This is a genomic window from Burkholderia anthina, assembly GCF_902498995.1.
Classification (GTDB): Bacteria; Pseudomonadota; Gammaproteobacteria; order Burkholderiales; family Burkholderiaceae; genus Burkholderia; species Burkholderia anthina.
Genome location: NZ_CABVLY010000005.1, coordinates 230,687 through 312,963, shown reverse-complemented (window position 1 = coordinate 312,963; position 82,277 = coordinate 230,687). Strand labels below are relative to the sequence as shown.

The window sequence follows — 82,277 nt, the reverse complement described above, 5'->3', positions numbered from 1 at the left end:
GGCTGCGCGCGCCACGCGGGTGACGGCGCCGGCGGCGGCAGCAGTTCGACGCGCTGCCGCGTCGCGGCCTGCAGCACGCCCGCGAGCGGCGCGCACAGATCGGCGAGCAGCGCCGCGCGGATCACGGCCGGCACGGCCGGATCGGCCGCGTCGCCGAGCCACTCGGCTTCCGCGACCGGATCGATCCACAGCGTGCCGGTGGCCGGGCCGACGACGAAGCGGTATGCGTGCGCATCGGCGGCCGGCTCGGCCTCGACGCGCCAGCGCACCTCGTACGCGTGCTCGCCGAGCGTGACCGGCACGGGCTGCGTTGCGCAGTACGCATGCGACAACCCGCGCGCGGCGGCGGCGGACAGGCGCGGCAGGTAGGGCGACGCGTCGAGCGCGACGGCGGCCGGCAGCGCGGCGGTCGTCGCGCTCGCGCTCGCCCGATTCACGGTGTCGCCGGCGTCGGCATTCGTCTGGAACAGCGCTGGCACGGCGGGATCGGGGTGAATTCGGTGTGAGTGGTTCGACGGGTCGTTCCGGCCGGCGGCACGGCGTGCGCGCGGCGGCTGCGTCGATTGTAGGGACGGCATCGGCCGCGTGCCGGGCCGGAATCCGTAGTCGTCGGGGTTGCGCGGCGGCCGGGCGGGCGCGGACCTACGAAGCGCGATGCGCGCCGGCGCGGGACGTGCGATCGCGATCGCCGAAATGGAACCGCCGCCCGGAGGCGGCGGTCGTGTCGCGTTGCGCGGCCGTGCGGGGCGGCGGGCAGGTTGCCGCCGACGGGCCGGCCGGGCCGCGACGCGCTGCGCATCACCGGCGCGGCGCGGGTGGGGGGACGGGTGTCGGCGCGCCGCCGCGAGCAGGCGGGCGGCGCGCGGGCAAAGCGTTACGCGTAGTCGGCAGCCAGCGCGGGTTGCGGCGCGGCGCGCAGGATCGGCGCGGCGTCGTGGCGCTCGACGTGCGTCATCGCCGCACCGAACAGCACCAGCCGATAGCCGACCGCGTAGATCGGGATGATCCGCAGGTTCTTGTCGTGCTCGAGCTGCAGCTTCGAACGGATGCGCGAGATATGGGTGTCGAGCGTGCGCGACGACACGCTGAGCTCGCGGCCCCACACCGCTTCCTGGATCGCCTGCCGCGGCACGATCTTGTTCATGTTGTCGAGCAGGAATTCGACGACGTCGAATTCACGCGGCGTTACGTCGACGACTTTGTTGTCGATTTCGATCGTGCGGCGCACGAAGTTGATTTTTATGTTGTCGATGTACAGGTATTTGCAATCCATGTTGGCCCTCGCATGTCCGTAAAGGAGTGTTTGCGGGAACCTGTGTTGCAACTTTCGGGCCAGGGAGGTCCTGCCGGGAAACGACGGTCGCCGGCGGCGGTGCCATCGGCCTGCCGGCCTTTGAATTTAAAAGAATTTTTAACGCGCGGATGAGGCGCGGCGCTGGAAGGGTCGGAGCCGCATTGAAGGATTGTTACGTAGCGTGAAGCCGGAACGTTACGGGCGTTACGGGCGGCGTAACGTCGGAACGGGCGGCGGGAGCGTGCGGGGGACGAAGCGGGTCGGGCGGGGGGGAAGAACATGTGGAAAACCTTCCATGAAACCCTACATCGAACCCGACATCAACGCATGACGACTGTCGCTGCTTTCGAGCCATTGTTTCCCGAGGATCGGGCCGGCCGCGCGACGTCCCCGCCCCGCGGCCGGCCTTCCACTCGCCATCAAGCCTTCGCGGTATCCGCCGAATCGAACGGCAGCACGTAATGCCGCTTGCCGGTCGCCGCGAAGATCGCGTTGGCCACCGCCGGCCCGACCGGCGCGACCCCAGGCTCGCCGACGCCGGTCGGCGCCTCGGCCGACGGCACGATGTGCACCTCGACCTTCGGCATCTCCGCCATCCGCAGCACGTGGTAGCCGTCGAAGTTGCGCTGCTCGACCTGGCCGTCCTTCAGCGTGATCGCGCTGTGCAGCACCGCGCCGAGGCCGAAGCCGATCCCGCCTTCCATCTGCGCGGCGACGATGTCGGGATTGATCGCGATCCCGCAGTCGACCGCGCATACCACGCGCTCGACCTTCACCTTGCCGTCGGCGTCGACCGACACCTCGGCCACCTGCGCGACGTAGCTCTTGAACGCCTCGGCGACCGCGATGCCGCGCCCGCGGCCCTTCGGCAGCGGCTTTGCCGGATCCCAGCCGGCCTTCTGCGCGACCAGATCCAGCACGGCGCGCATGCGCGGCTCCTTCGCGAGCAGGTCGCGGCGGAACAGGTACGGATCCTTGCCGGCCGCGTGCGCGGCCTCGTCGACGAACGCCTCGACCGCGTAGGCCGTGTGCGAGCTGCCGACCACGCGCCACCACAGCACGGGCAGGCCGACCTTGGTGGTGGTGAGCTCGACCGACACGTTCGGCACCGCATACGGCAGGTTCGCCGCGCCCTCGACCGACGTCGCGTCGATCCCGTTCTTGACCATGAACGCCTCGAACGGCGTGCCGGCGAGGATCGACTGGCCGACGATCCGGTGACGCCAGCCGACCAGCCGTCCGTCCGCGGTCAGCCCGGCGTCCATCTTGTGGAAGTACATCGGGCGATAGAAGCCGCCCTGGATGTCGTCCTCGCGCGTCCACTGCAGCTTGACCGGCTTGCCGTCCGCGCCGAGCGCCTTCGCGATCGACACGGCCTCGACCACGTAGTCCGACCACGCGTTCGCGCGCCGGCCGAAGCTGCCGCCCGCATACAGCGTGTGGATCCGCACCTGCTCGGGCTTCAGGCCCGCGACCTTGGCCGCGTTGCCCTGGTCGACCGTCTGGAACTGGTCGCCGGCCCAGATCTCGCAACTGTCGGCGCTCAGCTTGACGACGGCGTCGAGCGGCTCCATCGGCGCGTGCGCGAGATACGGGAATTCGTACGTCGCGCTGACCTTGCGCGCGGCGCCGGCGATCGCCGCGTCGGCATCGCCGTCCTTGCGCGCCGACGCGCCGGGCTTGTCGGCGAGCTGCCGGTATTCGCGCATGATCTCGTCCGAGCCGCGCTTTTCGGCGTGCGCGTCGTCCCATTCGACCTTCAGCGCGTCGCGCCCCTGTTTCGCGGCCCAGAAGCCGGTCGCGACGACCGCGACGCCGTGTGGCACCTGCACGACCGACACCACGCCCGGCACGGCCTTCGCGGCCGTCGCGTCGAACGACTTGACCGTCGCGCCGAAGCGCGGCGGGCGCTGCAGCAGCGCGACGCGCATGCCGGGGAAGGTGGTGTCGAGCGTGAAGTGCGCGGTGCCGTTCGATTTCGCCGATGCGTCGACGCGCGGAATGCGATGGCCGATCAGCCTGAAATCGGCCGGCTGCTTCAGCACGACCTTGTCGGGCACCGGCAGTTTCGACGCGTCGGCCACCAGCGCGCCGTACGCGGCTGTCTTGCCGCTTTTCGCGTGCGTGACGACGCCGTCGGCGGTGCTCAGCTCGCTCGCCGGCACTTTCCAGCGCGCGGCGGCGGCCGATACCAGCATCGCGCGCGCCTTGCCGCCCGCTTCGCGCAGTTGCTGCCACGAGTTCGACATGGCCGAGCTGCCGCCCGTGCCCTGCATCGTGCCGAACGCGAGGTTCGCGTAGCGCTTCGCATCGGCCGGCGCGCTTTCGACGCGCACGTTCGACCAGTCGGCGTCGAGTTCCTCGGCGACGATCGTCGCGATGCCCGTGTACGCGCCCTGGCCGAGTTCGACGTGTTTGGCGATCACGGTCACGGCGCCGTCGGGCGTGATGCGCAGGAACGCGTTCGGCGCGAAGTCGGCGGCCGGCGGCGTCGCGGCGAGCGCGCGGCGGCCGAGGCCGGCCCATTCGAAGCCGATCGTCAGGCTGACCGCGGCCGCGGCGCCCGCGGCTTTCAGGAACGTGCGGCGCGACGGTCGCACCGAACCGGGATTGTCGAGTTCGATCGTCATGGTCAGGCTCCCAGCGTCGCGGCCGCGTCGTGGATCGCGGCCCGGATGCGGGCGTAGGTCGCACAGCGGCAGATATTGCCGTTCATCGCGGCATCGATGTCCGCGTCGGTCGGCTTCGGGTTTTGTTCGAGCAGCGCGGTGGCCGACATGATCTGGCCGGACTGGCAGTAGCCGCACTGCGGCACCTGCAGCTTGACCCAGGCGGCCTGCACGGCGTGCGCGGGCTTGCTCTGCAGCCCTTCGATCGTCGTGACGTGCTTGCCCGCGATGCCGGCGAGCGGCAGCACGCACGAGCGCACGGGCTGGCCTTCGAGATGGACGGTGCACGCGCCGCACTGCGCCATGCCGCAGCCGAATTTCGTGCCGGTCAGCCCCGCGTGTTCGCGGATCGCCCAGAGGACGGGCATCGACGGATCGGCGTCGAGCGTGACGCTCTTGCCGTTCAGGACAAACGTGGTGGGCATTTTTTGTCTCCGTGGGGAAAACCCGGCGTACGCCGGATCAGGTGGCAGTGTGCGCGAGCGCCCGATTTTTCCGGCTACCCAATCCTGCAAATTTATTGAACAATCCTGCAAATCCCCGGCGCGTCGCGAGCCGTTTCGCTATGCTCCCGCGACACTGGGAAATGAATCGAGGATGGCGTCATGGACATGACCGATATCGCGGCGTCGCGCGAATCCGGGCGGCGCGAGCTGGCCTTGCTGATCGGCCGCTTCGCGCCGACGGACGGCTCGCACTCGACGGCCGTGCCGGCGTTGCTGCTGCACCGGCACGCGCATCCGGTCGATCTCGGCTGCGGCGTGTCGCGCGCCGCGCTCGTGATCGCCGCGCAGGGCGCGAAGCGCGTCATCGTCGCCGGCCAGGCGTACGAATACGACACGCAGAACTGCCTGATTACGTCGATCGACTTGCCGATCCTCTCGCGCGTGACGCAGGCTTCGCCCGAAGCGCCTTACCTTTGCCTGTCGCTGACGCTCGATCCGCAGCGCATCGTCGAGCTCGCGGCCGAGATGCGGCTGCCGGAGCCCGACGCGGGCCCCGAGGGCGAAGGCATCGCGCTCGCCGAACTCACGCCGCCGCTGCTCGATGCCGCGTTGCGGCTGTTGCGGCTGCTCGACACGCCGGCCGACATTCCGGTGGTCGCGCCGCTGATCGAAAAGGAGCTGCTGTACCGGCTGATGACGAGCGGGCAGGGCACGCGGTTGCGGCACATGGCCGTCGCGGGCAGCCAGACGCACCGGATCGCGCGCGCGATCGAATGGATCCGCGATCACTACGCGGAACCGATGCGCGTCGACACGCTCGCGCAGGCGGTCAACATGAGCGTGTCGTCGCTGCACCATCACTTCAAGCACGTGACGACGCTGAGCCCGTTGCAGTACCAGAAGCAGTTGCGGCTGCACGAGGCGCGGCGGCTGTTGCTGCACCAGGGCGGCGACGTCGGGTCGGTGGCGGCGACCGTCGGCTACGAAAGCGCGTCGCAGTTCAGCCGCGAATACAGCCGGCTGTTCGGCGCGCCGCCGATGCGCGACGTCGTGCACCTGCGCCGGAAGGAACTGCTCGGCACGTAGCGGCGCGGCCGCTCATTTCGCGACGACGTTCGTCTGCAGGAACGACGGCGTGATCCGCCAGTCGGGCACATAGTTCGCCGGCCACGCGCCGGGCGTATCGACCGCGTTGAAATAGAACACGGCCGTGAGCAGCGGATAGCGCCACAGCGACCGCTGGAATTCGTCGAGCTCCGCGCGCTTGCGCGCGTCCGACCCGTCGATGCCCAGCTCCGTGACCATCACCGGCAGCCCGTAGTCGGTCACTCGCGCGTACTTGGTCTTCAGGATGCTCGCGGCGGAGAACTGGCCGCCGGGCGGCCACACCGCGCAGCGCCGGCAGTCGAAGACGGACAGTCCGACGTCGTCCACGTAGGCGCGGCCGGGGAAATAGTCGTCGAGGTTGCGGTTGCCGGCCGGCGACCACACGAAGCGGATCTGGTTGGTCACCATCCGGCATGCGGTCACGACGCGCCGATAGGCGTCGACGTACGCGGACGCGTCGCCGGTCGCCCATGGGTAGCGTCCGGTGTCGACCTCCATCTCGTGGCCCCAGCGCACGAACACGGGGCCCTTCAGCGCGGCGAGCGCCGCGCAGGTCGTCGCGATGAGCGTGTCGTAGCGGCCGTGCGCGATGTCCGCGAGCAGTGCGCCGCGCCGCGTGTCGCCGGCCGCCCACGGCTCGACGGTCAGCATCAGCGATCGATTGCGGGCCTGCGCGGTGCGGTACGCGCTATCGATTTCCGCGCCGAGGTCGGGCGCGTTCCACGACACGAACACATGATCGAACGCGAGAGCCGGATTGTCCGCGAACGCGTGGCCCGGGTCGTACGCGCCGAACGCCGGCTGCTTCACCAGCTGCCCCGGCGCGGGCGCGACCACCGCGGGCAGCCCCGAACGCCACATCATCGCCTGCCAGCCCTTCGGCGCGCGCAGCCCGATGCCCGTCAGCAGTATCGCGAGCGCGAACACGAACAGCGCGTTGCGCACGGGCAGGCGGCTGAAGAACATCTGCCGGAGCGCCGATGCGGTGAGCCCCTGTTCCCTGCCGTGGTTGACGGTGACGACGCCCGCGATCACGAGATACAGGATGCTCGTGAGCGTCGAGAACAGGTAGAAGCCGGCCGCGTTGTGCGGATTGCCGACCGCGACGACGGGCATGCTGCAGAACAGCGAGATCAGCAGATACGGCGACACGACGCGCAGCGGCGCGTCCTGTTCGATCGTGCCGCCCTTGGGCGTGACCTTGAACGCGAATTCCTTGCCGCGCAGGCAGTCGAGCACCGCCGACCCGCAACCGAGCACGACCCACGGCCAGCGCGCGAACACGAACGACAGGCCTTCCCACGACAGCAGCTTCGTATTGAGCGGCCGGCACGACCGGGTCGTGCGCGTGACCCACGTGACGACGCAGAGGATCAGCACGGTGAGCGGCAGCGCATAGGTCAGGTACGTGAGGTAGTCGACGTGCGCCCACACGCGCCCGGTGAGGAGCGCGACGACCGGAATCACGACGCTGCCGGCCATCGCGAGCGCGCACAGCGGATACCAGAGCTGGCAGAACAGGAACTGCGTCTTCAGCTTCAGCGGCAGGCCCATGAAATAGTGGCGCGTGTAGCGCAGCATGATGATCATCACGCTCTTCGACCACTGGAATTCCTGCGTCGCGAGATCGGCGAAGGTGCGCGGCCCTTCGCCGTTCGCGATCGCGTTCAGCGCATGCATGCCGCGCCAGCCATTCGCGTTGAAGATCATCGTCGTCGAGTGATCCTCGGCGAGCTCGGGCCCGATCCCGCCGATCTCGCGCAGCGCGCGGCAGCGCACCGCGTAGTGCGAGCCGATGCAAAGCGGCGCGAGCCCGGCCGCGTAGCCGGCCTGCATCGTGCCGTGCAGCGGCCCTTCGACGTTGACGCGCCCGCGCGCGCTCCAGCTGGTGGCCGCGTTGCTGTCGCAGATGCTCGGCGCCGACACGTAGCCGACCTTCGGATCGAGAAACGGCCGCAGCATTTCCTCGAGATACGTATGGGTCGGCACGTGGTCCGCATCGAGCTGCGACACGAAATCGTAGTTGTCGTAGCCGTACGTATCGTAGAAGTACGCGAGATTGCCTTCCTTGCATTTCGTGCGGCGCGGCCAGCTCGTGCGGTGGTACTCGGCGATGCCGCGCCGCGTCGACACGCGCACGCCGTGCAGGGCGCACCATTCGAGCGTTTCCGGCGTCGGGTCCTCGTCGGCGAGCCACGTGTCGTGCGGGTAGCTCTGGTCGAGCATCGCGAGCAGCGTCGTGCGAACGATGTCGAACGGCTCGGACGGCGCCTTGGTGACCACCATCGCGACACGCCAGTCGCGCGGCACCGCGAGCGCCGGGTTCGGCACGACCGCCGAGCGGATGATGAAGATGAAGTAACCGGGAATGAAGGTGGTCCAGAACAGTACGAAGCAGTTGACGCCGAAGCGGAACGCATCGACGTAGTGCTCGTCGCGCAGCCACCATTGCCAGAAGATCCCCAGCGTGACGAACCAGCACAGCGCGAGGAGCTGGAACACCGTCTTCGTCTCGGGGTCCATCAGCGGGACGAGGAGGGGGACTTCCGTGTGCGGGCTGTCGACGCGCTCTGCTTCGGTATCCGATGTTTCCCGGGCAGGGCCGCCGGCAAGCGACGCAACCAGATTCTTCATGGCGTTCTCCCGCAACGGTTGGGTAACGGTTACTTCGAGTCGACCACCCGGGTTGAAGCAAGGGGCGCCGCGGGTGCGTCCGCGGACGGGGTGCGCGGCGCGTTCGCACGGTCCGCGCTCGGATGTTCGCCGCACGAGCGGCCCACGCGTTCGTAGCGGCGAAAGCCGCTGTCGACCGCGAGCTGCTCGTTGAACAGGTTGCGCATGTCGAGCATCACGGGGTCGGCCATGTGGTCCGCGAGATCCGCGAGATCGAGCGCCTCGAATGCCTTCCATTCGGTCATCACGACGACCGCGTCCGCACTGCGCACCGCGTCGACCGCCGTGCCTTCCATGAACACCTGCGGCAGCAGCCGCGACGCCTCGTGCGGGCGCGCCGGGTCGTAAGCGCGGATATGCGCGCCGGCGCCGACCAGCAACTGGATCACGTCGATGCTCGGGCTTTCGCGCACGTCGTCGGTCTGGCCTTTGAAGGTCAGGCCGAGCACGGCGATGCGCTTGCCCTTGATCGAGCCGCCGCACGCCTTCTCGATGCGGTGGAGGATCTGCTCCTTGCGCAGCGCGTTCGATTCGATCGCCGCGCTGACGATGCGCAGCGGTACCGCGTATTCGGACGCCGTCGCCTTCAGCGCGCGCGTGTCCTTCGGGAAGCACGAGCCGCCCCAGCCGGGGCCCGCTTTCAGGAACGACGCGCCGATGCGCCGGTCGAGGCCCATGCCGTTCGCGACCAGCTCGACGTCCGCGCCGACCGCTTCGCACAGGTCGGAGATTTCGTTGATGTAGCTGATCTTCACCGCGAGGAACGCATTCGCCGCGTATTTGACCAGCTCGGCCGTCTCGATCTCGGTGGCGAGCACGAGATGGCCCATCGCCTCGAGCGGCGCATAGATCGCCTTCATGATCTCGATCGCGCGCGGATGCTCGGCGCCGAACACGACGCGATCCGGATGCATGAAATCGTCGATCGCCGATCCTTCGCGAAGGAATTCCGGGTTCGACGCGATCGCCGCTTCGATGCCGGCGGGAGTGTGATGCTCGACGATGTGTGCGACGGCCCGGTTGGTGCCGACGGGGACCGTCGACTTCGTGACGACGACCGTGAACCGGTTCAGGTTCGACGCGATTTCCCGTGCGGCTGCCTCGACGTAGCGCAGGTCCGCGCGCTCGGTGCCCGGCAGCGTCGGCGTGCCGACCGCGATGAACACCGCGTCGCGGTCGCGCACGCTCGCCGCCAGGTCGCTGCTGAAGCGCAGCGTGCCGCGTTCGACGTTGCGCGCGACCACGGCGTCGAGGCCCGGTTCGTAGATCGGCATGCAGCCGTCGTTGAGCGCGTCGATCTTGCCGCGATTGTTGTCGATGCACACGACGTCATGCCCGAGATCCGCGAAGCAGGCGCCGCTGACGAGTCCGACGTAGCCGGTGCCGACGATGGCAATCCGCACATTCATGGTGATTCCCCTGCGTGGGTTTGTCTGATGCCTGCGTGACTACCGGGTGGTTTCGGGATGCCGTTCCTTCTGAAACCACCGTGCTGCGTGTTCGACCATCTGTTCGATCGCGGTGAAGCGCGGCCGCCAGCCGAGCACGAGTCCGGCCTTCGTCGCGTCCGCGTACAGCGCGGGCGGGTCGCCCGGGCGGCGCGCGGCGATCACCGTCGGCACCGCGCGTCCGGTTGCGGCTTCGACGGCGCGAACCGCTTCGAGCACCGAGGTGCCGGTGCCGGTGCCGAGATTCAGCGCGACGCTGTCGCCGCCGCAGAACAGGTGCGCGGTGGCCTTTACGTGCGCGTCCGCCAGGTCGCTCACGTGGATGTAGTCGCGAATCGCCGAACCGTCGGGCGTCGGGTAGTCGGTGCCCATCACGCGAAACACGCTCCCGGTGCCGAGCGCCGCGCGGATCGCGAGCGGCAGCGCATGCGTTTCCGGGTCGTGGTTCTCGCCGATCGCGCCGTCCGGGTCCGCGCCCGCCGCGTTGAAGTAGCGCAGCGCGATCCACTTCAGCCCGTACGCGCGCTCGAAATCCGCGGCCATGCGTTCCATCGCGTACTTGCTGAAGCCGTACGGGTTGATCGGCTGCTGCGGCGTGCGCTCCGAGATCGGCAGCGTGTCCGGGATGCCGTAGGTCGCGCACGACGACGACATCACGATCCGGTTCACGCCGGCCTCGCGCATCGCGCCGAGCAGCGTGCAGGTGCCCGTCACGTTCACCGTGTAGTAGCGCTCGGGAAGCAGCACCGATTCGCCGACGTAGGCGAGCGCGGCGAAATGGATCACGACGTCGGGCCGGTGCGCGGCCATCGCGATCGAGAGCGCGTCGCGGTCGAGAATGTCGGCCACGACGAGGGGCCCCCATTTGACCGCGTCGCGATGGCCGGTCGACAGGTTGTCGTAGGCGACCGGCTCGTGCCCCGCCTGTGCGAGCGCCTTGCACGTATGGCTGCCGATATAGCCCGCACCGCCTGTCACGAGCACTTTCATGCGGCGGCTCCGGTCATGCGCAGCACCGGCTCGAGCCACAGTTCGCGGCTGAAGTAGTCGACGGTGCGACGCAGCCCCTCGTCGAGATCGATATCCGGGTGCCAGTCGAGCTCGGTGGCGGCGACGGAGATGTCGGGCTTGCGCTGGTGCGGATCGTCGATCGGCAGCGGACGGAACACGATTTCGGCCGACGAGCCGGTCATTTCGAGCACTTTTTCCGCGAGCTCGATCATCGTGAATTCGCCGGGGTTGCCGATGTTGACCGGCGTGCCGACGTTGCGCGCGGCGTCCATCAGCGCGAAGAAGCCGTCGATCAGGTCGCTGACGAAGCAGAACGAGCGCGTCTGCTTGCCGTCGCCGTAGATCTCGAGCGGTTCGCCGTTCAGCGCGCCGACGATGAAGTTCGACACGACGCGGCCGTCGCGCGGCGACATCCGCGGGCCGTACGTATTGAAGATGCGTGCGACGCGCACGTCGATGCCGTGCGCGCGATAGTAGTCGTAGCACAGTGCCTCGGCGGCGCGCTTGCCTTCGTCGTAGCACGCGCGCGGGCCGATCGTGTTCACGTTGCCGCGATAGGTCTCGATCTGCGGATGCACGCCCGGGTCGCCGTAGATCTCGCTCGTCGACGCCTGGAACACCCGTGCGCCCGTCTTGCGCGCGAGCGCGAGACAGTGGTTCATGCCGAGCACGTTGGTCATCATCGTATGGACGGGATCGATCTGATACGTCGGCGGCGACGCGGCGCACGCGAGATTCCAGATCTCGTCCACCTGCAGTTGCGGCAGGCCGAGCGACACGTCGCCCTTCACGAACTCGAAGCGGCCCGACGCCTTCAGGTCGGCGATGTTGAGCTTGCGCCCGGTCAGCAGGTTGTCGACGCATGTGACGCTTGCGCCTTCCATCACGAGGCGTTCGCACACGTAGCTGCCGAGAAAGCCGGCGCCGCCCGTTACGAGCACGCGCTGACCGACGCGCGTTTCGATCGAAACCCGGTCATTCATGGTCTTCTCCGTCATCGAGCATCGTCGGCAGCGCGAGATCGAGGTGCGCGAAGAGCGCACGAACGGGCGCCATCGCGTTGTGCGGACATTGAGCCGGCGTACGCCGGTTCGTGTATGCGGAGTTCGACGAAGTGCCGTGACCGGCGCTCCGGTTTCGCTGATTGCCACGCTGATGCCTGAACGACGCGAACGCCGCTCGATCGCTGGTGAGCTTCATTGCCTTACCCCGGCTGGCTTATTGACGATGCCGCCGCCGCCCGCCTTCTTTCGGGGCGTGACGTGCCGCTCGTTAGGACCGGATATCAGGCAATCGGCATGCCAGGGACGCTGGGTGAACGCGTCGTCCGGGCAGCGCATCCGCGCGGGCGAGCGACACGCGCATTTCTGTTTCAGGCATGAATCGTCGAGGCAGTTCGACGCGCGCGGGAATGATCGCCGCGACACGAACCGGTTACACGAAATGCATGGTCGATCCCGCTGCGACGGATGCTCGGCGGTCGATCGAACGTGCAATGCACATGTTGCAGCGCCGAGATCGGCGACGGTCGCCGATTCAAAAGTGTTTCGTTCGTGAACCGGGATCCCGACCGATTCGGCATAAAAAGAATCATCGAAAAGGCGCGTTTTCAGGAAAGGAAGTGGATTGAATGGAAGAGGAAAGATTGATAAGGCAATTGCAATGGATCGCAAGGCGGGCGCGTTGGCGGTTTATCGCGAATACCTGATCGGGATGACGATCGTGTTGGCGCGGTGCGAATGGATTGGTTTTTCGCCGGTTTCGTCTTCTGTTCGATCGGCCGCGTGCGGATGAGTCTGGCGATATTTTCACGAATGAATCAATTGCGTTCGGGTTTTGACGCAGCAGGCATCGTGTAAACGTATCGATGCCCGTCGCGCCGGGCCTCCGGAACCGGGGGTTGCGTGCTCCGATTCCCTGCACCCCGGACGGCCCCGAGCCGCCGGACGGGCCGCCGAAGCCGTTTCGCGACTACCGTGCCGGGCGCCGCCCCGCCTGCGCGGTGGGGCGTTTCTCAAGTTTGAAACACGTGTTCGCGGACCCGCTCCAGACCCTGCGGCACGCCGCATTCGTCCGTCTATTGCCGGGATTGCTTCGTGGCGTTCAATGATCGCGGGGCGTTCCAGACGGTTGTCGCGATACATTCCTGAAACAAAAAGCGCGATTTATGACGCTGCGTTCCGGGGCTGCTGTAGCGCACCGTGCGCAACGGTCGGTGGCATAACGCATGGCATGTTGCTTGCGATATTCGGGGCATCGGCGGGCGGTCGACATCGCATAACAAAGATGTGGGGCGGCCAACTCGTCAATAAGCCAGTCGGGGAAACGGCGATGAAGACCATAAGCAGCAGCTTGATCCGCGCGTTCTTGGCGCAACAGAGGGGTAGTCGGACAGATAGGGGTATCGCTCGCGACGCAGTGCCAGCTTCGCGGGTTGCTCCTTGCCGGTTTCACGGTCTCCGCGCGGTGCACGCGCTGGAGCGCCTGTCGCTTTGGACGACGACCGGTCGACAGCGACGCTCGCCTTCATTCAGCTCACCCGGTTGGGCCACGCTGTTCGTGCCGGACAGCTTGACGCCGATTCGTCTTCGACCATGCAGGGCCGTTTCGATTACGCCGGGCCAATACCGGCGCTGGCTGGATTAGCTCGAACGCCCTCGGCCGGATTGCCAGGAAGACTTTTGATCGGTATCTCAGGGAGATGCGATGCCATCTGACCGTGAAGCAGCCCCGTTATCGCTGTAATAAGGCGGATATTTTTTGACGGGCCTGTATTTGCGGTAGGCAATTATATTCACGTATTTTCGATCGCCGAAACGGAATGCCATGTGCCGGCATGCCGTGAGGGTGTATCGAAAAAAATAATCCGGTATATCGAATGATTTAATTCGGATTGGGTGAATTCTTTGCTTTTTGGTAATCGCGGTGTATTGTCGGTGTTATCGAAAACACCTAAAAGAAATTTCGAAAAAACAAGAAATACGAACTACACTTCGCTTGACCAAAATTATGAGGCGGAGAATTCGAATCGATGCTTCGTAATTAGATAGTGATCCTTATTTATTGGGATTGCTCGAGGCAGGGGGGTTGAAGGCGTGCAACCTTCCTTGCTTATTCCGTTCACGCCGTTTTGGAGTCGACCATGAAGAAGCTTCTGATTGCAGCAGCAGTTCTGGCCGTTTCGGGTGCAGCGTTCGCAGGTGGCGGCACGGTGTCGAGCAGCAGCTCGTCGAGCGGCGGTGCGACGTCGGCCGGTGTCGTCGGGTTCGGCCACTTCTCCGCGACCGATTCGGGCTCGGCACTCGGCGCAGCCGGCGCAGTTGCCGGCGGCCCGGGCAGCGGTTCGATCTCGTACACGAACCACACCCAAACGTCGACCGTTGGCGGCTTCGGCCTCGGCGGCTCGCAGGCTAGCGGCTCCAGCGGCGCGAATGCCGGTTCGGTGGGCTGGACGTCGTATCACCACTAAGCCGCGACGCGTAGCGTTCGTCATTGGCTGGCGGTACGGATGCCGGGCCTCGTTCCGCAAGGGCGGGCCCGGCACCGCGACTGTCAAACTTCCTCACAGCAAGGAATTGCTATGAAAGCCAACGTTTTTTTAGCGACAGCGCTCACCGCTCTATCGTCGGCCGTACTCGCGGCCGGTCCGTCGACGGTCAACCAGACGCAATCGGTGGCGTCGGGTGTGTCCGGTTCGGTGCTCGTCGGATCAGGCAGCTATACGAGCAATTCGACGTCGGTAGCAGGCGCAAGTGCTGGAGGTACCGTGACGCCCAGCGGTTCGACCGGAACGGCATCCGCTTTCCACAACTCGACTTCGACGGCCAGCGGTTGGGGCACGAACGGGGGCGCGTACGCGGCGGGCGGCGCTATCGGTGCCGCGGGGTCGAACGGCGGGAACAGTAGCACGAGCGAGAACGCGAATGCGCTATCGGGAGGGGTGACCGCCACGATCGTACTCGGCGCGACCCGCTACACCGCAACGGGCGGGAATGATAACGGTGTCGCCAACGCGGGCGCCGCTGGCATGACGGGCTTTGGCGGGTCGGGCACGATCGCGGGTTCGAACCACTACAACTCGTCGACCGCGTGGAGTACCGGCCCGGCCGGGTCACCGTCCGCATCGGGCGGCAGCCAGGCAAGTTCGGGCGCGACCGGGAGCAGTCATTAGGCGAGTGCGGGGGGACCAGTTTCCCAGCGACGCTGGTCTCTTTCGCCGCGCTGTTGTTCAAGTAAGGAGTTGGCATGAAGCAGAAACTGATTGCCGCCGCTCTGATGCTCGCGTCTCTGACGGCATATGGCGCTGACCGTGCTGCCGAGGACGTGCAATCAAATATGCAGACGTCAAACCCTACAACCAACCCGTCAGAACAACAATCGCTTTCGTCGGGCAATGCCATCGGGACACCGGACTCTCAGCCATGGCCGGGAATGTCGGGCGGCTCGTGGTCCCAGCTGGGGAGTGGCTGGAAGCAGTTCGGGGAAGCAGGCAAAGCTGAAGGAATTCAGGGGAATTAGTACGGTTGCCTGGGTGGGCGGTCAAACCTCGTCCGGAGATTGAAATGAACAGCAACAAGATCAAGGTGGCATGTGCGGCAATGTTCGCGATGACCACGATCGGTGCCCAAGCGCAAACCGCCGACTCGAGCTCGCAGTCGTCGACGTCGTCGACGGCGATCAGCCAGGGCGGCGGCTCGAGCATGAACACGAACACCACGACCGGCGGCAGCGCCAACAGCAGCAGCGGCGTGCGCGGGAGCGGCAATTCGAACGTGAACGTGAACGTGACGATGCCGTCCAGCACGAGCGGCGGTTCGAACGTGACACCGCAGGGCTTTAGCTCGCTCGCGTCGGCCGGCTCACCCGGCACCAACCCGTACAACACCCAGTCAGCGGAAAACGTCAACTACTCGGGTACCCAGACGATCAAGACGAACCCGTCGATTCAGGCGCCGGGCCTCACGACCACGCTGTCCGATACCTGCATGGGCTCGGTGAGCGTCGGCGTGTCGTTCCCGGGATTCGGCGCGACCGGCGGCACGACGCTCGTCGACCAGGCTTGCGTGCGTCGCCTCGACGCGCGTGAATTCCGTGCGATGGGGTTGACCGACGTGGCGCTCGCGCTGCTCTGCCAGAGCGATGCGAACCGGCGCGCGGTGGAAGCGACCGGCCACCTGTGCCCGGGCACGACCGCGCCGCTGGCGCGCTCGAACGTGGCGCCGTCCGCCGAAGCGACCGTCGCCGACGATGTGAAGTATCGCGATCCGCTGGTGCGCAACCGCATGGGTCTGCCGCCGCTCGACGCAGCCGCGCCGGCGCCCGCGCAGACGCGCCCGGTGGCGACGACCGCCGTCCAGTCCGCGCCGATCGCGGCACCGATGCCCGCACCGTCGATCGCCGCGCCGGCCGTCAGCGCAGTGCCGGCCGCCGCACAGGCGGCTGCCGCGAAGGCGTCCCAGGCCGCCGCGGTCGTGCCGGCTGCTGCCGCCGCGCCGGTTGCCGCAGCAGCACCCGCGGCAGCGCCCGCGGTTGCGGCTGCACCGGCCGTCGTCCCGGCCGCGATGGCTGCGGTCCCTGCGGCCGCCGTCGTCGCCGCGCCGGCCGTCGCCGACAAGGCAGCGGAACCTGCACCTGCGGTCGCCGACAAGGCGCCGGAGCCCGCACCTGCGGTTGCCGACACGGCACCGGCACCGGAACCCGTGCCGGCCGCGACCGACAACGCCGCGCAAGCCGCGGCACAGCCGGCCGTCGACACGAAGGCGCAGGATGCCGCGCAAGCCGCTCCGGCCGCGACCGACGCCGCGCCGCAGGCCGACGCTGCCGTCATGCCCGCGCCCGCTGTCGATGCGAAGGCTGCCGATGCGGTACCGCAGGCGGCCGCCGAAGCGCCGGCCCCCGAAGCCGCGCAGCCCGCCGCGGCGGCCGCTGTTGCCGACACGCCGGCTGTCGATGCGAAGGCGGCGGACGCGGTTGAATCCGCTGCCGCACCGGCACCGGCCGCCGACTCGCCGGCCGTGACCGACCAGGCGAAGGATCTCGCGCCGGCAGTCGACCAGCAGGCTGCACCGGCCGCTCCGGCCATGCCGGCTCCGGCCGTCATCTCGACGAGCACGTCGTCGTAGGCACGCGGGTCCGGCTTCCGCGCGACCGCGTACCGGCCGCGCGGGAGCCGCCGGAACCCGCTGCGCGATGCGCGTTGCAGGTTTGACGGGTGTTGGTCCCATCCCCGAGGTCAACACCTCTTTTTGCCTGTCGAGGGTACAAGGAGGCCTCAATCATGAGGATCTTTTTGGTCGCTCTGTTGCTGTACGGCACACAAACTGCCGCACAGTCGGTTTTCCAGAACCCTGCGGTCTTCGTCATCCTGAGCGAGCAGACCCTTGCGAACGCAGCGAGCGTGCAGCAGGCGCTGACGACGCTCGGCCGCCCGGACAACACGGCATGCGTGCCGATGATGATGGTCGGCGATCCGCAGATGATTTACATGATGCCGGAGGAAGGCCATGCGCCTTCGTGGCAATCGCCGGCATACGGTCGCGGCACGCCGTTCGAAGCGCAGAACGGGCCGGCATCGACCGGCAAGACGGTCGGCGCGATGCAGCACGCGGAGGACATGCAGACGCAACCGTGGAGCGACAGCAGCGCGATCACGCAGAAGATCGCCGGCGAGTCGAGCGTATCGGCGTCGGACCGCGTCAGCGACTGGCAGCGCAACGGCCTGAACACGATCGAGACGGCGCGTGCGACGGACGTGACAGTGAACGGCAAGGTCTACCGGCCCTACAACCATGAACTCAACCATCCCACGGGGCCCGTCGCAGAACCGCAAATCTATACGCAGCGGGTCGTGTTCTGCCGATAACGAAACACTACCGTGCGGACACGCCGGCAGCGCCGCGCGCGGGCAGGGAGACCCGTCGCGCATCGTCGCGGGCCGGGCGGCCCGACGGACCATCCCACGCGGCGAGGCTATCGTGAACTATTGCTGCCCGATCAGACTGTCAGGCCGGGAGGAGGACGAACGGGACGCATGCATGCCGCCGTTCGCGCCGGATCGGCGCCACCACAGCGCGCCGTCGCGTCCGCTCATCTATCTGTCGCAGCATCCCGACGCCGCGCTGATCGACTGTCTCGCGTCGCGCGGCTGGGAGGTCTGGCGCGCGAAAACCGTTGCGGACGCACTCAATCTCGTCAAGGCGAACCGCCTGCATGCGGGCATCGTCGATTTCGGCGACTTCGCGTCGCCCGACGTCGGATCGTTCGAGACGCTGCTGCGCGATCCGCGCGTCGGCTGGGTCGCGCTCACCGACGACGACGGGCTGCGCGATACGACGGTTGCACGCCTGATCCGCCAGTGCTGCTTCGACTACGTGCACGACGGGAGCGCGGACGCGACCATCGGTTATCTCGTCGGCCACGCATACGGGATGGTGAAACTGTCGGAAGGCGACCCGGCCGCGGATGCCGCGCCGCCCGGCGGCACGATGATCGGCGCGTGCGACGCGATGCGCCGCCTGTTCGCGACGATCCGCAAGGTCGCCAACACCGAAGCGACCGTCTTCATCGCCGGCGAATCCGGCACCGGCAAGGAACTGACCGCCGCCGCGATCCATCAGCAGTCGTCGCGCGTCGATGCACCGTTCGTCGCGGTGAATTGCGCGGCGATTCCGTCGACGCTGCTGCAGGCCGAGCTGTTCGGTCACGAGCGCGGCGCATTTACCGGCGCGCATCAGCGCAAGATCGGGCGCATCGAGGCCGCGCACGGCGGCACGCTGTTTCTCGACGAGATCGGCGACATGCCGTTCGAGAGCCAGGCGAGCCTGCTGCGTTTTCTGCAGGAAGGCAAGATCGAGCGGCTGGGCGGCCATGCGTCGATTCCGGTGGACGTGCGGATCGTATCCGCGACCCACGTCGATCTCGAGGCCGCGATGCAGGCAGGGCGCTTTCGCCCGGATCTGTATTACCGCCTGTGCGTGCTGCGTATCGACGAGCCGCCGCTGCGCGCGCGCGGCCGCGACATCATGCTGCTCGCCGAGCACGTGCTGACGCGCTATCGCGGCGACAGCTCGCACCGGATCCGCGGCTTCATGCCCGGCGCGATCGAGGCGATCCACAACTATGCGTGGCCCGGCAACGTGCGCGAGCTGATCAACCGGATCCGGTTCGCGGTCGTGATGACGAACGGCCCGCTGATCTCGGCGGCCGATCTCGAACTGAACCGGTACACGTCGTATCAGCCGCCGACGCTCGCGGAAGTGCGCCGGCAGGCGGAGCGGCGCACGATCGAGGAAACGCTGCTGCGCCACCGGCACCAGCATGCGGACGTCGCGGCGGAGCTGGGCGTGTCGCGCGCGACGCTGTACCGCCTGATGATCGCGCACGGGCTGCACGGCTGACGCCGATCGCGCCGGGTGTGCCGCCCGCGGCGCGGGCCCGGCGGCGTCGGGCCGCCGGCGCGGGCGTCAGGCCGGACGTTCGAAGCCCGATTCGACCCAGCGCTGGGCGCTGGCCTTGTTGAGCTTGAACCCCGGGGACACTTTCGCGTCGGCCAGCAGCTCGCCGTACGGGTCGAACGCCTTCAGCTCCGCGTACGGCTCGAACTCGTCCGGCACGATGTCGAGCGTGACCGACACATCCTGCCCGTCTTCGCCCTGAACCGTCACTTCCTTGTGCAGCATCGCGCGGCGCTGCTGCGCATGCCGCATCAGCACCTCGGTCGCGGTTTTCACGAGCGTGCGGAACGCGTTCGCGTCCATCGGCTTCGGATTCTTCTTGTCGCGGCCCATCGTCCACGGGCCGACGAGCGCGGGCTCGGCCTCGCCGTCCTTGATCATCTCGACGGCCCAGCCGTCGTCGTCTTCGTTCTTGATGATGCGTGCCGTCCAGCCGCTGTCGCGCCAGAGGCCGTTTTCGTGGATGGAGGTGTCGTCGGATTGCAGGTCGGATTCGGTCATGGGAGAAGCGGGCGTTCGAGCTGCCGGCGAACGGGCGCGGCGCGCGGCCGCGATCGGCGCGCTGCCGCCGGCCGGTCGCCCGGAATGGCATGCAAAGGGCGCAATTTTACCCCGCGGGCCGGCCATGCGGCCCGCGCGGCCTGCAACGTTGGCCGTCCGGCCGGCTCCGGTTGCCGCCGAACGAGCGAATCGGCGCAAATATCAAACTCGTCTTACGTTCCTGAGGGCTGTCCTATACGTCGTCCGATATCCCTGCCGCGCATGGCTTCATAGAATAACGATCGGGATAAAAATATCTCGCTTGCCGATTCAACACCGATCCGGCCGCGCGCGCATTCCGCGCCGCGCGGCCCGGCGAACCTTCTGGAACTGCGCATGGGGAAATTCAGTATTCGCACCGTTTTCGCGTACGACTGGCCGTTGACGCTGGCGGGCATGGAGCACATTGCCGTCGACACGTGCGCGATCGATCTCGTCGGCGTCTACCGGTCCCCGGGCGAACTCGCCGCGGCGCTCGGCAGCATCGAATGCGACATCGCACTGGTCGACTATTCGATCCGCGCCGACAGGCAAATGGATGGCCTCGCGCTGTTCGAGTGGCTGCGGCGCATGCGCCCGAACGTCGGCATCGTCGCACTGGTCGGCAACGAGAATCCGGTGATCTTCCGCTCGATCCTCGCGCACGGCGGCGCCAGCCTCGTCAGCAAGTTCGACGAAGTCGGCCACATCGTGACCGCGATCCATTCGAGCTACAGCGGCGGGCGCTATCTGTCGCCGCTCGTGCGGCGCGCGCTCGACTCACTCGCCGAACCCGACCATCAGCCGGTGAAGCTGTCGGCGCGCGAGATCGAGGTGATTCGCATGTATCTGGCCGGCGTGCCGATCAAGACGATCGCGCAGCGGCTGAACAAGGGCAAGCAGACGGTCAGCGCGCAGAAGATCAGCGCGATGAAGAAGCTCGGCGTGACCAACGATATCGAGCTGGTCCAGCGGGCGGCCGGGCTCGGATTCGCCGGCAACAGGGCGGCGATCCGGTCGGGCGGGGTGCAATAGACGTGGCCGGAAGCAAGCATGACGAGGGCATGGCGATGTCGACCGCAACCGCATTCCGGCATTTTGCGTCCGGTCCGGGCGACTTGAACCGGCGGCCGGTCGCCCTTCATTTCGGGCAGGCGCAACGCGCGGTCGGCCATCTGCTGGCGCTTCACCACGCGGATATCCGCGAAGGGCTGATGTCGGGCATCGACGGCACGCTGACCTGCGTGTCCACCCACGATCATTTGTCGCCTGCGCTGTTTCTCGGCCTGCCCGTGTCGGTCCGTCTGACGACCGATCGGGGCGGCGTGCGGGCGATCAACGCGATCGTGCGCGAAGTGCGGACCGGTCAATCCGACGGCGAACTGACCGTGTATCAACTGCACGTGTGCGACGCGCTGTCGTTGATGGATCGCCGCACCAACGCCCGCGTGTTCCGGTCGCGCAGCGTGACGGAAATCCTGGCGACGCTGATGAACGAATGGAAGCTGCGCAGCGTCGCGCTCGCGCGTGCGTTCGATTTCGATCTGTCGGGATTGCAGGCCGAACGCTATCCGGTGCGCGAACTGACGCGGCAGGTCAACGAGTCCGACGCGCGTTTCATCCGGCGTCTGCTGCGCCGGGAAGGCATCACGGTCTTCGCGAAGGCCGGCCCGGGTGGCGAGCGGCCGACGCATACGCTCATATTCTGCGACGACCCGTATCGCGTGACGGAAGCACCGGCCGGCACGCTGCGCCTTCAGCCGCGCGACGCCCGGGCCGGACAACGCGACACCGTGACGCTGTTCGCGCACCGCCAAAGCGTGTCGTCCGGCAAGGTGCGCCGTCCGTCCTGGGATTACAAGACGGCTCGCGCGGACGATTCCATGGCCGTCACCGGCATCGACCAGGGTGACGCGGGGAACGACCTTGCGCAACTCCTGACCGACGTTGCGATCGACATTCCGCACGTCGGCGATTCGTGGCGCGATCACGATCGCATTACGCGCGACCGGATACTGGCGCACCAGTTCGAAGCCGAGCGTTACGACGGGATCGGCAGCGTGCGCGATTTGCCGGTCGGTCACTGGTTCACGCTGACGGGCGACCCCGAGCTCGACATGAAGCCGGTCGATCGCCGTCAGTTCGTGGTCACGTCGGTGCGGCACGAGATCCTGAACAACCTGCCGAAGCCTCTGACGGGGCGCGTGAGCGAACTCTTCGCGGCGAGCCTGAACCTCGCGCAAACCGCTTCCCCGGCGCCTGCCGACGGATCGGCGCACACCGACACGCGCTACGAGAACCGCTTCACGTGCGTGCGGCGCGGCGTGCCGCTCAAGCCTGCCTACGATCCGAACATCGATGTGCCGCCGGCTCACCTGCTGACCGGCACGATCGTCGGCACCGAGGGCGAGGAAGTGTTTTGCGATGCGGCCGGCCGTGTGCGCGTGCGCATACACGGCTTCGATCCGGCAGACCACGCGCACGCGCAAGGCGCCGGAACGAACGATTCGGCCGGCGACAGTGCGCCCGTTCGCGTCGGCGCCAGCCTCGCGGGCAGCGGGTTCGGGGCGCTGTTCCTGCCGCGGGTCGGTATGGAAGTCCTGTTGGGGTGTCTGTCGGGCGACCCCGACCGGCTGGTCATCATCGGCGTGTTGAGCAACGGTGCGAACCCGCCCGCGAATTTCAGCGATACCGGCGCGCTGCCCGGCAATCGCTACCTGTCCGGCATCAAGACCAGGGAAATCAAGGGCCGGCGCCATAACCAGCTTCGTCTGGACGATACCCCGTCGCAAATCTCCGCGCAGTTGGCGAGCGAACACGCGCATACCCAACTGAACCTGGGCTATCTGACGCAGCCGCGCGACGGCGGGCACGGGAGCGACCGGGGCGACGGGGCGGAACTGCGCACCGATGCCGCTGCGGCGTTGCGCGCGGCCCGCGGCATTTTGCTGTCGACCTATGCGCGTGCACGGGCGACCGGCGGTCAGCTTGATCGCGAGGAGCTGATTTGCCTGCTCGATCAGTGCACCGAACTTTTCAAGTCGCTCGGCGACCATGCCGGCCAGCATGGCGGGCGGGCTGTCGATGCCGCGGGCCAGGATGGCATCGCCGATGCGTTTCGAAACTGGACGCCCGGCGGCGCGCAGCGCGGTGAGGGCGACGACGCGTCCGCGTTGATGGCATTCGGCGCGCAATCGGGGTCGCTCAACGTCACGCCGAAAACGCATGTCGTGTATGCGGGCGAGAACATCGATCAGATCGCGCAGCGGCACGTACAGGTCGCGAGCGGCGAGCGTATCAATCTGCATGCCGGCCGCGGTGTCGCGATGTTCGCGCACAGCGACGGCGTGTCGGCGATCGCGAATCGCGGGAAGGTGACGATTCAGTCGCAGAACGACGATACGCAAGTCGATTCGGCGAAGAACATTCAATTGACCGCGGCGGGCGGAACGCTGACGGGTACGGCGAGCGATGAAGTCGTGTTCGTGACGTCCGGTGGCGCGTATCTGAAGCTGCGCGGGGGCGATATCGAGTTGGGGTGTCCGGGGACTTTTACGGTGAAGTCGGCGGGGCATTTGTGGGGTGGGGCGGCCAGTATGGATACGGATATGCCGAAATTCTCCCAGGACACACTTGGCCGCGTGCCGAAGCTGATCCATCCAACTGACGGCGATGCGGCTGCGGGGTTTGACGGCCGGGTAAAAAAGTCGTCCACGGTGCTGTCGAATTCGACGACCGACGTGGCGGGCACGCTGCCGTCGGTTGATGCCGATCAGGTCGAGAGGCTGGCGGTGCAGTTCATCAAGAAAAAAGTATAGGCACGTGCAGGAGTTTGAATGATCGATTCATTTCGCGATTCGCAACCGATAGTAGATGCTCATACTGACGAGTCCGGCTCTGAAGTGGATGTGTCCGGCGCACGCGCGCCGCGTCCCGAACCGCCACCGATCATCGTTGGCCGTGTCGAAGGGATGACGATGTTCGCGAAGAACACGCCGCTTATCTGCATCAGGCAGATGCCTTTGCCCGGGGTCGTCATCTTCGTGCATGGCGTGAACTCGGAGGGCGAATGGTTCGATGCGACGGAGGAAGGGCTATGCAAAGGCCTTAATCGACGGATCGGGCGACTCGACGATCAAATGATGTATCACGGCATCGAAGCGGGGCAATTGACGCCGGCGAAGTACACGGAGAGCGTGACGCCGGATGGGTTCTTGAATCCGAAGCTTTGGTCCGGTAACTACATCAAGCCCGAGCCGTCGTTTTCGCCGGTCATTCATTTCCGGTGGGGCTATCGCGCGACCGCGGCGGAATTGAAAGAGTACGGCGACAAGATTTTCTTGAACGAAAAGGACTACTGGGGTGGCGGCCCGTTCACGAACGGCTGCTCGAGCCTGCCCGACCTTTGGCATGGCGGTCTCGATGATCGAACGATGGGATGGATGACGGTACAAGGCATCAATCCAACCAATCGCCCTTTGTACCGCGCGCCGCCCCGCGCGTATGGTGTGCTCGCGGCCTTGCGATTGGCCAAATTGATCGAGTCGATCCGCCAGATGCAGGCCGATGTACCGATTACCGTGGTGTGCCATAGCCAAGGCAACATCGTCGGCCTCACGGCGGCGTTCTTCGGCGACGCATTCCCCGATGTCGAAGATCCGTGGGGAGGCACGGGCCACTGCGTGGCAGACGCCTATGTACTGGCAAACGCGCCGTACAGCCTCGCGAATGCAGACGGTCCGTACAAATCCGACACGTTCATGGATACGTGGTCGCAACGCGCAACGAAAGACGCGAGCGGTCATCGCGGTCGTCAGACCTACGCCGCGCGCACCAAGACCTTCGGCAAATTCCTGTCGATTATCGGCAACCGCAAGGCCTTCGAACAACCGGTGGACAAGGTTGATGAAGACATGAAAAACAAGCGGGTCTCGCCGACAAGCAACCGGTCGTATGCCGCACAACAGGATCGCGATCGACACGGCTTGAATGGATCGACGTATGGCCGCGTCACCGCGTATTGCTGTCCGCACGATCAGGTGATTTCAGCAGTGACGGTTCAGGGCATCGGCTGGCGCGGGATCAGCAAACACGAACTCGATGACATCGGCGCGGCCAGCATCCTGACGCAGCGGGTATTCGCATCGGGCTTTCCGGTCGGCGTACAGAAACCCTACCGCTATTGGGAAGACGATTGGCGGCATGGCAAGCCAGGAACGAAGTCGGGCTTCTGGTATCCGCCCTCGCCACCGGCCAAATTCAATTTGATCGGTGCAGTTAAAGGCAATGAGAGTGTTTGGGGGATAGCGGCGACGCTGGCAACCGCGCCGCTCATGTTCGTTGTGACCGGCATCAGTTCGGCATTGAACATGCTCCGTGTGAACGCCGATCCGCCAAAGGGCTGGACGGTGGTAGCGGACGCTCCGGCGCTGGATGATCCATTCCCACCGAAGGCATTGCGGTTCGGCCAGCCCGTCGAAACGAAGGACGGCGATGCAGTAAGCGACTTCAACGAAGGCAACGATCCGCCGGCCGCATGGCGCGACGCGAGTAAAGCCGATGCAGACAAGCGAACTGACGATCCCTACGACCAGTACAAGGCAAAGAACGAGGACAGCGTTGCGCAAGGCACGGCAGCAACCGAAGCCGGGCAGCGCTACGAGGATCGCGCGTTGATGCGGATGGAAGCGCGTCGCACGCTGAATACCGAATGGCTCGACCGAGACGGCCATGTGATTGGCGAAGACGGCAAAAGCGAAATGCCCGAGGGCTACAAGGAATGGCGCGACAAGCAGATCGTTGACTGGCTTGATCGTGGCGCGACCAATAGCCCGACGAACCACTCTACGACGATGACCAATCCCGAGCATGCCGAGAAAGCACTGGCGTATGACGTCGCTGTGGGTCTGTGCTACCTGACGGAGAAACAACTCAAATCGCTGCGCATCGAGGCGGATTGGCGGCTGGGGAAAAGTCTTGCGGAAGACAATCCAAACAAGAAGTATTACGGATATTTTGAGCTCGGAGAACTTGACGATCTACCGATTCACGAGTGGGTACATGCCGAGAATAGCGAAGGCGAAATTCCCGACGCGATCAAGGATGAACGTGAAGGCGATCTCTATCTGAAGGTCGGAGGTGTGATTTGAAAACGCTGATCGCTACGTGGCCGCGACGTGCAGTCGTCGCCGCTTCGACATGGATGCTTGTCACCGTACTCATGGCCACGCTGATGGCACATGTAGAACAACCCGACCCGGCACATTTGGAAATGGGAGATTGGATGAAACGATTCGTTGTCTTACCTGGCTTGGCCGCACTTGCGGTGTTTATGTTCACCACGGCCATGATGCGTCCCGCACAGGCGGTGCCTGCCCAAGAGCCTGCAGGGAGCATCGCGCGAGCAGTGGAGGAACCGACGAGGCCATTCGTCGCTCAGGTGGTCGGCCTAGTCTGGTTGAATCCGTTGCAACGAAGAGACTATCCAACCGAATGGCAATTGTTGTGGACGCAAGGGCTTACCACACCGAACAAGAATGACGATATGGTTCGAACCGATCCAAAGTCTTTCACTACCTTGCAATCGGTAGCAGGTATCGCATATGGCAACGAAGGTGAGGAAACGTTTAGAGGCTTTTATCGTAAGTATATCTTTGAGTTACCACTACTCCTTCGCTCGCGCTATGCCTCTAATCCAAAGTATTTCTACACAGTTAGCCCAGCCAATAAAAAGGAATGGCGCGAACTGGCAGGCATTCGTGTCGCGCTTGCGATTCCAGATCGACTCGACGCAGACGAATCGCAGAGCTATTTGCGAGACTCGATTCGAAAAGCGTTTTCAATCGGAAATCCACATTTTCCGACGATGTGGAGCCGCCCCACGCTCCCTGATGTGCAAATCACTCAAGGCGGTGCGAATGCCGGCTTTACATCACTGAACAACGCGCTGGACTACTTGCAGGCGAACCCCGACAAGACCGTATGGGCGATCAACTGGGACGCACCGAGCTTCCCGCCCACGGATGCCCAGATCAACGAAAACCTCGTCGTGCTGTTCCTCGCCGGCCCGAACTTCAACACCGAGCGCGAACCGCTCGCGTGGATCGGCAAGGCCGCAACCGGCAATACACAGGCGTTTGAGCGGAAGGTCGGCACGACGCGCGCCGTACAGGCATGGAAGGCAACCATCGATGAAGCAGCACGCAATGCCGGTGTAGCGGTTCCGGACCTCGAATACATCTTCCACGACGCAGGCAAAGCCAGCGACACATCGTCGTCACGCCTTGTTTCGCTCACACGAACGTTGACCGAAACCCTTCCGGAATACGACTACATGAAGCAGACCTTCAACACGGCCGGACTGCTTGGCGACATGGGAACCGGTAGCGCATTGACCAACGTGGCGCTCGCGATCGGCCGCGTCAATCACTACGGCGGCAACGCACTGGTTGCCGGGACAACCGATCCCGAACATCCCGTCGCGGTTATCGTCAGGCCACCGTCGAAGCTCACGCCGATCGATCCGACCAAAGACTGGTTCCGCGCACGCGGCGGAAACAATGCGTACCTGCCGTGGTGGGGCCGCCGACACGATACCGATTACGGCATGCAGGGTTATTCGTGGTAACGCAAGTCAGCGCGACGGCACGTTGCATGCGCACGCAACCGTCGCGCAAATCATTCAAAGGAGGATATATGCGTGGAATTATCCGGGTAGGCGATACCCATACCCACGGTGGCCGGGTCGAGTCCGGCGCGGCAACAAGCAAGGTGATGGGCCACGCGGTTGCCCGCGTCGGCGACACGTGTTCATGCCTGGTTCACGGCACGTGCACCATCGTCGAAGGCGATCCGGACTTCAACGTCGAAGGCCGGGCCGCCGCGTTCGACGGACACAAGACTTCCTGCGGTGCGGCGTTGAATTCTTCGGTTGTCGATTCCGGACGTATCTGAACGCAACCGGCCGGGCCGGGCGCCGGGCACCGGAGACCCGGCACACGGCGTGAGGCACGCCTGACGATGCCGGGCCGCCCCCGTCAGGCCGGCAACGCGAACCGCGTGACGGCTTCCCGCAACGCTTCGGCCTGATCGCGCAGCGAATGCGCGGCGGCGGCGGCTTCCTCGACGAGCGCCGCGTTCTGCTGCGTGACCTGATCCATCTCGCCCACCGCGCGATTGACCTGCTCGATTCCGGAGCTCTGCTCGCGCGAAGCGTGGCTGATCTCGTCGAGGATCTCGTTGACACGCCGTATCGACTGCACGATCTCGGCCATCGTCTCGCCTGCATGCGTGACGAGCGTCGCACCGTGCTCGACCGTCTCGTTCGACGACACGATCAACGACTTGATTTCCTTCGCGGCCGTCGCCGAGCGTTGCGCGAGCGAGCGCACTTCGGCCGCAACCACCGCGAAGCCGCGGCCCTGTTCGCCCGCGCGCGCGGCCTCGACCGCCGCGTTCAGCGCGAGGATGTTGGTCTGGAACGCGATCCCGTCGATCACGCCGATGATGTCGCCGATCTTGTGCGAGCGGTCGGTGATTTCGTTCATCGTGCGCACGACATCGTCGACCACCGCGCTGCCGCGCGTCGCGACTTGCGCCGCCTGGTCGGCGAGGGTCGCGGCTTGCGCGGCGCTTTCCGCGTTCTGCTTCACGTTCGCGGTCATCTGGTCCATGCTCGACGCGGTCTGCACGAGCGCGGCCGCCTGTTCCTCGGTGCGCTGCGACAGGTCCGTGTTGCCCGACGCGATCTCGCTCGCGCCGACGTTGATGTTCTCGGTGCCCATCCGGACGCGCGACACCATGTCGATCAGTCCGCCCTGCATCACGTGCAACGCATGCAGCAGGCTGCCGCGATCGTCGTGCTTCACGTTCACGCGCGCGGTCAGGTCGCCCTGCGCGATGCGTTGCGCGGTGTCGAGCGCGACTTCGAGCGCGCCGCCGAGGTTCGCGCGCACGCTTCTCAGCACGAGCACCATCACGGCGGTCGCGATCGCGCCGAGCACGGCGGTCATCGCGAGCCAGCGGCCGATGCTCGCGAGCACGGCCGAGCGCACGTCGTTCATGTACATGCCCGTCACGAGATACCAGTCCCACGGGGCGAAGCGTTGCACCGCGCTGGTCTTGTCCTGCGGCTTGTCGGCGCCCGGCTTCGGCCACAGATACTCGACGAAGCCCTTGCCGCCTTCCGCGTTGCCGGCCTTCACGATTTCGACGAACAGATGCTTGCCGTTCGGATCCGCGAAATTCGATACGTCCTTGCCGTCGAGGTCGGTCTTGATCGGATGCATCACGATCACCGGCTTCGAGTCGTTGATCGAGATGTAGCCGTCGGTGCCGTAGCGCATCGCGGCGATCGCCTCGAGCGCCTTCTGCTTCGCCTCGGCTTCCGGCAGCGCGTTCTGCTGCGACAGCTTGTAGTAGTGGTCGGCGACGCTCGTCGCCTGCGCCACCAGCGTCGCAAGCTGGTCGCGGCGGTCGGTGATCATCGATGCGCGGGTCTGCCACGCGCCGATCCCGGCGATCACGAGCAGGCCGAGCCACAGAATGACGATCATCGAAGCAAGTTTCTGGTTCAGGGAGAGTGTGCGCATGGTGAATGAGGTCGGTCGGTCGAACGAGCGCGCCGGAACGGCGTGACGAGATAAGTCTTTGACGGCGCGCGACGAACGTTGCCGTAGGCGGGAAATCCCTTAGACGCCGTACCGCCGCCAATGCCATCGAGCGCGGTACGGTCATCTATGCATATACATATTCGGCGTCGCTATACTGTCGGACGATGGCGGTCGCGCTGTTCGTCCGGGAGTCCGGGAGTCCGGGCGCGGGTGGCGACGCCGTACGAAACCGAAAGGAGGCAACGATGCGGATTCTGGTGGTAGGGGCCGGCGCGGTCGGCGGATATTTCGGCGGCCGGCTCGCGGCGGCGGGGCGCGACGTGACATTCCTGGTGCGCGATGGCCGCGCGGCCGCGCTCGCGCGCGACGGGCTGCTGATTCGCAGCCCGCGCGGCGACCTGACGCTTGCGAACGTGCAGACCGTGCGCGCGACCGATACGGCCGCGCCGTTCGACCTCGTGCTGTTGAGCTGCAAGGCGTACAGCCTCGACGAGGCGATCACGTCGTTCGCGCCGTTCGTCGGGCCGTCGACGCTGATTCTGCCGATGCTCAACGGAATGCGCCATCTCGACGTGCTGCGCGACCGGTTCGGCACTGCGCAGGTACTGGGCGGCCTGTGCGTGATCGCGGCCACGCTCGATCACGAGCAGCGGATCGTGCACCTGAACGACACGCACGGATTGTCGTTCGGCGAACTCGCCGGTGGCGAATCGGCGCGCGTGCGCGCGCTGGCCGACGTGCTCGGCGGCGCGGGTTTCGACGCGACGCTCAGCGACAACATCGCTGCGCGCATGTGGGAGAAATGGGTGTTCCTCGCGACGCTCGCGGCGAGCACGTCGCTGTTTCGCGGCTCGATCGGCGACATTCTCGCGGCGCCGGACGGCCGTCGCTTGCTCGAGACGATGCTCGACGAATGCAGCGCGATTGCCGCGCACAACGGGCAGCAGCCCGATCCGGCGGCAATCGGGCGGATGCAGCGGATGGTGCTGACGCCGTCGCCGCTGACCGCATCGATGCTGCGCGACGTCGAGAACCATGCGCGGGTCGAGGCCGATCACGTGATCGGCGACCTGCTCGCGCGCCGCGATCCGCAGGCGACGGATGCGCTGTCGCTGCTGCGGATCGCGTACAACCACCTGAAGACGTACGAGGTGCGCGCCGCACGGGAAGGCGCGCCCGCGTAAGCGCGGCGACGGGCTGCGTCGCCCTCGCATATCTGTGCTTTGCCCGGCGGCGCATGGCCGCCGTCGGGCAAGCGCCCCTGCCGGCGCGCAGCGTGTTCCGCGCTGCACAAATTTGCTGCCGGACGCCGTTTTGGCTCGTTATCCGCAAAAAAGTATCGGAAATCTGGCGTAAAGTTGGTGGAGCCGCACGTTTGATCGATCTACATTGCTTCCCATGCGACCGGTCGCGTCGCCGCACGAAACCGGCGGCGAACGCGTGAACGGCAGAACGGCCCGGCCGGCGATACATGGGAATGGAGACGCCAGGATGATGCATCCCGATCTGGAAGTGGTCGAAGTGCGACGCGATGAGTCGTTCAAGGTCTGGTCGCATGGCTATCCGTATCGCACGATCCGCTGGCACTTCCATCCCGAATTCGAACTGCACCTGATCGTTGCGACGCGCGGCAAGTATTTCGTCGGCGATCACGTCGGTTCGTTCGGCCCGGGCCATCTCGTGCTGCTCGGTCCGAACCTGCCGCACAACTGGGTCAGCGACATGGCCGAAGGCGAGACCGTCGAGCGCCGCAATCTCGTGATCCAGTTCGATCCTGCGTTCGTGCGCCGCTGCATGGACGCGTTTCCCGAATGCCGCGATGCACAGGCGCTGCTCGACGATGCGCGGCGCGGCGTGGGTTTCGACGACGACACGAGCGCGGCGATCGCGCCGTTGTTCGACGCACTGCTGGCGGCGCGCGGCATGCGCCGCATCGTGCTGTTCATGACGATGCTCGAGCGGCTGTGCGGCGCGACCGGACGTACGCTGCTCGCGAGCCCCGCATACGATCACGCGCACGTCACGCCGACGCGGCTCGGCCATGCGTTGTCGTACATCGGCAAGAACCTGGCGTCCGAGCTGCGCGAATCCGATCTCGCGCAACTCACCGGACAGAGCGTCAGCGCGTTCTCGCGCGCGTTCCACCGCCATACGGGCATGCCGTTCGTCCAGTACGTGAACCGGCTGCGGATCGAATCCGCGTGTCAGATGCTGCTCGTCGACGACACGAGCATCACCGACATCTGCTTCCAGGCCGGCTTCAACAACGTGTCCAACTTCAACCGCCAGTTCCGCGCGGTGAAGGGAATGGCGCCGTCCGAATTCCGCGCGCTGCAGCGCCTGAATGCGCGCAGCCGCGAGCTCGCGCTGCATGCGGCGCCCACCGGCAACCCGTTTCCGCCGCGCGTGGTCACGCCCGGTATGCCCGAGCTTGCGCCGCAGTCAGGGTGAGCGCGGGGCGCTCGCCCACCTGAGTTTTCCTCACCATTGCGTTTCACCTGCCTAATCGCGACGTTCGCATCGCGAGGGGCGCGCTTACCCACGAAAAGCCGTACATAAATCGGAGACACCGTCATGATGCATGCATCGCCCGCTTCATTGCCTCGCCGCGCCATCCGCATGGCGGCCCTTGCCACGCTCGCCGTCGCGGCCGTGCTGCCCGTCGCCGCGCATGCCGCGCCGCTGCGCATCGGCATGACGTTCCAGGAACTGAACAACCCGTATTTCGTGACGATGCAGAAGGCGCTGAACGATGCGGCCGCATCGATCGGTGCGCAGGTCATCGTCACCGACGCGCATCACGACGTCAGCAAGCAGGTCAGCGACGTCGAGGACATGCTGCAGAAGAAGATCGACATCCTGCTCGTGAACCCGACCGACTCGACCGGCATCCAGTCGGCGATCACGCAGGCGAAGAAGGCCGGCGCGGTGGTCGTGGCTGTCGACGCGAACGCGAACGGCCCGGTCGATTCGTTCGTCGGCTCGAAGAACTACGACGCGGGCGTGATGTCGTGCGAATACCTCGCGAAGGCGATCGGCGGCAGCGGCGAGGTGGCGATCCTCGACGGCATTCCCGTCGTGCCGATTCTCGAACGCGTGCGCGGCTGCAAGGCCGGGCTCGCGAAGTTCCCGAACGTGAAGCTGGTCGATACGCAGAACGGCAAGCAGGAACGCGCGGCCGCGCTGTCGGTGACGGAGAACATGATTTCCGCGCACCCGAACCTGAAGGGCCTGTTCAGTGTGAACGACGGCGGCGCAATGGGCGCGCTCTCGGCGATCGAGGGATCGGGCAAGGACATCAAGCTGACGAGCGTCGACGGCGCGCCCGAGGCGGTGGCGGCGATCCAGAAGCCCAATTCGAAGTTCATCGAGACGACCGCGCAGTTTCCGGCCGACCAGGTTCGCATCGCGCTCGGCATCGCGCTCGCGCGCAAGTGGGGCGCGACGGTGCCGAAAGCGATTCCAGTCGACGTGAAGGTCGTCGATCGCGGCAATGCGAAGGGGTTCAGCTGGTGAGCGACGCGCGACCTGACGCGCGGGGCGGCCGCGCGGCCGCGGCCCCGCGCACGGAGCAGCCGATGGACACGATACTCAGGCTCGGCCACATCACGAAAAGCTTTCCGGGCGTGAAGGCGTTGTCGGACATCCATCTCGAGATCGCGCGCGGCGAGATTCACGCGCTGCTCGGCGAGAATGGCGCCGGCAAGTCGACGCTGATGAAGATTCTGTGCGGCATTCATCGGCCGGATACCGGCACGATCGAAATCGACGGCGCCGCGCGGCACTTCGCGAGCTATCACGACGCGGTCGCGGCCGGTATCGGCATCGTGTTTCAGGAGTTCAGCCTGATCCCGCATCTCGATGCCGTCGACAACCTGTTTCTCGGCCGCGAGCTGCGCACGCGCTGGGGCGTGCGTGACCGGTCGCGGATGCGGCGCACGGCGGCCGGCATCTTCGCGCGGCTCGGCGTGTCGATCGATCTCGATGCGCCGCTGCGCACGCTGTCGGTCGCCCAGCAGCAGTTCGTCGAGATCGGCAAGGCGCTGTCGCTCGATGCGCGCATCCTGATCCTCGACGAACCCACCGCCACGCTCACGCCGGCCGAGGCCGAACGCCTGTTCGCGATCATGCGCGAGCTGAAGCGGCAGGGCGTCGCGATGATCTTCATCTCCCATCATCTCGACGAAATCTTCGCGGTGTGCGATCGCATCACGGTGCTGCGCGACGGCCAGTACGTCGCGACCACCGACGTGGCGCGTACCGACGTCGAGCAACTGGTGCGGATGATGGTCGGCCGCCGGATCGAGAGCAGCTTTCCGCCAAAGCCTGCGCGCGCCGCCGACGCGCCTGCCGTGCTCGAAGTCGATGCGCTGCAGATCGAGCGCGATGGCCCGGTGAACCGCTTCGCGCTGCATGCGGGCGAGATCCTCGGCTTCGCCGGCCTGGTCGGCTCGGGCCGCACCGAGACGGCGCTCGCCGTGATCGGCGCGACCCGCGCGCATCGCAAGGACGTGCGGGTGCGCGGCACGGCGGCGAAGCTCGCCGATCCCGCCGACGCGCTGCGTGCGGGCATCGGCATCCTGCCGGAAAGCCGCAAGACGGAAGGGCTCGTCACGTCGTTCTCGATCCGCGACAACATTTCGCTGAACAACCTCGGCAAGTACCGGTCGATGCGCTGGCTGATCGACCGGCGCGGCGAGGCGCGCACGACGCACGACGTGATGCGGCGCGTCGGCGTGAAGGCGCCGTCGATCCACGCCGAGGTCGCGACGCTGTCCGGCGGCAACCAGCAGAAGGTCGTGATCGCGCGCTGGCTGAACCATCACGCCACCGTGCTGATCTTCGACGAGCCGACGCGCGGCATCGACGTCGGCGCGAAAGCCGAAATCTACGGGCTGATGCGCGAACTCACCGCGCGCGGCTACGCCATCATCATGATCTCGTCCGAGCTGCCGGAGATCGTCGGCATGTGCGATCGCGTCGCCGTGTTTCGGCAGGGCCGCATCGAAGCGACGCTGGAAGGCGACGAGATCGATCCCGACACGGTCATGACCCATGCCACGGCCGGCACGCGAGGAGCAACCCATGAACCTGCCTGATTCTTCCTCCACGCCAACCACGCCGCTCCCGGGCGTCACCGGCGATGCACCGCCGCCGCGCGCGATGTGGACGCAACTGCGGCGCTCGACGCTGTTCTATCCGCTCGTCGGCCTGATCGCCGTGTGCATCGCGATGATGCTCGCGAGCCCGAGCTTCCTGTCCGCCGCGAACCTCGAGAACGTGCTGCGCCAGGTGTCGATCAACGCGATCATCGCGGTCGGCATGACCTGCGTGATCCTGACCGGCGGGATCGACCTGTCGGTCGGCGCCGTGATGGCGCTGTCGGGCACGCTCGCGGCCGGGCTGATGGTCGCGGGCGTCAACGCCGTCGCCGCGCTCGCGATCGGCATCGCGGTGGGCCTCGGCTTCGGGTTCCTGAACGGCGTGTTCGTTGCGTTCGCGGGCATGCCGCCGATCATCGTCACGCTCGCGACGATGGGCATCGCGCGCGGGCTCGCGCTGATCTACACCGGCGGCTATCCGATCGACGGGCTGCCCGACTGGGTCGCGTTCTTCGGCAGCGGCAAGGTGTTCGGAATCCAGGCGCCGGTGCTGATCATGCTGGCCGTCTATGCGATCGCATGGCTGCTGCTCGACCGGATGCCGTTCGGCCGCTACGTCTATGCGATCGGCGGCAACGAGCAGGCGACGCGGCTCACCGGCGTGCGTGTCGCGCGCGTGAAGCTGATCGTCTATACGCTGGCCGGGCTCACGTCGGCGATCGCCGCGATCGTGCTGACCGGGCGCCTGATGAGCGGTCAGCCGAACGCGGGCGTGGGTTTCGAGCTCGACGCGATCGCGGCCGTCGTGATGGGCGGCACGTCGATCTCCGGCGGGCGCGGCGCGATCCTCGGCACGCTCGTCGGTGCGCTGCTGCTCGGCGTGCTCAACAACGGGCTGAACATGATCGGCGTGAACCCATATGTGCAGAACGTGATCAAGGGCGGAATCATCCTGCTCGCGATCTACATCAGCCGCGAGCGATCGCGGTGACACTTGATTCGTCGGATATCCGAATCATCAACGAGCGAGACAACTCATGACGACACCCGAAGCCCGGCCGCACATGACCGCGGTGGTTTGCCACGGCCCCGAGGATTACCGCGTCGAACAGGTCGCGAAGCCGTGCGCCGGCGCGAACGAGCTCGTGATCCGCATCGCGGCGTGCGGCATCTGCGCGAGCGATTGCAAGTGCTATACGGGCGCGAAGATGTTCTGGGGCGGCCCGAGCCCGTGGGTGAAGGCGCCCGTGATTCCCGGCCACGAATTCTTCGGCTACGTGGAAGCGCTCGGCGAGGGCGCGGCCGGGCATTTCGGCGTCGCGCTGGGCGATCGCGTGATCGCCGAGCAGATCGTGCCGTGCGGCAAGTGCCGCTACTGCAGGTCGGGCCAGTACTGGATGTGCGAGGTGCACAACATCTTCGGCTTCCAGCGGGAGGTCGCGGACGGCGGGATGGCCGAATACATGCGGATTCCGCCGACCGCGATCGTCCACCGGATCCCGCTCGGCGTGTCGCTCGAGGATGCCGCGATCATCGAGCCGCTGTCGTGCGCGATCCACACGGTGAACCGCGGCGACGTCCAGCTCGACGACGTCGTCGTGATCGCCGGCGCGGGCCCGCTCGGGCTGATGATGACGCAGGTCGCGCACCTGAAGACGCCGAAGCGGCTCGTCGTGATCGACCTGATCGACGAGCGGCTCGAACTCGCGCGGCAGTACGGCGCCGACGTGACGATCAATCCGAAGCGCGACGATGCGCGCGAGATCGTCCGGGCGCTGACCGACGGCTACGGGTGCGACGTCTACATCGAGACGACCGGCGCGCCTGTCGGCGTGAACCAGGGGCTCGAACTGATCCGCAAGCTCGGTCGCTTCGTCGAATTCAGCGTGTTCGGCGAGGATGCGACCGTCGACTGGTCGATCATCGGCGATCGCAAGGAGCTCGACGTGCGCGGCGCGCATCTCGGGCCATACTGTTACCCCGTTGCGATCGACCTGCTCGCGCGCGGGCTCGTCACGTCCAAGGGCATCGTCACCCACGATTTCGCGCTCGAGGACTGGAACGACGCGATCCGCGTCGCGAAATCGCCCGAATCGATCAAGGTGCTGCTGAAGCCGGCCCGCTGACGGCAGGCGTACGCCTTACTGGAGACATCATGGACTACGTCATAGGCGTCGACATCGGCACGCAGAGCACCAAGGCGCTGCTCGTCGACCGGCACGGCACGATCGTCGCGCGGCGCTCGGCCGGCTACCAGCCCGACACGCCGCGTCCGCTGTGGGCCGAACAATGGCCGCAGGTATGGTTCGACGCGGTGCTCGAATGCATCGCCGGCTGCGTGAGCGACGCGCACGCGCAGGGCGTGCCGGCCGACGCGATCCGCGCCGTGTGCGTGAGCAGCCTGTACGGCGGCTCCGGCATTCCCGTCGACGCCGACATGCGGCCGCTGCATCCGTGCCTGATCTGGATGGACCGGCGCGCGACCGGAGAGGTCGACCGGGTAAACGAAAACGTGAACGTCGAGCGGCTGCGCGCGATTACCGGCAACGGAGTCGACAGCTATTACGGGTTCACGAAGATGTTGTGGCTGCGCGATCAACGTCCCGACGTATGGGCGAACGTGCGCTATTTCCTGCCGCCGAACGCGTATGTGATCTACCTGCTGACGGGCGAAGTCGCGGTGGATCACAGTTCGGCGGGCAACATCGGCGGCGTGTACGACGTCGCGCGGCGGGAGTGGTCCGACGACGCACTCGACATGCTCGGCATTCCGGCGACGATGATGCCCGAGCGGCTCGTCGAATCGACCGACATCGTCGGCGGGCTGCTGTCGCAATGGACGGCGCGGCTCGGGCTGCCGGCCGGCACGCCCGTCGTGGCGGGCGGTGTCGACGCGGCCGTCGCGACCTTCGCCGCCGGCGCGACGCGCGCCGGACAGCATGTCGCGATGATCGGCACCAGCATGTGCTGGGGCTATGTGACCCGGCACGTCGATGCGCGGCACGGGCTCGTCAGCATGCCGCACGTGTTCGACGGGCAGCGCGACCTGTATGTATTCGGCGGCGCGATCACGGCAGGCGCATCGGTCGCGTGGCTTCGCGACCAGTTCTGTCATGCGGAAATCGATGCGGCGAGGCTGCTGCCGCACGGCGATCCGCACGTGCTGCTCGAGGAGGCGGCCGAGAGCGTGCCGCCCGGTGCGGACGGCGTGCTGTTCCTGCCGTACCTGATGGGCGAGCGCAGCCCGGTGTGGGATGCGAAGGCGAGCGGCGCGTTCGTCGGACTGAGCCTTGCGCATACGCGCGCGCACCTGTATCGCGCTGTGCTCGAAGGCGTTGCGTTCGCGCTGCGGCACAACATCGACGCGGGACGGCGCGGTGCGGCGGTGCTGGATGACCGGCTGATCGTCGTCGGCGGCGCCGCGCATTCGGCACTGTGGATGCAGATCGTCGCGGACGTCACGGGCTTTCCGGTGTGGACGATCGAGCAGGACGTCGAAGCGGCGATGGGGGCGGCGCTGCTCGCGGGCGTCGGCGTGGGGCTCGTGTCGCACGATGACGCGCAGGGCGGCTGGGTCACGCTCGTCGAACGCGCACGGCCCGACCCGGCGCGCGCGAACGCGTATGCCGCACGCTTCGCGCTTTACACGGCGTTGTATCCAGCGCTCAAGCCGGTCATGCACGCGCTACGCACGACATCATGAAGACCCGATTCGATTTCAGCGGCTCACGGGTGCTCGTCACCGGTGCGTCGAGCGGGATCGGGCGCGCATGTGCGGCCGCGCTGGCGAACGCGGGGGCGCGGGTCGTCGCGGCGGGGCGCGATGCGGCCGCGCTCGATACGCTGGCCGGCGAGGTCGCGTGCGATACCTTGCGCGTCGACGTCGGCGGCGACGAACGTGCGATCGATGCGGCACTGGCCCGGTACGACACATTCGACGGGCTCGTCAATTGCGCGGGGATCGCGTCGCTCGAACCGGCGCTCGAGGTCGGCGCGGACAACTTCGATCGCGTGATGGCCGTCAACGCGCGCGGCGCGGCGCTCGTCGCGCGCGCCGTGGCCCGCAAGATGATCGCGTCCGACGGTCGCGGCGCCGTGCGCGCGCGCGGCAGCATCGTCAACGTATCGAGCCAGGCCGCGCTCGTCGGGTTGCCCGCGCATCTGAGCTATTGCGCGTCCAAGGCGGCGCTCGATGCGATCACGCGTGTGCTCTGCATCGAGCTCGGGCCGCACGGGATTCGCATCAACAGCGTGAACCCGACCGTCACGCTGACGCCGATGGCGCAACGCGCGTGGAGCGAGCCGGAGAAGCGCGCGCCCATGCTCGCCGCGATTCCGCTCGGGCGCTTCGCGGAGCCGGACGAGGTGGTCGAGCCGGTGTTGTTTCTGCTCAGCGATGCCGCGTCGATGATCAGCGGCGTGTCGCTGGCGATCGACGGCGGTTATACGGCGCGGTAGCGGGCGCGCCCGTTCGGCGCTGGCCGGCGGCCTGCGGAGGTTCGGCAAAGGCGCACACCGGAGCCGGTCGGGCGTTGCGGGGGCGGGCGATGCCGGTCAAACCGGGTCCTTGCTCGGCGGCCCGTCGGGTTGCTGCGGATTGTCGTGAGGATGCCCCGGCGCGGGCGGCGACAGCGGATCGTCTTCCGGATCGCGGTTCGGATCGGCCGGGGGCTCCGGCATTGGGGTCGTGTGATCGGTCATGGGGAACTCGCGCAATGCGTGGCGGTGGCGGCGCGGCGTTCGCGCCTCGTCTCCGTTATAGGCAATCGGACGAGTGTTTGCAGCGGGATTCGTGCGGTGGCGTGCGGATGGCCGACGATAATCCTGTGTCGTCGGGTCGCGTACCGGATAGCGCTGACGGGCATGCTGCCGCGTCGGGCGACCGGCGTGGGTGATATCAGCGCAGATCCGCCGGCGTATCGACGTCGCGCAGGATGCCGGGGTCGTCGACGTCGATCAGGTTCACCGGGGCGCTGGCAAACAGCGCGCGGGCGCCCGTGTCGCCATCGAGCGCGGCCAGCGCGTCGTAATGGCGGGCGGCGAAGCCGACCGGATGACCGCGCACGCCCTGGTACACGGGGGCGACGATCGACGCGTCGTCGGCATCGAGCGCGCGCGTGAGCACTTCGTAGGTGGATGCCGCGATCCACGGCATGTCGGCGAGCGCGACCAGCCAGCCGGTTGCTTCCGGCGTCGTGCGCACGCCCGCTGCAAGGCTCGCGCCCATCCCGCGCGTCGCGTCGGGTGCATAGATGACCTGGCAGCCGGCTTCGTTCAGCAGAATCGCGAGTTTTTCGGCGCCGGGACGCACGACCGCGATCACGTCGGCCGTGGCCGCCGCGAGATGACGGGCGGCCGCCACCGCGACTGGCGTGCCGTCGGGGAGCCGCGCAAGCAGCTTGCTTTGCAGACCGCTCGGGTCGAAGCGTTGACCGAGGCCGCCGGCGAGCAGGACGCCGGTGGCGAGTGACGCATAGGACATCGGCGCGGGGGGAGGGAGGCAGGTGGCCCGATTGTGCGGGAGCAGGCGGGGATCGGCAAGTGCGGATGTTACCGATGCGGGGGTGGGGTCGTCGGAAAGAATGTCGGGGGGCCGTTTCGTCGAGGATGCTTTCGTCGATCCTTGCTTTTTGTCCGCCTGACGGCGTGCAACTGCGGTCCTTATTGATCAAGGCAGTGGACGAATACCCCTGCGGACGGCCACGGCTTGACTCCTGTGCGAAACCGGGTTTTCAACTATTTGACGGAAGTGTCAAAAAAACTATACTCGAGTCGAATTCAGGTGGCCGGCGACGATTGCCGATGCGCGGCGCAGTTGCCCGGCGAATGATCCGCGCGGCCGGCTTGTCGCAACGCCATCCCGATGTGCCGCGGCTTGCATCGAGGGCGGGTGCCGGTTCCCGATCTCCAGTCGCGTCCACGCACGTTCGGCATGCAGACTCTCTCCTCGCCGCGTCTCGATGCGCGGTTTCTCGAGCTTTCCGTCGACGAGCCCGCGGCGGCCCGTTCCGTCATCGCGAATCGATATTGCACGTATCGCGAACGCGGTCCGACGGCCGATGCGATTGCACCGATCGTCCTGCACAGTGCGGTTTGCGGGTCGGTTGCCGTATCGACGCTGACGTTCGGGCGCGACATCGAGATCGAGCCCGACGATCTGGGTTCGTGTCTGCTCGTTACGACCACGACGAAGGGGCGCGCGGCACTGGTCACCGACCACGCATGCCATGGCGGCGGGCCGGGCGCGACCGTGCTGAGCGTCGCGTCGGACCGCCCGCGCTTTCATTACGATCCGGACGGCGAAGTCCTCAAGGTACAACTCGATCACCGGCGCGTTTCGGCTGCATGCTGGCGCATGATGCAGCGACAGGGGCGCGCGCCGCTTCGCTTCGACACCGGGATGCGTGATCCGAACGCGCTGCGGCGGTGGTTCATGCTGCTGGAATTCGTGGTGGCGACCCTGAACGACAGCGCGGCCGCGCTGATCGATCATCTGGCACCGAGCCTCGAGGAAATGCTGACCATCACGCTGCTCGATACGCAGCCGCACAACTATTCGGACGCGTTGCGCATGTCGCGGGGCGCGGTTGCGCCGAAGCAGTTACGCCGCGCGGTCGAATTCATGGAGGCACGGCTCGGTCAGGCGTTGACACTCGCGGAAATCGCGGACGCCGCGGATTGCAGTATCCGGTCGCTGTCGCGCGCGTTCAGCGAATTCCGGCAGACGACGCCGATGCGGCATCTGAACCATCTGCGTCTGGAAAAAGTGCGGACCGAACTGCTGTCGAGCGCCGATGCAGCGACGACCATCTCGACGATCGCACTGCGCTACGGATTCGATCATCTGGGCGCCTTCAATCAGCAGTACCGGCGCCGATACGGCGAAACGCCATCGCAAACCCGCAAGCGGGTTCGCGATGGCGCGTTCTAGCTGCCTCGTTACGAGATCTTGTACATCCCGCCGTCGACCGCCAGCGCCTGGCCGGTCACGAACGCGCCGTCGTCGCTCGTGAGGAACAGGATCGGCCCGACGATGTCTTCCGGCGTCGCGAAACGCTTGATGGCCTGCTGCTGCCACACGCTGCGGGCGAGTTCGTCGGGAATGCCGCTCGTACCCGGCGTGCGCGTGAGCGCCGGCAGAATCGCGTTGACGGTGATGTTGTCGCCGGCGAGTTCGTTGGCCAGCCCGCGGACGAAACCGATCACGCCCATCTTGGCCGCCATGTAGTGACTGAGCCCGGCGAGCGGCGTGCCGATCGAATTCGACGAGAAATTCACGAAGCGGCCCCACTTGTTCGCGCGCATCAGCGGGACGAATGCCTTCGCCGAATGGAAATGCGAGTCGAGATTCACCCGCAGCGTGCGCGACCAGAGGTCGAAATCGAGATCGTCGAACGCGGCGAACGGATAGATGCCGGCGTTGTTCACGACGATGTCCGCGCGCCCGTAACGCGCATCGACGGCCTGCGCGAAACCAGCCCACGCGTGCGGATCGCTGACGTCGCCGGTCAGAACGAGCGGGTCGCCGTCGATCAGCGCACGCGTCTCGGACGGTGCGTCGAGGTCGATCAATACCAGTTGCGCGCCGCGCGCGGCCAGCCGGACGGCGACTTCCCGACCGATGCCGCGGCCGGCGCCGGTGACGACGGCTACCCGTCCTGCGTGCGTGTTGTTCATGACGTCTCCTTCGATATGGATGAATGAGGTACCGCAGACAATTCAGAGCGGGAATACCGCCCTGATCCAGAAAGCATGGCCCTGCGCGCCGTTGCGCACGGCCATTTCGTGTTGCCATTTCGCGGTCACGAACCAGCCCTTGCTGCTCGCATACTTGATGCTGGGTCCGATCGCGAACGCCCGGTGACGATTGCCGGAGACGGTCTGCCCGTCGTCCTTGTCGTCGGTGGTCTGCACGGTGACATAGCCGCCGACCCCGAGCACCCACTGCGGCGTGGCCGCCCAGCCGAGTGAATAGTCGGCATAGAGCTCGTTGCCGGAGGTATAGCCGGTCGCGTGGTTGATCTGGTTGAACAGGTAGCCGAGCTTCACGTCCGCATTTATGCCGTGCGGATCGACCCAGCTCGCCGCGTAGACCGGGCCGAAGGCCCAGTAATTGCGGCCGATGTTGGCGAGATCGTTCTTGTTGTAGCCGCCCGTCGGCGCGAAGAAGTCGAACGCGCCGATGACGTGCAGGTTCGGGCCGAAATGCCAGCCGATGCCGGGCGACAGCGTGATGTCGCCCAACCCGGTCTTGGTCTGGCTGCGGCCGGCGGCTTCCACATGCAGGTTGACCATCGGCACGATCAGGCTCAGCAGGAAGTCGCCGCCCAGCACTTTCTGCGGCGTGACCCACACGAGGCGGCTGACGAGGGCGTTGGCATTGAGCCTGAAGCCCGGCGGCGTCACGTCCTGCCCGTCGTTGCCGACCAGTTTGCGCGCGAAGTACGCTTCGCCATAGAACAGCGCGTAGAAGCCCGGCGGCGGCAGTGCGCCGGTCAGGTAGTTTTCCGCGCCGAACGGATAGACCGAGCCGCCGCCCTCCGTCGCAACGGCTGGCCGCGCGCAGAGCGCGACAGCCAGCGCCGCGAGGCCGGCCGCCGTGCGGCCGATTGAAAAGGACATGGGAATCTCCTCGCGCGCCGGCTATCGCTGCGTGCCGAAGATGCCCAGTGCGCCGGGCTGGAGGTCGACGATCACGCTCTTCGTCAACGTGTAGTGGTTCAGCACCTCGTGCGCGAACTCGCGGCCGAAGCCGCTCTGTTTGTAGCCGCCGATCGGCATGCCGCCGAGGAAGTTGTAGTAGCGGTTGATCCAGACCGTGCCGGTTTCGAGCGCACAGGCCATGCGGTGCGCACGACCCAGGTTCGAGGTCCAGATGCCGCCGCCGAGGCCGTAGACGGACTCGTTGGCGAGCCGGATGACTTCGTCGTCGTCCTTCCAGGTCAGCACGCTCGTGACCGGGCCGAAAATCTCCTCCTGGGCGATCTTCATCGTGTTCTTCACGTCGACGAATACGGTCGGCTGAATGAAGAGTCCGCTTTCGTAACCCGGCACGCTGGCGCGGCCGCCGCCCATCAGCACCCTGGCGCCTTCGCGCGGGCCGTCTTCCAGATAGCCGAGGATCTTGTCCATCTGCATCCGCGATGCCTGGGGGCCGAGCTGCGTGTCGGGCGAGGTCGGATCGCCGATCCGGATGCCGGAGAGAATGCGCTGCAGCTTGTCGAGGAACGCATCGCGAACCTTTTCGTGGACGAACAGGCGCGAGCCCGCGAGGCACACTTCGCCCTTGTTCAGGACCGTCGACATGGCCGCGCCCTCGGCTGCGGCGTCGAGGTCGGCGTCCTCGCAAACGATGTTCGCCGATTTTCCGCCCAGCTCCATCGTCTGCGGAATGATGTTGGTCGCCGCGTACTGGACGAGCTTGCGCGCGGTCGGCCGCGAGCCGGTGAAGCCTACCTTGCGCACGCGTGTGTCGGTCACCAGCGTCTCGCCGAGGTCGGGCCCGTAGCCCGTCACGATGTTCAGGACGCCGGGCGGCAGCAGATCCGCCATCTCGCGCGCGAATTCGAGCACCGACAGGCACACGATCTCGGACGGCTTCAGCACGATCGTATTGCCGGCAGCGAGGGCGGGCGCGATCTTGCAGGCGAGCATGATCATCGGCACGTTCCACGGAATGATCTGTACGACTACGCCGAGCGGTTCGCGATGAACGATGCCAATGGAATCCGTGCCGAGCGACGACGTGTGATGCACGGATTCGCCGTGCAGTTGCCACGGCGTGCCGGAGAAGATCGCGAATTGCTCGATCGCCATCGGCATGTCGAAGTGCATCGACTCGCTGATCGGCTTGCCGTTGTTCAGCGTGTCCATCAGCGCGTAGTGGTGCTGCCGCGCCTTGAGGCGCCGCATGATCTCGTACAGGATCTCCTGGCGTGCCGCGGGCGGCGTGCGCGACCAGGCCGGGAACGCCTTGGCCGCTGTGTCGATGGCGCGCCGCGCGTCCTTGTCGTTGCCGGCGGAAATGCGCGCGAGGACCGCGCCGGTGGTCGGGTTGTTCAGGTCGATCGTCTTGCCGCTGTCGCCTGCGGTCCACGTGCCGCCGATGAATTGGCCGTACTCCTGAAGAAAGTCCGTGCCGGCGTGAGAGTGGAGTGCTTCGGTCGGGGGCATTGATGTGTCTCCTGGATATCGTTCGTGTTGGGATCGAGGCTTTCGGCGTGATGCGCCTGCGTCGGCAGGGTCGTTTCGAGAACCTGACGTTAAATTAGTTTGTGCCGGCCCCGGCCGCTACCATCCGCTGGCCATCGATGACGCTTTCTTGCCAAAAGTGCGCGAAGCATGGCGAGCGGTCGGATGCGATACGCTCGGCCGATGAGGCGACCGGTCGAACACGGCGTGCAGGTGGAATCGAATCGATGCGGGAACGCCGGTGAGCGCCGCGGGCTATACCCGTGCGCGACGTTCAACGAAAGCGAAGGGGGGCGGGACGGCGACGTGTCGTCCGCCGTCCTGAACGGGAGGGGCGTACTTGCTGCGGGGATCGGGGCACGGCCGCGCACGATGCCCCGGATCGGGCCCGCTCAGCGGAGCGCGTCGGCGCGCAGGAGCGAGCCGGCATTGGGCACGACTGGCTCGAGCCCGAGATGATCGAGCATGCGCCTGACGGTGCAGACTGCGGTCGATACCGTACGGATGCCGAGCCGATCCTCGATCGGCTGGATCGCCGCCAACGACGGCATCTGCACGCAGGCCGATGCGACGACGACGTCCGCGCCGTCGGTGTTCAACCGTCGTACGTCGTCGAGCAGACGCATCGGGTCGCGATTGCCGACTTCGAGGTTGTCGGCGATCTCGAAGCAAAGCGAATCGATCACTTCGATGCCTTCGTGTTCGATGTAGGCGACGACCAGATCGGTCAGCGGGCGCATGTACGGCGCCATCAACGAAATACGGCGGGCGCCGAGCGTCTTCAGGCCGTCGACGAGCGCGCCGGCCGACGTCATGACAGGCGCGAGCGAATGGTTCGCGCGTGCGACGGCCGTCAGCTCGCGTTCGGTTTGGCGATGGTGGCCTGCGCCCATTGCCATGATTGCGACGAGGCAGGCCGTGCTCATGACGTCCACGCGGGCATCGGCAAGCTCCGCGGCGCAGCGCAGGCCCTCCTTGTTCATCGCCTCGAGCTCTTCCATGGTCACCTTGTGCATGCGCATGCGGCTCGAATGGAAGGTGAAGCGTTCCGGAAAGGCGGCCTCGCGGGCGCGGAACATCGCGGGCACTTCGGTTTCCATGGTGATGTTCGAGCTCGGTACGATCTGCCCGATGCGAAAGGTTTTACTCATGACGCGTGTCTCTCGATGATGATGATTTGATGTGATGCTTCAGGAGGCGAAGGCGGCCGGGCCTCCGATCATGCGCAGCAGCCGTGCAGTGCTTCGTACGCCGCCGCGAAATTCGGGTCCCGCTGTTTCAGGTCGTCGTGGCTGACCTGCCCGGTGCGCCGCATGTAGTCGTACGCGAAGCCGACCGGGTCGAGATGGAGCTTTTCGGCCACGCCCTCGTACCAGTCGAGGCTCTTGGCCGCCGCGCTCTGGAAATTCGACGACGCCGGCCTGCGCGCGGTTTCGAATGCCGCAAACGCGTCGCGCAGATTCGTCGGGTGCTCCGCGAGGCCGCGATGAAGCGCGATCGCGTCCTGCATCGCCATGCGCGTTCCCGAGCCGAGCGAGAAGTGCACCGTGCGCAGCGCATCGCCGAGCAGCACGATGTTGTCGTGGCTCCAGCACGCGTTGCTGACGATGTTGGCTTCGAACCAGAGCGAGCGATTGGTCAGCAGTTCGTTGCTGCCGAGTTCGGCGCGGAAGATCTCGGCGCACAGGCGCCGGCTTTCGTCCTCGCTTGCGTGATCGAGCCCGGCATGCTGCCACGTTTCCGGATCGGTTTCGATCAGGAATGTCGACAGCTCCGGGCTGTACTGGTACGCGTGCGCGATGAAAACCCCGTGCGGCGTGTCGCGGAAAATCAGCGACACCGGGTGGAAGCGCTGGCGCGTGCCATACCATGCGAATTTGTTGCGGCGCGGCGCGAATTGCGGCCGGAAATGGTCGGCCAACTGGGTGCGTATCGCGCTGTTGCCGCCGTCGGCGGCGACCAGCAGGTCGCACGACGCGGCAAGCGCACGCGCATCGTCGACACGCCGTCCGTATTCGATCCGGATGCCTTCCCGTTCGCATGCGTGCTGCAGCACGCGCAGCATGTCGATGCGCGAGGTGCGCGAAAAATGATTGCCGTGCACCTGCACGCGGGTGCCCCGGTGCACGATTTCCATATAGTCGCAGCGCTCGTGATGCGCGATGAACTCGTCGAAAAACGTCGGGTCGGCCTCCTTGAGGAACGACAGGCCGATGTCCGAGAACACCACGCCCCAGCCGTAGGTCGCGCCTTCCGGGTTTTGTTCGTGGATCGTGATCCGATGAGCGCGATCGTGTTTTTTCGCAAGCAGTGCGAAGTACATGCCAGCCGGGCCGGCGCCGACGATGTCGATTTTCATGATGCGTTGTCCTCGATGACGGGATTCGAAGCTCCACCGGCGCAATCGCGCTGGTAGTCCAGCAGTGCCTGGCGAAAGACGGGCGGGATGTCGATCGAGCGGCGTTCGGACCGGGCGACGCAGACGGGTGTCAGGCGTGCGCTGAAGACCGCGGCACCGTGCGGGGTGCGCGCGACGATGTCCAGTACGTACGAACGATTGCGCACGTCGACGACCTGCACGGTCATGTCGAATTCGTCGTCGGGACGTAGCGAGCCGATGAAGTCGAACGATAGCGCGCGGCTCGGCGTACCGAATCCCAGTTCGTTCTTCATGCGTTGCGGCGTGCCGCCCAGCAGCGCGCCGTAGAACAGTTCGGCCGCGCAAATGACGTAATCGGCGAAGGTTGCCGTATAGACCACGCCTGCCGGGTCGCATTCTCCCCATTTCACCCGGCGGCGCACGGTGAGCGGCCGCTCGCGGAGCAGATACTCGATCGGTGTCGGCGTGCTCATTGACCGGTCTCCAGCGCAAGGATGTCGGCGATGCGCCGCTTCATCGCGGGCTTGTCGACCTTGCCGACACGCGTGAGCGGAAATTCGTCGATCACGACGACCCGCTCGGGGAATTTGTATCTGGCGAGGCCGCGCGCGGCGAGGAAATCGCCGAGTGCTTGCACGTCCGGTGCCGCCATGCCGGGACGCGGGATGATGAAGATGCAGCCTTTTTCGCCGTAGAACGGATCGGGCATCGGAACCAGCTTCGCGTCGGCAACGGCGGGATGCTGGCTGACGTGGCTTTCCACTTCCTCGCAGCCGATTTTTTCTCCACCGCGGTTCACGTTGTCGCGCAGACGGCCTTCGAACGTGTAGTACAGGACGCCGTCCACGACGCGCGCCGTGGCCATGTCGCCGGTGCGATAGAACCCGTCGCTCGTGAACGACTGCGCGTTGGCTTCGGGATTGGCGAAATAGCCGGTCAGCGTGGACGGCCCGCGGAAACACAGTTCGCCGGCTTGCCCATGCGATACCGGACGCTCCGTGCCGGGCTCCAGCAGGCGAATCTCGTCGTCGGCGCAGCCCGAGCACCCCTGCGTCTGGTGACGTGCGTCGACCGGCGCGTCCGCGGGCGAGCCGAGCAGCAGGCCCTCGGTGATGCCGTACAGATTCGAGCAGGGCACGCCGAGGTGTGCTTCGAGCGAATCCGCGCGGCTCATGGTCGAAAACAACTGCAGCGACGACAGATCGTGCTGTGCGATGTCCGGGTAGGCCATCAGTTGCGGCGCGATGGGGCCGATCGACAGCGCGTGCGTCACGCGATGCTGGCCGATCAGGTCGAGCATCAGTTGAATGTCGACCTTGGGCATCAGCACGACCGGCACGCCGCTCAGCACCGTCGGAATCAGCGCGTAGAGCTGGCCGGCGTTGTGCATGAGCGGCAGCGACCAGAGCAACCGGCTGTCGGCATCGATCCGATAGCGTCGCATCCAGCCCGCCGAGTGGCCCAGATACTCGGCATGGAACCGTGGAATGATCTTCGGTACGCCGGTGGTGCCGCCGGATAGCTGGAAGCTGAGTACGTCCGCCAGCCCGATCGATACGCGGGCGAGGCGTTCGCGTGCCTGCGCGAGCGGCATGCCGTCGATCAGCGCCTGCATGCCGTGGGCGCCGGCGCGTTCGCCGCGCACGACCACGAGATGCTCGAGCGACGGATGGGATGCCGTCATTGCGTCGGCGAAGGCCGGCAGATCGAAGCGGGCGCTGAAATCCGCCTGCACGAAATAGCCGCGCGCACCGGATTGCCGCGCGAGCTGACCGATCTCGATTTCACGATGCGGCGGCAGCGAACATACCGGCACGATGCCGGCCTTGAAGCAGCCCAGCAGCGCGATCGCGGTTTCCACCGTGGTGCCGAGCTGGAAGATCGCGCGATCGCCGGGTTCGAGGCCGAGTGCGAGCAGCGCGGCACCGAGGCGCTCGGTGATCTCGTCGAGCTCGGCGAAACCGATGGTGCGGTCATGGCCGATGAAGGCCGTGCGTTCCGGATGGCGCCGCGCCGTCGCGCGCAGCGCGTCGCCGACGGTGCTCGCGATCCAGGCGCCGCTCGAAATGGCGGCTTCCGCGCGGGCCCGGTCGGGGTAGACGACACCCGCAATCGGATGTGCGACTTGGGTCTCCATGTCTGTCTCCTTCGCTTTCTGATCAGGATTGTGCCGGTACGATGCGCAGCACGTCACGGTCGAAGCGCTCGATGCGCCCGCGCAGCCCGCCAGTGAGCATGCCGTACCACAGGGCCGGCTTGAAGCCGAGCGTCTTGCGTGCGAATTCGACCGGACCATCCGACTCGATTGAATCGTATTCCTCACCTTCGTGAACGCGGCAATCCGGATGGTCCTTTGCCGCCTGCACCAGTGGGGCGAATTCCGCCACGCGCGGAACCGAAATGCGCACCGGCGCGTCCGGGTTGCCGTCGCGTTCGGCCACCAGTTCGCCCTTGCGGCGCCAGACCGCGTCGATCGTATCGAACGGACGGCCGCCAGCGCGCGCCGCATCCTCGAGCGCCACGGCTGCTTCGAGCGTCAGTCGGGCATCGGTGGCATCGAGGGGCGTCAGCGGGCGCAGTTTGTGCGTGAACTCGACGAAATAGCCGTTCGGGTCGCGTACGTAGACCGATTCGATGACTTCGTGCCGGGTCTCGACCGACACGTCCAGCCCTTGTGCGTCCAGGTGCTGTTTCCATGCGCGCAATGCGTCGGCGCCGTCCACGAGCCATGCGGTATGCGTCGCGTCGGCGACATGATCGTCCGGCAGCGGGCGCGAGGCTGCGCGATCGCGCATGCCGGCCGGCTCTTCGCTGCCGAGGTAGTAGAAGAACGCGATGGTGCTGCCGTTGCCGCTGTCGAAGAAGAAATGCAGGAAGTCCGGGTGCGTGGCCGGTCCCCAGCCGCGCGCGGAGATCACGTGCACGAGCGGCAGGCCGAGTGTGTCGCGATAGAACTCGATGGTTTCGCGTAATTGCCACGTGGGCCGAGCGGTATGGTCGACGCCGCGCAGCGTCAACGAAGGAAGGTTGTGTACGGACATGACGAGTGACTTCCGTGAGTGGTCGGGATGACGATGAATGGAACCGGGATGCAGCGGGCGACGGCGTCCGGTCAGCGTGGAAAGCGCGTGTTGAGCCACTGCGCGAGCAGGCGGCCGGCTTCGAGCCGTCCGGGCGCTTCCCGGGCGGTCAGCGCGCGGCCGTGGTGATCGCCGCGCACGCGCTGGTGGAGCGTGTCCCGTGACGCGATGGCATCGACGATGCGGTGCACGTCGCCCGGGAAGCACGCCTGGTCGCCGGTGTATTCGATGATGAGGGTCGGCTGGACGATCGACGGCGCCGTTTTGGCGAGCGATGCATTCGACGACAGGGCCGACCAGGTCGACAGCCAGCTCTCCGGCGTGCACTGGCGCGCGAATCCGACGGCACCGTAGTTCGACGCGTAGGGATCGGCGCCCCAGAGCGAGCCGAAGTGCCGGTCGGATCCGTCGAGCGCCAGATCGAAGCAGCGCAGGTCGGCGTCCGTGCGCCAGACATTGAAGATCGGCGTGTGCCCGGCGACGCGTCGGTCTTCCGGTGCGATCGCGAGGCCGCTCGCGCCATGCTCCTTTACGCGTCGGCGCGCGTCCTGGCGGCGCGCGATCAGCGCCCGGGCGCGCGTGTCGATGCGTTCCACGCGCGCGCGTTGTGCAGCTCGATAGCGTTCGATGAATTCGGCGCTGTAGCGGGTGTCGCCTTTGCCGCCGTATCCGTTGGCCGGCGACAGCGGATCGAGCGATGGATCGACGGACAGCGGATCGTTTTCGTCGATGACGCTCGGATCGATGCAGTTGAGCAGCAGCGCGCCCTGTCCGGGATGCGGGCCGACCAGCACGAAGCCGTCCACGGCGGGCATGTCAAGCTCCGCCAGTTGCGTCGGGCGTCCGCCCGGCGTGCGTGCAATGCGTTGCGCGCCGGGTAACGCCGACTGCTGGACGTATAGCGCGTACAGCCCCGCCCCGCCCGAATTGCCGAGCAGTACGATGCGCCGGAAGCCGGCCGCCCGCAGGTACTGCAGACCCGCGGCCACGTCGTGCAGCGCAAATTCGTGTTCGAGCCGCAGATCGTTGCCCACCGAGCGCGGCGATTGCGACCACGCTGCATAGCCGGTGCCCACGATATCCGGGATCAGATAGTGGCAGGCCATGAACTCGCGCGGGTGCATGATGCAGACGACCGTGTCGGTCGCCGTCGCGGGGCGGTACAGCGAGCCGCCGGTTGCCGCCTGATCGGCCGTGCGCAACACGACATTGGACGTGACCGTACCCGGCGGAACGTCACGCGGGTTCCAGTCGGTATTGAGAAAACCCGCCGTGGCCTGGGCGGCCGTCGTGCTGGAGGAATGCAAGCTGTTCATCGGACGAATCGCGCGGACGCGCTCCTGACATTGGGCATGTGCCAATGCTAGGTTGATTCGACACTAGCGTCAAATATTTGACGTTAGTGTAAACTCTGACCCGGGCGACGACGGGCGACCGGCCGGCCGGTCGCAGTCAGTCCTTGCTGTTCAGGCTGTTTTCGAGGGTCGTCAGTGCTTCGCGCATGCGCGTCAGTGCATGGCGGACGTCGGCGGAGCCGGCGGCAGGCGGTGGTTGGCCGGCGGCGGCGGGTTCCACGCAGAGCATGCGCAGTCCCAGCGACGCGATCAGTTCGGCCACGGCATCGATGGATTCGCCGCGGCGGCTGTCGAACCACCACGCGCACCAGTTGCACATGCCGATGATCGAGAACGCCGCGATATCGGCGTCGATCGCATGGAATACACCGTGTTCGATGCCGCGCCGGATCACGTTCACGAAGTCGTTGCGTACCGCGCGCCGTGCGGCCTGAGCCGCCTGGCGCTGCGCATCCGGCAGGCTGCTCTCGCTGCGCTCGACGACACGGAACTGCAGCGGATGCGCGAGGATCAGTCCGGCGTGATGCAGGATCAGTTGCCGCAGCCCTTCGTCGGGCGGCAGCTCGGCGCGCTGCGCGACCGCCTTGGTCAGATCGCTGGCGCGTTCGGTGACTTCCCGCGTCAATACTTCCAGCATGGATTCCTTGCTGGGGAAGTAGTAGTACAGCGCCGTGCGCGTCATGCCGACCGCGTCGGCGATGTCGTTGATGTTGGTGCCGGCGAATCCTTTCTCGATGAACAGCAGCGAGGCTGCGTCGAGGATCGCCTGTCGCTGTGCGTCGCTGCGGGTAGGGCGCGATTTGGCCGGGGGTGTCGTTTTGCTCATGCGTGATTGGCGCGAAGTCGCTTTTGATCGACGCATGTTAGCACCGGCGAAGTGACGCGCACGAGGTGTGGGCGACGCATTCGACGTCGCGCGGTTTGCCGTGGGGTTCGTGCAATGTCACGGGAGCGGCGGCCGGAATGGCGGGAGATGGTGTGACTTCAGCGGGCCCGGCGGGACGGCGTTTTTTCACCAGGCGCATCACGCATCCGCCCACTTCCTCAACAGGTTGTGATAAATCCCCGTCAACGCAATGACCATCGGATCCTTCGCGCCTTTCTCGGCGGAAAGCGCCTGAATCTGCATATCGAGCTGGAACAGCAGCGTGCGGTCTCCGTCATCGCGCACCATGCTCTGAATCCAGAAGAACGACGCGACGCGTTCGCCGCGCGTGACCGGTGTCACGTGATGCAGGCTCGACGCCGGATACAGCACGAGATCACCCGCCGGCAGCTTCGCACGATGCACGCCGTAGGTATCTTCCACACACAGCTCGCCACCGTCGTACGCATCCGGTTCCTCGAGAAACAGCGTCGCCGACAGATCGCTGCGCACGCGAAAATCCGTGCCGCGTAGCAGCCGGATCGCGTTGTCGACGTGCGTGCCGAACGTCTCGCCGCCTTCGTAGCGATTGAACAGCGGCGGAAACACTTTCAGCGGCAGCGCCGCCGAAAAGAACAGCGCATGACGCGCCAGCGCATCCTGGATCGCATCGCCGACCGCGCGCGCGACGGGCGAATCTTCCGGCAACTGCCGGTTTCGTTTCGCCAGCGCCGACTGCGCGCCGGACGTCGCGTTGCCGTCGACCCAGTCGGCGGCATCGAGCAATTCGCGGCATTGCGCGACCTGCGCGTGCGTCAGCACGCCAGGGATATGAAGCATCATGATTCGAATTCCTTCTCGTGAGACGGCAGCCGCATCGCGGCCGCGCGAAACGCATCGAGCGGCGACGACGCGAGATACGCACGCATCTTCGCGACGAATGCCGGGGTCGCGGTGGCCGGTACGCGCGCGAGCCACCCGAGCGCTTCATCGATGCGCCCGCGCGCCGCGAGCAGTCGTGCGTAGTTGAACTGGCCGCGGAAGTCGCCGGCCTCCGCCGCGCGGCGATAGTGGTCGAACGCGGCTTCGGCGTCGACGGGCACAACCCAGCCGTCTTCGTAGAAACCGCCGATCAGGTTGATCGATTTCGCATGACCGAGCGCGGCCGCGCGGCGAAACCAGTCGAGCGCGTCGGCGCGGTTCTCGTCGACGCCGTTGCCGAGCGCGAGCGCCGTCGCGTAGTTGTACATCCCCCAGTCGAGCCCGGCCTGCGCGGCGAGCCGATACCAGTACACGGCCACCGGCGCGCAGGCGGCCGTGCCCCAGCCGAACTCGTAGCAGCGGCCGAGCATGTTCATCGCCATCGAATGACCGGCGCGCGCCGCATGCCGGAACCAGCCGAACGCGGCGGCCGGATCGCGCGCGACGCCGTGCCCGTCGAGCAGATACTGTCCGTAGACGGCCTGCGCGTCGACGATGCCGTTGTCGGCGGCCGCCGCCACCCACGCGGCGGCGCGCTCGGGCGGCCCGGCGAGGATCTCGGCGAACGCGCCCGGCGACACCGACGCGAGCGCCTTCAGCGATACGGCTTCCATCGATCAGTAGCGCGCGTTCAGCGTGACGAACGCCGAGCGGCCCGGTGCGATCGACGCGTAGTGCGCCGGATACGCCTGATCGAAGTACGTGCGGTTGAACAGGTTGTTCACGTTCAGCTGCAGGTCGAGCTTCTTGTTGATCCGGTACTGCGCCATCGCATCGAAGCGCCAGTACGACGGCACGGCGCGCAGGTTCGCGGGATCGCCGAACACCTCCGACATGTAGAACGCGCCGCCGCCGACGGTGAACTTCGGCGTCACGTCGTAGTTCGACCACATCGTGAAGCTGTGCTTCGGCGTGTTCGGGAAGCGGTGGCCGTCGTTCACGGCATCCTTGCCGTTGTCGCGCAGTTCGCTCTTCATGTACGTGTAGCCGCCGAACACCTGCCACTGCTTCGTGATCTGGCCGGCGACGCCGAGTTCGAGACCCTGCACGCGCTTGTTGCCGACCATCGCGTATTCGTTGTTCGGCAGCGTCACGCGTGCATTCGTCGTGTCGATCTGGAACAGCGCGGCGGTCAGCGACAGCTTGTCGTTGAGCACGTTCCACTTCGTGCCGAGTTCGATGCTGCGGTTCTTTTCCGGCGCAAGCTGATCGGCGTTCGGGCCGACGCCGCCGCGGCCCGGCGTGAGCGACTGCGTCTCGCTGCCTTCGCCGAGCAGCATGCCGGCCGGCGTCGACGACGTTGCATACGACGCGTAGATGCTGCCGTTCTGAGCCGGCTTGAACACGGCACCGAGCTGCCAGTTGAAGAGCGTGTCGTCGCGGGTGTAGGTCTTGCCGCCGTTCGCCCTGGTGTCGGTGAAGCGGGTCGAGTAGTCGTCGACGCGCACGCCGGCGTTGACCTGCCAGCGCGGCGTGAGCTCGATCGTGTCGAAGCCGTAGATCGACTTCGTCGTGGTGCGCGCGTGCGCGTAATCGTTGTTGCGCGTGATCGAGCCGGCCCACGGATCGCTCGGATTCGGCGACCAGAGGCTCGTGCAGTTGTAGCCCGACGCCGCGCCGATGCCTTGCTGGCAGATCTTGCCGGTATCCGTCGCGACGGTGTACGCGTCGCGCTTGCCCCATTCGCGCGACAGTTCGATGCCGGTCGTGAAGCTGTGCTTGAACGGGCCGGTGCGGAATTCGCCGAACAGCTCGGTCAGGTTGGCGAGGCTGTTGATCGAGCTGTTGCGGTTGTTGTTGCGGCGCCAGACCTTGCCGTTCACCACGTTGCCCTGGCTGTCGTCGGGCTGCGTCCAGATGTAGTCCTGCGTCGATTCCGTGTAGCGCGTGGTGTTGCGCACCGTCAGCCCCGGCGTGATGTCGTGCTCGATCTTGATCGTGCTGATGTCGGACGTGGTCTTGCGGAAGTCGCGGTCGATCAGCCCGTAGAAGTTGTGGCGGTCGACGGGCGCCGGATAGATCGTGTCGACGTTCGCGGGCTTGTTCGACGTCGTGTAGAAGTACGGAATGCCGCTGTCGGGCAGGTCGTCGGTCGACAGGTGGTAGTAGCTGGCGGTCACGCGCGTCGGCGTGCCGAGACCGAACGCGATCGACGGCGCGACGCCCCAGCGCTCGTTGTTGACGGCGTCGCGGCCGGCGACGTCGTTGTTGTGGCTCATCAGGTTCAGGCGGAACGCGGCGTGATCGGCGAACTGCCAGTTGCCATCGGCGGTGAAGCGGCGGTAGCGGTCGGTGCCGAGGCCCGCGCTCGCGGCGGCGGTCGTGCCGAGGTGCGGCGCCTTCGTGATCAGGTTGATGCTGCCGCCCGCGCCGCCGCGGCCGCCGTACGCGCCGTCGGAACCCTTGGTGATCTCGACGCGCTCGGTGTTGAAGATCTCGCGCGTGGTCGCGCCCGTGTCGCGCATCCCGTCGACGAACATGCTGCCCTGCGTGTCGTAGCCGCGAATGAACGGGCGATCGCCGAGCGGATTGCCGCCCTCGCCGGCGCCGAACGTGATGCCGGGCACGGTGCGCAGCGCTTCGGTCAGGGTGGCCGCGCCGCTGCTCTGGATCAGCGCCTGCGGAATCACGGTGACCGACTTCGGCGTGTCGACGAGCGGCGCGGTGAATTTCACGGACGCGGAAAAGTCGGCCTTGTAGCTGTGCTCGGTCTTGCCCTGGACCTCGATCGGCGCGAGATGGCCTTCGGTGCCGACCGGGGCGGGCGACGGCGTGCCGTCGGCGAACGCAGGGCTCGCGGCGAGCACGCTGCACAGGGTGGTGAATTTGCCGAGCTTCAGTTCTTCAGGACGGGACTTCATGGTGCGCTTCGACCTCGCGGTGTGGCCCGGAAACGGCGTGGTACGGAAAGGTGCATGCCGCCGGGAATTATTACGATTTGTTTTCAGGCGGCATTCTATGTAATTTCTTGTTAAATGAGAAGCGTTCCTGTTCGCATTTGTAAGGAAATTGTTGACGAATGTGGTGAAGGGCGCGAAGGCTTGCGGGGCGGGGGGATGGCCGAACGGCCGAGTATGAAAGGCGCGGCTGACAGCTTACAGTGGCTGTGTCTTTACTCGTCCAAAAATGACAGCAAGGTGATAACATGACTGCATTGCAAGCAAATGTAGTGAGGTGCATCATGCCCGTGATCACTGTTCGAAATCTGCCCGACGAGGTGCATCGCGCGCTTCGGATTCGTGCCGCGCAACATGGCCGCAGCACTGAGGCCGAGGTTCGCGACATCCTCGAACAAGCCGTTCGGCCCGGCGGGCGCCCCAGGCTGGGAACGCTGCTGGTTGAAATCGGGAGGGAGGCCGGCGGCATCGATTTAGAGATTCAGCGCGGCACAGCGCCAACCGATCCGATGAGCTTCGAATGATTCTGGTCGATACCAACGTCATTGCCGAGCCGCTGCGACGCGAGCCGAGTGCGGCCGTGATCGCATGGCTCGACGCGCAGAACGTCGAGACGCTGTTTCTTGCCGCGATCAGCCTGGCGGAGATGCGGTTCGGTGTGGCCGCGTTGCCGGAAGGGCGCAGGCGAGACTGGCTGCAGCAAAGCATCGAGCAACGCGTGGTGCCGTTGTTTCGCGGCCGGATCCTGCCGTTCGATGAGGCGGCCAGTCACGCGTACGCGAGCCTTCGTGCGCAGGCTCGCGCCATGGGCAACGCGATGGCGTCTGCCGACGGTTTCATCGCCGCGACCGCCGCGGCGAACGGCCTGATCGTGGCTACGCGCAATGTCGCGCCGTTCGAAGCGGCGGGCCTGCGCGTGATCGATCCGTGGGCTGGCTGACGCAGGGCGGCGCGGCCCCGCACGGCCCGCGTCGAAAATGAAAAACGCGCCGTGCAAGGCGGCGCGTCGTGTGCGTTACGTCGGCGCGCGGCCCTTGAGACGAAACAGTCTCAAGCCCGGCCGCGCCGCACCGGATGCGGATCAGTCGATCCCGTGAAACACCGCGTCCTCGGGCCCGAGGTAGGCCGGCGGGCGCCACGTCGCGTCGCGCATCGAATGCTGGACGAGGTTCTCGACGCCGAGCAGCACCGCGAAGATCGCCATGCGCACCGGAATGCCGTTGTCGGTCTGGCGGAAGATCGCAAGGCGCGGATCGCGGTTCAGGTCGACCGACAGGTCGTTCGCGCCGGGCCGGCTGTCGCGCGGCAGCGGGTGCATGATCAGCGTGTCGGGTTTGCAGACGGAATCGACGAGCGCCTGGTTGATCTGGAAATCCGGCGTGTAGCCTTCGAACGATTCGTCGGTGAAGCGCTCCTTCTGGATCCGCGTCGCATAGACGACGTCCGCGCCGCGCAGCCCGGCCGCGAGGTCGTTCGTCTGCTCGATCACGTGGCCGTTCGTCGCGATCTGGTCGATGATGTAGGCCGGCATTTCGAGCGTCGGCGGCGACACGAGCGTGAACTTGAGCCCGCGGTACAGCGCGAGCAGCTTGACGAGCGAATGCACGGTGCGGCCGTATTTCAGGTCGCCGACGAGCGCGATATGCGCGCCGTCGACGATCTTGCCGAGCCGCGAGAACTCGCGCTGGATCGTATAGAGATCGAGCAGCGCCTGGCTCGGGTGTTCGCCGGGGCCGTCGCCGCCGTTGATGACCGGCAGGTTGGTCGCGCGCGCGAACTCGGCGACCGAGCCCTTCTCCGGATGGCGGATCACGAGCGCGTCGACGTAGCCGGCCATCACGCGGCTCGTGTCGTAGATCGATTCGCCCTTGGCCATCGACGAGAACGTGAAGCCGGTCGTGTCGCACACCGAGCCGCCGAGCCGGCAGAACGCCGCGCCGAACGACACGCGCGTGCGCGTGCTGGCTTCGAAGAACAGGTTGCCGAGCACGGCGCCTTCGAGCACGCGCGAAATCTTGTGGCGGCGCGCGATCGGCTGCATCACGTCGGCGACGCGGAACAGCGCCTCGACCGAATCCCGCGAGAACTGGTCCACCGAGATCAGTTGCGGCTTGCCTTCGAACAGGAACTGATTCGCGAATCCCTGTTTATCTACGCTTTGCGTATGGTTCGCGCCGTCGGGTTCCGAGCGCTCGACGATTTCCGACACGAAGCGCTCGACGATCTCGGGCATGCCGCGCGATTCCTGCGAATCGTCGGGCAACAGCCACGTATCCAGCGCGCGGCGGCTAACGCCGATGCGGTTCGCGAACGCTTCGCGGGTCATGTTGAGGCGGCGCATCGCGTCGCGCAGGAAGGCTTGCTGGGGAACGGTCATCGGCGGCACCTCGTGGAAAATATACGCGGTGCGTATATTAGTTCGAAGGGTGGCGAAGTCAAGGAAAATCTGCGCAAACCGCCTGTGTGATCGGTGTCACACCTGCCGGCTCGCACTGGCGCGCGGCAGCCGTCTCCGTATAATCAGGTCAGGCCCCGTGTCCTGCATGTGGCAGGGCGCGACGCCGTGACGATTCGCCCGGTCGGGCTTGTTGATTCGAAGGAGAATGAGAATGACGCGTACGATTGCTGCAATGCTGCTGGTGGTGACCGCCGCGCTCGCCGGTTGCAATACCGTCGCAGGCATGGGTCAGGATATTTCGAAGGGTGGCCAGGCGATCAGCGATACGGCCGACAAGGCCAAGTAAGCTGCCGGGTTCCGGAATGCGGAAGGCGCCGGGCCGTCCCGCGAGTGCGGGGCGGCCCGGCGCCTTTTTTTATCGTTCGCGATGCGGCTGCAGCCCGCGTCAGGCGGTTTCCACGAACGCGTAACGGCCTTCGACCTTGCGCGGCGTGAACCAGCCGAAGTCCGGGAACATCCGGTTGCGGACGAACCAGACGTAACCCACCAGCACGACCGTCACCGCGAGGCTCGGCAGTGCGCTCGACGGATCCTGTCCGAGATCGGCGATGGTCTTCGGCAGTTGCAGCAGCGACAGGATGATGAACGCGTGATACGCGCCGACGCGATGGGTCGCGAAGCCCCAGATGAACAGCAGCGACAGCGGCACGGTCAGCACGACGAACAGCACCGCGAGGCCTTTGCCGAGTACGCCCGCCGTGCCGAGGTGGTCCGCGGCGGCGGAGAACAGGTAGGCGAGCGCGAGGCTGATCACGAGTTGCGCGATGCCGAGGCCGACCAGGATCCACGTGTGCACCTTGTTCTTTCTGCACAGCTCCGGGTCGGGGCGCGACGCGATCAGGCGCGCGAGCACGCGATCCTTGAGGCCGTGTCCGGCCAGTTCGGCCAGCACGTCGGCTTTCCTCGCACCCGCGGACAGCAGCGCCGCGATTCTTGTTTTGGCTTCCTTCTTGTTCATGACGTGGCGAATTGTTGTTCGATGGTTGTCAAAAGGCCCGGCCACGCGAATATTGCATCTTGTGCGATGGGGCGCAACGGTTTTGCCGCCGATGGACACATTCCTACAATCGCCGCCGATGGGGGCGGTGGCGGGGCATCGGTCGATGGTGGGGCGGCGTCGCTGCCGGACAGGCTGTCGGACGCGACGCGTGTGTCGGAGTGTGGCGACCCGGCCGGCCCGCGCCGCGGCGATCGCGGTCGCGTGATGTCGTGCACCGCATCCATCGCCCGGCACGGCTCGGGCTGACGCCGGGCGGACCGGGAAACCCGGCGCCGCGCATGCGGCGCGCCGGACGCGGATCAGTCGGCGGTCGGCGAGGACGCCGCCGGGCGGGCCGGCAGCGCCGACGGTGCTGTCGTGTCGCGCGCCGGCGGTTCACGTCGCCGCGTTGCGCCTGCCAGCATCCCGGCGACGACGAGCGCGATACCCAGAAGCCGCGTGCCGCCCAGTGTCTCGCCGAACAGCGCGACGGCGAACAGCACGGCCGAGACGGGCGCGACCGCCGTGAACAGCGCGGCTTCGGTGCCGCTCGTACGCGCGGAACCCGCATACCAGCACACATAACCGAGCACGGTCGGCACCAGCGCGTAGTATGCGATCGCCGAAACGGCGCCGATCGTCCAGCCGGCCGCTGCCGCGTGCCATTCGAATGCGGCCGGCACCAGCGCGAGCACGAAGCCGAGGCCCGACATCGCCGTCGACAGCGCGAGCGGCGGCAACGGCGCCGACAGCCGCCGGTTCAGCAGGATGAACACGGCCTCGCATGCGACGGCGGCGAGCACCAGCGCATCGCCGGCGAGCGTCTGCAGCGACGGCATGGCCTGACCGGGCGCGAACGTGACGAACAGGACGCCGGCGGTGGCGAGCGCGGCCGCGCCCCAGTCGCGAAGTGTCTGCCGCTCACGCAGCACGATGGCCGCGATCAGCGTCGACATCGCCGGCAGCGTGCCGAGCATCACGCCCGCATCGACCGGCGACGACAGCTTCGTGCCGCTGATCAGCAGCACCGTATAGCCGACGCCGCCCGCGGCCGCCTGGACGACGAGCAGCACGGCGTCGCGCGTGCCGATGCGCGGCCAGCGCATGCGTTGCGCACGCATCAGCGCGAACAGCAGCGGGGTCGCGATCAGGAAGCGCAGCGCGGTGGCCGTGAACGGCGGCAGGCCGCCGGCCGCGAAGCGGCTCGCGATGACGGTGCTGCCGACGCCGGTCATCGCGGCGGCGAGGTAGAGATAGCCGATCAGTCGTGTTTTCATGCGCCGCATCATCGCGTGCGGCGGCGAGGGCGTCTTGAACGAAATTGCAGCGATGTGCGTGGCGGCACCCGGTGTTTCCGCATGGGGCACAGCGTCTGTCTGATCGATCGGCATCGCTACGTCACGGCAACGGCCCGTGTCGTTGCGATAGAGGCGCGTCGCGCAACGAAGCCCGTTACCCGGCCTGCGTGAACCTTCCCGGCGTGATCCCGAACTGGCGCGCGAAGGCACGCGTCAGGTGGCTCTGGTCGGCAAAACCGGCTTCGGCCGCCGCATCCGCGATCGGTGTGCCGCTCGCGAGCAGCGCACGCGCGAGCCGCGTGCGCGACTGCACCAGATACGCATGCGGCGTGATGCCGAGTTCGCGTGCGAACCCGCGCAGCAACTGGAAGCGGCTCACGCCGCTCAAGCCGGCCAGTTCCGCAAGCGAAACGGGTGCGGCGGGCGCGGCATCGAGCCGTTCGCGGGCAACGCGGATCGCCGGCGCGACGCGCGCGGCCGGCAGTGCGCGGTTCGCATGCCGGGCCAGCAGCCCGGCGACCAGCATCACGAGCGCTTCGTCGCGCGCGAGCGCCGGCGTTTCGCCTTCGACGATCCGCGCATGCAGCCGGCCGAACGCGGCGGCGAGCCGCGCGTCGCGCACGGCCGGATGCGTGAGTTCGACGCCGCCGAGGCCTTCTTCCGCCGCGACGCCCGCAACCAGCGCGGGCGCGAGGTACAGCATCCGCCAGCGCCGGCCCGTGCCCGCGTCGATCGGCATGCCGTCGTGCATTTCGCCGGGATTGACCATGATCGCGTCGCCGGCCAGCGCGTCGACCTGCCCGCGGCCGCTCCATGATCGATGCGCGCCGCTGACGATCACGCCGACCCCGAATTCATCGTGCGCATGCCGCGGAAACGCGCGATCGGACTCGAGGCTGATCGCCTCGATGCCTTCGTCGATCCGTCGGTAGTGGGTGACACTGTGCATGGGTGATCCTGGCGCGTCGGCGACGCGGATTCCGTGCACTTTAGCGCGTTCCGGCCGCGCGCGCCCTTCATCCTTTTGGCCGATACCGCGCCGCGCGCGCAGCCGCCACCATGTGCACATGAGCAGCGTACACGGCCCGCCGGGCCTGAAGTTGCGCAGGAGGCGGCAGGTGGAACAACAGGATCCGGTATTCATTCAGGTGGGCGCACTGGCGGACGGTTTTGCGCCGGACGCGAACATCCTCACGCCCGTGAACGCACTCGCGGGGCGGGCGCTCGTCCTCGGCGACGCATCGGGCGCGTGGCGCGTCTATACGTTCGAGGCGGGTGCGCTGCAATGGCGCGATGCGGCGACCGACACGGGCGGGCATGCGCCGTGCCGGGTCACGCGGCTGCGCGACGAACTGTACTTCGTCGACTACATCGACCCGGCGGCGCGCGCGACGTCGGTCAGCCTCGTGATCGACATCGGCAATGGTGTGTGGACGTCGGTGATCGGCACGCTGCCGACCGAAGCGGACACGCACATCGACGCGTTCACGCGCGTCGCGCGCGGGTTGCCGCTGACGGGCGTCGACGCCGCGTTCCGGCACGGCACGCTCGGCGGCCATGCGGAGCCGGGCCCGCTGCACGGGCCCACGCGCGAGCTGATCGGCAAGCGGACGATGTACCGCTACAGCCCGACCGAATGCTACGAGCACATCTACCTGAACGAGAACTTCTATGCATGGCAGTGCCTGCTGGGCGTCGAAGGCGGGCTGGCCGACGTCGACCGCTGCCATTACTTCAAGATCGCGGCGCAACTGTATCTGTTCGTCTGGCGCGAGAAAGTGGTGCCGACGCTCGGCGTCGTGCTGATCGATCTCGCGCAGCGCAAGACCGACGGCAAGATCTTCGGTTATCAGGGCGGCGATTTCGGCTCGCTGTCGAATTTCCCGATCGGCGCGCATGCGCAGGTGCTGAACGAAACCGTGCATCCGCTCGGCGGCGAGGCGGCGCAATGAACGCCACGCCGGGCAGCGGCCGCCTGCGTGCGGATTTCAGCGGGCGGGTCGTGCTCGTGACGGGCGCCGCGCAGGGGATCGGCGCGGCGATCGCGCGCCGTTTCGCGGAATCCGATGCGTTCGTCGCGCTCGCCGATCTCAACGGCGACGCGGCCGCCGCGCAGGCCGAGGCGCTTGCCAGCGCGGGTGCCGATGCGCGCGCCTATCGCGTCGACGCCGCGAGCCGCGAAGAACTCTGCGCGCTCGTCGCGGCGGTCGAGCGCGACGGCGGGCGGCTCGACGTCGTCGTGCACAACGCCGCGTATTTCCCGCTGACCCCGTTTGCGCAGATCGATGTGCCGGTGCTCGAGCGGACGTTGTCGGTCAACCTGTCGGCGCTGTTCTGGCTCGCGCAGGCCGCGTTGCCCGCATTCGAGCGCGCGGGGGCCGGGCGGCTGCTCGTCACGTCGTCGGTGACGGGGCCGCGCGTCGTGTATCCGGGGCTCGCGCATTACGCGGCATCGAAGGCCGGCGTGAACGGTTTCATCCGCGCGGCGGCGCTCGAACTCGCGCGCCGCAACGTGACGGTCAATGGCGTCGAGCCGGGGATGATTCGCACGCCTGCCGCCGGCAATCTCGGCGACGCGTCGGTCGCCGCGCAGATCGCGCGCGACATTCCGCTCGCGCGGATGGGCGAGCCGGAGGACATCGCGAACGCGATGCTGTTTCTCGCGTCGGCCGATGCGGCGTACATCACCGGGCAGACGATCGTCGTCGACGGCGGCGCGACGTTGCCGGAGAGCGGGGCCGTGCTGGGCGACGGATAACGCGGGCGAGGAGGGCTGCGCGGTGGCGGCCGGCGGGCGCGTCGTCAGCGCTGTCGACGGCCGGGGCGTGCGTACGCGCGATTACAGCCAGCCGTTGCGAATGAACTCGACGATCGAATAACGGCGCCGCTCGAGATCCCGCTGGCGCACGGCGTCGACGATGCGCGACACGCCGTCTGCGTAGGGCGATGCGCCATACACGCGGGATTCGAACTGCAGGCTGCACGCGCCGTCCTCGATGCGGATCCGGTGGAATGCGTGGCGGCCGAGCTGGTCGCCGGGAATCTGCAAGGCATCGCGCTGCTCGGCGGGGGCGCGCACGGAGCGGATATCGTGCGCCGGCACGCCGAGCGACTGACCGATGTCGACCGCGGTGCCGGGCACGGACGTCTTGCTGGCCTGATGCGATTCGGTCACGCTGATGTTGCAGTCGCGAAACAGATGGCCGCTGGTTTCCAGCATGCTCATGAACTTGAGCATCAGGATGTTCGTGTTCGGACAGAGCACGACGGGGAAATCGTGTGATCCGGTTTCGAGGCCGGAGCCGGTCGACAACTCGATGAGCGTCGAACCCGTGGCGCGGCAGAACGCGATTGCGTCGGGCAGCTCGCGGCCGGAACCGGCATGGACGACGATCGATCGGGTATCGTGACGTCGGGCGGCGCTATGGCTTGCATCGCTACGTCCGGCATCGGCTCGCGCGCCATCCGACCAGGGCATCACGTGACAGACTGCGGGATCGAGCTGATGCGAGCGGAGCAGTTCGGTTGCCAGCTTGCCGGCGCCAACGACGAGTACTTGCATGGGATTGACGGGTTGCGGTTCGGGTTTCGGTACGGAAGCGACGCGGGCCGCTCAAGGGCCCGGCGCGATCACGACGCACCGCGCGGCGCACCGTGATCGCGCATTATGCCCGGCCGCCTGCCGGCGCGTGCAGTCGTGCCGCACGGGCGTAGCGCCGGCGTATCAGCTTGCCGACGTCGTCGGCACCCACGCATTTGCCGTGTACTTCGTCGCGAACTGCCTGGCGATCGAGCGAGACGGTCCGTATCCGATGCGACGGTGTCGTGCTTCGAGCACTGGGCAAGCCTGGCCCGCGATGTCGCCACTGCCCGCGACGTCCGGACCGCGCCGCGCTTCGTGATGCCGCCGCCGGGCTGGCGCCCGGACAACCGGGGCGAGACGACGGAGGCACTGCGCCGCCGCAACCTCGTCGCCGTGCGCACGGCGGCATGAACGGCGCTACGCTGTCGAAACGCCGGCGCGGCACACTCGGGCTGCGGCCGGTATCGGCCTCGCAACGCGCATAATCGAACACCCTCGACACTGGAGAACACACCGATGGAACACGACCTGAAAGGCAAGGCAGTCGCGATCACCGGCGGATTCGGCCATCTCGGCGTCGCCACGGCAGCGTGGCTCGGCCAGCGCGGCGCGCGCGTCGCGCTGATCGGCCGCGGCGCGGCGCCGGACGCGCAGGCGCTACCCGGCGTGCCGGCCGACGCACTGCGCATCGGCGGGATCGATCTCGTCGATCCGCAGGCGGCCGTGCAGGCGCTCGACACCGTGAATCGCGAATTCGGCCGGGTCGACGCGCTGCTGAACATCGCCGGTGCATTCGTGTGGCAGACGATCGCCGATGGCGATGCGGCCACGTGGGATCGCATGTACGAACTGAACGTGAAGACGGCGCTGAATGCGTCGAAGGCCGCGCTGCCGTATCTGGTGGCGAGCCAGGCCGGCCGCATCGTCAACATCGGCGCGGGCGCGGCGTTCAAGGCCGGCGCCGGGATGGGCGCGTATGCGGCCGCGAAGGCGGGCGTCGCGCGGCTCACCGAGGCGCTGGCGGCGGAACTGCTCGATCGCGGCGTGACCGTGAACGCGCTGTTGCCGAGCATCATCGACACGCCGCCGAACCGCAAGGACATGCCCGACGCGGACTTCTCGCGCTGGGTCCGGCCCGAACAGCTCGCGGCGACGATCGGGTTCCTGCTGTCGGCCGACGCGCAGGCGATCACCGGCGCATCGATTCCGGTGAGCGGCCGCGTGGCGTAACGGATGGGGGGCTCGCGGCGGCGCGGCGCGTGCCGCATCCGGCCGTGCGTACAATGTCGCACCGGATTGCGCGACAGAACCCGAGACCATGAATCAGCCACATATCCTGATCGTCGAAGATGAACTGGCGATCGCGGACACGATCGTCTACGCCCTCGGCACGGAGGGCATGCAGACCGTGCACTGCACGCTCGGGCAGGCGGCGCTCGACCGCTTGAGCGACACGCGCTTCGACCTCGTGGTGCTCGACGTCGGCCTGCCGGACCTGAGCGGCTTCGAGGTGTGCCGCCGGCTGCGGACGTTCTCGGACGTGCCGGTGATCTTCCTCACCGCGCGGCACGACGAGATCGACCGGATCGTCGGCCTCGAAATCGGCGCGGACGATTACGTGGTCAAGCCGTTCTCGCCGCGCGAACTGGCCGCGCGGGTGCGCGTGATCCTGCGGCGCTTCTACCGGCCGGCGATGCCGCATCCGCATCCACAGCCGGCAACGGCGACACCCGCGCCAGCCGCGCCCGTTGCGTCCATCGCACCGGGCTTCGAACTCGATATAGACGGCGCGCGCGTGGCATGGCTCGGCCACCCGTTGAACCTGACGCGCTACGAATTCGGCCTGCTCGCGCTGCTCGTCCGGCATCCGGGGCGCATCTACTCGCGCGAGCAGCTGATGGACCTCGTGTGGCACGAGGCATTCGACTCGGCCGACCGCACGGTCGACACGCACATCAAGACGCTGCGCGCGAAACTGCGCGCGATCGCCCCCGAACGCGACCCGATCCGCACGCATCGCGGCATGGGTTATTCGCTGCAACCGTGACGACCGGCACCGCACCATGCATATCGGCCTGCGCATCTTCTTCGGCTTCTTCCTGATCGTCGGCCTTGCCGCGCTGATCACGCTGCGGGTGTTCGTGCAGGAGGTGAAGCCCGGCGTACGCGAAGCGATGGAGGACACGCTGGTCGACACCGCCCAGGTGCTCGCGACGCTCGCATCCGACGACATGGCGAGCGGACACATCGCCGACGGCGCGTTCGCGCGCCAGCTCGACACGCTGCACGCGCGTCCGGTCAGCGCGAACGTCTGGGGCATGCACAAGGACGCGATCAGCTACCGGATCTACGTCACCGATGCGCGCGGCATCGTCCGCTACGACTCGGCCGGCGTCGCGCTCGGCCAGGACTATTCGCGCTGGAACGACGTGTACCGGACGTTGCGCGGCGAGTATGGCGCGCGCAGTACGCGCGCCGATCCGAACGACGACAGCAGCACCGTGATGCACGTCGCGGCGCCGATCCGGCATGGCGACGCGATCATCGGCGTGCTGACGATCGCGAAGCCGAACCAGACTGTCGCGCCGTTCATCGCGCGCAGCCAGCGCAAGATCATGCTGTATGGCGCGCTGTTGATGGGCGGCGCGATCCTGATCGGCGTCGCGTGCACGTGGTGGCTCGTGCTCGGGCTGCGGCGCCTGCAGCGCTATGCGCGCGCGATCGCGGCCGGCGAGCGCGCGACGATGCCGCTGCAGGGCGCGAACGAGCTGGCCGAGCTCGGCCGCGCGGTGGAAACCATGCACCAGCGTCTGGAGGACCGGCAATATGTCGAAACCTACATCCACACGCTCACGCACGAAATGAAGAGCCCGCTCGCGGCGATCAGCGGCGCGGCCGAATTGCTGCACGAAGAGATGCCGGTCGCGAACCGCCGGCGTTTCACCGAGAACATCCGCCGCCAGGCCGGCCGTCTCGAGCAGATGATCCGCAAGCTGCTCGCGCTCGCCGAAGTGGAGCAGAAGCAGCGGCTGTCGGTACACGAGCCGGTCGCGCTGCTGCCGGTGCTGGAGCAGCTCGTCGACGATCTCGAGCCGCGTGCGCGTCAGCGCGGCGTGAGCGTGCGAATCGATGCCGACCGGACGGCCGGCGCGGCGATCGTCGACGGCGATCCGTTCCTGCTGCGCCAGGCGCTCGGCAACCTGCTCGACAACGCGCTGGATTTCGCGCCGCGCGGCAGCGCGATCCGGGTCGCACTCGAACGGCACGCGGCGGGGCGCGGGCAGGTCGCGGTCGTGCGCGTCGTCGACGACGGCCCCGGCGTGCCCGACTACGCGCTGGCGCGGGTGTTCGAGCGTTTCTATTCGCTGCCGCGTCCCGACGGGCAGGACCGCAGCACGGGGCTCGGCCTGTGCTTCGTCCGCGAAGTCGCGATGCTGCATCGCGGCCAGATCGCGCTCGCGAACCGCAACGAAGGCGGCGCGTGCGCGACGCTCACGCTGCCGTCGCCGGGCTGAGCGCTTCACGCCCGCCACACGCTCGCCACACCTTCGCTTCACACCTGCTTCAATCGGCCTTCACCGGGCCGGCTCATGCTGAGCGCACCTTCACTCCGGTATCCGTCAGCATGAATCGAGTCCTGTTGTTCAAATCCCTGATCACCGCGCTCCTCGCGCTGCTGATCCTGATCCCGTTACGGATGGTCGGCGGCATCGTGCAGGAACGCGCCGCGTATCGCGACAGCGCGCGGCAGAGCGTCTGGTCCAGCTATGCGGGGCCGCAGACGGTGACGGGCCCGGTGCTGGTCGTGCGGTACACGGAAGTCACGCGCGTGCGCGACGACACGCCGGCCGGCGGCGCGACGAAGACGAGCCTGCATCGCGAGAGCCGGCGCCTGTTCGTGTTTCCGAAGACGCTGAACGTCGACGGCACGCTGGAGACGAGCGTGCGCTATCGCGGCATCCACAAGGTGCTGGTGTACGACCTGCAGAGCCGGCTGTCGGGCACGCTGGCGCTGCCGGACCTGAAGAAGCTGCCGCAGGCCGACGCTCACGTGAGTTTCACGATCGACGGCGCATACGTCGCGATCGGCATCGGCGATATTCGCGGGCTGACGTCGCAGCCGGTGTTGAACCTCGGCGGCCGGGCGCTCGGCCTGGAGCAGGGCACGGGGCTCGACGGCCTGCGCCAGGGCGTGCACGCGAACCTCGATCTCGCGACGCTGGCGGACGCGAATCCGGGGGCGGTCGTCCCGTTCAGCATCGCGTTGCCGCTGCGCGGCGCGGAATCCGTTTCGTTCGCGCCGGTGGCTGACCAGAACGATTTTTCGCTGAAGTCGACGTGGCCGCATCCGAGCTTCGACGGCACGTTCCTGCCGCATCGCCGCACCGTCGACGCGCACGGGTTCACCGGCAACTGGCGCGTGACGTCGTTCAATACGAAGGTGCGCGAGCAGATCGCGGCCGGCAACGGGGAGGGCGCGCTGGAGACGGCGTCGGTGTCGGTGATCGAACCGGTGAACGTCTATCTGCAGACCGAACGCGCGACGAAGTATGGCGCACTGTTCGTGATCCTGACGTTCGCGAGTTTCTTCATGTACGAACTCGTGAAGCGGTTGCGCATTCACCCGATCCAGTACCTGCTGGTCGGCCTGTCGCTCGCGCTGTTCTTCCTGTTGTTGCTGAGCCTGTCCGAGCACGTCGCGTTCGGTTACGCGTATCTCGCGGCAAGCGGCGCATGCATCGGGCTGCTCGGCTTCTATCTGTCGTTCGTGCTGCACAGCGTAAAGCGCGGCGCCGCATTCGCCGGGCTGCTCGCGATCCTGTACGCGGCGCTTTACGGCTTGCTGCTGTCGGAGGACAACGCGCTGATGCTCGGTTCGCTGCTGCTGTTCGCGATCCTCGCCGGGATCATGACGCTCACGCGCCGCATCGACTGGTACGCGCTGGGTGCCGCGTGGCAACCGCTCGCCGACAAGGCGAAGCCGGAGGCGCCGGCGAAATAGGCGCGATGGCGGTGGCAACGCGGTCGGCCGGCAGCATCCCGGCCGTCGCGTCGGCCGCCACCGGGCCGGCGATTCATGCCTGGGGGGACGGCCTGCGGAACCGCGTCAGCGGAATTTCCGCGACCGCCGCGATTTCGATCAGCAGATCGGGACGGTACAGACGTTCGACCTGGACGGTCGTCGTCACGGGATAGGGTTCGGCGAAGAACGCCTTGCGGACGTCGCCGGCCTGCATGAACGCGTCGATGTCGGTCGCGTAGTGAACCAGCGAGATCACGTCCAGCATCTGCCCGCCGAGCGCGGCGAGCACGTCCCGAATGTTGTCGAGCGTCTGCCGGACTTGCACACGCATGTCGCCGGCACCGACGACGTGCCCGTCCCGGTCGAGCGCGACTTGTCCCTTCAGATGCACGATCCGGCCGTCGCCCTGAATTACGGCCATCGAGAACGCGCCGAACGGCGCCCAGACTTCCGGCGGATTCACGGCTTCGGCCATGACGCGACTCCCGAGGGCAGAGGGTTGGGCGGTCCGGACAGCGACGGCGTGCGTCGCGACCCGCCCGGGCGCGGGTCATGCGCGCAGCGGGAGCGTGTCGTCGGCATGGCCGTCCGGGGCGCCGATAATCCGGGCATTATGGACGAACGAGCGACGCCGCGATCACGAACGGATGTGACGCAGCATCCGCGTATACTGAACACGTCTTTTCATCCGATTTTCGCCGTGCCCAAGTCTCCCGCTTCCGAATCCCCCGCGGACGATCCGCGTCCGACCCCGCCCGTACAACCCGAACTGGAAGACTGCTGCAACAGCGGTTGTTCGCCGTGCGTTTTCGACCTGTACGACGAAGCGCTCGCGCGCTATCGCGTCGAGCTGGCCGAATGGGAAGCGCGGCATCCGCAACGAAAGCATCAGCAGTGACGTGATGCCGGTGCCGGCGAACGGCCGCGCATGCGCCGCTCCCGCTTCGCCGCCGCCGATGCGTTCCCGGCCCGGCAGCGTCACGCGTCGGCCCCCGCCCGCCGATGCATCGGCCCCAACGCGGCCGACAGTGCGATGCACACGAGCAGCAGGGCCGTCAGCGCCCACATCGCCGTCCGGAAACCCGCGACGTAATCGGCTGCGGCCGGATGCGCGCCGAGCCGCGAGAAGAACAGCCCGCCGAGCGTCGCCGCGCCGACGGCCGCGCCGATCTGCAACATCGCCGTGACCATGCCGGATGCGACTCCCGCACGGGCCGCGTCGACTTCCGCGAGCACGATCCGCACGACCGACGGCAGCACGAGCCCTTGTCCGATCCCGATCGCCGCGATGCCGGCATAGAAACCGGCGCCGGGCGCATGGTCGCCGGCCAGTGCGGCCGCGGTCGCGACACCGGCCGCCAGTATCGCGAAGCCGAGCGTGAGTACGCGATAGCCGCCGAACCGGTCGACGAGGCGCGGCATCAGCAGCGGGCTTGCCAGGAAGCCGATGCCGAGCGGCAGGATCGCGAGCCCGGACGCGAGCGGCGACCAGTTCAGGCAGCCCTGCAGATAGATCCCGTAGCTCAGGAAGAACACGCTCAGCATGTAGAACAGGAACGCGAGCGTGAGCCCGAGCGCGACGACGGGATTGCGCAGCAGGCGCACGTCCAGCAGCGGATCGCGGCCGCCGGCGAGCCGGCGCGCTTCGACCGTCAGCAGCGCACCGAGCATCGGCAGCGCGCCGACGAGGCACGCGACCATCCACAGCGGCCAGCCGGTTTCGCGCCCGTGCGTGAGCGGATAGACGAGCATCAGCAGGAACAGCGACAGCAGCACCGTGCCGGGCACGTCGATGCGCTGGCCGCGCGGCGGCCGGCTTTCCGGGATGAAGCGCCAGCTGCCGATCAGCGCGAGGATGCCGATCGGCAGGTTGACGAGAAAGATCGCGCGCCAGCCGAGCCCGAACGGATGCAGGCTGATCAGCGCGCCGCCGCCGAGCTGGCCGATCACGGCGGCAAGCCCGAACACGAAACCGTAGAAGCCCATCACGCGCACCTGCTCCTGCGGGCTGAACACGCTGCGGATCGTCGCGAGCACCTGGGGCGCGAGGATCGCCGCGAACAGCCCCTGCAGCACGCGGCCGCCGACGAGCACCGCGCCGCTGCCGGCGAGCCCGCACAGGGTCGACGCGACCACGAAGCCGGCCATGCCGATCATGAACATGCGCTTGCGGCCGTACAGGTCGCCGAGGCGGCCGCCGGTGATCTGCACGACCGCGTTCGCGCATGCATAAGCCGACACGACGAGCTCCAGCTGGGCCGGGCGGGCGCCGATGCCGTCGCGGATGGCGGGCAACGCGAGATTCACGATGAAGTAGTCGAGCGGCGGCAGAATGGCGCCGACCAGCAGGACCACGAGCGCCCAGCCATGATGGCTGCGCGCCGGTGCCGCGGCGGCCGTGCCGGCCGGCGCGCAACGGGCGAGGGTGTTGTCGGTCATGTACGGAGGTCCGAAAGAATGAGGGCCGCATGCCGGGCCGGGCGAGCCGGGTTCGGCAGCGTGCCGTTGAAGCGACATTCTGCGGATCGCCGATGATTCGGAAAAGCGGGAATAGGTGGTAGTATCCATCGGGTTATTCGATGGATGGAGAAGGCGATGCGCGGTTTCGATCTGGATCAGTTGCGCACTTTCGCGGCGGTGGCGGATGCGGGCAGCCTGACGGCGGCCGCGCCGCGGCTGCATTTGTCACAGTCGACGGTCAGCGAGCAGGTACGCAAGCTCGAAGCGCGCGCCGGCGTGCCGCTGTTCGTGCGCAGCAAGCGCGGCGTCGAGCCGACCCCGGCCGGCGCGCGCTTGCTGCAGCACGCACGGCGCATCGTCGCGCTGAACGAGGCGGCGTTCGACGAGCTGCGCGGGCAGGCGATCAAGGGCGAATTGCGCGTCGCGATCACCGATTACTACCGGACGCATGAAGTCGCGGGGCTGCTCGCGCGGCTGCGGGAGTGCTACCCGCAGCTGAGCCTGCACGTGAGCGCGATGAAGAGTGCCGAGATCGAAACCGCGCATGCGCGCGGGCAGATCGATCTCGGCGTCGTGATGAACCTGTCGAGCGGCCCGTTCCGGCCCGCGTCGGCCGATACGCGCTGGGTGCTGCGGCGCGAGCCGTTGTCGTGGGTCACGTCGCCGGCGCTGGCCGAGCAGTTGCCCGAGCCGTTGCCGCTCGTGCTGCTGCCGGACGACTGCATGATGCATCAGATCGCGGTGCGCTCGCTCGACGAGCAGCACGCGCCGTACGTGCTCGTGCACAGCGCATCGGGCGTCGCGGGGTTGCAGTCGATGCTGGCGGCAGGGCTGGGCGTCGGTTGCCTGTGCGCGTCGGCGATCGGTGAAGGGCTCGTGCGCCTCGGCCCGAAATACCGGCTGCCGGTGCTGCCCGATGCGGTGTTCTCGCTGACGCCGCCGATGCCCGGCGAACGCGAGACCGTCACGCAGGCGCGCGAGGTGCTGTCGCGGCAGTTGCTGATGTGAAATCGTGCCGCGCGCGGGGTGTCGGCATGGATTCGGGGGACCGGCAGGGGGCCACGCATGAACGACGAACTGAAGAGCCAGATGGCCGAGCGGTTGCAGCACGCGCTGGAGCGGGTGGTGGACGAGCGCTCGTTGATCCATTTCCTGCGCGTGCTCGGCCATGACTGGCACACGGAGCGCCAGCTCGAGGCCGACGTGCCGCCGGCGCCGTATGCGGCCGCGGTGCTCGGCTGGGAGAACCGCTCGATCGGCGAATACCTGGAGGCGATGGTCGACTGGGCCGAGGCATCGGAGGAGGGGCTGCGTTGCTACGACCTGCCCGACAATCCGTGGCGGCGTATCGCCGACATCCTGTTCGCCGGCAAGATCTACGAGTAGCGCGCGGCGCGGCGCAGTGCCGATGCGGCAGGGGCGGCAGGGGCGTGCGGCCTAGTCGGCCGTCCCTTCGGCATACGCGCGCAGCCCGTTCGCCAGCGCATCGAACACGGCCCGGCAACGCGGGCTCGTACGCAGATCCTCGTGCATGACCACCCAGGTTTCCAGCGTCATCGCGAGCCTGTCCGGCAGCACGCGGGCGAGCCGCGCATCGCGTTTCGCGAGCCCGCTCTGGCAGAAGCCGATCCCGTAACCGGCGCGGATCATCGCGAGCTGCGCGAGATTGCTGTCGGTGCGCAACGCGAACGCATCGCGCTTCCACATCGGCATCCCGCGGCTCGCCGAGCGGATGAACGGCGTGACCGTATCGAAGCCGATCAGTGCGTGGTGCGCGAGCGCGTCGAGCGTCGATGGCACGCCGTTGCGCGCCAGATAGTCGTCGCGTGCATACAGCCCCACTTCGAGATCGCCGACGCGCCGTGCGACGAGCGCGTCCTGCGCGGGCGGCGTCATGCGCACCGCAATGTCCGCTTCGCGGTTCAGCACGTCCTGGATGCGGTCGGTCGGCACCAGTTCGATCACGAGCCCCGGATGGTCGCGCCGCAACTGCGCGAGCATCGGCGGCAGTACCTCGACCGCGATCACGTCGCTGGCCGAAATGCGGACCGTGCCGCGCACGCCCGCGCCGTGGCTCGCGGCGGCGCGCTCGAACGCGGCTGCCGCGCTGCGCAGCGCTTCCGCATGGCCGCGCAGCGCGAGGGCGGCCTCGGTCGGCAGCAGCCCCGACGGCGAGCGCGTGAACAGGGTCTGACCGAACGCGCTTTCGAGCGCCGCGACGTGGCGGCCGGCCGTCGGCTGCGTGATGCCGAGCGCACGCGCGGCGCCCGACAGCGAGCCCTCCGTCAGCACGGCGAGGAAGGTCCGGTAGCGTTCCCAGTTCAGATCGGTGGTCATGCATAAATGTATAGCTGATCCATTGGGTTCGGCAATTCCTTGTTAGCCGGCCGCGCGCCAGAATGCGCTCATCGACGGTTCATTCAGGGAGAGCGGCAATGACGACGAACGCAGGCGGGACGCAACCACTGGCACTCGTGCTCGGCGCGAGCGGAGGCATCGGCGGCGAGGTCGCACGTCAGTTGCGCGATGCCGGCTGGCAGGTGCGCGCGCTCAAGCGCGGGCTCGACGCCGAGACGGTGGAGCGCGACGGCATCGCGTGGATGCGCGGCGACGCGCTCGACCGCGAAGCGGTGGTCCGCGCGGCGCGCGGCTGCAGCGTGATCGTGCATGCGGTGAACCCGCCCGGCTACCGGAACTGGAACGAGCAGGTGCTGCCGATGATCGACAACACGATCGCGGCGGCGACGGTGGCGCAGGCGACCGTCGTGCTGCCCGGGACGGTATACAACTACGGCCCCGACGCGTTTCCGGTGTTGCGCGAAGAGGCGCCGCAGCATCCGACGACCCGCAAGGGCGCGATTCGCGTCGAGCTGGAGCGGCGGCTGCAGGCGGCGACCGCGCAGGGCGTGCGGACGATCATCGTGCGGGCCGGCGATTTCTTCGGCGCGCACGCGGGCAACAACTGGTTCGGACAGGGGCTCGTCAAGGCCGGGCGGCCCGTGGCCGCCATCAGCGTGCCGGGCCGGCCGGGCGTCGGCCATCAATGGGCATACCTGCCGGACGTCGCGCGCACGATGGTCGAACTGATCGAGCGGCGCGATACGCTGGAGCCGTTCGCGCGCTTTCATCTCGGCGGTCACTGGGACGCGGATGGCACGCAGATGGCGCAGGCCGTGCGCCGCGTCGCGCAACGGCACGGGATGCGGCCGACGGTGCGGCGTTTCCCGTGGTGGCTCGTGTGGGTGGCCGCGCCGTTCGTCACGACGATGCGCGAGATGCTCGAGATGCGCTATCTGTGGCGCGAGCCGCTGCGGATGGACAACGCGCGCGTGACGGCGGCGCTCGGCCGCGAGCCGGTGACGCCGCTCGACACGGCGGTGGAGGAAGCGCTGGCGGGGTTGGGGTGCTTGCCGCGAGCGGGCGCGGCGGGGTAAGCCGCGGGGTGAGCCGGTATCCGGCGGATGTTTATTGCCACCGCCCGCCGTTATGCCACGACCGGCAACACTTCGACCGCATACCGGTGCCGCAGGCTGCGCCCGAGCACCGGATCGTGCAGTTCCATCTCGAACGCATCGCCGTCGTCCATCGCCGCGATGGCCCCATGCACGACGACGGTGCCGCCGAACATCGCGCAGCGCGCGGGCATCGTGCGACGGTCGTCGAAGCGCTGCCACAGCGCATCGGGCGCGAGCAGCCCGCTGACCGCGCCATGCTGATACGCGACGCGTTCGCCGTCGCGTTTGATCCACCACGAACGCATCCCGATCGCATCCCAGTGACCGGCGACGTCCGCGTAGCGCCACGCGTCGCGGCCGAGCGGCTTCGCGCATACCTGCTTCGACACCGCGACGCCATACGCCTCGACTTCCCGATCGGTGTGATCCGACCCGAGCGTGACCAGCGTGCCGGCCGGGCTGTCGATCAGTACGCACTCGATCTCGCCGCCCGAGCGCGCGCCGAGCACGCCGATCGACGGCGCCTGGGTGAGCAGCGCGGATGCCACGCGATAGAAGCACGGCGTGGTCGACGGCGGCGCGACGCCGAGGGCCGCGAGTTCGTCGATGTGCGCGCGGATCGCGGCGGGATCGCGTCCGGCCCAGCCGGCGATCACGACGCGCTCGATCTGGACGTCGACGGCGGCCGGCGCGCCTTGCAGGGGAATCACGTTGAACGACAGGGCTGGCATGCGGATATCCGTTTGAAGTGCGAATGAATGAAACGATCGACGGGCGACGCTCAATCGGCGAGCGGCCGATGCGCGGTTTCGCGCGCGGCGAGCAGCGCGACCGACGTGACGACGAGCGCCGCGGCGACGTACAGCGACACGGCTGTCGTCGTGCCCGTCTCGCGGAACAGCGCGGCGATCACGAGCGGCGCGAAGCCGCCGCCGACGATGCCCGCGAGCGTGTACGCCAGCGACGAGCCGGCGTAACGCACGCGGGTCGGAAACTGCTCGGTGACGAATGCGCCTTGCGGGCCGTACATCACCGCATGGATCACGAGGCCGATCGCGACGGCCGCGACGATCGCGGCGGGCCGTGCCGAATCGAGCATCGTGAAGAACACGAACGCCCACACGATGCCGGCGATCGCGCCGGCGAGATACACCGGACGGCGTCCGAAGCGGTCCGACAGCGCGCCGAAGAACGGCACCGCGAGCGCGTTGCAGGCCGTGCCGACCATCACGGCCGTCAGCGCGACCGGGCGCGACAGGTGCAGCACGGTCGTCACGTAGGTCAGCGTGAACACGACGATCAGCGCGTACAGCACGTCCGAGCCGATCCGCGAACCGCCGGCGATCAGCAGGCGCCGCCAGTGGCACTTCAGCACCTCGGCGACGGGCACTTCCGCGGTCGCGTGCGATTCGGCGAGCTGCTCGAACTGCGGCGTTTCGTCGACGCCGCGGCGCAGCCAGAAACCGAACACGACGAGCAGCGCACTGGCCGCGAACGGCACGCGCCAGCCCCACGACAGGAAGTCGCCGGACGTGGTCGACAGCGTGACGAGCGCGATGCAGCCGGTGCCGAGCAGCGTGCCGAACGACGGGCCGATCTGCGTCCACGACGCGGACAGCCCGCGGCGTTTCTGGTCGCCGTGCTCGACCGACAGCAGCACCGCGCCGGCCCATTCGCCGCCGAGCGCGACGCCCTGCACGAAGCGCAGCGCGACGAGCAGGATCGGGCTCAGGATGCCCGCCTGCGCGTAGGTCGGCAGGGCGCCCATCAACGCGGTCGTCAGCCCCATCAGCACGAGCGTGAGCATCAGCACCGCGCGGCGGCCGATCCGGTCGCCGAGGTTGCCGAACACGAAGCCGCCGAGCGGACGCGACACGTAGCCGACCGCATAGGTCGAGAACGCGAGGATCGTGCCGGCCAGCGGATCGACCGACGGAAAGAACAGGTGATTGAAGACGAGCGCGGCGAGCGTGTTGTAGATCGTGAAGTCGTACCACTCGAGCGATGTGCCGATCATGCTCGCGGTCGCGAGTCGGCTGTTGCGGACGCGGCGTGGCGAGTGGGTGGCGGGCTGGGCGAGCGTGCTCATGGTGTCGGGCATGTCGTGACGGATGACGGAAGGGCGAACGTGGCCGACGGGCCGGCCGCGCGCTGCGAGCGTGCGGCGCGGCCGTCGCGGCGTCGGGGTTCAGGCGGACAATGCGGCGGCGACAGGCTTCGTTTCGGCATCGCGGCGGGCGAGCGCGAGCGGCGCGGCCGCGCGCCACAGCAGGTCGAACGTGCGCACCGCGTCGTGCCCGGCGAGCGCGGCGGCGACACGGCGCGTGGCGGCTGCGTCGCTGCCTTCGATCAGCACGAGCGCGTCGGCGGCCGGACGCGCGGCCGCATCGGCGCCGATCGGCGCGGAAAGATCGGGCGCGGTGCGGAACAGCCGGGCCGCATGGAGGCCGGGTTCGCGCAGCGCATCGTCGAAGCGTTCGCGCAGGCCCGGCACGTCGATGCGCTCCGGCGGCAGCACGAACAGCGCGAGATGCACGCCTTCGCCGTCGCCGGCTTCGATCGTCAGGTCGCCGACCCGTCGCTGCGTGCCCGTCATCCGCTCGAAATTCGCGAGCGACCAGGCCGTTTGATCCGTGAACGCGCGCCGGTACGCGTCGCTGCGGAATACGTCGAGCGTATCGGTCACGTACAGCGCGAGGTATTTGCGCGGGCCGTTATCGGTCGCGCGAAACCGCCGCGCATGCGTGAAGCCCGGAATCGCGACGCGCTCCTGCATGTGCTCGCGGTCGTACCACGCGTTGAAATCGGCTTCGTACGTCGGGTCGATATCCGTCCAGACGCAGAGCTGGCCGTGAGGAAGGGAAAGGCGGGTCATCGCGAGGTTCCTTGAGACGGGGTGTGTCAGGAACTGCAGTGTCCCGAAGACGGGCCGCGCCCGTCCAACAAGAAAACAAATTCGCGGTGAACAGGTTTTCTTATGAGCGGCGCGGCCGGCGCTTCGCGGGAGGAGCGGGCGGGGCGGATTTCGGCGTGCGTTTTGCCGCCGCGGTTCTGGTCCTGGCCGGCGCCCGGGCAGGCGCGTTGTCGAGGGGGGCGGTATCCGCGTCGGCCCTTGCCGGCGCGCCCGGCTTCGCATGACTCGCGGCCGCCGGCATCGCACGCGCGACTTCGCTCGCCAGTTCCGCGATGCGCGCGGCCACGGGCAGGCCCTGCGCGCGATACGACGCGACCAGCGGCAGCGCGGGGAATTCGGGTTCGACGTCGAGCAGCTCGAGCGCGCCTTCCTGCAGTTCGCGGCCGATGATCGCGGGCGGCAGCGCGGCCACGCCGAAGCCGTCGGCGACGAGCCGGATCATCGCGGCGACCGACGTGATGCAGTTGATGCTGGCCGGCCGCTCGACGGCCGCGAACAGCCGCTCGATCGTCGCGTGCGGGCCCGAGTGGCGCGAGAAGCTGATGATCGGATACGCGGCGAGCCGCGCGACGTCGAGCCGTTCGCCGCCGAGCCCGAGGCGCGGGCTGGCCGCCCAGTGCACCGGGAATTCGCACAGCGGCAGGTTCGTGAAGTCGGGGCCGGGCACCGGGTCGGTCTGCAGGATCAGGTCGACGCCGTCGGTGCTCAGCAGCCGGATCAGGTGCAGCGTCGTGTCGCTCGTGATCTCGACGTCGAGGCGCGGATAGCGCTCGCGCAGTTGCGCCATCAGCGCCGGAAACCAGCTGTGCACGATCGACTCGATCACGCCGATCCGGATCAGGCCGGCGTCGCTCGCCGCATCGATGTCGCGCCGCATCTCGCTGTCGAGCCGCACGATCCGCTCGGCATACGCGAGCATGCGCCGGCCCGCGGGCGTGAGCGTGGCCGAACGCGTGTTGCGGTCGAACAGCCGCACGTCGAACGCCTCTTCCAGCGACGCGATGCGGCTCGACACGGCGGCCTGCGTCGTATGCAGCTTCTCGGCCGTGAGCCGGAAGTTTTCCAGCTTCGCGAGCCAGACGAAGGTTTCAAGAAACCGGATGTTCATCGAATCCCGAACGGTGAGGCGGTGCCGCGTGCGGCGGCGGATCGGTCGATGTTAGCGGATTTTCGGGCGGGCAAACGCGCCGGCCGCGCGGCATGCCGGAAGATGCGCGCGAAACCCCGCGCGGCAGCCTTCGGCGCCGCACCCGCGCGGGGCGGCGAGCCCCGTCGTCACAGCTTGTCGAATGCGAGCGTCGGTACGTCGACGACCATCGCGCCGCCGTCCGCGACGAGCGTCGCGCCGGTCACGAACGACGCGTCCGGCGACGCGAGGAACGCGCACACGGCCGCGATTTCGTCCGGATCGGCCGCGCGCCGCAGCGGCACGTCGGCGCTCACGCGCCCATACGCGCCGTCGAGCGTGTCGCCGTAGGCGGACATCAGCGGTTCCATCTCCGCATCGGCCATCGGCGTGCGGACCCAGCCCGGGCATACCGCATTCGCGCGCACGCCGTGCGGCCCGTAGTCGCGGGCGAGCGACCGCGCGAGCCCGAGCAGCGCATGCTTGCCGACGGTGTAGCCGCACACGCCGGGGCCGGCCGCGAGCGCGGCGATCGACGCGACCAGCACGATGCTGCCGCGCTGCGCGATCAGGTCGGGCAGGCACGCGCGAGCGCTGACGAACGCGGTGTCGAGGTTCGCGTGCATCGCGTCGCGCCACCGGGCGTCGTCGGTTTCGTCCGCGCGGCCGAGACCGTGGCCGCCCGCGCAGGCGACGAGCGTGTCGACGCGGCCGAACCGTGCGGCGATTGCCGGCAGGAAGCCGGCCCAGTCGGCCGTGCTCGCCGCGTCGCCCGCGAGCGCGAGGCCGCCCGTTTCGGCGGCCAGCGCGTCGAGCGGTGCGCGCCGCCGCCCGATCAGCACGACGCGGTCGCCGCGGGCCGCGAAGCGGCGCGCGCACGCAGCGCCGATGCCGGTGCCTGCGCCGGTGATCGCGATCGTACGGGGTTGCGGGTGCGTCATGTCGTTCTCCGGAAAGATGTCGATTCCGGTCACTTTAGAGGCCGGCCGGCCGCGCGGCTATCAGCCGAATGGCTGAACGCGAACGACGGCGCGCAGCCAGGGACGCCGCACGACGGCGTGGATAGCTGTCCGCCGTCGACGCCGACTGATATCCGGACGCCGGGCCAGTCCGGAATCCGGACGTCCGTCGCGACGTCGCCGGCCCGCGCGAATGCGCCCGATTCGACGACCCCGCGCCAGGCATGGCCCGGCGCGCTTCGAGCGGCCCGATCCGCCGAATGGCACGGTTGTTGCCTCTTTGCAGACGAGCCGGCGCCCGGGTTCGAACGATGACCTCGCTCGAACCGGGACACGGCTCATCACGACTTCAATCATTGGAGACATCAACCATGGAAGGACTTTCGCAAGTCCAGGTCTTGGGCATCGACGCGGGCGGCACGATGACCGACACCTTCTTCGTGCGCGAGGACGGACGGTTCGTCGTCGGCAAGGCGCAAAGCAATCCGGAGGACGAGTCGCTGGCGATCTTCAACTCGTCGCAGGATGCGCTCGCACACTGGCAGCGCGACGTCGACGACGTCTATCCGGAACTCGTTACCTGCGTGTATTCCGGCACGGCGATGCTCAACCGCGTCGTGCAACGCAAGGGGCTCGAAGTCGGGCTGCTCGTCAACAAGGGCTTCGAGCACGTGCACCTGATGGGGCGTGCGATCCAGAGCTACCTCGGGTACGCGCTCGAAGAGCGCATCCATCTGAATACGCACCGCTACGACGAGCCGCTCGTGCCGTTGTCGCGCACGCGCGGCGTCACCGAGCGTACCGACGTCCAGGGCGACATCGTCATTCCGCTGCGGGAAAACGAAGTGCGGCAGGCCACGCGGGAGCTGGTCGCCGCCGGCGCCAAGGCGATCGTCATCTGCTTTCTCCAGTCGCACAAGAACGCGACGAGCGAGCGTCAGGCACGCGACATCGTGCGCGACGAGCTGGCCGGGCACGGCGTCGATCTCCCGGTTTTCGCGTCGGTGGACTACTACCCGCAGCGCAAGGAAAGCCACCGGATGAACACGACGGTGCTCGAGGCGTATGCGGCCGAACCGTCGCGGCAGACGCTCAAGAAGGTGAGCGACCGCTTCCGCAAGCACGGCGCGAAATTCGACCTGCGGGTGATGGCGACGCACGGCGGCACGATCAGCTGGAAAGCGAAGGAACTGGCGCGCACCATCGTGTCGGGGCCGATCGGCGGCGTGATCGGCTCGAAGCTGCTCGGCGAGGCGCTCGGCTACGACAACATCGCGTGCTCGGACATCGGCGGCACGTCGTTCGACATGGCGCTCATCACGAAGGGAAAATTCGCGATCGCGTCCGACCCGGACATGGCGCGCCTCGTGCTGTCGCTGCCGCTCGTCACGATGGACTCGGTCGGCGCGGGCGCCGGCAGCTTCGTGCGGCTCGATCCGTACAGCGGCGCCATCAAGCTCGGGCCGGACAGCGCCGGCTATCGCGTCGGCACGTGCTGGCCCGACAGCGGCCTGACGACGGTGTCCGTATCCGATTGCCACGTCGTGCTCGGCTACCTGAATCCCGACAACTTCCTCGGCGGCCAGATCAAGCTCGACGTGAATCGCGCCCGCGAGCACATCCGCGAGCAGATCGCCGAGCCGCTCGGACTCTCCGTGGAGGATGCGGCGGCCGGCGTGATCGAACTGCTCGACCTGCAGTTGCGCGAATACCTGCGCTCGAACGTCAGCGCGAAAGGCTACAGCCCGACCGAATTCGTGTGCTTCTCGTACGGCGGCGCGGGGCCGGTTCATACCTATGGCTACACCGAAGGGCTCGGCTTCAAGGACGTCGTCGTGCCGGCATGGGCGGCAGGCTTCTCGGCATTCGGCTGCGCGTGCGCGGATTTCGAGTATCGCTACGACAAGAGCGTCGATCTCGCGGTGCCGCAGCTCGCATCC

Annotated in this window: 74 protein-coding genes and 1 pseudogene (1 of these 75 cut by a window edge); 37 read left to right on the top strand and 38 right to left on the bottom strand. The window is 67.2% G+C overall.

Features of this window, described 5'->3' with window-relative positions; genetic code table 11:
* From BME24068_RS09865 to BME24068_RS09850, 4 genes and pseudogenes are all read right to left on the bottom strand, one after another.
* Nucleotides 1-479, bottom strand: a pseudogene (locus tag BME24068_RS09865) (type III secretion system cytoplasmic ring protein SctQ); the annotation flags it as partial.
* Nucleotides 480-874: 395 nt separating this feature from the next.
* Nucleotides 875-1,273 (bottom strand): winged helix-turn-helix domain-containing protein, encoded by a 399-nt coding sequence (locus BME24068_RS09860; protein ID WP_174925935.1) that lies wholly within the window; start codon nt 1,271-1,273, stop codon nt 875-877.
* A 440-nt stretch (nt 1,274-1,713) separates the two neighbouring features.
* Nucleotides 1,714-3,924: a xanthine dehydrogenase family protein molybdopterin-binding subunit gene (locus tag BME24068_RS09855; protein ID WP_174925934.1), complete on the bottom strand. Its 2,211-nt coding sequence runs from the start codon at nt 3,922-3,924 to the stop codon at nt 1,714-1,716.
* Nucleotides 3,925-3,926: 2 nt separating this feature from the next.
* The gene (locus BME24068_RS09850; RefSeq protein ID WP_096508103.1) at nt 3,927-4,388 is read right to left on the bottom strand and encodes a (2Fe-2S)-binding protein; all 462 of its coding nucleotides are present in this window, start codon (nt 4,386-4,388) and stop codon (nt 3,927-3,929) included.
* 180 nt (nt 4,389-4,568) lie between these two features.
* Here BME24068_RS09850 and BME24068_RS09845 point away from each other — a divergent pair, with 180 nt between their 5' ends.
* Nucleotides 4,569-5,495, top strand: a complete 927-nt coding sequence (locus BME24068_RS09845; RefSeq protein WP_174925933.1) for an AraC family transcriptional regulator — start codon at nt 4,569-4,571, stop codon at nt 5,493-5,495.
* Nucleotides 5,496-5,507: 12 nt separating this feature from the next.
* On the opposite strand, the gene BME24068_RS09840 is transcribed toward BME24068_RS09845, so the two are convergent.
* Genes BME24068_RS09840 through BME24068_RS09825 form a run of 4 tightly spaced genes read right to left on the bottom strand, consistent with a single transcriptional unit; the run spans nt 5,508 to nt 11,631 of the window.
* On the bottom strand, nt 5,508-8,150 hold the full coding sequence (locus tag BME24068_RS09840) for a glycosyltransferase (protein WP_174925932.1): 2,643 nt from the start codon (nt 8,148-8,150) through the stop codon (nt 5,508-5,510).
* Between the two features lie 29 nt (nt 8,151-8,179).
* The gene (locus BME24068_RS09835; RefSeq protein ID WP_239007784.1) at nt 8,180-9,598 is read right to left on the bottom strand and encodes a UDP-glucose dehydrogenase family protein; all 1,419 of its coding nucleotides are present in this window, start codon (nt 9,596-9,598) and stop codon (nt 8,180-8,182) included.
* A 39-nt stretch (nt 9,599-9,637) separates the two neighbouring features.
* Nucleotides 9,638-10,627, bottom strand: coding sequence for a UDP-glucose 4-epimerase GalE (gene galE, locus BME24068_RS09830; RefSeq protein WP_174925931.1), 990 nt, complete (start codon nt 10,625-10,627; stop codon nt 9,638-9,640).
* Nucleotides 10,624-11,631, bottom strand: coding sequence for a UDP-glucuronic acid decarboxylase family protein (locus BME24068_RS09825; protein WP_096508099.1), 1,008 nt, complete (start codon nt 11,629-11,631; stop codon nt 10,624-10,626). Before BME24068_RS09825 ends, galE begins: the two co-directional genes overlap by 4 nt.
* Between BME24068_RS09825 and BME24068_RS09820 the strand changes: the two genes are divergently transcribed.
* The 8 genes from BME24068_RS09820 to BME24068_RS09790 all read left to right on the top strand — a co-directional run bounded on the left by BME24068_RS09820 (nt 11,630) and on the right by BME24068_RS09790 (nt 19,044).
* The gene (locus BME24068_RS09820; protein WP_174925930.1) at nt 11,630-12,205 is read left to right on the top strand and encodes a hypothetical protein; all 576 of its coding nucleotides are present in this window, start codon (nt 11,630-11,632) and stop codon (nt 12,203-12,205) included. The genes BME24068_RS09825 and BME24068_RS09820 overlap by 2 nt on opposite strands.
* Nucleotides 12,206-12,310: 105 nt before the next feature.
* A complete protein-coding gene (locus BME24068_RS35280; RefSeq protein ID WP_275404979.1) occupies nt 12,311-12,442 on the top strand; it encodes a hypothetical protein in 132 nt (43 codons plus the stop codon).
* Nucleotides 12,443-13,790: 1,348 nt separating this feature from the next.
* Complete coding sequence (locus BME24068_RS09815; RefSeq protein WP_096508097.1) at nt 13,791-14,117, top strand: hypothetical protein; 327 nt, start codon at nt 13,791-13,793, stop codon at nt 14,115-14,117.
* A gap of 111 nt (nt 14,118-14,228) precedes the next feature.
* On the top strand, nt 14,229-14,819 hold the full coding sequence (locus BME24068_RS09810) for a hypothetical protein (protein ID WP_096508096.1): 591 nt from the start codon (nt 14,229-14,231) through the stop codon (nt 14,817-14,819).
* Nucleotides 14,820-14,893: 74 nt separating this feature from the next.
* Nucleotides 14,894-15,166 (top strand): hypothetical protein, encoded by a 273-nt coding sequence (locus tag BME24068_RS09805; RefSeq protein WP_096508095.1) that lies wholly within the window; start codon nt 14,894-14,896, stop codon nt 15,164-15,166.
* Nucleotides 15,167-15,210: 44 nt separating this feature from the next.
* Complete coding sequence (locus tag BME24068_RS09800) at nt 15,211-16,770, top strand: chemotaxis protein CheA (protein WP_174925929.1); 1,560 nt, start codon at nt 15,211-15,213, stop codon at nt 16,768-16,770.
* Between the two features lie 155 nt (nt 16,771-16,925).
* Nucleotides 16,926-17,510, top strand: a complete 585-nt coding sequence (locus BME24068_RS09795; protein ID WP_174925928.1) for a hypothetical protein — start codon at nt 16,926-16,928, stop codon at nt 17,508-17,510.
* Nucleotides 17,511-17,622: 112 nt separating this feature from the next.
* Complete coding sequence (locus tag BME24068_RS09790; RefSeq protein ID WP_420887536.1) at nt 17,623-19,044, top strand: sigma-54 dependent transcriptional regulator; 1,422 nt, start codon at nt 17,623-17,625, stop codon at nt 19,042-19,044.
* A 66-nt stretch (nt 19,045-19,110) separates the two neighbouring features.
* On the opposite strand, the gene BME24068_RS09785 is transcribed toward BME24068_RS09790, so the two are convergent.
* On the bottom strand, nt 19,111-19,602 hold the full coding sequence (locus BME24068_RS09785) for a hypothetical protein (protein WP_096509033.1): 492 nt from the start codon (nt 19,600-19,602) through the stop codon (nt 19,111-19,113).
* A gap of 375 nt (nt 19,603-19,977) precedes the next feature.
* Between BME24068_RS09785 and BME24068_RS09780 the strand changes: the two genes are divergently transcribed.
* From BME24068_RS09780 to BME24068_RS09760, 5 genes are all read left to right on the top strand, one after another.
* Complete coding sequence (locus tag BME24068_RS09780) at nt 19,978-20,655, top strand: LuxR C-terminal-related transcriptional regulator (RefSeq protein WP_096509034.1); 678 nt, start codon at nt 19,978-19,980, stop codon at nt 20,653-20,655.
* A 35-nt stretch (nt 20,656-20,690) separates the two neighbouring features.
* A complete protein-coding gene (locus tag BME24068_RS09775) occupies nt 20,691-23,438 on the top strand; it encodes a type VI secretion system Vgr family protein (protein WP_174925948.1) in 2,748 nt (915 codons plus the stop codon).
* Between the two features lie 153 nt (nt 23,439-23,591).
* On the top strand, nt 23,592-25,769 hold the full coding sequence (locus tag BME24068_RS09770) for a T6SS effector phospholipase Tle3 domain-containing protein (protein WP_420887539.1): 2,178 nt from the start codon (nt 23,592-23,594) through the stop codon (nt 25,767-25,769).
* Nucleotides 25,770-25,903: 134 nt separating this feature from the next.
* Nucleotides 25,904-27,247 (top strand): virulence factor, encoded by a 1,344-nt coding sequence (locus BME24068_RS09765; RefSeq protein ID WP_174925947.1) that lies wholly within the window; start codon nt 25,904-25,906, stop codon nt 27,245-27,247.
* A 68-nt stretch (nt 27,248-27,315) separates the two neighbouring features.
* Entirely contained in the window at nt 27,316-27,573 is a 258-nt protein-coding gene (locus BME24068_RS09760; RefSeq protein WP_174925925.1) for a PAAR domain-containing protein, read from the top strand.
* 83 nt (nt 27,574-27,656) lie between these two features.
* Here the strand turns inward: BME24068_RS09760 and BME24068_RS09755 are convergent, their stop codons facing one another.
* Nucleotides 27,657-29,210 carry a methyl-accepting chemotaxis protein gene (locus tag BME24068_RS09755; protein ID WP_174925924.1) on the bottom strand — a complete coding sequence of 518 codons (1,554 nt, stop codon included), beginning with the start codon at nt 29,208-29,210 and terminating at the stop codon, nt 27,657-27,659.
* Between the two features lie 266 nt (nt 29,211-29,476).
* On the opposite strand from BME24068_RS09755, the gene panE reads away from it, so the two are divergent.
* From panE to BME24068_RS09715, 8 genes are all read left to right on the top strand, one after another.
* Complete coding sequence (gene panE / locus BME24068_RS09750; RefSeq protein WP_174925923.1) at nt 29,477-30,415, top strand: 2-dehydropantoate 2-reductase; 939 nt, start codon at nt 29,477-29,479, stop codon at nt 30,413-30,415.
* A gap of 307 nt (nt 30,416-30,722) precedes the next feature.
* Nucleotides 30,723-31,682, top strand: coding sequence for an AraC family transcriptional regulator (locus BME24068_RS09745; RefSeq protein ID WP_174925922.1), 960 nt, complete (start codon nt 30,723-30,725; stop codon nt 31,680-31,682).
* Between the two features lie 123 nt (nt 31,683-31,805).
* The gene (locus tag BME24068_RS09740) at nt 31,806-32,747 is read left to right on the top strand and encodes an ABC transporter substrate-binding protein (protein ID WP_096501493.1); all 942 of its coding nucleotides are present in this window, start codon (nt 31,806-31,808) and stop codon (nt 32,745-32,747) included.
* A gap of 62 nt (nt 32,748-32,809) precedes the next feature.
* Nucleotides 32,810-34,330 carry a sugar ABC transporter ATP-binding protein gene (locus tag BME24068_RS09735; protein ID WP_174925921.1) on the top strand — a complete coding sequence of 507 codons (1,521 nt, stop codon included), beginning with the start codon at nt 32,810-32,812 and terminating at the stop codon, nt 34,328-34,330.
* On the top strand, nt 34,317-35,324 hold the full coding sequence (locus BME24068_RS09730; RefSeq protein WP_096501488.1) for an ABC transporter permease: 1,008 nt from the start codon (nt 34,317-34,319) through the stop codon (nt 35,322-35,324). Before BME24068_RS09735 ends, BME24068_RS09730 begins: the two co-directional genes overlap by 14 nt.
* Nucleotides 35,325-35,370: 46 nt before the next feature.
* Nucleotides 35,371-36,459: an alcohol dehydrogenase catalytic domain-containing protein gene (locus tag BME24068_RS09725; protein ID WP_096501486.1), complete on the top strand. Its 1,089-nt coding sequence runs from the start codon at nt 35,371-35,373 to the stop codon at nt 36,457-36,459.
* Nucleotides 36,460-36,488: 29 nt separating this feature from the next.
* Nucleotides 36,489-38,036, top strand: coding sequence for an FGGY-family carbohydrate kinase (locus BME24068_RS09720; protein WP_174925920.1), 1,548 nt, complete (start codon nt 36,489-36,491; stop codon nt 38,034-38,036).
* Complete coding sequence (locus BME24068_RS09715; RefSeq protein ID WP_174925919.1) at nt 38,033-38,791, top strand: SDR family oxidoreductase; 759 nt, start codon at nt 38,033-38,035, stop codon at nt 38,789-38,791. Before BME24068_RS09720 ends, BME24068_RS09715 begins: the two co-directional genes overlap by 4 nt.
* A 96-nt stretch (nt 38,792-38,887) precedes the next feature.
* On the opposite strand, the gene BME24068_RS09710 is transcribed toward BME24068_RS09715, so the two are convergent.
* Together BME24068_RS09710 and BME24068_RS09705 are read right to left on the bottom strand one after the other, a co-directional pair.
* Nucleotides 38,888-39,034 carry a hypothetical protein gene (locus BME24068_RS09710; RefSeq protein WP_174925918.1) on the bottom strand — a complete coding sequence of 49 codons (147 nt, stop codon included), beginning with the start codon at nt 39,032-39,034 and terminating at the stop codon, nt 38,888-38,890.
* A 196-nt stretch (nt 39,035-39,230) separates the two neighbouring features.
* Entirely contained in the window at nt 39,231-39,815 is a 585-nt protein-coding gene (locus BME24068_RS09705) for a nucleotidyltransferase family protein (protein ID WP_174925917.1), read from the bottom strand.
* A gap of 450 nt (nt 39,816-40,265) precedes the next feature.
* Between BME24068_RS09705 and BME24068_RS09700 the strand changes: the two genes are divergently transcribed.
* Nucleotides 40,266-41,264, top strand: a complete 999-nt coding sequence (locus tag BME24068_RS09700) for an AraC family transcriptional regulator (protein ID WP_174925916.1) — start codon at nt 40,266-40,268, stop codon at nt 41,262-41,264.
* Nucleotides 41,265-41,272: 8 nt separating this feature from the next.
* Here BME24068_RS09700 and BME24068_RS09695 read toward each other — a convergent pair whose 3' ends face one another.
* The 13 genes from BME24068_RS09695 to BME24068_RS09635 all read right to left on the bottom strand — a co-directional run bounded on the left by BME24068_RS09695 (nt 41,273) and on the right by BME24068_RS09635 (nt 56,046).
* Nucleotides 41,273-42,010, bottom strand: a complete 738-nt coding sequence (locus BME24068_RS09695) for an SDR family NAD(P)-dependent oxidoreductase (protein ID WP_174925915.1) — start codon at nt 42,008-42,010, stop codon at nt 41,273-41,275.
* 42 nt (nt 42,011-42,052) lie between these two features.
* Nucleotides 42,053-42,955, bottom strand: a complete 903-nt coding sequence (locus BME24068_RS09690; RefSeq protein ID WP_174925914.1) for a SphA family protein — start codon at nt 42,953-42,955, stop codon at nt 42,053-42,055.
* A gap of 21 nt (nt 42,956-42,976) precedes the next feature.
* A complete protein-coding gene (locus tag BME24068_RS09685; protein ID WP_174925913.1) occupies nt 42,977-44,506 on the bottom strand; it encodes an aldehyde dehydrogenase family protein in 1,530 nt (509 codons plus the stop codon).
* Between the two features lie 410 nt (nt 44,507-44,916).
* Nucleotides 44,917-45,675, bottom strand: a complete 759-nt coding sequence (locus tag BME24068_RS09680) for a maleate cis-trans isomerase family protein (RefSeq protein WP_174925912.1) — start codon at nt 45,673-45,675, stop codon at nt 44,917-44,919.
* A 68-nt stretch (nt 45,676-45,743) separates the two neighbouring features.
* Nucleotides 45,744-46,883: an FAD-dependent monooxygenase gene (locus BME24068_RS09675; RefSeq protein WP_174925911.1), complete on the bottom strand. Its 1,140-nt coding sequence runs from the start codon at nt 46,881-46,883 to the stop codon at nt 45,744-45,746.
* Nucleotides 46,880-47,377, bottom strand: coding sequence for an acyl-CoA thioesterase (locus tag BME24068_RS09670; RefSeq protein ID WP_174925910.1), 498 nt, complete (start codon nt 47,375-47,377; stop codon nt 46,880-46,882). The genes BME24068_RS09675 and BME24068_RS09670 overlap by 4 nt, the downstream gene beginning before the upstream one ends.
* Nucleotides 47,374-49,041: an AMP-binding protein gene (locus tag BME24068_RS09665; RefSeq protein WP_174925909.1), complete on the bottom strand. Its 1,668-nt coding sequence runs from the start codon at nt 49,039-49,041 to the stop codon at nt 47,374-47,376. Before BME24068_RS09665 ends, BME24068_RS09670 begins: the two co-directional genes overlap by 4 nt.
* A gap of 22 nt (nt 49,042-49,063) precedes the next feature.
* Nucleotides 49,064-49,945, bottom strand: a complete 882-nt coding sequence (locus tag BME24068_RS09660) for a VOC family protein (protein ID WP_096501464.1) — start codon at nt 49,943-49,945, stop codon at nt 49,064-49,066.
* 71 nt (nt 49,946-50,016) lie between these two features.
* Nucleotides 50,017-51,300, bottom strand: coding sequence for an alpha/beta fold hydrolase (locus tag BME24068_RS09655; protein ID WP_096501462.1), 1,284 nt, complete (start codon nt 51,298-51,300; stop codon nt 50,017-50,019).
* 136 nt (nt 51,301-51,436) lie between these two features.
* The gene (locus BME24068_RS09650) at nt 51,437-52,165 is read right to left on the bottom strand and encodes a TetR/AcrR family transcriptional regulator (protein WP_174925908.1); all 729 of its coding nucleotides are present in this window, start codon (nt 52,163-52,165) and stop codon (nt 51,437-51,439) included.
* 198 nt (nt 52,166-52,363) lie between these two features.
* The gene (locus BME24068_RS09645; RefSeq protein WP_096501458.1) at nt 52,364-53,047 is read right to left on the bottom strand and encodes a Fe2+-dependent dioxygenase; all 684 of its coding nucleotides are present in this window, start codon (nt 53,045-53,047) and stop codon (nt 52,364-52,366) included.
* Complete coding sequence (locus BME24068_RS09640) at nt 53,044-53,799, bottom strand: tetratricopeptide repeat protein (RefSeq protein WP_174925907.1); 756 nt, start codon at nt 53,797-53,799, stop codon at nt 53,044-53,046. The genes BME24068_RS09645 and BME24068_RS09640 overlap by 4 nt, the downstream gene beginning before the upstream one ends.
* A gap of 3 nt (nt 53,800-53,802) precedes the next feature.
* On the bottom strand, nt 53,803-56,046 hold the full coding sequence (locus tag BME24068_RS09635) for a TonB-dependent receptor (RefSeq protein WP_096501454.1): 2,244 nt from the start codon (nt 56,044-56,046) through the stop codon (nt 53,803-53,805).
* Between the two features lie 320 nt (nt 56,047-56,366).
* On the opposite strand from BME24068_RS09635, the gene BME24068_RS09630 reads away from it, so the two are divergent.
* Both BME24068_RS09630 and BME24068_RS09625 read left to right on the top strand, forming a co-directional pair.
* Nucleotides 56,367-56,606, top strand: a complete 240-nt coding sequence (locus BME24068_RS09630) for a FitA-like ribbon-helix-helix domain-containing protein (RefSeq protein ID WP_096501452.1) — start codon at nt 56,367-56,369, stop codon at nt 56,604-56,606.
* Nucleotides 56,603-57,022: a type II toxin-antitoxin system VapC family toxin gene (locus tag BME24068_RS09625; protein ID WP_174925906.1), complete on the top strand. Its 420-nt coding sequence runs from the start codon at nt 56,603-56,605 to the stop codon at nt 57,020-57,022. The genes BME24068_RS09630 and BME24068_RS09625 overlap by 4 nt, the downstream gene beginning before the upstream one ends.
* Nucleotides 57,023-57,163: 141 nt before the next feature.
* On the opposite strand, the gene BME24068_RS09620 is transcribed toward BME24068_RS09625, so the two are convergent.
* Nucleotides 57,164-58,459, bottom strand: a complete 1,296-nt coding sequence (locus BME24068_RS09620) for an aspartate carbamoyltransferase (protein WP_096501448.1) — start codon at nt 58,457-58,459, stop codon at nt 57,164-57,166.
* Between the two features lie 232 nt (nt 58,460-58,691).
* On the opposite strand from BME24068_RS09620, the gene BME24068_RS09615 reads away from it, so the two are divergent.
* Nucleotides 58,692-58,826 carry an entericidin A/B family lipoprotein gene (locus BME24068_RS09615; RefSeq protein WP_096501446.1) on the top strand — a complete coding sequence of 45 codons (135 nt, stop codon included), beginning with the start codon at nt 58,692-58,694 and terminating at the stop codon, nt 58,824-58,826.
* A gap of 99 nt (nt 58,827-58,925) precedes the next feature.
* On the opposite strand, the gene BME24068_RS09610 is transcribed toward BME24068_RS09615, so the two are convergent.
* The 3 genes from BME24068_RS09610 to BME24068_RS09600 all read right to left on the bottom strand — a co-directional run bounded on the left by BME24068_RS09610 (nt 58,926) and on the right by BME24068_RS09600 (nt 61,766).
* The gene (locus tag BME24068_RS09610) at nt 58,926-59,498 is read right to left on the bottom strand and encodes a permease (RefSeq protein ID WP_096501444.1); all 573 of its coding nucleotides are present in this window, start codon (nt 59,496-59,498) and stop codon (nt 58,926-58,928) included.
* Nucleotides 59,499-59,839: 341 nt separating this feature from the next.
* Nucleotides 59,840-60,796 (bottom strand): DMT family transporter, encoded by a 957-nt coding sequence (locus BME24068_RS09605; protein ID WP_174925905.1) that lies wholly within the window; start codon nt 60,794-60,796, stop codon nt 59,840-59,842.
* A gap of 175 nt (nt 60,797-60,971) precedes the next feature.
* Complete coding sequence (locus BME24068_RS09600) at nt 60,972-61,766, bottom strand: AraC family transcriptional regulator (protein WP_174925904.1); 795 nt, start codon at nt 61,764-61,766, stop codon at nt 60,972-60,974.
* A 169-nt stretch (nt 61,767-61,935) separates the two neighbouring features.
* On the opposite strand from BME24068_RS09600, the gene BME24068_RS09595 reads away from it, so the two are divergent.
* Complete coding sequence (locus tag BME24068_RS09595; RefSeq protein ID WP_096501440.1) at nt 61,936-62,769, top strand: molybdenum cofactor biosynthesis F family protein; 834 nt, start codon at nt 61,936-61,938, stop codon at nt 62,767-62,769.
* Nucleotides 62,766-63,575, top strand: coding sequence for an SDR family oxidoreductase (locus BME24068_RS09590; protein ID WP_096501438.1), 810 nt, complete (start codon nt 62,766-62,768; stop codon nt 63,573-63,575). Before BME24068_RS09595 ends, BME24068_RS09590 begins: the two co-directional genes overlap by 4 nt.
* Before the next feature lie 81 nt (nt 63,576-63,656).
* Here BME24068_RS09590 and BME24068_RS09585 read toward each other — a convergent pair whose 3' ends face one another.
* Nucleotides 63,657-64,379 carry a dihydrodipicolinate reductase C-terminal domain-containing protein gene (locus BME24068_RS09585; RefSeq protein WP_174925903.1) on the bottom strand — a complete coding sequence of 241 codons (723 nt, stop codon included), beginning with the start codon at nt 64,377-64,379 and terminating at the stop codon, nt 63,657-63,659.
* A 537-nt stretch (nt 64,380-64,916) separates the two neighbouring features.
* Here BME24068_RS09585 and BME24068_RS09580 point away from each other — a divergent pair.
* From BME24068_RS09580 to creD, 4 genes are all read left to right on the top strand, one after another.
* A complete protein-coding gene (locus BME24068_RS09580) occupies nt 64,917-65,630 on the top strand; it encodes an SDR family NAD(P)-dependent oxidoreductase (RefSeq protein WP_096501434.1) in 714 nt (237 codons plus the stop codon).
* A gap of 88 nt (nt 65,631-65,718) precedes the next feature.
* On the top strand, nt 65,719-66,447 hold the full coding sequence (creB, locus tag BME24068_RS09575; RefSeq protein ID WP_174925902.1) for a two-component system response regulator CreB: 729 nt from the start codon (nt 65,719-65,721) through the stop codon (nt 66,445-66,447).
* Nucleotides 66,448-66,463: 16 nt separating this feature from the next.
* Nucleotides 66,464-67,915, top strand: a complete 1,452-nt coding sequence (gene creC, locus BME24068_RS09570) for a two-component system sensor histidine kinase CreC (RefSeq protein ID WP_174925901.1) — start codon at nt 66,464-66,466, stop codon at nt 67,913-67,915.
* Between the two features lie 110 nt (nt 67,916-68,025).
* Nucleotides 68,026-69,402, top strand: coding sequence for a cell envelope integrity protein CreD (gene creD, locus BME24068_RS09565; RefSeq protein WP_096501428.1), 1,377 nt, complete (start codon nt 68,026-68,028; stop codon nt 69,400-69,402).
* 73 nt (nt 69,403-69,475) lie between these two features.
* On the opposite strand, the gene BME24068_RS09560 is transcribed toward creD, so the two are convergent.
* Nucleotides 69,476-69,898: a RidA family protein gene (locus BME24068_RS09560; protein WP_174925900.1), complete on the bottom strand. Its 423-nt coding sequence runs from the start codon at nt 69,896-69,898 to the stop codon at nt 69,476-69,478.
* A gap of 225 nt (nt 69,899-70,123) precedes the next feature.
* Here BME24068_RS09560 and BME24068_RS09555 point away from each other — a divergent pair, with 225 nt between their 5' ends.
* A complete protein-coding gene (locus BME24068_RS09555) occupies nt 70,124-70,321 on the top strand; it encodes an oxidoreductase-like domain-containing protein (RefSeq protein WP_174925946.1) in 198 nt (65 codons plus the stop codon).
* 80 nt (nt 70,322-70,401) lie between these two features.
* Here BME24068_RS09555 and BME24068_RS09550 read toward each other — a convergent pair whose 3' ends face one another.
* Nucleotides 70,402-71,862, bottom strand: a complete 1,461-nt coding sequence (locus tag BME24068_RS09550) for an MFS transporter (protein ID WP_174925899.1) — start codon at nt 71,860-71,862, stop codon at nt 70,402-70,404.
* 156 nt (nt 71,863-72,018) lie between these two features.
* On the opposite strand from BME24068_RS09550, the gene BME24068_RS09545 reads away from it, so the two are divergent.
* Together BME24068_RS09545 and BME24068_RS09540 are read left to right on the top strand one after the other, a co-directional pair.
* Nucleotides 72,019-72,891: a LysR family transcriptional regulator gene (locus BME24068_RS09545; RefSeq protein ID WP_096501540.1), complete on the top strand. Its 873-nt coding sequence runs from the start codon at nt 72,019-72,021 to the stop codon at nt 72,889-72,891.
* 57 nt (nt 72,892-72,948) lie between these two features.
* Nucleotides 72,949-73,269 (top strand): DUF7660 family protein, encoded by a 321-nt coding sequence (locus tag BME24068_RS09540; RefSeq protein WP_174925898.1) that lies wholly within the window; start codon nt 72,949-72,951, stop codon nt 73,267-73,269.
* Nucleotides 73,270-73,320: 51 nt separating this feature from the next.
* Here BME24068_RS09540 and BME24068_RS09535 read toward each other — a convergent pair whose 3' ends face one another.
* Nucleotides 73,321-74,220 carry a LysR family transcriptional regulator gene (locus BME24068_RS09535; RefSeq protein WP_174925897.1) on the bottom strand — a complete coding sequence of 300 codons (900 nt, stop codon included), beginning with the start codon at nt 74,218-74,220 and terminating at the stop codon, nt 73,321-73,323.
* Nucleotides 74,221-74,318: 98 nt separating this feature from the next.
* Between BME24068_RS09535 and BME24068_RS09530 the strand changes: the two genes are divergently transcribed.
* On the top strand, nt 74,319-75,317 hold the full coding sequence (locus tag BME24068_RS09530) for an NAD-dependent epimerase/dehydratase family protein (RefSeq protein ID WP_096501418.1): 999 nt from the start codon (nt 74,319-74,321) through the stop codon (nt 75,315-75,317).
* Between the two features lie 50 nt (nt 75,318-75,367).
* On the opposite strand, the gene BME24068_RS09525 is transcribed toward BME24068_RS09530, so the two are convergent.
* The 5 genes from BME24068_RS09525 to BME24068_RS09505 form a co-directional block, all read right to left on the bottom strand.
* Nucleotides 75,368-76,069, bottom strand: coding sequence for a DUF2848 domain-containing protein (locus BME24068_RS09525; protein WP_096501416.1), 702 nt, complete (start codon nt 76,067-76,069; stop codon nt 75,368-75,370).
* Between the two features lie 50 nt (nt 76,070-76,119).
* Complete coding sequence (locus tag BME24068_RS09520) at nt 76,120-77,439, bottom strand: MFS transporter (protein WP_174925896.1); 1,320 nt, start codon at nt 77,437-77,439, stop codon at nt 76,120-76,122.
* 87 nt (nt 77,440-77,526) lie between these two features.
* Nucleotides 77,527-78,213: a DUF4286 family protein gene (locus tag BME24068_RS09515; RefSeq protein WP_174925895.1), complete on the bottom strand. Its 687-nt coding sequence runs from the start codon at nt 78,211-78,213 to the stop codon at nt 77,527-77,529.
* A gap of 100 nt (nt 78,214-78,313) precedes the next feature.
* Nucleotides 78,314-79,360 carry a LysR family transcriptional regulator gene (locus BME24068_RS09510; protein WP_174925894.1) on the bottom strand — a complete coding sequence of 349 codons (1,047 nt, stop codon included), beginning with the start codon at nt 79,358-79,360 and terminating at the stop codon, nt 78,314-78,316.
* Nucleotides 79,361-79,527: 167 nt separating this feature from the next.
* Nucleotides 79,528-80,319 carry an SDR family NAD(P)-dependent oxidoreductase gene (locus tag BME24068_RS09505; RefSeq protein ID WP_096501408.1) on the bottom strand — a complete coding sequence of 264 codons (792 nt, stop codon included), beginning with the start codon at nt 80,317-80,319 and terminating at the stop codon, nt 79,528-79,530.
* A 389-nt stretch (nt 80,320-80,708) separates the two neighbouring features.
* Between BME24068_RS09505 and BME24068_RS09500 the strand changes: the two genes are divergently transcribed.
* A protein-coding gene (locus BME24068_RS09500) for a hydantoinase/oxoprolinase family protein (RefSeq protein ID WP_174925893.1) crosses the window boundary here: on the top strand, nt 80,709-82,277 show its 5' portion. The gene runs 576 nt beyond the window's last position; only the first 1,569 of its 2,145 coding nucleotides appear in the window; its start codon is at nt 80,709-80,711; its stop codon lies beyond the right edge, outside the window.

What these genes read in the sequence shown, in the direction of transcription:
- BME24068_RS09860 (WP_174925935.1), bottom strand. Translation starts at nt 1,273, where the DNA reads ATGGATTGCAAATACCTGTACATCGACAACATAAAAATCAACTTCGTG.
- BME24068_RS09855 (WP_174925934.1), bottom strand. Translation starts at nt 3,924, where the DNA reads ATGACGATCGAACTCGACAATCCCGGTTCGGTGCGACCGTCGCGCCGC.
- BME24068_RS09850 (WP_096508103.1), bottom strand. Translation starts at nt 4,388, where the DNA reads ATGCCCACCACGTTTGTCCTGAACGGCAAGAGCGTCACGCTCGACGCC.
- BME24068_RS09845 (WP_174925933.1), top strand. Translation starts at nt 4,569, where the DNA reads ATGGACATGACCGATATCGCGGCGTCGCGCGAATCCGGGCGGCGCGAG.
- BME24068_RS09840 (WP_174925932.1), bottom strand. Translation starts at nt 8,150, where the DNA reads ATGAAGAATCTGGTTGCGTCGCTTGCCGGCGGCCCTGCCCGGGAAACA.
- BME24068_RS09835 (WP_239007784.1), bottom strand. Translation starts at nt 9,598, where the DNA reads ATGAATGTGCGGATTGCCATCGTCGGCACCGGCTACGTCGGACTCGTC.
- galE (WP_174925931.1), bottom strand. Translation starts at nt 10,627, where the DNA reads ATGAAAGTGCTCGTGACAGGCGGTGCGGGCTATATCGGCAGCCATACG.
- BME24068_RS09820 (WP_174925930.1), top strand. Translation starts at nt 11,630, where the DNA reads ATGGTCTTCTCCGTCATCGAGCATCGTCGGCAGCGCGAGATCGAGGTG.
- BME24068_RS09825 (WP_096508099.1), bottom strand. Translation starts at nt 11,631, where the DNA reads ATGAATGACCGGGTTTCGATCGAAACGCGCGTCGGTCAGCGCGTGCTC.
- BME24068_RS35280 (WP_275404979.1), top strand. Translation starts at nt 12,311, where the DNA reads ATGGATCGCAAGGCGGGCGCGTTGGCGGTTTATCGCGAATACCTGATC.
- BME24068_RS09815 (WP_096508097.1), top strand. Translation starts at nt 13,791, where the DNA reads ATGAAGAAGCTTCTGATTGCAGCAGCAGTTCTGGCCGTTTCGGGTGCA.
- BME24068_RS09810 (WP_096508096.1), top strand. Translation starts at nt 14,229, where the DNA reads ATGAAAGCCAACGTTTTTTTAGCGACAGCGCTCACCGCTCTATCGTCG.
- BME24068_RS09805 (WP_096508095.1), top strand. Translation starts at nt 14,894, where the DNA reads ATGAAGCAGAAACTGATTGCCGCCGCTCTGATGCTCGCGTCTCTGACG.
- BME24068_RS09800 (WP_174925929.1), top strand. Translation starts at nt 15,211, where the DNA reads ATGAACAGCAACAAGATCAAGGTGGCATGTGCGGCAATGTTCGCGATG.
- BME24068_RS09795 (WP_174925928.1), top strand. Translation starts at nt 16,926, where the DNA reads ATGAGGATCTTTTTGGTCGCTCTGTTGCTGTACGGCACACAAACTGCC.
- BME24068_RS09785 (WP_096509033.1), bottom strand. Translation starts at nt 19,602, where the DNA reads ATGACCGAATCCGACCTGCAATCCGACGACACCTCCATCCACGAAAAC.
- BME24068_RS09780 (WP_096509034.1), top strand. Translation starts at nt 19,978, where the DNA reads ATGGGGAAATTCAGTATTCGCACCGTTTTCGCGTACGACTGGCCGTTG.
- BME24068_RS09775 (WP_174925948.1), top strand. Translation starts at nt 20,691, where the DNA reads ATGTCGACCGCAACCGCATTCCGGCATTTTGCGTCCGGTCCGGGCGAC.
- BME24068_RS09770 (WP_420887539.1), top strand. Translation starts at nt 23,592, where the DNA reads ATGACGATGTTCGCGAAGAACACGCCGCTTATCTGCATCAGGCAGATG.
- BME24068_RS09765 (WP_174925947.1), top strand. Translation starts at nt 25,904, where the DNA reads ATGAAACGATTCGTTGTCTTACCTGGCTTGGCCGCACTTGCGGTGTTT.
- BME24068_RS09760 (WP_174925925.1), top strand. Translation starts at nt 27,316, where the DNA reads ATGCGTGGAATTATCCGGGTAGGCGATACCCATACCCACGGTGGCCGG.
- BME24068_RS09755 (WP_174925924.1), bottom strand. Translation starts at nt 29,210, where the DNA reads ATGCGCACACTCTCCCTGAACCAGAAACTTGCTTCGATGATCGTCATT.
- panE (WP_174925923.1), top strand. Translation starts at nt 29,477, where the DNA reads ATGCGGATTCTGGTGGTAGGGGCCGGCGCGGTCGGCGGATATTTCGGC.
- BME24068_RS09745 (WP_174925922.1), top strand. Translation starts at nt 30,723, where the DNA reads ATGATGCATCCCGATCTGGAAGTGGTCGAAGTGCGACGCGATGAGTCG.
- BME24068_RS09740 (WP_096501493.1), top strand. Translation starts at nt 31,806, where the DNA reads ATGATGCATGCATCGCCCGCTTCATTGCCTCGCCGCGCCATCCGCATG.
- BME24068_RS09735 (WP_174925921.1), top strand. Translation starts at nt 32,810, where the DNA reads ATGGACACGATACTCAGGCTCGGCCACATCACGAAAAGCTTTCCGGGC.
- BME24068_RS09730 (WP_096501488.1), top strand. Translation starts at nt 34,317, where the DNA reads ATGAACCTGCCTGATTCTTCCTCCACGCCAACCACGCCGCTCCCGGGC.
- BME24068_RS09725 (WP_096501486.1), top strand. Translation starts at nt 35,371, where the DNA reads ATGACGACACCCGAAGCCCGGCCGCACATGACCGCGGTGGTTTGCCAC.
- BME24068_RS09720 (WP_174925920.1), top strand. Translation starts at nt 36,489, where the DNA reads ATGGACTACGTCATAGGCGTCGACATCGGCACGCAGAGCACCAAGGCG.
- BME24068_RS09715 (WP_174925919.1), top strand. Translation starts at nt 38,033, where the DNA reads ATGAAGACCCGATTCGATTTCAGCGGCTCACGGGTGCTCGTCACCGGT.
- BME24068_RS09710 (WP_174925918.1), bottom strand. Translation starts at nt 39,034, where the DNA reads ATGACCGATCACACGACCCCAATGCCGGAGCCCCCGGCCGATCCGAAC.
- BME24068_RS09705 (WP_174925917.1), bottom strand. Translation starts at nt 39,815, where the DNA reads ATGTCCTATGCGTCACTCGCCACCGGCGTCCTGCTCGCCGGCGGCCTC.
- BME24068_RS09700 (WP_174925916.1), top strand. Translation starts at nt 40,266, where the DNA reads ATGCAGACTCTCTCCTCGCCGCGTCTCGATGCGCGGTTTCTCGAGCTT.
- BME24068_RS09695 (WP_174925915.1), bottom strand. Translation starts at nt 42,010, where the DNA reads ATGAACAACACGCACGCAGGACGGGTAGCCGTCGTCACCGGCGCCGGC.
- BME24068_RS09690 (WP_174925914.1), bottom strand. Translation starts at nt 42,955, where the DNA reads ATGTCCTTTTCAATCGGCCGCACGGCGGCCGGCCTCGCGGCGCTGGCT.
- BME24068_RS09685 (WP_174925913.1), bottom strand. Translation starts at nt 44,506, where the DNA reads ATGCCCCCGACCGAAGCACTCCACTCTCACGCCGGCACGGACTTTCTT.
- BME24068_RS09680 (WP_174925912.1), bottom strand. Translation starts at nt 45,675, where the DNA reads ATGAGTAAAACCTTTCGCATCGGGCAGATCGTACCGAGCTCGAACATC.
- BME24068_RS09675 (WP_174925911.1), bottom strand. Translation starts at nt 46,883, where the DNA reads ATGAAAATCGACATCGTCGGCGCCGGCCCGGCTGGCATGTACTTCGCA.
- BME24068_RS09670 (WP_174925910.1), bottom strand. Translation starts at nt 47,377, where the DNA reads ATGAGCACGCCGACACCGATCGAGTATCTGCTCCGCGAGCGGCCGCTC.
- BME24068_RS09665 (WP_174925909.1), bottom strand. Translation starts at nt 49,041, where the DNA reads ATGGAGACCCAAGTCGCACATCCGATTGCGGGTGTCGTCTACCCCGAC.
- BME24068_RS09660 (WP_096501464.1), bottom strand. Translation starts at nt 49,945, where the DNA reads ATGTCCGTACACAACCTTCCTTCGTTGACGCTGCGCGGCGTCGACCAT.
- BME24068_RS09655 (WP_096501462.1), bottom strand. Translation starts at nt 51,300, where the DNA reads ATGAACAGCTTGCATTCCTCCAGCACGACGGCCGCCCAGGCCACGGCG.
- BME24068_RS09650 (WP_174925908.1), bottom strand. Translation starts at nt 52,165, where the DNA reads ATGAGCAAAACGACACCCCCGGCCAAATCGCGCCCTACCCGCAGCGAC.
- BME24068_RS09645 (WP_096501458.1), bottom strand. Translation starts at nt 53,047, where the DNA reads ATGATGCTTCATATCCCTGGCGTGCTGACGCACGCGCAGGTCGCGCAA.
- BME24068_RS09640 (WP_174925907.1), bottom strand. Translation starts at nt 53,799, where the DNA reads ATGGAAGCCGTATCGCTGAAGGCGCTCGCGTCGGTGTCGCCGGGCGCG.
- BME24068_RS09635 (WP_096501454.1), bottom strand. Translation starts at nt 56,046, where the DNA reads ATGAAGTCCCGTCCTGAAGAACTGAAGCTCGGCAAATTCACCACCCTG.
- BME24068_RS09630 (WP_096501452.1), top strand. Translation starts at nt 56,367, where the DNA reads ATGCCCGTGATCACTGTTCGAAATCTGCCCGACGAGGTGCATCGCGCG.
- BME24068_RS09625 (WP_174925906.1), top strand. Translation starts at nt 56,603, where the DNA reads ATGATTCTGGTCGATACCAACGTCATTGCCGAGCCGCTGCGACGCGAG.
- BME24068_RS09620 (WP_096501448.1), bottom strand. Translation starts at nt 58,459, where the DNA reads ATGACCGTTCCCCAGCAAGCCTTCCTGCGCGACGCGATGCGCCGCCTC.
- BME24068_RS09615 (WP_096501446.1), top strand. Translation starts at nt 58,692, where the DNA reads ATGACGCGTACGATTGCTGCAATGCTGCTGGTGGTGACCGCCGCGCTC.
- BME24068_RS09610 (WP_096501444.1), bottom strand. Translation starts at nt 59,498, where the DNA reads ATGAACAAGAAGGAAGCCAAAACAAGAATCGCGGCGCTGCTGTCCGCG.
- BME24068_RS09605 (WP_174925905.1), bottom strand. Translation starts at nt 60,796, where the DNA reads ATGAAAACACGACTGATCGGCTATCTCTACCTCGCCGCCGCGATGACC.
- BME24068_RS09600 (WP_174925904.1), bottom strand. Translation starts at nt 61,766, where the DNA reads ATGCACAGTGTCACCCACTACCGACGGATCGACGAAGGCATCGAGGCG.
- BME24068_RS09590 (WP_096501438.1), top strand. Translation starts at nt 62,766, where the DNA reads ATGAACGCCACGCCGGGCAGCGGCCGCCTGCGTGCGGATTTCAGCGGG.
- BME24068_RS09585 (WP_174925903.1), bottom strand. Translation starts at nt 64,379, where the DNA reads ATGCAAGTACTCGTCGTTGGCGCCGGCAAGCTGGCAACCGAACTGCTC.
- BME24068_RS09580 (WP_096501434.1), top strand. Translation starts at nt 64,917, where the DNA reads ATGGAACACGACCTGAAAGGCAAGGCAGTCGCGATCACCGGCGGATTC.
- creB (WP_174925902.1), top strand. Translation starts at nt 65,719, where the DNA reads ATGAATCAGCCACATATCCTGATCGTCGAAGATGAACTGGCGATCGCG.
- creC (WP_174925901.1), top strand. Translation starts at nt 66,464, where the DNA reads ATGCATATCGGCCTGCGCATCTTCTTCGGCTTCTTCCTGATCGTCGGC.
- creD (WP_096501428.1), top strand. Translation starts at nt 68,026, where the DNA reads ATGAATCGAGTCCTGTTGTTCAAATCCCTGATCACCGCGCTCCTCGCG.
- BME24068_RS09560 (WP_174925900.1), bottom strand. Translation starts at nt 69,898, where the DNA reads ATGGCCGAAGCCGTGAATCCGCCGGAAGTCTGGGCGCCGTTCGGCGCG.
- BME24068_RS09550 (WP_174925899.1), bottom strand. Translation starts at nt 71,862, where the DNA reads ATGACCGACAACACCCTCGCCCGTTGCGCGCCGGCCGGCACGGCCGCC.
- BME24068_RS09545 (WP_096501540.1), top strand. Translation starts at nt 72,019, where the DNA reads ATGCGCGGTTTCGATCTGGATCAGTTGCGCACTTTCGCGGCGGTGGCG.
- BME24068_RS09540 (WP_174925898.1), top strand. Translation starts at nt 72,949, where the DNA reads ATGAACGACGAACTGAAGAGCCAGATGGCCGAGCGGTTGCAGCACGCG.
- BME24068_RS09535 (WP_174925897.1), bottom strand. Translation starts at nt 74,220, where the DNA reads ATGACCACCGATCTGAACTGGGAACGCTACCGGACCTTCCTCGCCGTG.
- BME24068_RS09530 (WP_096501418.1), top strand. Translation starts at nt 74,319, where the DNA reads ATGACGACGAACGCAGGCGGGACGCAACCACTGGCACTCGTGCTCGGC.
- BME24068_RS09525 (WP_096501416.1), bottom strand. Translation starts at nt 76,069, where the DNA reads ATGCCAGCCCTGTCGTTCAACGTGATTCCCCTGCAAGGCGCGCCGGCC.
- BME24068_RS09520 (WP_174925896.1), bottom strand. Translation starts at nt 77,439, where the DNA reads ATGCCCGACACCATGAGCACGCTCGCCCAGCCCGCCACCCACTCGCCA.
- BME24068_RS09515 (WP_174925895.1), bottom strand. Translation starts at nt 78,213, where the DNA reads ATGACCCGCCTTTCCCTTCCTCACGGCCAGCTCTGCGTCTGGACGGAT.
- BME24068_RS09510 (WP_174925894.1), bottom strand. Translation starts at nt 79,360, where the DNA reads ATGAACATCCGGTTTCTTGAAACCTTCGTCTGGCTCGCGAAGCTGGAA.
- BME24068_RS09505 (WP_096501408.1), bottom strand. Translation starts at nt 80,319, where the DNA reads ATGACGCACCCGCAACCCCGTACGATCGCGATCACCGGCGCAGGCACC.